112 protein-coding genes and 1 pseudogene (1 of these 113 running past the window's edge) are annotated in these 114206 nt (G+C 66.6%); 58 read left to right on the forward strand and 55 right to left on the reverse strand.

What is annotated here, in order from left to right; all coding sequences use genetic code 11:
- Positions 1-102: 102 nt before the first annotated feature.
- Positions 103-309, reverse strand: coding sequence for a hypothetical protein (locus tag HQ314_RS05785; protein ID WP_027504928.1), 207 nt, complete (start codon positions 307-309; stop codon positions 103-105).
- A 161-nt stretch (positions 310-470) separates the two neighbouring features.
- On the opposite strand from HQ314_RS05785, the gene HQ314_RS05790 reads away from it, so the two are divergent.
- Positions 471-1181 (forward strand): alpha/beta fold hydrolase, encoded by a 711-nt coding sequence (locus HQ314_RS05790; protein WP_222649546.1) that lies wholly within the window; start codon positions 471-473, stop codon positions 1179-1181.
- Here the strand turns inward: HQ314_RS05790 and HQ314_RS05795 are convergent.
- Positions 1174-1584, reverse strand: a complete 411-nt coding sequence (locus HQ314_RS05795) for an SRPBCC family protein (RefSeq protein ID WP_222649547.1) — start codon at positions 1582-1584, stop codon at positions 1174-1176. The two genes, HQ314_RS05790 and HQ314_RS05795, sit on opposite strands and share 8 nt — an antisense overlap.
- Before the next feature lie 136 nt (positions 1585-1720).
- Complete coding sequence (locus tag HQ314_RS05800; RefSeq protein WP_222649548.1) at positions 1721-2194, reverse strand: OsmC family protein; 474 nt, start codon at positions 2192-2194, stop codon at positions 1721-1723.
- Between the two features lie 195 nt (positions 2195-2389).
- On the opposite strand from HQ314_RS05800, the gene HQ314_RS05805 reads away from it, so the two are divergent.
- Positions 2390-3751 (forward strand): NAD(P)/FAD-dependent oxidoreductase, encoded by a 1362-nt coding sequence (locus HQ314_RS05805; RefSeq protein WP_056448326.1) that lies wholly within the window; start codon positions 2390-2392, stop codon positions 3749-3751.
- Positions 3752-3754: 3 nt separating this feature from the next.
- Here the strand turns inward: HQ314_RS05805 and HQ314_RS05810 are convergent, their stop codons facing one another.
- Positions 3755-5275, reverse strand: a complete 1521-nt coding sequence (locus HQ314_RS05810; RefSeq protein ID WP_222649549.1) for a PucR family transcriptional regulator — start codon at positions 5273-5275, stop codon at positions 3755-3757.
- Between the two features lie 173 nt (positions 5276-5448).
- On the opposite strand from HQ314_RS05810, the gene HQ314_RS05815 reads away from it, so the two are divergent.
- Genes HQ314_RS05815 through HQ314_RS05835 form a run of 5 tightly spaced genes read left to right on the forward strand, consistent with a single transcriptional unit; the run spans position 5449 to position 12164 of the window.
- A complete protein-coding gene (locus tag HQ314_RS05815; RefSeq protein WP_222649550.1) occupies positions 5449-6879 on the forward strand; it encodes a gamma-aminobutyraldehyde dehydrogenase in 1431 nt (476 codons plus the stop codon).
- Positions 6880-6907: 28 nt separating this feature from the next.
- Positions 6908-8251: a 4-aminobutyrate--2-oxoglutarate transaminase gene (gene gabT, locus HQ314_RS05820; RefSeq protein WP_222649551.1), complete on the forward strand. Its 1344-nt coding sequence runs from the start codon at positions 6908-6910 to the stop codon at positions 8249-8251.
- The gene (locus HQ314_RS05825) at positions 8248-9702 is read left to right on the forward strand and encodes an NAD-dependent succinate-semialdehyde dehydrogenase (protein WP_222649552.1); all 1455 of its coding nucleotides are present in this window, start codon (positions 8248-8250) and stop codon (positions 9700-9702) included. The genes gabT and HQ314_RS05825 overlap by 4 nt, the downstream gene beginning before the upstream one ends.
- A gap of 36 nt (positions 9703-9738) precedes the next feature.
- Entirely contained in the window at positions 9739-10644 is a 906-nt protein-coding gene (locus HQ314_RS05830) for a universal stress protein (RefSeq protein ID WP_222649553.1), read from the forward strand.
- The gene (locus tag HQ314_RS05835; protein ID WP_056448305.1) at positions 10641-12164 is read left to right on the forward strand and encodes an APC family permease; all 1524 of its coding nucleotides are present in this window, start codon (positions 10641-10643) and stop codon (positions 12162-12164) included. Before HQ314_RS05830 ends, HQ314_RS05835 begins: the two co-directional genes overlap by 4 nt.
- Before the next feature lie 24 nt (positions 12165-12188).
- Here the strand turns inward: HQ314_RS05835 and HQ314_RS05840 are convergent, their stop codons facing one another.
- Entirely contained in the window at positions 12189-12791 is a 603-nt protein-coding gene (locus HQ314_RS05840; RefSeq protein ID WP_222649554.1) for a TetR/AcrR family transcriptional regulator C-terminal domain-containing protein, read from the reverse strand.
- 82 nt (positions 12792-12873) lie between these two features.
- On the opposite strand from HQ314_RS05840, the gene HQ314_RS05845 reads away from it, so the two are divergent.
- From HQ314_RS05845 to HQ314_RS05860, 4 genes are read left to right on the forward strand one after another with little or no spacing between them, the layout of a single operon-like run.
- Positions 12874-13815 carry a nitrilase-related carbon-nitrogen hydrolase gene (locus tag HQ314_RS05845; RefSeq protein WP_222649555.1) on the forward strand — a complete coding sequence of 314 codons (942 nt, stop codon included), beginning with the start codon at positions 12874-12876 and terminating at the stop codon, positions 13813-13815.
- Positions 13812-14828 (forward strand): agmatine/peptidylarginine deiminase, encoded by a 1017-nt coding sequence (locus tag HQ314_RS05850; protein WP_222649556.1) that lies wholly within the window; start codon positions 13812-13814, stop codon positions 14826-14828. The genes HQ314_RS05845 and HQ314_RS05850 overlap by 4 nt, the downstream gene beginning before the upstream one ends.
- Before the next feature lie 30 nt (positions 14829-14858).
- Positions 14859-15104: a hypothetical protein gene (locus HQ314_RS05855; RefSeq protein ID WP_027504915.1), complete on the forward strand. Its 246-nt coding sequence runs from the start codon at positions 14859-14861 to the stop codon at positions 15102-15104.
- Positions 15105-15114: 10 nt separating this feature from the next.
- Positions 15115-15540: a DoxX family membrane protein gene (locus HQ314_RS05860; protein WP_056448542.1), complete on the forward strand. Its 426-nt coding sequence runs from the start codon at positions 15115-15117 to the stop codon at positions 15538-15540.
- A gap of 4 nt (positions 15541-15544) precedes the next feature.
- Here HQ314_RS05860 and HQ314_RS05865 read toward each other — a convergent pair whose 3' ends face one another.
- A complete protein-coding gene (locus HQ314_RS05865; RefSeq protein WP_222649557.1) occupies positions 15545-16054 on the reverse strand; it encodes an O-acetyl-ADP-ribose deacetylase in 510 nt (169 codons plus the stop codon).
- Complete coding sequence (locus HQ314_RS05870) at positions 16051-16974, reverse strand: ADP-ribosylglycohydrolase family protein (RefSeq protein WP_222649558.1); 924 nt, start codon at positions 16972-16974, stop codon at positions 16051-16053. The genes HQ314_RS05865 and HQ314_RS05870 overlap by 4 nt, the downstream gene beginning before the upstream one ends.
- Before the next feature lie 61 nt (positions 16975-17035).
- On the opposite strand from HQ314_RS05870, the gene HQ314_RS05875 reads away from it, so the two are divergent.
- Positions 17036-17689, forward strand: a complete 654-nt coding sequence (locus HQ314_RS05875; RefSeq protein WP_222649559.1) for an NUDIX domain-containing protein — start codon at positions 17036-17038, stop codon at positions 17687-17689.
- A 1-nt stretch (position 17690) separates the two neighbouring features.
- On the opposite strand, the gene HQ314_RS05880 is transcribed toward HQ314_RS05875, so the two are convergent.
- Complete coding sequence (locus tag HQ314_RS05880; protein ID WP_222649560.1) at positions 17691-18125, reverse strand: hypothetical protein; 435 nt, start codon at positions 18123-18125, stop codon at positions 17691-17693.
- Positions 18126-18376: 251 nt separating this feature from the next.
- Here HQ314_RS05880 and HQ314_RS05885 point away from each other — a divergent pair, with 251 nt between their 5' ends.
- Both HQ314_RS05885 and HQ314_RS05890 read left to right on the forward strand, forming a co-directional pair.
- Positions 18377-18820: a DUF3558 family protein gene (locus HQ314_RS05885; RefSeq protein WP_222649561.1), complete on the forward strand. Its 444-nt coding sequence runs from the start codon at positions 18377-18379 to the stop codon at positions 18818-18820.
- Positions 18821-18841: 21 nt separating this feature from the next.
- On the forward strand, positions 18842-19168 hold the full coding sequence (locus tag HQ314_RS05890) for a hypothetical protein (protein ID WP_222649562.1): 327 nt from the start codon (positions 18842-18844) through the stop codon (positions 19166-19168).
- Positions 19169-19596: 428 nt separating this feature from the next.
- Here HQ314_RS05890 and HQ314_RS05895 read toward each other — a convergent pair whose 3' ends face one another.
- From HQ314_RS05895 to HQ314_RS05920, 6 genes are read right to left on the reverse strand one after another with little or no spacing between them, the layout of a single operon-like run.
- Positions 19597-20631, reverse strand: coding sequence for an SMP-30/gluconolactonase/LRE family protein (locus tag HQ314_RS05895; protein ID WP_222649563.1), 1035 nt, complete (start codon positions 20629-20631; stop codon positions 19597-19599).
- A gap of 35 nt (positions 20632-20666) precedes the next feature.
- Complete coding sequence (locus tag HQ314_RS05900) at positions 20667-21425, reverse strand: MerR family transcriptional regulator (protein WP_222649564.1); 759 nt, start codon at positions 21423-21425, stop codon at positions 20667-20669.
- Positions 21426-21469: 44 nt separating this feature from the next.
- Positions 21470-22963 (reverse strand): NAD(P)/FAD-dependent oxidoreductase, encoded by a 1494-nt coding sequence (locus tag HQ314_RS05905; RefSeq protein WP_222632788.1) that lies wholly within the window; start codon positions 22961-22963, stop codon positions 21470-21472.
- The gene (locus tag HQ314_RS05910; protein WP_027504905.1) at positions 22960-23880 is read right to left on the reverse strand and encodes a hypothetical protein; all 921 of its coding nucleotides are present in this window, start codon (positions 23878-23880) and stop codon (positions 22960-22962) included. The genes HQ314_RS05905 and HQ314_RS05910 overlap by 4 nt, the downstream gene beginning before the upstream one ends.
- Positions 23881-23882: 2 nt before the next feature.
- Complete coding sequence (locus HQ314_RS05915; RefSeq protein WP_222649565.1) at positions 23883-24752, reverse strand: SDR family NAD(P)-dependent oxidoreductase; 870 nt, start codon at positions 24750-24752, stop codon at positions 23883-23885.
- Positions 24752-25795: an alpha/beta hydrolase fold domain-containing protein gene (locus tag HQ314_RS05920; protein WP_222649566.1), complete on the reverse strand. Its 1044-nt coding sequence runs from the start codon at positions 25793-25795 to the stop codon at positions 24752-24754. Before HQ314_RS05920 ends, HQ314_RS05915 begins: the two co-directional genes overlap by 1 nt.
- A 113-nt stretch (positions 25796-25908) precedes the next feature.
- On the opposite strand from HQ314_RS05920, the gene HQ314_RS05925 reads away from it, so the two are divergent.
- From HQ314_RS05925 to HQ314_RS05935, 3 genes are read left to right on the forward strand one after another with little or no spacing between them, the layout of a single operon-like run.
- Positions 25909-26949, forward strand: coding sequence for a ferredoxin--NADP reductase (locus HQ314_RS05925; protein ID WP_308119256.1), 1041 nt, complete (start codon positions 25909-25911; stop codon positions 26947-26949).
- Between the two features lie 41 nt (positions 26950-26990).
- The gene (locus HQ314_RS05930) at positions 26991-27440 is read left to right on the forward strand and encodes an SRPBCC family protein (RefSeq protein WP_051613146.1); all 450 of its coding nucleotides are present in this window, start codon (positions 26991-26993) and stop codon (positions 27438-27440) included.
- A gap of 9 nt (positions 27441-27449) precedes the next feature.
- A complete protein-coding gene (locus tag HQ314_RS05935) occupies positions 27450-29138 on the forward strand; it encodes an alpha/beta hydrolase (RefSeq protein ID WP_308119257.1) in 1689 nt (562 codons plus the stop codon).
- Here the strand turns inward: HQ314_RS05935 and HQ314_RS05940 are convergent.
- The 5 genes from HQ314_RS05940 to HQ314_RS05960 are packed head-to-tail and all read right to left on the reverse strand — an operon-like array spanning position 29048 to position 33344.
- On the reverse strand, positions 29048-29770 hold the full coding sequence (locus tag HQ314_RS05940) for a DUF998 domain-containing protein (protein ID WP_222649567.1): 723 nt from the start codon (positions 29768-29770) through the stop codon (positions 29048-29050). The genes HQ314_RS05935 and HQ314_RS05940 overlap by 91 nt on opposite strands.
- 21 nt (positions 29771-29791) lie before the next feature.
- A complete protein-coding gene (locus HQ314_RS05945) occupies positions 29792-31135 on the reverse strand; it encodes a DUF2254 domain-containing protein (RefSeq protein WP_222649568.1) in 1344 nt (447 codons plus the stop codon).
- Positions 31136-31168: 33 nt separating this feature from the next.
- Positions 31169-31570 (reverse strand): RidA family protein, encoded by a 402-nt coding sequence (locus HQ314_RS05950; RefSeq protein WP_222649569.1) that lies wholly within the window; start codon positions 31568-31570, stop codon positions 31169-31171.
- Positions 31567-32331 carry an IclR family transcriptional regulator gene (locus tag HQ314_RS05955; RefSeq protein ID WP_027504900.1) on the reverse strand — a complete coding sequence of 255 codons (765 nt, stop codon included), beginning with the start codon at positions 32329-32331 and terminating at the stop codon, positions 31567-31569. The genes HQ314_RS05950 and HQ314_RS05955 overlap by 4 nt, the downstream gene beginning before the upstream one ends.
- Positions 32328-33344 (reverse strand): sugar kinase, encoded by a 1017-nt coding sequence (locus tag HQ314_RS05960; RefSeq protein ID WP_308119260.1) that lies wholly within the window; start codon positions 33342-33344, stop codon positions 32328-32330. The genes HQ314_RS05955 and HQ314_RS05960 overlap by 4 nt, the downstream gene beginning before the upstream one ends.
- A 127-nt stretch (positions 33345-33471) precedes the next feature.
- Here HQ314_RS05960 and HQ314_RS05965 point away from each other — a divergent pair, with 127 nt between their 5' ends.
- The 6 genes from HQ314_RS05965 to HQ314_RS21225 all read left to right on the forward strand — a co-directional run bounded on the left by HQ314_RS05965 (position 33472) and on the right by HQ314_RS21225 (position 39731).
- Positions 33472-34743: an amino acid deaminase gene (locus HQ314_RS05965; RefSeq protein ID WP_222649570.1), complete on the forward strand. Its 1272-nt coding sequence runs from the start codon at positions 33472-33474 to the stop codon at positions 34741-34743.
- Between the two features lie 2 nt (positions 34744-34745).
- Positions 34746-36356, forward strand: a complete 1611-nt coding sequence (locus tag HQ314_RS05970) for an amidohydrolase family protein (protein WP_222650028.1) — start codon at positions 34746-34748, stop codon at positions 36354-36356.
- On the forward strand, positions 36353-36985 hold the full coding sequence (locus HQ314_RS05975; protein WP_222649571.1) for a bifunctional 4-hydroxy-2-oxoglutarate aldolase/2-dehydro-3-deoxy-phosphogluconate aldolase: 633 nt from the start codon (positions 36353-36355) through the stop codon (positions 36983-36985). The genes HQ314_RS05970 and HQ314_RS05975 overlap by 4 nt, the downstream gene beginning before the upstream one ends.
- Before the next feature lie 28 nt (positions 36986-37013).
- Entirely contained in the window at positions 37014-38453 is a 1440-nt protein-coding gene (locus HQ314_RS05980; protein ID WP_027504896.1) for a GntP family permease, read from the forward strand.
- A gap of 5 nt (positions 38454-38458) precedes the next feature.
- Positions 38459-39268 (forward strand): alpha/beta fold hydrolase, encoded by an 810-nt coding sequence (locus HQ314_RS05985; protein WP_027504895.1) that lies wholly within the window; start codon positions 38459-38461, stop codon positions 39266-39268.
- Positions 39269-39482: 214 nt separating this feature from the next.
- A complete protein-coding gene (locus HQ314_RS21225) occupies positions 39483-39731 on the forward strand; it encodes a LuxR C-terminal-related transcriptional regulator (RefSeq protein ID WP_027504894.1) in 249 nt (82 codons plus the stop codon).
- Between the two features lie 85 nt (positions 39732-39816).
- On the opposite strand, the gene HQ314_RS05995 is transcribed toward HQ314_RS21225, so the two are convergent.
- From HQ314_RS05995 to HQ314_RS06015, 5 genes are all read right to left on the reverse strand, one after another.
- Entirely contained in the window at positions 39817-40584 is a 768-nt protein-coding gene (locus tag HQ314_RS05995; protein WP_222649572.1) for a DeoR/GlpR family DNA-binding transcription regulator, read from the reverse strand.
- 9 nt (positions 40585-40593) lie between these two features.
- Positions 40594-42759, reverse strand: a complete 2166-nt coding sequence (gene pdxA, locus HQ314_RS06000; protein ID WP_222649573.1) for a 4-hydroxythreonine-4-phosphate dehydrogenase PdxA — start codon at positions 42757-42759, stop codon at positions 40594-40596.
- Between the two features lie 76 nt (positions 42760-42835).
- The gene (locus tag HQ314_RS06005; RefSeq protein ID WP_222649574.1) at positions 42836-43519 is read right to left on the reverse strand and encodes an SDR family NAD(P)-dependent oxidoreductase; all 684 of its coding nucleotides are present in this window, start codon (positions 43517-43519) and stop codon (positions 42836-42838) included.
- Complete coding sequence (locus HQ314_RS06010) at positions 43507-44688, reverse strand: exo-alpha-sialidase (protein ID WP_308119261.1); 1182 nt, start codon at positions 44686-44688, stop codon at positions 43507-43509. Before HQ314_RS06010 ends, HQ314_RS06005 begins: the two co-directional genes overlap by 13 nt.
- Positions 44689-44702: 14 nt before the next feature.
- Positions 44703-46280: an ABC transporter substrate-binding protein gene (locus tag HQ314_RS06015; RefSeq protein WP_222649576.1), complete on the reverse strand. Its 1578-nt coding sequence runs from the start codon at positions 46278-46280 to the stop codon at positions 44703-44705.
- A 242-nt stretch (positions 46281-46522) separates the two neighbouring features.
- Here HQ314_RS06015 and HQ314_RS06020 point away from each other — a divergent pair, with 242 nt between their 5' ends.
- From HQ314_RS06020 to HQ314_RS06060, 9 genes are all read left to right on the forward strand, one after another.
- Positions 46523-47557 carry an ABC transporter permease gene (locus HQ314_RS06020; protein WP_235579565.1) on the forward strand — a complete coding sequence of 345 codons (1035 nt, stop codon included), beginning with the start codon at positions 46523-46525 and terminating at the stop codon, positions 47555-47557.
- Positions 47558-48499: an ABC transporter permease gene (locus tag HQ314_RS06025; RefSeq protein WP_042575606.1), complete on the forward strand. Its 942-nt coding sequence runs from the start codon at positions 47558-47560 to the stop codon at positions 48497-48499.
- A 1-nt stretch (position 48500) separates the two neighbouring features.
- Complete coding sequence (locus HQ314_RS06030) at positions 48501-49328, forward strand: ABC transporter ATP-binding protein (RefSeq protein ID WP_051613142.1); 828 nt, start codon at positions 48501-48503, stop codon at positions 49326-49328.
- Complete coding sequence (locus tag HQ314_RS06035) at positions 49325-50158, forward strand: ATP-binding cassette domain-containing protein (protein ID WP_222649577.1); 834 nt, start codon at positions 49325-49327, stop codon at positions 50156-50158. The genes HQ314_RS06030 and HQ314_RS06035 overlap by 4 nt, the downstream gene beginning before the upstream one ends.
- On the forward strand, positions 50155-51117 hold the full coding sequence (locus tag HQ314_RS06040) for an aldo/keto reductase (protein WP_261781483.1): 963 nt from the start codon (positions 50155-50157) through the stop codon (positions 51115-51117). Before HQ314_RS06035 ends, HQ314_RS06040 begins: the two co-directional genes overlap by 4 nt.
- Positions 51118-51126: 9 nt before the next feature.
- Positions 51127-51888, forward strand: coding sequence for an HpcH/HpaI aldolase/citrate lyase family protein (locus HQ314_RS06045; protein ID WP_222649578.1), 762 nt, complete (start codon positions 51127-51129; stop codon positions 51886-51888).
- Between the two features lie 202 nt (positions 51889-52090).
- Positions 52091-52516: a DUF4262 domain-containing protein gene (locus tag HQ314_RS06050; protein WP_056695792.1), complete on the forward strand. Its 426-nt coding sequence runs from the start codon at positions 52091-52093 to the stop codon at positions 52514-52516.
- A 195-nt stretch (positions 52517-52711) separates the two neighbouring features.
- The gene (locus HQ314_RS06055; protein WP_056448204.1) at positions 52712-53176 is read left to right on the forward strand and encodes a hypothetical protein; all 465 of its coding nucleotides are present in this window, start codon (positions 52712-52714) and stop codon (positions 53174-53176) included.
- Positions 53177-53249: 73 nt separating this feature from the next.
- Positions 53250-53441, forward strand: a complete 192-nt coding sequence (locus HQ314_RS06060; protein ID WP_222649579.1) for a hypothetical protein — start codon at positions 53250-53252, stop codon at positions 53439-53441.
- 208 nt (positions 53442-53649) lie between these two features.
- On the opposite strand, the gene HQ314_RS06065 is transcribed toward HQ314_RS06060, so the two are convergent.
- From HQ314_RS06065 to HQ314_RS06095, 7 genes are all read right to left on the reverse strand, one after another.
- A complete protein-coding gene (locus tag HQ314_RS06065; protein ID WP_307108445.1) occupies positions 53650-54456 on the reverse strand; it encodes an ABC transporter permease in 807 nt (268 codons plus the stop codon).
- Positions 54457-54467: 11 nt separating this feature from the next.
- Positions 54468-55280 (reverse strand): ABC transporter permease, encoded by an 813-nt coding sequence (locus tag HQ314_RS06070; RefSeq protein ID WP_222649581.1) that lies wholly within the window; start codon positions 55278-55280, stop codon positions 54468-54470.
- Complete coding sequence (locus HQ314_RS06075) at positions 55277-56086, reverse strand: ABC transporter ATP-binding protein (protein WP_222649582.1); 810 nt, start codon at positions 56084-56086, stop codon at positions 55277-55279. Before HQ314_RS06075 ends, HQ314_RS06070 begins: the two co-directional genes overlap by 4 nt.
- A gap of 27 nt (positions 56087-56113) precedes the next feature.
- A complete protein-coding gene (locus HQ314_RS06080; protein WP_222649583.1) occupies positions 56114-57130 on the reverse strand; it encodes an ABC transporter substrate-binding protein in 1017 nt (338 codons plus the stop codon).
- Positions 57131-57303: 173 nt separating this feature from the next.
- A complete protein-coding gene (locus tag HQ314_RS06085) occupies positions 57304-58617 on the reverse strand; it encodes an amidase (RefSeq protein WP_308119264.1) in 1314 nt (437 codons plus the stop codon).
- The gene (locus HQ314_RS06090; protein ID WP_222649584.1) at positions 58563-60380 is read right to left on the reverse strand and encodes a hydantoinase B/oxoprolinase family protein; all 1818 of its coding nucleotides are present in this window, start codon (positions 60378-60380) and stop codon (positions 58563-58565) included. Before HQ314_RS06090 ends, HQ314_RS06085 begins: the two co-directional genes overlap by 55 nt.
- The gene (locus HQ314_RS06095) at positions 60377-62458 is read right to left on the reverse strand and encodes a hydantoinase/oxoprolinase family protein (protein WP_222649585.1); all 2082 of its coding nucleotides are present in this window, start codon (positions 62456-62458) and stop codon (positions 60377-60379) included. Before HQ314_RS06095 ends, HQ314_RS06090 begins: the two co-directional genes overlap by 4 nt.
- A gap of 370 nt (positions 62459-62828) precedes the next feature.
- On the opposite strand from HQ314_RS06095, the gene HQ314_RS06100 reads away from it, so the two are divergent.
- From HQ314_RS06100 to HQ314_RS06135, 8 genes are all read left to right on the forward strand, one after another.
- Entirely contained in the window at positions 62829-63563 is a 735-nt protein-coding gene (locus HQ314_RS06100) for a FadR/GntR family transcriptional regulator (protein WP_027504876.1), read from the forward strand.
- Positions 63564-63699: 136 nt separating this feature from the next.
- Positions 63700-64251 (forward strand): MaoC family dehydratase, encoded by a 552-nt coding sequence (locus HQ314_RS06105; protein WP_027504875.1) that lies wholly within the window; start codon positions 63700-63702, stop codon positions 64249-64251.
- Entirely contained in the window at positions 64248-65462 is a 1215-nt protein-coding gene (locus HQ314_RS06110; RefSeq protein WP_027504874.1) for a CaiB/BaiF CoA-transferase family protein, read from the forward strand. Before HQ314_RS06105 ends, HQ314_RS06110 begins: the two co-directional genes overlap by 4 nt.
- Positions 65459-66829, forward strand: coding sequence for an MmgE/PrpD family protein (locus tag HQ314_RS06115; protein ID WP_222649586.1), 1371 nt, complete (start codon positions 65459-65461; stop codon positions 66827-66829). Before HQ314_RS06110 ends, HQ314_RS06115 begins: the two co-directional genes overlap by 4 nt.
- A 26-nt stretch (positions 66830-66855) precedes the next feature.
- A complete protein-coding gene (locus tag HQ314_RS06120; protein ID WP_027504872.1) occupies positions 66856-68019 on the forward strand; it encodes an acyl-CoA dehydrogenase family protein in 1164 nt (387 codons plus the stop codon).
- Positions 68016-68831, forward strand: coding sequence for a CoA ester lyase (locus tag HQ314_RS06125; RefSeq protein ID WP_222649587.1), 816 nt, complete (start codon positions 68016-68018; stop codon positions 68829-68831). The genes HQ314_RS06120 and HQ314_RS06125 overlap by 4 nt, the downstream gene beginning before the upstream one ends.
- A 132-nt stretch (positions 68832-68963) precedes the next feature.
- The gene (locus HQ314_RS21650) at positions 68964-70304 is read left to right on the forward strand and encodes a hypothetical protein (protein ID WP_308119266.1); all 1341 of its coding nucleotides are present in this window, start codon (positions 68964-68966) and stop codon (positions 70302-70304) included.
- A gap of 20 nt (positions 70305-70324) precedes the next feature.
- Positions 70325-71032 carry an HD domain-containing protein gene (locus HQ314_RS06135; protein ID WP_056448198.1) on the forward strand — a complete coding sequence of 236 codons (708 nt, stop codon included), beginning with the start codon at positions 70325-70327 and terminating at the stop codon, positions 71030-71032.
- A 3-nt stretch (positions 71033-71035) separates the two neighbouring features.
- Here HQ314_RS06135 and HQ314_RS06140 read toward each other — a convergent pair whose 3' ends face one another.
- The 6 genes from HQ314_RS06140 to chvE all read right to left on the reverse strand — a co-directional run bounded on the left by HQ314_RS06140 (position 71036) and on the right by chvE (position 79027).
- Entirely contained in the window at positions 71036-71383 is a 348-nt protein-coding gene (locus tag HQ314_RS06140; protein ID WP_308119268.1) for a hypothetical protein, read from the reverse strand.
- On the reverse strand, positions 71380-73809 hold the full coding sequence (locus HQ314_RS06145; RefSeq protein WP_222649588.1) for an AAA family ATPase: 2430 nt from the start codon (positions 73807-73809) through the stop codon (positions 71380-71382). Before HQ314_RS06145 ends, HQ314_RS06140 begins: the two co-directional genes overlap by 4 nt.
- A gap of 132 nt (positions 73810-73941) precedes the next feature.
- On the reverse strand, positions 73942-74928 hold the full coding sequence (locus tag HQ314_RS06150; RefSeq protein ID WP_261781484.1) for a LacI family DNA-binding transcriptional regulator: 987 nt from the start codon (positions 74926-74928) through the stop codon (positions 73942-73944).
- Between the two features lie 84 nt (positions 74929-75012).
- Entirely contained in the window at positions 75013-76347 is a 1335-nt protein-coding gene (gene mmsB, locus HQ314_RS06155; RefSeq protein WP_222649590.1) for a multiple monosaccharide ABC transporter permease, read from the reverse strand.
- Entirely contained in the window at positions 76344-77882 is a 1539-nt protein-coding gene (gene mmsA / locus HQ314_RS06160; RefSeq protein ID WP_222649591.1) for a multiple monosaccharide ABC transporter ATP-binding protein, read from the reverse strand. Before mmsA ends, mmsB begins: the two co-directional genes overlap by 4 nt.
- 8 nt (positions 77883-77890) lie before the next feature.
- Positions 77891-79027: a multiple monosaccharide ABC transporter substrate-binding protein gene (gene chvE / locus HQ314_RS06165; RefSeq protein ID WP_056448189.1), complete on the reverse strand. Its 1137-nt coding sequence runs from the start codon at positions 79025-79027 to the stop codon at positions 77891-77893.
- 258 nt (positions 79028-79285) lie between these two features.
- Between chvE and HQ314_RS06170 the strand changes: the two genes are divergently transcribed.
- Both HQ314_RS06170 and HQ314_RS06175 read left to right on the forward strand, forming a co-directional pair.
- Positions 79286-80092, forward strand: coding sequence for an acyl-CoA thioesterase II (locus HQ314_RS06170; protein ID WP_222630734.1), 807 nt, complete (start codon positions 79286-79288; stop codon positions 80090-80092).
- A gap of 87 nt (positions 80093-80179) precedes the next feature.
- Complete coding sequence (locus HQ314_RS06175) at positions 80180-81805, forward strand: long-chain fatty acid--CoA ligase (protein WP_222649592.1); 1626 nt, start codon at positions 80180-80182, stop codon at positions 81803-81805.
- A gap of 10 nt (positions 81806-81815) precedes the next feature.
- On the opposite strand, the gene HQ314_RS06180 is transcribed toward HQ314_RS06175, so the two are convergent.
- On the reverse strand, positions 81816-82568 hold the full coding sequence (locus HQ314_RS06180; protein ID WP_222649593.1) for a hypothetical protein: 753 nt from the start codon (positions 82566-82568) through the stop codon (positions 81816-81818).
- The gene (locus HQ314_RS06185; RefSeq protein ID WP_222645821.1) at positions 82565-83032 is read right to left on the reverse strand and encodes a hypothetical protein; all 468 of its coding nucleotides are present in this window, start codon (positions 83030-83032) and stop codon (positions 82565-82567) included. The genes HQ314_RS06180 and HQ314_RS06185 overlap by 4 nt, the downstream gene beginning before the upstream one ends.
- A 397-nt stretch (positions 83033-83429) precedes the next feature.
- On the opposite strand from HQ314_RS06185, the gene HQ314_RS06190 reads away from it, so the two are divergent.
- The 3 genes from HQ314_RS06190 (at position 83430) to HQ314_RS06200 (ending at position 86319) form a co-directional block, all read left to right on the forward strand.
- Entirely contained in the window at positions 83430-85319 is a 1890-nt protein-coding gene (locus HQ314_RS06190; protein ID WP_261781485.1) for a DEAD/DEAH box helicase, read from the forward strand.
- Positions 85320-85388: 69 nt separating this feature from the next.
- The gene (locus tag HQ314_RS06195) at positions 85389-85739 is read left to right on the forward strand and encodes a ParD-like family protein (RefSeq protein ID WP_222649595.1); all 351 of its coding nucleotides are present in this window, start codon (positions 85389-85391) and stop codon (positions 85737-85739) included.
- 4 nt (positions 85740-85743) lie between these two features.
- On the forward strand, positions 85744-86319 hold the full coding sequence (locus tag HQ314_RS06200) for a zeta toxin family protein (protein WP_056073380.1): 576 nt from the start codon (positions 85744-85746) through the stop codon (positions 86317-86319).
- A gap of 4 nt (positions 86320-86323) precedes the next feature.
- Here HQ314_RS06200 and HQ314_RS21655 read toward each other — a convergent pair whose 3' ends face one another.
- The 4 genes and pseudogenes from HQ314_RS21655 to HQ314_RS06220 all read right to left on the reverse strand — a co-directional run bounded on the left by HQ314_RS21655 (position 86324) and on the right by HQ314_RS06220 (position 89393).
- A complete protein-coding gene (locus HQ314_RS21655) occupies positions 86324-87496 on the reverse strand; it encodes a cytochrome P450 (protein WP_222649596.1) in 1173 nt (390 codons plus the stop codon).
- Positions 87497-87805: 309 nt separating this feature from the next.
- Positions 87806-88315, reverse strand: coding sequence for a hypothetical protein (locus HQ314_RS06210; protein WP_261781486.1), 510 nt, complete (start codon positions 88313-88315; stop codon positions 87806-87808).
- 70 nt (positions 88316-88385) lie between these two features.
- Positions 88386-88987 (reverse strand): annotated as a pseudogene (locus tag HQ314_RS06215) (transposase); the annotation flags it as partial.
- 94 nt (positions 88988-89081) lie between these two features.
- On the reverse strand, positions 89082-89393 hold the full coding sequence (locus HQ314_RS06220) for a putative quinol monooxygenase (protein WP_006247389.1): 312 nt from the start codon (positions 89391-89393) through the stop codon (positions 89082-89084).
- Between the two features lie 107 nt (positions 89394-89500).
- Here HQ314_RS06220 and HQ314_RS06225 point away from each other — a divergent pair, with 107 nt between their 5' ends.
- The gene (locus tag HQ314_RS06225; protein WP_222649597.1) at positions 89501-90442 is read left to right on the forward strand and encodes a GlxA family transcriptional regulator; all 942 of its coding nucleotides are present in this window, start codon (positions 89501-89503) and stop codon (positions 90440-90442) included.
- 378 nt (positions 90443-90820) lie between these two features.
- On the opposite strand, the gene HQ314_RS06230 is transcribed toward HQ314_RS06225, so the two are convergent.
- The 9 genes from HQ314_RS06230 to HQ314_RS06270 form a co-directional block, all read right to left on the reverse strand.
- On the reverse strand, positions 90821-91219 hold the full coding sequence (locus tag HQ314_RS06230) for a DUF4440 domain-containing protein (RefSeq protein WP_222649598.1): 399 nt from the start codon (positions 91217-91219) through the stop codon (positions 90821-90823).
- Positions 91220-91283: 64 nt separating this feature from the next.
- Positions 91284-91892, reverse strand: coding sequence for a GIY-YIG nuclease family protein (locus HQ314_RS06235; protein ID WP_222649599.1), 609 nt, complete (start codon positions 91890-91892; stop codon positions 91284-91286).
- 158 nt (positions 91893-92050) lie between these two features.
- Complete coding sequence (locus HQ314_RS06240; protein WP_222649600.1) at positions 92051-92716, reverse strand: hypothetical protein; 666 nt, start codon at positions 92714-92716, stop codon at positions 92051-92053.
- Positions 92717-92997: 281 nt separating this feature from the next.
- Positions 92998-93813 carry a hypothetical protein gene (locus HQ314_RS06245; protein WP_222649601.1) on the reverse strand — a complete coding sequence of 272 codons (816 nt, stop codon included), beginning with the start codon at positions 93811-93813 and terminating at the stop codon, positions 92998-93000.
- A gap of 684 nt (positions 93814-94497) precedes the next feature.
- Positions 94498-96732, reverse strand: coding sequence for an NADP-dependent isocitrate dehydrogenase (locus HQ314_RS06250; RefSeq protein WP_222649602.1), 2235 nt, complete (start codon positions 96730-96732; stop codon positions 94498-94500).
- Positions 96733-96954: 222 nt separating this feature from the next.
- A complete protein-coding gene (locus HQ314_RS06255) occupies positions 96955-97704 on the reverse strand; it encodes an amino acid ABC transporter ATP-binding protein (protein ID WP_222650034.1) in 750 nt (249 codons plus the stop codon).
- A 26-nt stretch (positions 97705-97730) separates the two neighbouring features.
- Positions 97731-98471, reverse strand: a complete 741-nt coding sequence (locus HQ314_RS06260) for an amino acid ABC transporter permease (protein ID WP_222649603.1) — start codon at positions 98469-98471, stop codon at positions 97731-97733.
- A gap of 11 nt (positions 98472-98482) precedes the next feature.
- Complete coding sequence (locus HQ314_RS06265; protein WP_042572933.1) at positions 98483-99343, reverse strand: ABC transporter substrate-binding protein; 861 nt, start codon at positions 99341-99343, stop codon at positions 98483-98485.
- A gap of 169 nt (positions 99344-99512) precedes the next feature.
- Positions 99513-100526 carry a LacI family DNA-binding transcriptional regulator gene (locus HQ314_RS06270; protein ID WP_222649604.1) on the reverse strand — a complete coding sequence of 338 codons (1014 nt, stop codon included), beginning with the start codon at positions 100524-100526 and terminating at the stop codon, positions 99513-99515.
- A gap of 169 nt (positions 100527-100695) precedes the next feature.
- Between HQ314_RS06270 and HQ314_RS06275 the strand changes: the two genes are divergently transcribed.
- The 9 genes from HQ314_RS06275 (at position 100696) to HQ314_RS21660 (ending at position 109840) form a co-directional block, all read left to right on the forward strand.
- Positions 100696-101658 (forward strand): dihydrodipicolinate synthase family protein, encoded by a 963-nt coding sequence (locus HQ314_RS06275; protein ID WP_222649605.1) that lies wholly within the window; start codon positions 100696-100698, stop codon positions 101656-101658.
- On the forward strand, positions 101648-102802 hold the full coding sequence (locus tag HQ314_RS06280; RefSeq protein ID WP_308119270.1) for an FAD-binding oxidoreductase: 1155 nt from the start codon (positions 101648-101650) through the stop codon (positions 102800-102802). The genes HQ314_RS06275 and HQ314_RS06280 overlap by 11 nt, the downstream gene beginning before the upstream one ends.
- A gap of 6 nt (positions 102803-102808) precedes the next feature.
- Positions 102809-103195 carry a gamma-glutamylcyclotransferase gene (locus HQ314_RS06285; protein WP_222649606.1) on the forward strand — a complete coding sequence of 129 codons (387 nt, stop codon included), beginning with the start codon at positions 102809-102811 and terminating at the stop codon, positions 103193-103195.
- Complete coding sequence (hydA, locus tag HQ314_RS06290) at positions 103192-104586, forward strand: dihydropyrimidinase (protein ID WP_222649607.1); 1395 nt, start codon at positions 103192-103194, stop codon at positions 104584-104586. The genes HQ314_RS06285 and hydA overlap by 4 nt, the downstream gene beginning before the upstream one ends.
- A gap of 296 nt (positions 104587-104882) precedes the next feature.
- Positions 104883-105632 (forward strand): P-loop ATPase, Sll1717 family, encoded by a 750-nt coding sequence (locus HQ314_RS06295; RefSeq protein WP_374197829.1) that lies wholly within the window; start codon positions 104883-104885, stop codon positions 105630-105632.
- Complete coding sequence (locus HQ314_RS06300) at positions 105593-106348, forward strand: P-loop ATPase, Sll1717 family (RefSeq protein WP_222649609.1); 756 nt, start codon at positions 105593-105595, stop codon at positions 106346-106348. Before HQ314_RS06295 ends, HQ314_RS06300 begins: the two co-directional genes overlap by 40 nt.
- A 206-nt stretch (positions 106349-106554) precedes the next feature.
- Positions 106555-107844, forward strand: a complete 1290-nt coding sequence (locus HQ314_RS06305) for an MFS transporter (protein WP_222649610.1) — start codon at positions 106555-106557, stop codon at positions 107842-107844.
- Between the two features lie 9 nt (positions 107845-107853).
- Positions 107854-109134 carry a competence/damage-inducible protein A gene (locus HQ314_RS06310; RefSeq protein ID WP_222649611.1) on the forward strand — a complete coding sequence of 427 codons (1281 nt, stop codon included), beginning with the start codon at positions 107854-107856 and terminating at the stop codon, positions 109132-109134.
- 7 nt (positions 109135-109141) lie between these two features.
- A complete protein-coding gene (locus tag HQ314_RS21660; RefSeq protein ID WP_308119272.1) occupies positions 109142-109840 on the forward strand; it encodes a hypothetical protein in 699 nt (232 codons plus the stop codon).
- Positions 109841-109965: 125 nt separating this feature from the next.
- Here the strand turns inward: HQ314_RS21660 and HQ314_RS06320 are convergent, their stop codons facing one another.
- On the reverse strand, positions 109966-110274 hold the full coding sequence (locus HQ314_RS06320; RefSeq protein WP_222650100.1) for a hypothetical protein: 309 nt from the start codon (positions 110272-110274) through the stop codon (positions 109966-109968).
- An 81-nt stretch (positions 110275-110355) separates the two neighbouring features.
- On the reverse strand, positions 110356-111945 hold the full coding sequence (locus HQ314_RS06325; RefSeq protein WP_308119273.1) for an MFS transporter: 1590 nt from the start codon (positions 111943-111945) through the stop codon (positions 110356-110358).
- Between the two features lie 118 nt (positions 111946-112063).
- On the opposite strand from HQ314_RS06325, the gene HQ314_RS06330 reads away from it, so the two are divergent.
- Genes HQ314_RS06330 through HQ314_RS21670 form a run of 3 tightly spaced genes read left to right on the forward strand, consistent with a single transcriptional unit; the run spans position 112064 to position 113020 of the window.
- Positions 112064-112660, forward strand: a complete 597-nt coding sequence (locus tag HQ314_RS06330) for a TetR family transcriptional regulator (RefSeq protein ID WP_308119274.1) — start codon at positions 112064-112066, stop codon at positions 112658-112660.
- 21 nt (positions 112661-112681) lie between these two features.
- Entirely contained in the window at positions 112682-112816 is a 135-nt protein-coding gene (locus HQ314_RS21665; RefSeq protein ID WP_308119276.1) for a hypothetical protein, read from the forward strand.
- A gap of 24 nt (positions 112817-112840) precedes the next feature.
- Positions 112841-113020: a DUF2834 domain-containing protein gene (locus HQ314_RS21670; protein ID WP_308119277.1), complete on the forward strand. Its 180-nt coding sequence runs from the start codon at positions 112841-112843 to the stop codon at positions 113018-113020.
- Between the two features lie 405 nt (positions 113021-113425).
- Here HQ314_RS21670 and HQ314_RS06340 read toward each other — a convergent pair whose 3' ends face one another.
- Positions 113426-114206, reverse strand: the 3' portion of a protein-coding gene (locus HQ314_RS06340; protein WP_222649614.1) for a sugar phosphate isomerase/epimerase. It continues 35 nt past the right edge of the window; the window shows 781 of its 816 coding nt (coding positions 36-816); the start codon falls outside the window, past its right edge — the gene reads right to left on this strand; its stop codon occupies positions 113426-113428.

Here is a 114206-nt window from a genome sequence, read left to right on the forward strand (position 1 = left end):
CCGCACCGCCGCCTCCCCCGCCCCCCCGCGAGTACGCCGATATTGTCGTTGTGCGGCCCGCAATCACGACAGTTCGGACGTACTCGCGAGGGTGTGACTGCCCTACTGCGCGAGCGTCGCCGCAGCCTGGGCCCACAGAAAATACTTGTTGGTGCCGAGATCGCGCACCGTGGTGATGTTGAAGGCAGCCTTCAACTTCTCCGCATCGCCGTCGCTGACGCCCTTGAGGGCCGCGACCGGCGCGTCGGCCAGTTCCTCGATCGTCTTGTCCGCGTATGCCTTGTCGAACTTGTCGGCGATGCCTGCCATAACGTCCTCCTGACGACCGATGCACGCTCTGCGCACCCCGGTCGACAGTACGTTTCTCGACGGCTCGTGACCTGAGAGTGCGCTGAAAACACCGGCCGCACCATCATTTACGACGAATCGGGCGTTCCGCCGAGTGAGCGAGACCCGGTAGGTTCGGCGCCATGACCCTCCACACGGCGGTATTGCCGGGCGAACGTCGTCGAGCCACCGTGTTCCTTCATGGTCTCGGATCAGCGGGTGTCGCTGCCTTCGGGACCGTGGCCGCAGGACTGGACGACCGCCTGCGGTTGCTCCCGGACCTGCTCGGTTTCGGCAGCAGCGCCGACGTGCCGACCGACGGCTACACCCTGGACGATCACGCGCTCGCCGTCGCCCGGATGCTGGATCAGCACGAACTCGTCGGACTCGACGTCGTCGGACACAGTATGGGTGGATCCATCGCCATCGTCCTGTCGCGGGCACGACCCGACCTCGTACGACGACTGACCGTCCTCGAGCCGAACCTTCTCCCCTTCGACGGCGAGGCGAGTGTCGAGATCGCGGGACAGTCGGAAGAGGACTTCGCAACACAGGGAGTGACGTCACTCATCGCCCGGGCCGACGCCGCGTGGGCGGAGACGCTTCGGCTGGCCGATCCGGTCGCGCTCCACCGCAGTGCTGTCGGCCTCTGTGTGGGCCCGCCGGACACCACCGTTCTCGACATCCTGCTCGCGTCCCACGTGCCGAGAACACTCCTGTACGGATCGAGGACGGGAGAACCAACGCACACCGGCCGGCTTCGTCAGGCCGGTGTCGAGGTCGTCGAGATACCGAACGCCGGGCACGTGATGATGGCGGACGATCCCGCTGCCGTCATCCAGGTGCTCAGGTGATAGATGTGCCGGAGCGAGGTCGGCCGAAGACCGCCCGCACGGACTCCAGATCAGCAGCGACGGCGGCGCAGTCCCGCTCGAACTCGTCGTCGGTCATGTCCAGTTGCCGAACCGTGAACACCACCTCGGCGCCGTCCGGATGGGCGAGCACCCGCAGCGGGTTGTTCACGACGGTGCCGTCGGGCAGCGTCACGTCGTGATCCAGCACCCCGAAAGCGTTGCGCGGGATGAACCGCACCCGGACCGTGCCCATCGGTGACTCGGCCAGCAAGTCGTCACCGTCGCGGGTGAAGCCCGATGCGAGTCCTGCGGCCCAGGCAGTGAGGTTGTCCACATCGGCCAGGTAGCCGTACACCGCCTCGGGCGGTGCCGCGATCACCACACTCACATGTCGACTGATCATCGTAGGAGCGTAGCCACGCAGCAGGCTCTCCGCGAGTACGTCCACAGTGTCGTGATCAGCGGCGATGCGACGACACGTCGGACGTACTCGCGAGGCCAGGAAAGCCCGCGAAGCCCTGGAGGCCCGGGATGGCTCGTCAGGCCGGCTCGGCGCGCGTCCAGGTGTTCACGAAGCCCACTCCGCTGCGCACGAACAGCTGCGTCACGGGGCAGCGACGCTCGACCTCCGCGACGAAGTGATCGAACGCATCACCGGTCGCGTCGGTCTCCACCGTCGCCTCGACGGTGACGGTGTCGAAGTTCGAGTTCCCTTCGGCGCCGGTCACCAGGACGGCGGTGTCCAGATCACCCTGCACACGGAAGCTGAACTTTCCCAGCGTGATGCCGAGGTCCTTGGCGACGAGGGTGGCGGTGACCTGGTTGCACGAGGTCAGCGCACCGAGTGCGTAGAACAACGGACTCGGCGCCTCGTCCTTGCCGCCGAAGGCCGGGTACGCGTCGGCGTCGAACTCGTGCCCGGCCGTGCCCTCGACGACGAGGTGCTGGGCGACGCCGGTACCGGACGCCTCCACGACGAAGGGAACGACGGACGTGCGAATGGTGGAAGTCATACCTTCCACGGTCGAGCACCGCACGCGCTCTCACCAGTGTTGCGATCACGCAGATTCTCGGGCAGTCCGTCCGCCACCCCCACGCCGAGGCGTCCAGGTGACGCGACAGGTGTGCGACATTTCGGCGTTGCGCGTGCCTGCACCGGACCGGGCAGACTGGGATGACCACAACCCCACCTGAACAGGAGCCACACCGTGCCCTCAGTCGACCGGGACGTCGCCATCGTCGGAGCCGGGCCCTCGGGTCTCGCCGCCGCCACCGCGCTGCGGAAGGCCGGCCTCACCGTGGCCGTCCTGGAGGCACGCGACCGGGTGGGTGGCCGGACCTGGACCAAGGAGATCGACGGCGCCGTGCTCGAGCTGGGCGGCCAGTGGGTCTCGCCCGACCAGACGGCCTTGATCGACCTGCTCGGCGAGTTGGGGCTCGAGACGTTCGACCGGTACCGCGAGGGCGAGTCCGTCTACGTCGACACCGCGGGTGTCGCCACGCGCTACACCGGCGAGGACTTCCCCGTCGCGGAGTCGACCGTGAAGGAGATCGACCGTCTCATCGCGATGCTCGACACTCTGGCCGCGGAGATCGGGCCCGAGGAACCATGGGCCCATCCGCAGGCACGCGAGCTCGACACGGTGTCCTTCGAGGGATGGCTCGCGCAGCAGTCCGACGACGCCGAAGCCACCGCGAACATCGGCATGTTCATCGCGGGCGGGATGCTCACCAAGCCCGCTCATGCATTCTCTGCGCTGCAGGCCGTGCTCATGGCCGCGTCGGCAGGCTCGTTCTCGAACCTCGTCGACGACAGCTTCATTCTCGACAAGCGCGTCGTGCAGGGCATGCAGCAGGTGTCGGTCGCCATGGCCGAGCGCCTCGGTGACGACGTGCACCTGAACGCGCCGGTGCGGACGATCCGCTGGACCGACGACGGCGTCACCGTTCTCGCGGACGGGGAGCTCGAGGTGACGGCGCGCCGGGTGATCGTCGCCGTGCCGCCGAATCTGTACACGCGGATCTCGTACGACCCGCCCCTCCCTCGCCGTCAGCACCAGATGCATCAGCACCAGTCCCTCGGTCTCGTCATCAAGGTGCATGCGGTGTACGACAGTCCGTTCTGGCGGGAGGAAGGGTTGTCGGGCACAGGTTTCGGCGCCACCCAGATCGCCCAGGAGGTGTACGACAACACCAACCACGAGGACTCCCGTGGCACCCTCGTCGCCTTCGTCTCCGACGAGAAGGCGGACGCGATGTTCGAACTCGGCGCCGCGGAGCGCAAGCGCACGATCCTCGAGTCGATCGCCACGTATCTCGGACCGAAGGCGCTCGATCCGGTCGTCTACTACGAGTCCGACTGGGGCACCGAGGAATGGACGCGCGGCGCGTACGCGGCCAGCTTCGATCTCGGCGGTCTGCACCGCTACGGACGCGACGTCCGCACCCCGGTCGGCCCGATCCACTTCTCCTGCTCCGACATCGCGGCCGAGGGGTATCAGCACGTCGACGGAGCCGTGCGCATGGGCCACCGCACCGCCGAGGTGATCGTGAGCGCGCTTCGAGGCTGACCGTCAGGTCCCGCGTGCGATGAGGGCGAGCAGCAGCTCGGCGCGCACGCGGGCATCGTCGAGGGAGCACGGCACCGTCGCCTCGATGCGCGAGACCCTGCTGCGCAACGTGTGTCGATGCACCCCGAGGGCCGAGGCCGCCGACTCCCAGTGGCCGTTCGCCTCGAGGAACGCACGCAGGGACGCCACCAGGTCGGTCCCGTTGGCGGCGTCGTACTTCTCGAGGGGCGCGATGGTCGCGTCACCGACGGTAGCGAGGGCCTGACGCGTCGAGGCGTGCGCCAGCAGGACGCCGCCCACCAACGAGCCGAACTCCACGGGATCGGCGCCCGCCGCGGCGGACGACGCCGCCAGCCGACTCTCCTCCACCGCCTGCGCGAGCTGCGGAACAGGATGCGGCGCACTGATTCCCACCCGGAGCCGCCGACGTTCCGAGATCTCCAGACCGGCGATCGTCGATGCCGCGAACGTCGAATCGTCCGTTCCGCGCACCACCAGGGTCACCCGCGACGACCATCGTCGAGCGAAAAGCTGACGGCCCGCCGCTGCGCTGTGCGTCGCCATCGCGGCCTCGACACGCTGGGCTCGCGAGGGCGTGTCGGCATCGACGGTCACGGCGCGCACGGTGCCGTCGGCCCCCGCGGCCAGATCGATCTGCGCCCACACGGGTGCCAGGCCGTCGAGATCGGACAGCACGAGGCTCAGTGCCACGGAGTTGAGCTTGTCCTGCGCCGACTGCACCCGCGCCGGCTTCTCGAAGTCGAGCGCCAGGAGTGACGCCGCGTGGCCCACGAGGATGTGGTCGACGTTCCCCAGCACCGGCCCCACCACCGCTACGTAGCCGTGCGTCGCCGAGCCGATGGCGATGCGCTGCACACTGATCGAGATGCCCGCCGGGGTCACCGAGACCCGGCTGGACACGGTTCCGCGTTCGGCTGCGAGGGTGCGGATCTCGTCCAGCACACCGGAACCGCCACCGCGCGGATGCTGTTCGAGCACCCGTCCAGTGTCGTCGAGGAGCACCACCGCGGACGACGTGGCCGTCGCCAGCTCCCGGACGATCGCGGCGGCGCCCCCGGCGACCACGGCGCGGGTCATCCGCGGCTGCGCACGGGACGCACGCACGACGGCGTCGTACTGCTGCTCCGCCAACCGATTCATCACGAGAGTCACCACCGCCGCGAACGGCGTGGGCAGGGGGACCTCGAGGACGGGCAGACCCAGCCGATCAGCGGCCTCGACGAGGTCGGACGGCACCTCAGCGAAGGAGAGGCCCGTGCCGAACCCCACCGCCGCCACACCGGCGTCGTGCAGTCCCTCGAGGTACGCCACCCGCTCCGGTGTCGTCACCGGCAGCCTCAACCCCGTGGTGAGCAGCAGTTCTCCGCCGGAGAGCCACCGGAACGGTTCCGACAGTTCCGTGGTGTGCACGAACGACACCTCGCGGTCCAGCCCGCCCGCGCCGGCTCGCAGTTCGAGGGCGAGCGCCTTCTGCGCCAGAACCCAGCGCACCGACACCGTCACGACGTACCCCTCTCCGGTCGGGAAGCTCCCGACGCAAGAGAACACCCCCGCTACCGCACTGGACAAGTCGGAGTGCCCCACCCCCGGACGATCATCGTTTTGTCCGCTGCCGTTTCGCAGCGTCAGGCGCACACTGATCGAACCACCCAGCCGCCCCGACGGAGAGGTACCTCGTGTCGCACGACGTGCTCCGCAACTACATCGACGGCGAGTTCGTCGCCAGTTCGTCCACCCTGACTCTCGACCTGATGAGTCCGGTCACCGAGGAGATCGTGGGCGTCTCCCCCATCTCCACCGAGGCCGACGTGAACGACGCCGTGGCCGCCGCGGAGCGCGCCTTCGCCACGTGGGGCAAGACGACTCCGAAGACCCGGCAGACCGCCCTTCTGAAGCTCGCCGACGCCCTCGAGGCCCACTCGGACGAGCTCGTCGAGGCGCAGAGCCGCAACACCGGCCAGCTGAAGCAGGTCATCGCCGACGAGGAGGTGACCGTCGGAGCCGACCAGCTGCGGTTCTTCGCGGGTGCAGCCCGGATGCTCGAGGGGAAGTCCGCCGGCGAGTACATGGAGGGTTTCACCTCCTACGTCCGCCGCGAGCCCATCGGTGTCGTCGGCCAGGTGACGCCCTGGAACTACCCACTCATGATGGCCATCTGGAAGATCGGGCCGGCGCTCGCGGCCGGCAACACGATCGTTCTCAAGCCGAGCGACACCACGCCCGAGAGCACTCTGGCGCTCGCGAAGCTGTCCAAGGGAATCCTTCCCGACGGAGTGCTCAACGTGGTGCTCGGTGACGGCGGGACCGGCGCGACACTCGTCGGGCATCGGTCGCTGGGCCTGGTGTCCATCACCGGGTCCGTTCGTGCGGGCATCGAGGTCGCCGTCGCCGCCGCCCGCCAGCTCAAGCGCGCCCATCTCGAGCTCGGCGGCAAGGCTCCGGCCATCGTCTTCGGCGACGTCGACATCGCCTCGGCCGCGAGCGGTATCGCCGAGGCGGCCTTCTTCAACGCCGGTCAGGACTGCACCGCGGCGACCCGCGTGCTGGTGCACGAGTCGATTCACGATCAACTCGTCGACGCGCTCGCGGCCAAGGCCCGCGAGCTGACACCGGGCAGCCCGGACGACGCGGACGCGTTCTACGGACCGCTGAACAACAGTCGTCACTACGCGACGGTCACCGACAAGCTCGCGAACCTCCCGGCCTCCGCGACGATCGTCACCGGTGGCAACCGAGTGGGAGACAAGGGCTTCTACCTCGAGCCCACCGTGATCACCGGAGTCGACCAGCGGGACGACATCGTCCAGGAGGAGACGTTCGGACCGGTGCTGACGGTGCAACCGTTCGCCGACGAGGCCGAGGCGATCGAGAAGGCCAACGACGTACGGTTCGGGCTGGCCTCGAGCATCTGGACCAAGGACCACGGCGTCACCCAACGCGTCAGTGCGGCGCTGGACTTCGGCGCCGTCTGGATCAACTGCCACATCCCACTCGTCGCAGAGATGCCGCACGGCGGCTTCAAGTACTCCGGCTACGGCAAGGACCTCTCGGCCTACGGCGTCGAGGACTACACCCGCCTCAAGCACGTCATGAGCTCCCACGACTGACATTCCCTGCTCTGCGAAGGACTTCACCATGGACATCAGCTACCGCCTTCCTCAGAAGCGCGCTCTCCTCACCGAACTTCCCGGACCGCGTTCACAGGAACTGACGGCCCGACGACGCGCCACCGTCGCCGCCGGCGTCGGTTCCAGCGTTCCCGTCTACGCGGCCGATGCCGACGGCGGCGTGATCGTCGACGTGGACGGCAACTCGATGATCGACCTCGGCGCCGGGATCGCCGTCACGAGTGTCGGCGCCTCCGATCCCGCTGTCGCTGAGGCAGTCCGGGAGCAGGTCGGCCACTTCACGCACACCTGTTTCATGGTGACGCCGTACGAGGGCTACATCGCCGTCGCGGAGAAGCTCGCAGAGCTGACCCCGGGTGACCACGAGAAGCGCAGCGTCCTGTTCAACTCGGGCGCGGAAGCCGTCGAGAACGCGATCAAGGTCGCGCGACTGGCGACCGGCCGCGACGCCGTCGTGGCCTTCGACCACGCGTACCACGGCCGGACGAACCTGACGATGGCACTGACGGCGAAGACCATGCCGTACAAGGCGAACTTCGGGCCCTTCGCACCGGAGATCTACCGGATGCCGATGTCGTACCCCTACCGCGACCAGCCGGGGTTGACCGGTGAGCAGGCCGCGCTGGCGTCGATCGACCGCATCGAGAAGCAGATCGGCGCCGACGCGGTGGCCGCCGTCATCATCGAGCCCATCCAGGGCGAGGGCGGGTTCATCGTTCCCGCACCCGGATTCCTGCCGACTCTGCAAGCCTGGGCGCGGGAGAACGGCGTCGTGTTCATCGCCGACGAGGTACAGACCGGGTTCTGTCGAACCGGGTCGTGGTTCGCGAGCGACGACGAGGGAATCGTCCCCGACATCATCACGATGGCGAAGGGAATGGCAGGCGGAATGCCGTTGTCGGCCATCACCGGTCGCGCGGATCTCCTCGACCTCGTCCACGCGGGCGGGCTCGGCGGAACGTACGGAGGCAACCCGGTGGCCTGCGCGGCTGCCCTCGCTGCCATCGAGACCATGACCGCTCTCGACCTGTCCGGACGCGCCCGCCACATCGAGTCTCTCGCCATGCCGCGCCTGCGCGCCCTCGCCGAGGAGACCTCCGTGATCGGCGACGTCCGCGGACGCGGTGCGATGCTCGCCATCGAGCTCGTCCAGCCGGGCACCGACACCCCGGATCCCGTCATCACCAAGGCCATCGCGGCGCATGCTCTCGCGGAGGGCGTCGTACTGCTCACCTGCGGGACGTACGGCAACGTCATCCGGTTGCTGCCTCCCCTCGTGATCAGCGACGAGCTTCTCGACGACGCGATGACGGTGCTGGAGAACACGGTTCGAACGCTGGCGGCACAGTGACCGACTCTGCTTCCCTGCTCGCCTCCGTCCCCACCGGTCTGTGGATCGACGGCGCGTTCGTCGACGCCGCGGACGGCGGCACGTTCGCGGTGCACGATCCCGCCACCGGTGACGTGCTGGCCAGCGTCGCCGATGCCGGTGAGAAGGACGCACTGCGGGCGCTCGACAGCGCCGTCGCCGTGCAGGACGAGTGGGCGGCGACCGCACCTCGGACACGGTCGACGATCCTGCGCGCAGCGTGGGAAGCGGTCATCGAGCGCACGGAGGATCTCGCGCTCCTCATGACTCTCGAGATGGGCAAGGCCCTCCCGGAGAGCCGCGGCGAGGTGACGTACGGCGCCGAGTTCCTCCGCTGGTTCAGCGAGGAGGCGGTGCGCATCCAGGGCCGCTACACGCAATCTCCGTCCGGCGCGGGCCGCATCCTCGTCACGAAGGTTCCGGTGGGTCCCGTTCTCGCGGTGACTCCGTGGAACTTCCCGCTGGCCATGGGAACCCGCAAGATCGGCCCCGCCCTGGCGGCCGGGTGCACGGTGCTGGTGAAGCCGGCCGAGGACACGCCGCTGACGATGCTGCTGCTCGCCGAGATCATGGCGGGCGCCGGGCTGCCGGCCGGGGTCCTGTCGGTACTTCCCGCGTCGAACGCTCCCGCGGTCACCGAGCCCCTGCTCGCCGACGAGCGACTCCGCAAGGTCACCTTCACGGGTTCCACGCGCGTGGGCAAGATCCTCATCGAGCAGTCGGCGCGCAACGTTCTGCGTACCTCGATGGAACTCGGTGGTAACGCGCCGTTCGTGGTCTTCGACGATGCCGACATCGATGCCGCCGTCGACGGTGCCATGGCGGCGAAGATGCGCAACGGTGGAGAGGCCTGCACGGCTGCCAACCGGCTCATCGTCGCCGAGAGCGTCCGCGAGGAGTTCACGGAGAAGCTCACCGCACGGATCGCGGCGCTCACCGTCGGGCCCGGCTCGAGCGACGGGACGAACGTGGGGCCGTTGGTGAACGAGAAGCAGCGCACCAACGTGCGATCCCTCGTCGACGATGCGGTCGCCGCCGGCGCCCGGGTGCGCACGGGTGGTCACGTCATCGACGGCCCGGGCTGGTTCTTCGAACCCACCGTGCTCGACGAGGTTCCGGCGTCCGCACGCATCGTGCGCGAGGAGATCTTCGGACCCGTCGCGGCCATCACGAGTTTCGTGGCCGAGCAGGACGCCGTCGATGCCGCCAACGACACCGAGTACGGCCTTGCCGCGTACATCTACACCCGCGATCTCGATCGGGCACTGCGTGTCTCGGACAAGATCGCGAGCGGCATGGTGGGCGTGAACCGGGGTGTCGTGTCCGATGTCGCGGCCCCGTTCGGCGGAGTCAAGCAGTCCGGTCTCGGCAGTGAGGGTGGCACCGAGGGCATCGACGAGTACCTCGACACGAAGTACGTGGCTTTCCAGTAGGTCCGGTTCCACCGAAGCTTCCCGAAGGGACGCACCATGCGGTTGATCGTCGGTTATCTCGCCACTCCCACAGGAGAGGACGGGCTCGTCCTGGGTGTGCAGCTGGCCCGCAGTCTGGGTGCGGCGTTGGACATCTGCATGGTGGTGCCGCCCGACCGCGCCGTCCCGGCCGAGGCCAGGTTCGCCGAACTGCTCGCCCAGCGCGGCCGGGCGTGGCTCGACCAGGCAGCCGAGTCGGTGCCCGACGACATCGAGACCGCGGTGCATCTGAGCTTCTCGGAGTCGTTCTCGTCCGGCCTCATGGACGAGGCGGCGCGGCTCGGGTCGGACGCCATCGTCGTCGGTGGCGCCAAGGACGGCCTGCTCGGACGCCACACTCTGGGCACCGTGTCGACCGAGCTGCTGCACTCCGCCCCGATCCCGTTGGCCCTGGCGCCGTTCAGGTATCGCACGTCGACAGCCGACCGGATCCGCGAGGTGACGTGTGCCATGGGCACCCGCACGGGCGCCGACCTCGTGCTGCGCACCGCGGTCCGGTCGTGCGAGCGGATGCACACGTCGCTGCGACTGCTCTCGCTCGTTCCGCTCGACGACACCTCCGACGTCGAGTCCCTGCGCGACCCGGACCGAGAGGCGCGCGCCATCGACCACGCACAACAGATGCTCGACGCCGCCCGGTCCGGTCTGCCCGAGAGTCTGACGGTGACGTCCTCGGTTGCCGACGGCTCGACGGTCGAGGCCGCGGTGTCCGGTCTGACGTGGGAGGACGGCGACGTGGTCGTCGTCGGGTCCAGCCGACTTGCACAACCGCGCCGCCTGTTCCTCGGCTCGACCGCGTCGAAGATGTTGCGGGCACTGCCCGTTCCCATGGTGGTGGTGCCCAGCACCGAGTTCCGTTCCGACATGCCCAGCAGCACCGATCCGACGGAGGCTTCCCGATGAGCAGTGAACTCACGTCGTCCAAGGGACTGGCCGTCGGACGGATCGGCACGTTGTCCGGCGCCGTTCTCGGCATCTCGTCCGTCGCACCCGGATACACGCTCACCGCCAGCATCGGGTTGATCGTCGCCGCGGTGGGCCTGAAGATGCCGGCCATCTTCATCGCCGGGTTCATCCCCATGTTCCTCACCGCCTACGCGTACCGGGAGTTGAACTCCGACTCTCCCGACTGCGGCGCCTCGTTCACCTGGTCCACCAAGGCCTTCGGGCCCTACGTGGGCTGGATGTGCGGCTGGGGCATGGTCATCGCGACCATCATCGTGCTCTCCAACCTCGCGGCCATCGCCGTGCAGTTCTTCTATCTGTTCATCGCGAAGCTGTTCGACACTCCCTCCATCGCCGACCTGCCGGGCAACAAACTGGTCAACGTCGGTACGACGGTCGTGTTCATCGCTCTCGCCACGTGGGTGGCCAGCCGAGGGATCACGACGAGCGAGAAGCTCCAGTTCGCGCTCGTCGGCTTCCAGATGGTGCTGTTGATCGCGTTCGCCGTCGTCGCGCTGGTCCACGTCGGCGCGGGGGACGCACCGGCCGGGTTGTCGTTCGACATCGGCTGGTTCGATCCGTTCAGCGGACTCACCATGGGCGCCTTCGTCATCGGCGTCACCGGCTCGATCTTCGCGTTCTGGGGATGGGACACGTGCCTGACGCTGGGCGAGGAGTCCAAGAACCCCACGAAGACACCGGGGCGCGCGGGGTTGCTGTGCGTCGCGACCATCCTGCTGACCTACCTGCTCGTCGCGGTCGCCGCGATGATGTACGCCGGTGTCGGCGAGGAGGGTCTGGGGCTCGGCAATCCCGACAACGCGGAGAACGTCTTCGGTGCCCTGGCCGATCCGGTACTCGGCAGCTGGGGCGGCATGCTGCTCTACCTCGCGGTCTTCGTCTCCTCGATCGCCAGCCTGCAGACCACGTTCCTGCCGGCGGCGCGGACGTCGCTCGCGATGGCGGCCTACGGCGCCTTCCCCAAGAAGCTCGCCGAGGTGAGCCCGCGGTTCCTCGTCCCCTCCGCCGCCACCGTCGCGGCCGGTGTGATCACCGCGGTCTTCTACACGGCGGTGACCTTCCTGTCGGAGAACACCCTGATCGACACCATCGCGGCACTCGGCATCATGATCTGCTGGTACTACGGCATCACCGCATTCGCCTGCGTGTGGCACTTCCGTCGAACCCTGTTCGCCAGCGTTCGGAACACGGTGTTCCGGTTGATCTTCCCGTTGCTCGGTGGCCTGGTCCTGTTGGCGGTGTTCGTCGTCTCGGTCGAGGAGAGCATGGACCCGGAGAACGGCAGCGGCGCCGAGATCGGCGGCATCGGACTGGTGTTCTTCCTGGGCTTCGGCATCCTCATCGTGGGTGCGGTTCTCATGATGGTCATGCGCTTCGTGACGCCGGCGTTCTTCCGCGGCGAGACGCTCACCGTCGACACCGAGGCTCTGAAGGACGAAGCCGACCTGGTGGGGTGAGAGGCTCGTCAGCCGCGGGGCTCGTCAGCTGAGAGGCGAGCGTGCCTGCAGCCCCGCGATGAGCACTGCGAGCCCGAACTCGAACGCCGCGTCCGCGCGGCCGGCGCCCGAGGTCTCCAGCGCCGCGCGCATGGCGTCGTTCGCTTCGTCGGCCGAGGCCCAGACCTGTTCGGGCGCTGCGAGATCGAGCGCTGACCCGAGGACGAAACTGTCGACGGCGGTGATCGCGTGCAGCACCTCGGCGGGCGCGAAGCCGCCGTCGGACAGGGCCGTCGCCAACGCGTTGTACATGTCGAACGCCACGGCGGAGCGCACCGTGTGCGCCGTGAACAGGGGGATGGCGCGCGGATGTCGGGCGTAGTGGCGGCGGTACTCCTGCGCGATGCGGGAGACCGCCTCACTCCAGTCGCGGGAGTCGGCCGGGATCTCGATGCCCGCCATCATGCGCGTACGCATCAATTCCACGATCTCGGCCCGCCCCGCCACGTGGTTGTACAACGACGACGGCCGCACCGCCAGCCGCTCGGCGAGTCCCGGCATCGTGAAGTCGCCGTGCCGATCGACCAGCGCGAGTGCGGCATCGGTGATCAGGTCAGTGGACAGCAACCGTGTCGACGGACGCGGCATCGCCGGCTCCTTCCTCTTGCGTTCGGGCCGTCGTCACACCATACTTAACGAATCACATTCGTTTTACGGACGAGGACACCCGATGCTGACCATCACCGCCACCACCCCGCCGCCGTCGCCCGCCCGCACGCGCGAGCCCGGCCGCCCACCGGTACGAGTGGCGCTCGTGCAGCATCGGTGGCACCAGGATCCGAGCGTGTTGCGCGCCGAACTGGAGGATGGGATCGCCACTGCGGCAGGGGAAGGCGCTCGCATCGTCTTCCTCCCGGAGCTGACCCTCAGCCGCTATCCGGCGTTCGTGCCGGGCGGTGAGAACCCCGGCCGCAGCGCGGAGGACCTGGCCACCGGGCCGACGGTCACCTTCGCCGCCGAGGCCGCCGCGCGTCACGGCGTCGTCGTGCACGCGTCGTTGTACGAACGCGACGACACCGCCGGCGACGGCCTCGGGTACAACACCGCCGTCCTGGTCTCGCCCGACGGCGAGGTGACGGCCCGGACTCGGAAACTGCACATTCCCGTCACCGCCGGCTACCACGAGGACACGTACTTCCGCCCCGGACCTGCCGACGACCCGTACCCCGTGCACCGTGCGGCGGACCTCGCACTGGGAATGCCGACGTGCTGGGACGAGTGGTTCCCCGAGGTCGCGCGGGCCTACTCGGTGGCCGGCGCGGAGGTCCTGGTCTATCCGACGGCCATCGGCTCGGAGCCGGATCATCCCGACTTCGACACCCAACCTCTCTGGCAGCAGGTCATCGTCGGCAACGGCATCGCGAACGGCACGTTCATGGTGGTACCCAACCGCCACGGTGACGAGGGCGCCATCACGTTCTACGGTTCCTCGTTCATCTCCGACCCGTACGGCCGAGTTCTCGTGTCGGCTCCCCGCGACCGCTCGGCCGTCCTGGTCGCCGATCTCGACCTCGACCAGCGTGGCGACTGGCTGACGCTGTTCCCGTTCCTCGACACCCGACGTCCGGACACGTACGGCACCCTCACCCGGCCCGTGGCGGGTACCCGGTGACGTGGCGCATGCCCGCCGAGGGCGAACCGCACGAGCGCACCTGGATGGCGTTCCCCAGCCCCGGTTACTCGCTCGGCGACACCGAGGAGGAGCGCCACGAGGCTCGCACGACGTGGGCCGCCGTCGCCCGCGCCGCGGCCGAGTTCGAGCCGGTGACCGTCGTGGTGGATCCCCGTGAGGCCCGCGTCGCCGCGGAGTACCTGGGATCGGGCATCACGATCCTCGAGGCACCTCTCGACGACGCGTGGATGCGCGACATCGGGCCGACCTTCGTGGTCTCGGACGACGGAACCGTCGGCGCGGTGGACTGGGTCTTCAACGGGTGGGGCGCACAGGAGTGGGCGACGTGGGAGAACGACGCCCGGATCGGTGCACTGGTGGTGCGGGCGGCCGGCGTTCCGGTCGTCGCGTCCGACATGGTCAACGAGGGCGGCGGCATCCAGGTCGACGGCGCCGGAACCGTCCTCCTCACCGACACGGTGCAGCTCGACAGCGGACGCAACCCCACCTGGTCGAAGCAGGACGTCGAGGCGGAGCTGTCCCGCACTCTCGGTGTCGATCGCGCGATCTGGTTGCCGCGCGGCCTGACTCGGGACTCCGAGACCTACGGCACCCGCGGCCACGTGGACATCGTCGCCGCGATGCCGACGCCGGGCGTCGCCCTCGTGCACGATCAGCGCGACCCCACGCATCCGGACCACGAGATCAGCCGCGACGTCATGGATCTCCTCACCCGGGAGGGACTCCGTGTCGTTCCGGTTCCCGCACCGACCGTGCTGCGGGACGACGAGGGCGTCGTCGACTACAGCTACATCAACCATTACGTGGTCAACGGCGGGGTCATCGCCTGCAGCTTCGACGATCCGAACGACGACGAGGCGGTGCACATCCTGTCCGAGGCCTATCCCGGCCGACGCGTCGTGAGCGTCGACGCCCGGCCGCTGTTCGCCCGGGGCGGCGGCATCCACTGCATCACTCAACATCAGCCGGCGCCTGTCGTACCCCTCCCCTAGCGTGACGCCACCGACAACGGGGGGACGGACATGGGCGGACATCGCCGGGGGCAGCGCAGACGCAGCGAGCAGAGGACGGTGCGCGAGGTCGCCGCACTCGTCGCGGAGCCGGGGTCGCAGTACGGCAGCCGCTGGAACGCGGAGCCGTACAGGTTCTGCGACTGCGACGACGAGGAGTGCGTCGGCGGCGCCGTCTACTGCGAGAACAGGGTCTACGCGCACGAGGAGCTGGGCCGCGTTCTCGGCCGACCGGACCGGCAGCGCGGCGCCTCGTAGGGTGGCAGGCATGACCACGCGCCCCGCCCCTGCGACCGTGCCTCGTATCGTCGGGCGTCTCGTCCTCGGCGCGTTCCTGGTGTTCGCCGGACTGAGCCACCTGTTCTGGGCCCGGCAGGAGTTCGCCGCGCAGGTACCGACGTGGATGCCGCTCGACACCGATCTCGTGGTGGTCGCATCGGGTGTCGTCGAGGTGGTGCTGGGCCTGGCTCTCGTCGCCCTGACGCGGTACCGGGTGGCGGTGGGGTGGGTCACGGCACTGTTCTTCGTCGCCGTGTTCCCGGGCAACATCTCTCAGTTCGTGACGCACACAGACGCTTTCGGGCTGGACACCGATCGGGCACGAGGTATCCGGCTGCTGTTCCAGCCATTGCTGGTGATCTGGGCTCTGTGGGCCACCGGCGCCTGGTCGGCGTGGCGAGCACGTCGGCGATGACCGGTCAGCCGACGGCCCGCGTCGTCATGCGGTGCACCTCGGCCGAGTAGGCCACCAGGGTCACGAGATCCACGGACACGGGCGCCGACGTCACCGCGCGCACCTGTTCGGCGACCGCGAGCTCCACCGGCCATCCGTACGCACCGCCCGAGATGAGCGGGAACGCGATCGAGGATGCTCCGAGCGAGTGAGCCAGGAGAAGGGAGCGCTCGTACGCTGCGCGCAGGATCGGCGAGCGGTCCTCGCGGGCCGAGTACCGCGGCCCCACTGTGTGGACGACCCACCTCGCCGGCAGACGGCCTGCGGGCGTCGCGACGGCGGCACCCGTGTCGAGTCCGTTCGGGAGGGTCGTCGCCCGCAGAATCTTGCAGGCGTCAAGGATTTCTCGTCCGCCTGCGCGGTGGACGGCGCCGTCCACCCCGCCTCCACCGAGGAGGGTCGAGTTGGCGGCATTGACGATCACGTCCGCGCGCACGGTGGTGATGTCTCCGGTGACCACATGGATGACACTCATGCTGCTGCTCCTTCTGTGAGGCGACGTCCCAGATCCGCGAGGTCCGCGGCTCGTCGTCCGGGGTACCCGTGCAGGATCGTGGTCCACGCCTCGGGGATCACCGAGGCGCCCCAGCGTGCGCCGAGAAGCCCACCGGCTATGGCCGCGGTGGTGTCGGTGTCGCCGCCCGCGCGGACACACGCCTCCAGCGCCGCTGTCAGCTGGTCCCCGTTCTCCTCGGTGGTCGTGATGGCCGACCAGGCCGTCTGGAGCGCGTGCACCACCCACCCGTTCCTGTCGAAGTCCGACGGGCGCCCCTTCTCCGCGGCGTCGAGCAACGGCGCCCAGGTGTCGCGCACCGACGGCTCCGCCGCGTCGAGGTACAGCGAGATGCCGTCGTAGTTGCCGTGCAGGACGGCGTGCCGGATGCCGGCACTCCAGATCTGGCATGCCTCCCCCGCCTGCGGATCACTGTGCGTCAGGGCGCTGATCTGCGCAGCGGCCACCGAGAGCTGAACCGGGTCGTCGAGATACGCCAGCGCCACCGGGGCAGTTCTCATCAGCGAACCGTTGCCGCCTGTCCTGCCGGAGAGTCCCGCGGCGACGGCGGTCATCTCGGCAGCCGACCTGCTGCGCCGGGACAGCACCGTGCGCGTCTGGATACCGACGTCCGCCGGGTTCGTGTCGATCCAGGCCACGAAGTTCGCCGCGACGCCGTCGAGTCCCCGGCCCTCCACCAGCGCCTCGGCGATACAGAGGGCCATCGACGTGTCGTCCGTCCACTCGCCGGGCGCCCAGTCGAAGGTGCCGCCGCCGATCATGTCGATCACCGTCTCGGGCGTCGGGTAGCCGAACTCGTATCCGGCACCCAGTGCGTCACCGGCTGCGGTGCCGAGCACGACGCCCTCGGCGCGGTTCTTCTGTTCGTCGGTCAGCTTCATGTCGTCCCCTTTGCTCGTTTGTGCGCTAACCATAACGCACCACTGCGCTAAGCTGCAACCCATGCCCTCCGATCTGACGTCGTACCCACGACCGTCCGTCGCTGTCGACGTCGCCGTTCTCACCGTCCACGGCGGAACGCTGAACGTGGTGACGGTGGAATCACCCTGGGGAGCTGCACTTCCCGGCACATTCCTGCATCCGGGCGAGACGCTCGCCGATGCGGCGAGGCGCGCGTTGAGCACCAAGGCCGGCATCGACGGCGTCGAGTTCCATCAGATCCGGATGTTCGACGCTCCCGACCGCGACGATCGAGGATGGGTCCTGTCGATGGCGCACTGCGCGGAGGCGCCCACCGACTCCCTGCCTTCCGGCACCGATCTCCTGGCCGTCGAGGCGGATCGGCCTGTGGAACCGATGGCCTTCGACCATGCCGACATGGTGTCGGCCGCCGTGGGCGACCTGCGGTCTCGCTACCTCACCCGTCCTGATCCGTCGCACCTGCTGGGGACCACCTTCACACTGCTCGACCTGCGCACCCTGTACGAGACCGTGTTCGACCGCCCGCTGCGCAAGGACACCTTCCGCCGTCATGTGATCGGGGCGCTGGTCGGTACGGGCGCCACCACGTCGGCTGCGGGCGGACGCCCCGCCGAGCTCTACGAACGCAGGCCCGACGAGACGTTTCCCGGGTCCATCGCCGCGCTGCTCGTGTGAGTCAGTTGGGGGTCGGGCGCCGTGACGCCGGGATCCACCACGCCAGCGCAGAACCCGCCTGCACCACCACCAACGGCCACACCATCGGAGAGTGCACCAGCGCCACCGCCCACACGAGGGCCACTGCCGTCACGACGACGCGTGCCGAACGTCGGCGTTGCACGATCATCGTCGCGAGCACCCCGTGCCCCACCGCAGCGATGACGAGAACGAACGCCCACGCATCGGCGAGTGAGCCCACGAACATCGCGCCGGGCGACTCGTCCGCACTCGCGAAGGCAGCGAGGGCACTGACGACGACGGCGCCGAATCCCGCGATCGCGGCGACGCACGCCACCGCACACTGGGTCGCGAACGCGACGAGCACGGCCAATGATGTTGCGTTGGTCAGACTTCCGATACCGCTGGAAGGAACGGGCAGAGTGGTCGAGTGCATGGTGAAGGCCTTCCGATCGTCCGCCGTGGCGCGGTACAGCCTTCGACGCCGCAACCACCCGCTCGGTTCCCGGCGCGCATTTCTGCACACAGAACGGTTCCGGATGGTCGGATGTGCCCGTGGGGACACCGTTGTGTGCAGTGGGAGCACGGAACCGCAGGAGCGGAGCGTGCGTCCAACGACGTGTGCGCAGGAATTGTGGGGTACTCGCTGTCGCGGCAGTCGTCGCGTCACTCACCGGGTGCGGTGGGGTGAGCGGCACCGCCGAGCCGGTCGTGATGGAACTCTTCGACCCCTGCACCGTGGTACCCGACGAGGCCATCCGGGCGGCGGGGGCTGATCCGGCTGTCGTTGTCGACCAGCTCACGGTTCCACTCGACGACACCTGGAAGTGGTGCACATGGAAGGGGAGCGATCAGTTCCTGACCGTCTTCTCCACTACCCGGACGCTCGACGCGCTCAGGACCAGTCCGACCTCGGACAGGTTCAGCGCTGTCGACGACTTGGGTGTCGGCGCGTTCTCGTTCCGCGATCGCGGCGACCAGCAACTCGCTGCCTGCAGTATCGCGTTCGATTGGCGAGAGGGTTCTGTGGTGTTTCGTGCTGAACGGAATCTCGCTTCCTCCGTCACCGCGGATGTGTGCGCTGTGGCGAGGACCGGGGCGCAAGCATTCGCTTCCAGCATCCCCCGTTGACCCGCGAAGGAAGAACTTTCCATGACCGATGAACTCATCATCTCCGCCGATTCTTCGCGCAGGTGCGCGTCAGCGTGCGAACAATTCGTCAGTGACCTCGCCGAACTGCTGCCGTCGATCAATGCGCTCGAATTCAGCGCGGGTTTCGGCACCCTTCCCTCCGGAATCGCGCTCGCACGCAAGTACTCCGACCTCACCCACGGCCCGGAGGGTTCACTGAGCTCCGTGCTCGCGGCCCACATCACCGCCGTCACCAACCTCCGCGAGGCCTTCCTCGAAGCGGGTCGCGGGTATCAGGAAACGGAGGACGACTCGACGTCCCGCATCGGCAACACCGGCCCTCGCTGACCGACCCGCACTACTTCCAGCCACCTTCACCCCGCTCCGCCGGCGGAAAGGGGTGTGCGCGCCACGCAACCCGCGCACACCACCGCCACGAGCCGCCAACCACCGGCAAAGCACCACCCAGCTGACCGACCCGCACTACTTCCAGCCACCTTCACCCCGCTCCACCGGCGGAAAGGGGTGTGCACGCCACGCAACCCGCGCACGCCCGCCACGAGCCGACAACCACCGGCAAAGCACCACCCAGCCGACCGACCCGCACTACTTCCAGCAGCCCACACCCCGCTCCGCAGGCAGGAAAGGGTGTGCGCGCCACGCAACCCGCGCACACCACCGCCACGAGCCGCCAACCACCGGCGCGCACGCACCGACCGACCTACCGACCGACCGACCGCACCTCACGCAACCAGCGCACACCCCAAGCCCGACCCCTACCGCTCAGGCACACCGACCACGGTGAAGGGCTCCACCGGAGTGCCCCCACGCTTGTCGAACTGGCTGTTGACCACCAGCAGCTGATCGTCGACGTCGGCGACGGTGGTGGGGTAGGCGAAGCTGGGGTCGGTGATCTCACCGGTCACCCGCCCACGGTTGCCGTCGTCGTCGAGATCGACTGTGGCGATGAGGCTGTCGCGGTTGCGAACCACGTAGAGCGTGTCGTCCTCCATCTCCATGCCATCGCCGTTCTGAAGTGTCGCGCCGCCGAGGTCCACCTGCGTGACGGCCTTGGAGTCGCGGGCCACGCGGTACAGGTTGCCGGTGCTGGACTGCACGATCACCAATGCGTTGTCGTCGTCCGCCTCGACGATGCCGTTGGCGTTGAAGCCCTCGCCGTACGCGAACGGGGATCCGGTGAAGTCGACGAACGGCTCCAACTGGCCCTCACCGGTGGCGTTCGCCGGGATGCGCCACAGCGTGGGGTTGCGCGAGTCGGTGATGAAGGCGTCGCCGTTGTCGGCGATGACGACGTCGTTGAGGAAGGTGGCGTCCTGCCCGAGCCCGTTGGTGAACTTCCCGCGCAGTGCGCCGGACTCGGCGTCGTAGATCCAGACGGTGCCGGTCGCGCCGCCCGCCACGACGAGGGTGTTCTCGTCGTCGTCCCCGTCGACGTCCAGTCCCGCCGCGCCGGTGCGACCGTCCTGTCCACCGGGGAGGAACGGTTCGACGGTGGTGTTGCCGACCGTGCCGCGGAAGATGGCGCCGTCGGAGGTCGACGAGACGTAGAAGGTGTCGTCGTCGGCGGTGATGCCCTCGGGGAACACGCCGGTTCCCGGCAACGTGTAGACGGTGGCGTTCGAGGACGCACTCGCCGCCGACGACGACGGAGCAGTGCTGGACGACGACGGAGCAGCGCTGGAGGACGCCGGCGTCGCCTGCCCCTCCTCGCTCGACGACGAGCAACTGGTCAGAACGAGGGCGGTGGCGCCGGCGAGGGCGACAGCGGCGGACAGTCTGGTGCGGTTCATGACTCCACCATGCCCCATTGGTCCGAAAAGCGAGGTCAGGCTGTGTGACGGTCCGAACGAGAGGTGTTGTCGATGGCGACCTCGAGGTACTCGCCGAGCTGCTCCTGCAGGTTGCGGTCGAGTGTGCGGCCGAGCAACGAATGCACGGAATCGACTGCGAGAGTGCGCATGATCTGCAACATCTCGGTGGCCCGGAGGACGTCGTCACCCTCGGGAATCCAACCCTCGCCGTAGCGGTCGACGATGTGACTCTTCACAGTCGAGATCATGTCCTTGGACATTCCGTCGACGGCCGCATGGAGCCGTTCGTGGATGTCCATGACCTCGCGGATTCCGAAGCCGTAGGTCGCGAGGGAGGTGAAGCCCTGCAACAGCTTCGGATCGGTGAACGTGCATCGGTCGCCGTCGATGCGGGCGAGTCCGTACTCCGCGAGCCTGGACAGCTGGACGCCGTCGGGGTCGCCGAGCATCTGCCGCGCCTCGTCGACGGAGACCGACTGCACCTCGCCGGTCGTCGACCACGGCTCGGTGAGGGCGCGCTGCAGACCGAGAACCTCGGTGAGGTCCTTGCCGCTCTCCCAGCCATCGATGAAGTCGCTGATGTGTGTGGTCGTGTAGCCGCGCTGGAGCAGGATGTCGATCAGTCGCAGCCGGGCGAGGTGCGAGTCGTCGTAGATGCCGACCCGCCCCCGCTTACGCGGGGGCGGGAGCAGTCCACGCTCACGGTAGGCCCGGACGTTGCGCGAGGTCGTGCCCGCGGCATGAGCCAGTTCGTCGATGCGGTACTCGGTCATCGACTCACTCCTCCACTCGGCCGGACCTCCAGACTAACGCTCGGTCACACCGCGGCGACGACCTCGTCGACCGGTGCCGTCGCTGCCGCCGTCACCGAGTAGTCCGGCAACAGCACCGTCTCGAGCTGCTTGACGTACTGCGTGGCGAAGCCCGGGAACATCGTGGCGTTGAAACCGTCCTCGGTGAGGTACCAGCTCGAGCACCCCGAGTTCCACGTCGTCTTGGTCAGCCGCTGCTGCAGGTCCGCGTTGTACTCGGCCTGCACCGAGGCGCGGACGTCGAGCACGAAGTTCTGGTTCACGGCGGTGGCGATGGCATCGACCAGGTAGTCGATCTGCGCCTCCATGTAGACCAGGGCGGAGCTGTGGCCGGGTCCGGAGTTGGGCCCGAACGTGAAGTACATGTTCGGGTACCCGGACACCGCGATCGACTTGTAGGCGTGAGCTCCCCGGCTCCACTCGTCGGCGAGGACGCGCCCGTCACGCCCGGTGATGGGGATCGGCGACCCGGTCTTGGAGACGTCGAACCCGGTGGCGAAGACGATCGCGTCGAACTGATGCTCGACTCCCTCGACCGTGCGGATTCCCTTCTCGGAGATCTGCGCGATGGGCCAGGTGACGAGCGTGCAGTTGTCCTTCTGCAGCGCCGGGTAGTACTTGCTGGTCATCAGCAGGCGCTTGCACCCGGCGCGGAACTCCGGCGTGAGCTGGCGCCGCAGCCACGGATCCGGAACCTGACTGCGGAGGTGCAGCTTCGACACTCCCTCCACCACGCGCGTGAGCGGCGAGTTCCAGACGACCCCGAGGGCGACCGACTCGTGGCCCCAGAACCAGGCCTTGCGCGCGACGCTCTGACTGAAGGGCACGCGGCGGTAGATCTCGCGAGTCAGTCCGCGGGTGCGGAAGTTGGTGCGGGGCAGCACCCACCCCGGCGTGCGCTGGAAGACCTTGACCGACTCGGCGACCTTCACCAGCTCGGGAACGATCTGCACGCCGCTGGCTCCGGTGCCGACGACGGCGACCTTCTTGCCGGCGAAGTCGTAGTCGTGGTCCCACCGGGCGCTGTGGATCTTCGCTCCCGCGAAGGTCTCGACGCCGCGGATCTTGGGCAGGCTGACGTTCGCCAGCGGTCCCGACGCCATCACGACGGTGCGGGCGAGGACGGGTTCCCGGTCCTGGACCGAGATCTCCCAGAGCGACCGGGACTCGTGCCAGGTGACGTCCACGACGGTGTGACCGAACCGGAGGTAGCGGCTCAGCTCGAACTTCTCGACCATCGAGTCGATGTAGCCCAGGATCTCCGCACTCCCGGAGTAGGTGTGCGACCAGTCCGGATTGGGGGCGAAGCTGTACGAGTACAGGCGGGACGGAATGTCGCAGGCTGCACCGGGATACGTGTTGTCACGCCAGGTCCCACCGGCACGTGTGCCGCGTTCGAGGATGGCGATGTCGCGAATCCCCCGTTGCTGCAGCCGGATCGCGGCACCGATGCCGGCGAATCCGCCTCCGATGATGGCGGTGGAGAGAATCTCGGTCATGCGACGGGCTCGTACGTGAGTTCCTTGGACCACGTGGGCTGCGGGCGCAGCAGCCGCTTCGGGTACTTGGCCGTCAGCGTCACCATCGAGTCGGCGAACTTGTGGTACGGGTGGTCGCGGTTGATGACGACGCTCCCGTGCCAGCTGATGAAGCGGTACATCGGCAGACGCTTCGGGAACTCGCTGCGTTCGCCCACCTTCTTGAAGCGCTTCATCGCGGTGTAGAGGCGCTCCTCGTCGACACCCATCTCGACGATGTTGTCCCGCATCTTGTTCAGCAGTGGGATGTACCGCAGGGTGCCGATGATGAGCGACGGATGCATCCAGGCGCCGATCGTCTCGACGAGAATGCGGCGCATCTTCGCGTGGCCCAGCAGATCGATGACCTCGAAGTCGACGGCGAGGTGCCGCGACTCGTCGGCGTTGATGCGCTTGAACACTTCCTGGCAGACCGGGTCGTCGATCTCGTCGACGATGAACTTGACCAGCGCACCGTCGAGCGCGACCTCGAGCATCGGGATGACGGTGCCGAGCACAGCGAGCGGCGTCTGGTCCGAGTACTTGTCGAGCCAGTCGATGATCAGCTTGACGTTGACGTTCGGCTGCGGGATCTCGTCGTTCTCGAGCATGCCCCAGCGACGCATCAGTGCCAGTTCGGCATTCGCGTGCTTCTGCTCCTCCGCGTGGAAGTAACGGTAGATCTCGCGCAGCGTCTCGGTGGGCGCCTTGCGTGCCATCGCGGCGAATCCGCGCGCGCCGACGTTCTCGATCCACATGAGGTCGGACAGGAACGGCTTGAGCTTGGCGTGCTGCTCGGGCGGGATCATCTCGGCACCGGGGGCGTCCCAGTCGATGTCCGCGAGGGACCACTGGCGGTCCTTGATCTTGTCCAGCATGGCGTCGAAGTCGAAGGCCATCGTCATACTCCTGTCGAGGCGGAAACAGCGGGAAGGGACTGTGGGGCGGGCTCGCCGGGGAGCAGGCGGTCGAGCAGCCCTGCTCCGCGGGTGTAGAGGGTGGGGAGGAGCCGTTTCGTCAGCCAGATGGCTTTCGCGTCGAGCTGGGGCACGACGTAGAGGCGGTTCCTGTCGTGCGCGTCGAGCGTGGTGACGGCGATCCGCTCGGGTGAGAAGCCGGTCCATCGCATCAACTTCTGCGCGAGTTCCGTGGAGCGCTCGGTGATGCGACCGTCGACCGCGACGTTGGTCTTGACGAAGGTCGGGCACAGCACGGTCACGTGGACACCCGACCCGGACAGTTCCGCCGCCAGAGTCTCGGACAGCGACATGACGCCCGCCTTGCCGACGTTGTAGGGCCCCATCGTCGGTGCCGCGGCGAATCCCGCGGCCGAAGCCACGTTGATGATGCCGCCGCGACCCGCGGTACGGAGCAGCGGAACGAACGTCTCGCATCCGTGGACCACTCCCCACAGGTTGATGCCGAGCGCCCAGTTCCAGTCCTCGAACCCGATGTCGCCCACTGGCTTGCCACCGATGCCGACGCCGGCGTTGTTGATCACGAGCGTCGGCGCGCCACCGAACTCCAGTTCGGCGAACAGCGCGAGATCCTCGACCTGCGACTGCACGGCGACGTCGCACTGGACGGCGAAGCCGGGGCCGTCGAGCATCCGCACCGTCTCCTCGGCGCGTTCGAGCGAGATGTCCGCGCAGACGACGCGGCCACCGCGGCGGGCGATCTCGAGCGCGAAGGCGCGGCCGATGCCACTGCCGGCGCCGGTGACCACGGCGTCCGCCCCGTGAGTGAGGCGTGGTCTGGATCGAGAGAACATCAGTGTCTCGTCTCTGTTCGATGGAGGGCTGTCAGGGCGTGCGCGGCGCGGGCGAGTGCCCGGTCCGCTTCCGGGCTGATGCGCGGCAGAGCCTGGAACACGTGCATCTGGTCGGGCCAGATCTCAAGCGTGCAGGTGCCACCGGCATCGACCACCAGATCGCGCAGGTGCTCGGCGTCGGCAACGAGCATCTCCGCACCGCCGGCCTGAACCACGAAGTGCGGCAGTGCCGTTCCCGCCTCGACCGCGAGTCGTAGGCGCCGCCCGTCGGGATCCTCGCCGCGTGTGTAGAGCGCGGTGAGTGCCCGCGCCGCCGCTGCGGAGATCATCGGGTCGCGACGGATGCGCTCCCGGTTCTGCGCGAGGGTGAAGGTCAGATCGATCAACGGCGAGAACAGGAGGACCGCACCAGGCTGCGGAACCGATCGTCGGGCGTTGTCCAGCACCAGGTCCAGCGCGAGGTGACCGCCCGCCGAGTCACCGACCACGACGACCGACTCGGGTGCGTGGCCGCTCGACAGCAGCCAGCGGTACGCCCGCTCGACGTCGTCGGCTGCGGCGGGGAAAGGGAACTCCGGGGCGAGTCGGTAGTCGACCACGAAGACCGGACGCTGCGTCGCGCGGGAGAGCCGCGACGCCAGGCCGCGGTGCGTCCGTGCGGAACAGATCGCGTACGCGCTGCCGTGCAGATAGAGGATCGGGCCGGCGGTGTCCACGGAACCGTCCCCACCCTCGACCGGCGTGCGATCCGCCCCACCCTCGACCGGCCTCCGGCCTGCCCCATCTTCGACCGGCCTCCGGCCTGCCCGGGCGTCGACCCACTCCCCGACCACACCGTCCTCGCGCACGGTGCGGACGACCGTGCCGGGTGCGATTCCGCCGCAGGCACGCATGGCCACCTCGACGAGGACGCGGGCGACGCGTTCGCCGCCGCGTCCGAACGGCAGTCGGGACGCGATGGGTCGCAACGTCGACTGAGTGGCTCGGGCCGCGGCGCGGGACCGCAGGGACCCCCGCTCGGGGATCGGACGCGTCGATGTCATGCCGGAAGCGTCACGGATGACTGTGCCATTTGTCAATGGCCTATAGTTCAATGAAACAATCTTCGGTGTAGTCCGGAGTGCCGGACACACCCGGCCGACGAGGGGAAGACATCGTGGCGATCGACTCCGCGGACACCGCCGTCCGCACACTCCGACTGCAGGTCGACGAGGTGATCCGCGAGACGGCGGACGCGGTGACGTTGGTCCTGTCCACCGCCGACGGCGAGGCTCTGCGCTACCGCCCGGGCCAGTTCCTCACGGTCGAAATTCCTCTGAGCGACGGCGGTTCCGCCGCACGGTGCTACTCGTTGTCGAGCAGTCCCGACACCGGCGAGCGCCCCGCGATCTCCGTCAAGCGCACCGCGGGCGGCCTCGGGTCCACCTGGTTGTGCGACACCGCGACGGCAGGATCCGCACTGACGACACTGGCTCCCGCGGGCACCTTCGTTCCCGCGCGATGGGATCGCCCGCTCGTCCTGGTCGCCGCCGGCAGCGGCATCACGCCCGTGATGTCCATCCTGAAGACCGCGTTGGCGTCGCACGACGGACGGGTCGTGTTGTTCTACGCGAACAGAGATCCGGACTCGGTCATGTTCGCCGCCACCCTCGACGATCTGCAGCAGCGGCATCCGGACCGCCTCACGGTGCGGCACTGGCACGAGTCGGCGTCGGGCCTGCCCACTGCCACCGGTCTCACCGACGCCGTCTCCGGCATCGCCGACGCCGACGCGTACCTCTGCGGGCCGGGGCCGTTCATGGAGGTGGCGCAGCAGGGGCTCCTCGCGGCGGGGGTGTCGCCCGAGAACATCCACCGTGAGGTGTTCACGTCGATCACCACCGACCCGTTCCACACCACCCTCGTCGAGACGTCCTCGGCCACGGGCGTTCCCGTGTCCGCGGAGGTCGAGGGCGACGATCACTCGTTCCACTGCGCACCCGGCACCGTGCTGCTCGACGCCATGCTCGCCGAGGGAATCGACGCCCCGTTCGTGTGCCGCGAGGGCAACTGCGGCGCCTGCGCGTTCACTCTCGTCAGCGGTGACGTGCACATGCGCGTCAACGACACGCTGGATCAGTACGAGCTCGACCGGGGAGTGCGCCTGGCCTGCCAGTCGGTGCCCGTGTCCGACGCTCTCACCATCCGCATCGACTGACCGACCGAATCCCTGACACCACAGCCGCACCAGGAGACCTCATGCCCGTCATCACCAAGCACGTCGAGATCGCCGCACCGGCGTCGGCGACCTTCGACTACCTGTCCTCGTACGAGAACGTGCCGGACTGGATGTTCGGCGTCACCTCGTTCGTCCCCGTCGGACCGGTGTCGCGCGGCACCGGTGACCGCTTCGACGCCGAGATGAAGCTGGGACCCAAAGCTCTGCACTCCACGGTGGACATCGTCGAGTGGGTCGACGGTTCCGTCATCGCGTTGTCGTCGGTGAAGGGTTTCGAGACCAGTTCTCGCTGGGTGGTCACCCCCGTGGACGACGGACACTGCGTCGCCGACGTCGAGTTCCGCTACGAGTTCCCCGGCGGGTTCACGGGCAAGGCACTCGCGAAGGTGGTCGAACCCTTCATCAACCAGGGGATCTCCGTCACCGATCGGACCCTGCGCTCCCGGTTGGAGTCGCCGCGCAGCACCTAGACTCACCCGGTGACCACGAAGGACCAGCGAGGACGCATCGCCACCGCACTGTGGCGGTGGTGTTCCCGCTTCGAGCCGATCGGCCTCGTCGTCGGACTGGTCTTCTACTGCTGGTCGATGTCCCCGTCGCTTCTCCCCCGACCGTGGTACCTGCAGGCCGTCGCCACGGGCCTCTCGGTCGCGTGCGGTTACGGCGTCGGCGTTCTCGTCGTGTGGGGCGTCCGGCGGATGGAGCTCACTCGCGAGTGGCCCGAACGACCGAGGCGGTGGGGCTGGTACGCGATCGCCGCCGCCGCAGTCGTCGTGCTCCCGCTGTTCCTCGTCCTCGGGGCGTGGTGGCAGAACATCTCCCGCGAACTCGTGGGCATCGAACCCAGCCAGTCGTGGGACTACGCCGGAGTCTTCGTCGTCGCCGCGATCGTCGTCGTCCTGGTGATCACGCTGGCTCGTGGGATCCGCCGCGTCACCGACCTTCTCATCGCACTGATCGGTCGTGTTCTCCCGCCGCCCGTCTCGCGCGGTCTCGCCGTCGTCGCCGTCGGTGTGGTGCTGGTGTTCGCCGTCGAGGGGCTCCTTGCCACCGGGATCTCACGCATCTCCAACGGGTCCGCCGCTGCGGCCGACACCGGGAGCGCCGAGGGCGTGGAACGACCGTCGGCTCCCGAACGCTCGGGCTCGCCCGAGTCGAACGAGGAGTGGGACACCTTGGGCCGCGAGGGGCGCACCTTCGTCGCGGGCGGCCCGACGTCGGGCGAGATCGCATCCGTGACGGGACGGCCCGCCCTCACCCCGATCCGGGTCTATGCGGGACGCAAGTCCGTCGACGCCGACGGGCTCGGCCTCGGCCGGGACACCGTCGACTCGCTCGCCGACCGACTCGTCGCCGAACTGGACCGAACCGGCGCCTTCGATCGCGAGTACCTGGCGATCGCGACGACCACCGGTCGAGGGTGGGTCAACGCGTCCGTCGCGTCCTCACTCGAGTACCTCGCCGGCGGCGACACGGCGATCGCGGCGGTCCAGTACTCGTACCTGCCCAGTCCGTTGGCGTTCCTCGCCGATCGCGACACCCCGCTCATCGCGGGCCGCGCCGTCTTCGAGGCCGTCTACCAGCGCGTGCAGGACCGTCCCGAGAGCGATCGCCCGAAGCTCCTCACCTTCGGTGAATCGCTCGGGTCGTACGGCGGCCAGGACGCCTTCTCCGGAGTGCAGGACATGCTGGTTCGCACCGACGGCGCGCTGTGGGTGGGGACGCCCAACTTCTCCGAGCAGTGGTCGCGTGTCACCGACTCACGGGACCCGGGCAGCCCCGAGATCCTGCCCGTGATCTACGGCGGGCAGAACGTCCGCTTCGCCGCGGAGCCGTCCGATCTCGACGCACCCGGTCTGGTGGACTGGGAGAGCCCGCGCATCGTGTACTGGCAGCACCCCAGCGATCCGATCGTCTGGTGGTCGTTCGACCTGCTGTTCGGCAAGCCGGACTGGCTCCGGGAACCGCGCGGCGTCGACGTCGACAAGGGGATGACGTGGATCCCTCTGGTCACCTTCTGGCAGGTGACGCTCGACATGGCGCTCGCCGCCGAGGTGCCGGAAGGACACGGCCACGCCTACGGTCCCGATGCCGCCTCGATGTGGGCGTCGGTCCTCGGCATCGCGGATCCGGCGCTGGTCGAGCGCGTCACCGACGAGCTCCGATAGGCACTCGCCCGCACCCACCACGCCACCGCGATCAGCGCGATCACCTCCACGACGACGAGGATCCGTTCGACGTGGCCGAGGGTGACGACGCGGTACCACGGTGTCGAAGTGGTCATGCCGACGAGCAACGCGTACCCGATGGGCGCGATGGCCACGACGGACAGCACACCCAGCACGAACGTCCGTCGGGCGTGACGGGCCCACTCGCTCGACCGGATCCACGGCGCGGCGAGGGCGATCACTGCCACCGGGATGCTGACGAACGCGACCGCGGCGCCCGCGCGGTGCACCGCGCCGCCGAGTCCGAGCGTCGCGTCGTTGCTCCAGTCCTGCTTGGGAACCGCGACTACGGCGACGAGTCCCACCGTCCACAGTGTCATCGCCACCGCGGCGACCGACGACGCGCGCAGCAACGACTGCCGGACGGCAGCGACGAGAACGGCTCCGGATCCGACGGCGAGGAGCAGCACCCCGGCCGTGAACACCCACTGCTGCGCGCCCAACCCGTACTCGCTGATGGTGCGGCGCAGATGCGACGGCGACCCGAGTGCGGTGACGACGTCGAGGACGACGACCGTCGCGGCGCCGAGCAGGATGGAGAGAAGCCCGAGGGAGGCGAGGCGGGTCTGCACAGGGTCCTTTCGGCAGCGGATCTACGACTCCACTGTGCCTGACGGTGAGCCGGACACGGCGACCGTTCGGAGACGCCCACGCGCACGGTCGATCTGGTCGAGGCACGAGGCCCGCCCTGCCGGATCCGTCATCTCCCGTCGGCACGCCTCGTCGAGGAGGTCGAGGTGGTACCGGACGCGGTCGATCGACGCGGTTGCGGTCGCTGCCGCACCGAGCCGCTCCGCCATCCGGATACCGGCAGCGACCACCATCGGGCTCGCCATCGCGTAGATCCGTACCGCGCCGAGCGCGTGGTCGATCAGGTCGACCACGGGCACCCGACGCAGAACGATCCGTACGGTTCCGGCATCGTCGGTCCGGGCACCGCACGGCGGCGGACGGCCGACGAGAGTCGCCATCCCGACGGACAGATCGTCGAGAGCGTTGCGCGCCGTGTACGGGTCGTTCGTACCGGAGGACAGGGCCCTCACCGCCATCTCGGCCAGCTGCTCGACGGCGAACTCGATGTCGTGCTGCGGAGTCCGCTCGTCGCCGATCTCGACCGCGGACTCGGTCTCGCGCAGGTGCGACGCGGAGGCGGATCCGCTCCACCGTCGTGACTCCGCGATGGCGTCTCCCTCGATGACGTGCTCGCCCGGTCTGCAGAGCAGCACCACGACGGCATCGGCGTCGACGGCCGAGGACAACGCCGCGTCCTCGTCCACGTCGACGACGACTCCGGAACGCGAAGCACGCACCGTGTCGACGTGCTCGGGCAGCGTCACCTCGGAATCCGACGCCGCGTCGGGCGGCGGCTCCGTCGGGTAGAGCTCGTCCACGGCTGCGGCGAGTTCGTCGCGCACGCGCGAGGACAGCGTCGCCACCTGGATCGACTGGGCGATGTGGTGGATGAAGTACACCAGGACGCCCACGTCGAGCACCGCGAGGAGCACGGCGACGTTCACCGCGATGTCGGGTACGAAGACGTCGCCGTCCGAGTCGAGCGACCGGATCGAGCGCAGCACCATCAGTGCGTAGAGGAAGGTCGCTCCGAAGATGCCGAGCACCACCTGGTTCCCGCGGTCCGCCATGAAGTTCCGCACCAGTCGCGGGCCGTAGGTCGAACTGGCCGTCGCGAGAACGGAGATGGTGATGGAGAAGGACGTCGCCGCCACGCCGAGCATCGACCCGCCGATGGCGCCGAGGATGTCCCGGCTGCCACTCGCGCCCACGTGATAGAGCAGCGACCCGCCGATCCCGATGCCCCGATCGAGGAGCCACCGGTCCAGAGCGACCAGGAGTTGAGCCAGAACGACGGCAGCGACGCCCAGGACCGCAGGAACGAACCAGAACGTGCCCTGCAGCCGTACCCACCGTCGTCTCATGGGTTCATGGTGCCCTGACGGTGGGTCGACGTGTCAGATCACCGCGATCGCGTCGATCTCGACGAGCATCTCCTCGCGCGGCAGTCCGGTGAACACCGTTGTGCGAGAGGGCAGGACGTCACCCCTCGTGTGTTCGAGGACGAAGGCGCCGTACGCCTCGTTCATGACGGCGAAGTCCTCACGCTTCGTCAGGTACACCCGCAGCATCACGACGTCGTCGAAGGTTGCACCGCTCGCCTCGACGATGGCCTTGACGTTGGTCAGCGTCCGCGTGGTCTGCGCCGCGACATCGCCGGGGTACAGGTACTCGTTGGTCGCCGGGTCGACGGGACCCTGCCCGGACACCTGGACGAACGGGCCCTTGCGCACGCCCTGCGAGAACGTGTGGGCCGGTGCAGGCGCATCGGTCGTGAGGACGGCGATCTTGTCGGTCATGCGGGTTCCTTCGTCGGGGTCGGACTCCAGCCGAGTTCGGCGGAGATGGTCTCGGCCACCGCGCGCACCTGCGGCAGGGTGCCGAGGACGCGGGCGTGGTCGAGCAGCATGTCGGGCACGGACATCGACACGGCGGCGACGATCGAGCCGGTTCCGTCGCGTACCGGCACGCCGATGCAGTTGACGAACGACTCGTGTTCCTCGTGGTCCTCCGCGTATCCCTGACGGGTCACGAGGGCCAGTTCCTCGAGGTAGCGCTCGGGCGTGTCGATGGTGCGGTCGGTGAAGCGGGTGTACTCGATGCGATGGGCGACGCGGAGCTGCTCGTCCGCAGGCAGCCCGGAGATCAGGATCTTTCCGACGGCGGTGCAGTGCAACGGTGCCGGGCGTCCGACACGCGAGTACATCCGCACGCTCTGGGTGGCGTCGAACTTGTCGATGTAGACGGCCTCCCCCGACTCGTAGGTCGCGAGGTGGATGGTCTGCCTGGTGTCGGCGTTCAGCGCAGCCAGATGCGGCCGCGCCAACGTCCGGATGTCGCGCTGCTCCAACGAGCGATTGGACAGTTCGAACAGTGTCGATCCCAGGCGATACCGGTGTTCGTGGTCGTGCTGGACGAACCGCTCCGCCTCCATCGCCCGCAGCAGTCGCAGGACCGTGGTCTTGTGCACGTCGAGGTGGGCAGCCAACTCGTCCAGCGATCGCGGACCGTCGGCCAGCACCCGGAGCAGGGTGAGCGCGCGGGACACACTCTGACTCATACGGCGATTCCCCTCTCGGCGTCGTAGTCGATGCTCGACCACTCCTCGTCCGAGGATGTCACCAGTGCGTCGAGACGGTGCAGCGGAAGCAGATGGGCCGCGTCGCCGTGCGCGGTGAGAGCGCCGGCCGCGCACAGGTGCCCCAGCCTGATCGCACGCTGCTGATCGTCGCCGCGGAGGACACCGGCCAGGTAGCCACCGGCGAACGCGTCTCCCGCACCGATCTTCTCGACCACCGACAACCGCAGGGCCGGGACGTCGACACGCTCGGCGCCGTCGAATCCCACGACCACGTGGGCGTCGTTCTTGATCACCAGGCGGCGCGGCTCGGGGAACAGGCCACGCAGCGCGTCGGGGTCTCCGGTGCCGAACACCGCGTGTGCTTCGTCGGCGCCCATCAGCACGATGTCACTGCGTCGGACCTGCTCTGCAAGAACCACATCGGCGCTCTCAGCGGTCCAGAGTCGGGGACGGTGGTTGAGGTCGAAACTCAGCAGACCGGGCGACGACGCCAGCGCGGCCGCAGCGTCGCGCGCGGTGTCCGACAGGGCGAGCGTGATGCCGCTGACGTGCACGAGGTCGGCCGCCGCGAGCATCTGCGTCGCACCGACGACATCGTCGACACACAGCGCACTGGCGGCGGAACCGCTGCGGAAGTATGTCATTCGGCTCTCCCCGGCGGGTAGGTCGGACGCATGACCGCTGCCCGAACCACGCTCCTTGACGTACATCCCGGTGGTGCGGGTCTGGTCGACGATCACCGCCGACGTGTCCACCCCACTCGCGCGCAGCGTTTCCGTCAGGTAGCGGCCGAAGCCGTCGTCACCGACGCGCGAGAGCCAGGACGCCTCGACGTCCAACTGGGCGAGGACCCGCGCGACGTTGGCCTCGGCTCCCCCGGCCGACCGCTCGAATGTGTCCGAGTGTTCGAGGGGGCCGGGCTGCGCGACCATGACCACGAGCCCCTCGCCGACACACACCACCCATGGAGTCGCCGCGCCGGGTGATCTCACATCAATTCCCTTCGATGTCTTGCGAGTTGTCCCTGTTCGTTGCAGACTAACGACACCGAACACACTTTGCAATCAGCGTTGCAACATACGCAACGCTACAGCGCCGCATCCGGCGCAGGAGGATTCGATGATCGACAAGGCCGCCGTCGAGGCGCTGCACGACCGCACTCTCGGCCCCGAGTACAAGTCCGTCCCACCCGCCGCGTGGGGCCTCACCGTGCGCGACTATCTGGCGACGGCGCCCACTCTCGCCGAGTTCGCGACCCCGGTCGTCACGCTGGATCGCCGCCACCTCACGTCGAACATCGATGTGATGGCGCGGTGGGCCGATGCGGCCGGCATGCGTCTGGCACCGCACGGCAAGACCACGATGGCGCCGCAGCTCTGGGCCGAGCAGCTCGAGGCGGGCAGCTGGGGAATCACCCTCGCCACCGGGTGGCAGGTACAACTTGCTCGCGCATTCGGCGTGCAGCGCATCCTTCTCGCCAATGCACTGATCGACCCGGTGACACTCCGCTGGATCTCGGCGGACCTCGACGCCCACGACGACGTCGAGTTCGTCTGCTGGGCAGACAGTGTCGACACCGTGGCACGCATGACGGAGATCCTGGGCGCCGTGACACGACCGATCCCGGTGATCGTCGAACTCGGTGGGCCGCACGGCCGCACCGGGGCACGCAGCGTGGACGAGGCACGACGCGTCGCGGCCGCGATCTCCTCGTCGCCGTCGGTGACCCTCGCCGGCGTGGGCGGATACGAAGGCGCGCTGGCCCACGACCGCACACCCGCAGGACTGGACGCCGTGCGCGCCTACCTCGACGAGGTCGCCGCCCTGCACGCCGGTCTCGCCGCCGACGGCCTGTACGAGGGACGGGCGATCGTCACCGCGGGTGGGAGCGCGTACCAGGACCTGGTGGTCGAGCGGCTCTCGTCGGTCGTCGACGACGACACGGCCGTCGTGCTGCGCTCGGGCGCCTACGTGGTGCACGACGACGGCTTCTACGCCGACATCTCCCCGCTCATCGCCTCCCGCGTCGGCGAGCAGCACCTGTCCTCCGCGATGCACGGCTGGGCGCGGGTGGTGTCGCGTCCGGAACCCGAACTCGCACTGCTCGATGCGGGCAAGCGCGACTTCCCGTTCGACGAGGGGCTGCCGACACCGCAGCGCATCGGCGGCCGGGACGCGGAGGCGGGGCACCACATCTCGGCGCTCAACGATCAGCACGCCTTCCTCCGGACGCCGGGCACGGCCCGCGACGACGTGCCCGTCGGGACGGTCGCACGGCTCGGCCTGTCGCATCCCTGCACGGCGTTCGACAAGTGGCGCCTGCTACCCGTCGTCGATGACGCCGATGCGGAGAACCCGCGCATCGTCGACCTCGTCCACACCTTCTTCTGATGATGGCGGACATCCTCCTTCGTGGCGGTGACGTCGTCGACGGCACCGGCTCCGACCGAGTGCGCGCCGACGTTCTCGTCGACGGTGGACGCATCACGCGGGTGACGACACCGGGCACCGTCGCCGACGCCCAGACCGTGATCGACGTGCCACGGGGCCACGTCGTTGCACCGGGTTTCATCGACATGCACGCTCACTCCGACCTCGGACTGCTGACCGCGCCCGGACACGTTCCGAAGATCACCCAGGGCGTCACCACCGAGGTGCTCGGTCAGGACGGGCTCTCCTACGCACCCGTCACCGACGAGACGCTCGCGGTCATCCGCCGTCAGATCTCCGGATGGAACGGCAATCCCACCGATCTCGACATCACGTGGCGCTCGGTCGCCGAGTATCTGGACCGGCTCGACCGGGGCATCACCCCCAACGCCGCGTACCTGGTGCCGCAGGGAACGTTGCGCTATCTGGCCGTCGGAGCGGATCAGCGTCCCGCCACCGCCGCCGAGATCGACCAGATGCGAGAGCTGGTGGCACAAGGCATGTCCGAGGGCGCAGTCGGCATGTCGAGCGGACTGACCTACACGCCCGGGATGTACGCCGACACGGGCGAACTGCGCGCGCTGTGCGAGGTCGTCGCCGAGTTCGGGGGCTTTTACGCTCCGCACACGCGCTCCTACGGCAAGAACGCTCTCGGCGCGTACCGGGAGATGATCGACCTCTCCCGTGAGACCGGCTGCGCCCTGCACCTGACCCACGCCACCATGAACTTCGGCGAGAACAAGGGCCGCGCCGGCGAGTTCCTCGACATGGTCGACGCTGCGATCGACGACGGGTGCGACATCACGCTCGACACCTATCCCTACCTGCCCGGCGCCACCACCCTGTCCGCGCTGCTGCCCAGCTGGGCGATGTCCGGCGGACCCGATGCGGCGCTGGGCCGTCTCGACGATCCCGACGTGCGGCGCCGCATCACCGACGACGTGAATCGCTACGGCTCGGACGGCTGCCACGGCGTCACGGTGGAATGGGAGACGATCCAGCTCAGCGGCGTCGCGAACGCGGATCTCGACCGCTACGTCGGGAAGACCGTCCTCGACATCGCGACCGAGGAGGGCCGCGCACCCGTCGACGTGTTCTTCGACGTGCTCCAGCGAGATGCGTTGAGCACCACCATCCTGCAGCACGTCGGGCATGAGGAGAACGTGCGCGCCATCATGGTGCATCCCCACCACATGGGCGGCAGCGACGCCATCCTGGTGGGCGAGCGTCCGCATCCGCGGGCCTGGGGCACGTTCCCGCGCTACCTCGGTCACTACGTCCGCGACGAGGGCCTGATGTCGCTCGAGGACTGCGTCCATCACCTCACGGGACGGCCCGGCGCACGACTCGGTCTCACCGATCGTGGTCTCGTCCGCGAGGGCCACGCAGCAGATCTCGTGGTCTTCGATCCGGCCACCGTCCGGGACACCGCCACTTTCGACCACCCCAAGCAGCAGGCCGTCGGCATCGCGCACGTTCTCGTCAACGGCTCCTTCGCCGTGCGCGACGGCGTCCCCACCGGAACACTCGCCGGCCGCTCCCTCCGCCGCACCTCTCACGGAAGAACCTCATGACGACCCGATTCGACGACGCACTCGCCACGATCATGGAGGATCGCGCGCTCGTCGTGGTCCGCGCCCCGTCCATCCCCGATCCCGCGGCGTTGGCGGATGCCCTCGTGGCCGGCGGACTACGCGCCGTCGAGCTGACCTTCACCACACCCAACGTGCTGGACTGCCTGCGCGCCGCGGCGTCGTCCGGCGCCGTGATGGGCGCGGGCACCGTGATGACGGGTGACCAGGCGCGCGCCGCGATCGACGCAGGTGCACGCTTCCTCGTCACTCCCGGCCTGCGTCCCGACGTCGCCGCGGTGGCGCACGAACGGGACGTGCCCGTCATGATGGGCGCGCTCACGCCCACCGAGATCATGGCGGCGCTCGATCTGGGCGCCGCCGCGGTGAAGGTGTTCCCCGCGAAGCTGTTCGGCCCCAGCTACTTCGGTGATCTTCGCGGACCGTTCCCCGACGTCCCCCTCGTTCCGTCCGGCGGCGTCAACGCCGACAATGCCGCCGACTACCTCGCCCGCGGCGCCGTCGCCGTCACCGCGGGCACCGACGTCGTTCCACCGGCCGCGGTCGCGGCCGGGCTCTGGGACGACATCACCGCTCGCGCCACCTCGTTCGTCCACTCACTCTCCCGCTGACTCTCCACACACTTCGAAAGGCAACCTCATGGGTTCCGTCGTCGACTGGTTGAGGACGTCCACTCCCGGACTCCTCGTTCTGTGCGGTATCGCGATCGCGGTCCTGCTCGTCGTCATCATCAAGGTCAAGCTCGAACCGTTCATCGCCCTCCTCATCGTCGGTCTGGGACTCGCTGTCGCAGCCGGACTTCCGGTGTCGCAGATCGTGGGTACCGCCATCAAGAGCGGCGACTCGATTCTCGAGACGGGCTTCGGCGGCATCCTCGGCCACATCGCCGTCATCATCGGACTGGGCACCGTTCTCGGTGCCATCCTCGAGAGGTCCGGTGGTGCGCAGGCACTCACCGCCAAGCTTCTCGGCGTCTTCGGTGATCGCGGCGCACCCATCGCGATGGGTCTGCTCGGCCTCATCTTCGGTATCCCCGTCTTCTTCGACATCGGCATCTTCGTTCTCGCTCCGCTCGTCTACGTCGCGGCGCGACAGGGCGGGAAGTCACTGGTGCTGTATGCACTTCCCATGCTCGCGGGCCTGTCGATGACGCACGCGTTCCTCCCGCCGCACCCCGGCCCCGTCGCACTGGGCGGCCTGCTCGAGGTCAACCTGGGCTGGCTCATCCTCATGGGCTTCATCTGCGGAATCCCCGGCTTCATCGCGGCCGGCCTCGTGTGGGGCAGCTACATCGGCAAGCGCATCATCGTCGAGGTGCCCGAGGACTTCGTCAACGATGCCGACGACGACGGCCCGCACACGTCGGGCGGCACCGCCGTCGAGACTAAGCGACCCGTGGTCACCACTCCCCCATCCGTCGCGACCATCGGCGCCATCATCGCCGTGCCCTTGGTGCTCATCCTCGGCGCCACGTTCGGCACCATCCTGCTCGACGAGGGCAACCTGCTCCAGGTCCTCACGTTCTTCGGCACCCCCGCGGTCGCTCTGCTCATCGCGGTGCTCATCGCGTTCTACGTCCTGGGCATCCGCCGCGGTTCGACGGTGCAGGAGTTGTCCACTCTCACCGGCGAATCGCTCCGCCCGGTCGGCATGCTGCTCCTCGTCGTCGGGGCCGGCGCGTTCTTCGGCAAGGTCATCTCGGCCACCGGCATCGGCACCGCACTCGCGGACACCATGTCCGCGGCGGGACTGCCGATCATCGTGCTCGCCTACATCATCAGTTGCGCTTTGCGCATCGCGCAGGGGTCGGCCACCGTCGCCATCGTCACGACCGGTGGCATCGTCGGACCGCTCGTCGCGGCGCAGGACTACTCGCAGATGTCGGTCGCGCTCATCGCCATGGCCATCGCTGCCGGCTCCATCATCCTGAGCCACGTCAACGACGGCGGGTTCTGGATCATCGCCAAGTTCTTCAACCTCACCGTCAAGCAGACGCTGCAGACGTGGACCGTGTTGGAGACCGTGCTGTCGGTCGTCAGCTTCGCCGTGGCAGGGGTGTTGTTCGCGATCGTAAGCTGACGATCATGCCCACCTTCGTGACGGACGACGACGTGACCCTGAGCTACCTCGACGAGGGCAGCGGTCCCGTCGTCGTCCTGGTGGCCGGGTTCGGCGCCCCGGCGACCACGTGGGTGTTCCAACAGGATGCGCTCGTGCGAGCCGGGTATCGCGTGCTGGCGCTCGACCGGCGCGGCCACGGCGACTCCGAGGCACCCGACCACGGCGCCACCATGGCGCGGCACGGCCGGGACCTCGACAACTTCCTCACCGCGGTGGGCGTCGAGACTGCCGTGCTGATGGGTGGCTCCATGGGCGCGAGCACCGTCTGGTCCTACATCCGTACGACCGGGACGTCGAGGGTCCGCGGTGTCGTCTCGGTCGATCAGACGCCGAAGATGATCAACGACGCGTCGTGGCCGCACGGCTTCTACGGTCTGACCGACGCCACCGTCGACGGGTTCTTCGCGAAGGGCATTCCCGCCACGGGACACGGACCCTCGACATTCGCCTCGCTCCTCCCCGTCGCGAAACTGATTCTGCGCCTGCGGTCGATGCCCAGAATGGTGTCGTCCGAGACACCGCCCATGAGAGCACTTCTCGACGACCACGCCCGCCAGGACTGGCGCGCGGACATCCGGGCCGCGGACGTACCGATCCTCATGATCGCGGGACGGAACAGTCAGTTCTGGCCCTCGGATCACGCAGTGGTCACCGCGCGCGACACCGCGCAGGGTCAGGTCGCGCTGATCGACAGCGGCCACGCCGCGAACATGGACCGTCCACGTGAGGTGAACGAGGCCGTGCTGACCTTCCTGCGCGGCATCGGGTACTGACTGTCGTCTGCGCGACGGACAGTGGAGATGCCCGTCGTCTGATTGCATGGACCGGTCACAGTCCGCAGATGGTGAGCTCTGCGAAGCATGCCCCCGACGTCGGGGTCCCCCGAAGTCGTGGCTACCGAGCTGCCCGGAACAAAACGTACGGTCCTCCCAGAACAGCAGCGCAGCGCTGCTGCGTCGAGCAGGGGGACCGATACAGATGCAGGCAATGATGACCGACGACGACATCGTGAGACCGGCCCTCAGCGTGCGGGAGGTGGAGGTCCTGCGGGCGTGGATCATCAGCGACTCGAAGGGCACCGTCGCACGGTCGCTCTTCATCTCCCCCGCCACGGTCAACACCCACATCGCGCGCATTCGCGAGAAGTACGAGGCGGTAGGCCGCTCGGCCGGGTCCAAGGCCTCGCTGGTCGCCCGAGCACTGCAGGACGGTCACGTGGGGTTGGACGAGCTGTAAACCGCTGGTGCTTTCGCTCCGCTCACGCCACCTACCGGCGGGATCCCGCGCGACAGGGCGCCGAGAGGAGCAGAAACTCCACCGCTCAGACCACGACGACAGTGACGCCGGCGTCGCGGAAGGGCTGCACCTGCTCCTCGGTCGCGCCGGTATCCGTGACCAGGGTGACGCCCTCGGGGAGGGGCGCCCAGGCGTGGAACGGACGCTGACCCAGCTTCGCCGCGTGCGCGAGCACGTAGACCGTGCCGGCGCGTTCGATCATCAACTCCTTGAGCCGCGTCTGCTCCAGCTCGGCCTCGCAGATGCCGCGGTCGGCGGTGACCGCGTCCGCACCGAGGAAGGCGCGGTCGAAGGACACGCGAGCCAACGACGCCTCCGCGAGCGGTCCTACGAAGCCCTGCGACAGGTGACGCAACGTACCGCCCAGGCACTCGACGCGCACGTCGTCGGCATCCGCCAGCGCCTCGAGCGCGGTGAGACCTGCGGCGATGACCGTGAGGCCCGTCGAGTCACGGAGGTACTCCCCCATGGCACCGACGGTGGTGCCGGCGTCGAGAAGCACCGTCTCCCCCGGGCGCACCTCTCCCGCAGCCCACTTCGCGATCGAACGCTTGGCGTCGAAGCCCTCGACCGCACGCTGGCGCAGCGACGACTCGGGGTGTGGGTCGAGCGCGATCGCGCCGCCGTACGTGCGCGCGAGGAGTCCCTCGGCGGTCAGCTGCGACAGATCCCGACGAATGGTCGAGGCCGTCACGCCGAACTGCACGGACAGGTCTTCCACACTCGCCAGACCACTCGTCTTGGCCAGGCGGACGATCTCCGCGCGCCGCGCCTGTGACTCCCTGAGCGCCATACCCGAAACCTAGCCGACGTCGGCGGTGCTGGTCGCCAGTTCGGCGGCCTGTCGCAGGGCTTCCACCATGCTGCCGGCCTCGGCGATGCCCTTGCCCGCGATGTCGAACGCGGTGCCGTGATCCACGGAGGTACGGATGACGGGGAGTCCCACGGTGATGTTCACGCCGGCCTCGATGCCGAGAACCTTGACCGGTCCGTGGCCCTGGTCGTGGTACATAGCGACGATGAGGTCGTAGTCACCGCGACCCGCGAGGAAGAAGGCGGTGTCGGCGGGCAGCGGTCCGACGGCGTCGATTCCGTCGGCCTGCAGCTTCTCGACGGCCGGCACGATCTTCTCATCCTCCTCGCCGTACCCGAACAGGCCGTTCTCGCCGGCATGCGGGTTGATACCGCACAGGCCGATCTTCGGGTTGCTGTTGCCCGATCGCACCAGCGCCTCGTACCCGCGGCGGACGGTCCGCTCGACGAGACCCGGCTCGATCTTCGCGACGGCGTCGAGCAGTCCGATGTGGGTGGTCACGTGGATGACCTTGAGCTTGGGCGTCGAGAGCATCATCGACACCTCCTCGGTACCGGTGAGGTGCGCGAGCAGCTCGGTGTGACCGGGGAAGATGTGTCCGGCGGCGTGCAGCGCCTCCTTGTTGAGCGGCGCGGTGCAGATCGCCTGGACGTCACCGGCGACAGCCAGTTCGGCTGCGACACGGATGTATTCGTAGGCAGCATGTCCCGCCACTGCGGACAGCTCGCCCCAGGCCAGATCCGCGGGCAGCAACCCGAGGTCGATGACGTTGATACGCCCGCTGGTGAACTCGGCATCGGCGATACGCTCGATCGAGACGATCTCGCACTGCACACCCAGCACGTCGGCCGCGAGTCGCAGACGCGCTGCGTCACCGATGACGACGGGCTTGCACCACCCCGCCACCTTGGCATCGAGCACGGCGGGGACGATGACCTCGGGGCCGATGCCCGCGCCGTCGCCCATCGTCAGGGCCACGACGGGCAGGTCGAGGGTCTGGAGATCGGTCGATGTCATGGCTGTGTCCTTCGGTCGGAGCGTGGTGTCCGGCGAGCCGCCGGTGAGGTAGGAGTGGATGGCGGACAGGCTGTCTCGGTCACCGAAACTGCCCGGCCGCGTGACGACGCGTCGGCCCCGCGGGTCGACGGACACGACAGCGCCGTAGTGCACGTGCCCGAGCGGGCGCAGGGTGTCGATGCCGAGCGCGGTGATGACGGCCCGTGCCGTCTCACCGCCGGTGAGGGCGAGGTCGACCGACAGTCCGTCGGTGCCGGCTCGGACGTACTCGGCCAGGGCGCCGGACAGGTCGCGGGTTCGTGCGACGTCCACGGAGCCGGTCACGGTGAGCGCGACCGAGCCGTCGCGCAGGGCGGAGGAGAGCTCCCGTGCGTCGGCGAGGCCGGCAAGCACGTCACCCGCGTCCACGGTGAGCAGCCGCACCCCGTCCTCGGCGAGACGACGAACCTGCTCGACGGCGACCGAGGAGGCGGTGCCCACGACGACGAGGACGGGATCGCCTGTGCAAGAAACGGTCCGAGGCTCGGCCGACCCGTCGAGACCGCGGGCGACGGCGGCAGCGAGGGCCGAGGTACCCACCAGGATCATGTCGGGCCTCTCCGCCACTGCCGCCACCACCGCGTCGAGATCGGCGTCGGACTCGATGTCGCACACGACGACCCCGGCCGCGTCGGAGAGCGTGTCGATGGTGACGAGCGGAGCATCGAGCATGTGCGGCAACGACTCCGGGGGCTCGTCGGACTCGGCGTGCCACAGGTCGGTGTCGACCAGGGGCGCTCCGTCGACGTGGAGCACGCCGCCACGGACGACGCGGTCCAGCAGTGGCAGACCGCCCGCGACGACCACCGGCCCGCGGGCCGACAACGCGCGCACCGTGGCGGCGACGTTCCCGCGCAGAAGCGAGTCGATCTTCGCGAGCACGCGTGCGCCTGCGGGTACGGAACGCAGTGCAGAGGACACCAACGATTCCGCCTGCTCGGCAGTCAGCGCTCGGGTATCGAGGTCCACGACAGACACTGCGGCGGAACCGATCACGGCATCGAGGGTCAGAGACACATCGGACGTGCGGTCGAGGAACACCCCGGCGACCTCCGCGGCGCCCGAGAGGTCGTCGGCCAGTACGACGAGTGAGGTCATCCTCGTACCGCCCTTCCCCTTGTTGCGCGAACCACGCAGACAACTGTAGCCCAGTTGCGCGTTTCGCGCAGATATTTCACAACGACGCTCCCGCGCACTGCACGATCGCCTGGCCGGTGATGTTGCGACCGAGAGGGCCGAGCAGGAAGCCGATGAGCCCCGCGACCTCCGACGGGTCGATGAACGCACCGAGAGGCGGGAGCTTGGGCGGAGTGTGCGAGCGCGACGGATCCCCCAGCATGGCGGTGTCCGTGGGCCCGGGCGCAACGACGTTGACGGTGATGCCGCGGGACACCAGTTCCATGGCCCACGACCGTGCCATGCCCGTCAGCGCGGACTTCGTGGCGACGTACTGGCTCTTGCCGGCATTGCCGGTCATGGTGCGACTTCCGACGAGAACGACTCGGGCACCGGGTTCCAGAGCGTCGACCACGCCGTTCACCAGGACCTCGGCCGCGGCGACATGGACCTGCCACATGTCGCGGAGGTCGTCGACGTTCAGCGACCCGAGCGGAGCCGAACGCTGCAGTCCCGCAGCGTGAACGACGGCGTCGACCGCGGACAGACCCGACGCGATCTCCGCCACCGCGTCCAGATCACCCAGGTCGGACTCGACCCACGTCAGGTTCTCGTGCTCGATCTCCGGTTTCCGACGACTCAGCCCGGTGACACGCCACCCGTCGTCGAGAAGCGAGAGAGCCGTCGCCGCACCGATTCCGGAGCTGACGCCCGTGACGACGGCGTGCTTCACGACAGCCACTCCGGCTGCACCTCGCAGTACTCGATGGCCTGACGGAAGCGCGTGAAGGCCACGTGCAGCGTCGGACCGTCGGCCACGATGGACGGGTACGAGAACTCGCGGTTCAGTCCGTCGCGGGAGTTGTTCGACAGGCAGTACCCGTCGCCCTCCTCCAGGTTTCGGCGCACCGGCCAGGTGACACCGCGATCGGATGAGATCGCCAGGGCCATCGGCGCTCGGGGTGCGCCCCAGAAGGCGCGCCGCGGGTCGCCGTCGTCCAGAGGCGAGTCTTCCTCGACCGTTTCCTGCACGTCCGCGATGCCGTGATCGTCGATCTCGTCGTACAGCGACAGTCGGCGCGCCGTGGCGTCCTCACGACTGGACTCGTTGTACACCAGGGCGAGTCGGTCGTCGGCCAGCACCACGAACTGCACCGAGGAATTGTTGTTCGGCAGCTCGGTGGGGACTGGAGCGCTCCACGTGTCACCGTCGTCGTCGGAGACGGAACGATAGACGTGGTCCGCCCACCGGCTGCGGTAGAGCGCGACGAGCTGGCCGTCGGACAGGCGGCCGATGTTCATGTGGACGCAGCCGATGCTGTCGGGAACGACCACCTCGCGCCACGTGGCACCGTCGTCGTCGGACACCATGACGCCGGAGTAGTCGCGGTCGCCCACCCACTTGCGGCCTTCGATACGGACGCAGTGGAAGACAGGCAACAGGATCCGGCCGGAGGGCAGCGTGACCATGGGCTGGCGCACGAACACGCCACCGGCCTCGGTCTCCGGGATCAGGACGTCGGTCTCGCCCCAGGTGCGCCCGCCGTCGGGCGAGCTCCGCCGCAGCACCCGTGCGGTGTCCTGATTGCCGGCGTGTTGCGAGGTCCACAGCAGCCAGATCTCACCGGACTCACGCACGTTCAGCACGGGATTTTGCTCCGACCGCGTCCCGTCCTCCGACAGCCGGATCGGCTGCGACCACTCGTCGCCGTCCCGTCGGGAGAACCACACGCTGATGTCCGGAACGCCCTCCTGTGTGCCGGCGAACCAGACGCACGCAAGTGAACCGTCCGGCAGCACAGCCAGATTGGCCGCGTGGTTCTGCACCTCGGGCGGGGTCAACAGCGCATCACGGCGCCCGGGCTCGGCGGTGGGGCGGACGATGCCGTCGGCATCCAGTGTAGTGGTCACGGGGATCTCCTCGATCAACTGACGAGTGTCGCGGCGGACAGGTTGTAGGAGTTGGTGGGACGCAGGGTCACATCCTGGATGCGTTCGCGACGCGCCATCACCGACTTGGGAACGAAGGACCACAGGCAGGGCACGGTGTCCCAGATCTGGCGCTGCGCGTCGGCGAGAAGCTGAGTGCGTCGGGTCTCGTCGACCTCCTCGGACGCACGCGCGATGGCCGCAGCGATCTCGGGGAACATGTACCCGTGGTACGTGTCTCGGGTCTGTTCCTTCTCCGGGGTGCCGGCGTACATGCCCTGCATGATGGTGATCGCGAGCCCGGTCGGACTTGGAAATCCGTTGCCCAGGATGTCCCAGTCGCCCGCCTTGCCCTGACGCCACTGCATGATGTCGCCGCCCGGCTCGAACTGTTGCAATGTGGTGCGGACGCCGATCGCCGAGAACATCTGGACGACCGACTCCATGATGTCGGTGTCGGCCGCGAACTCGCCGGACTCCCAGATGATCTTGAGTTGCAGATCGGAGATGCCGAGCGCGTCGAGCTCGCCACGCGCCCGTGCCGGGTCGTACGTGTACTCCCCGGTCTCGATGGCGCCGTCGAGGATCGCCGGGATGACGCCCTTGGACGCGGTCGCCGATCCCTGCATCACCTGGTCGATCAGCGCCGAACCGTTGATGGCGTACGTCAGCGCGCGACGCACCCGAGCATCGGCGAGCGGATGGTCGGCAGGCTTGCGGAAGTTGTAGAACAGCTGGTTGAGTCGGACACCGTCGACACGGTCGACCACGACGTTCGACAAGCCTTCGAGCTGATCCGCCGCATCGGGCGTGATGGAGTCGATGACATCCACCTCGCCGCTGCGCAGCGTGACGACGCGCGACGACTCCTCGGGAACGAAGCGCACGCGCACCGTCTCGATGTTCGGCGCCGGGCCCCAGTAGGAGGTGTTGCGTTCGAGCGTGTAGTTGCCGGTACCGCGGTCAGCCGACGTCACGACGTACGGGCCGGAGCCGAGCCCGGTCTGCAGTTCCTCGGGCTTGTTGTCGGCCGCCGGCGTGATGAGGATGTTGGACATCAGGTAGTCGAGCACCGGAACGGGCTTGGTGGTCAGCAACGAGAAGCTGGTGTCGTCCATCTGCTCGACCGTCGGCCACTCCGGGAAGAAACCGCCGACGAACGATCCGTCGACCTCGCTGTACATCCGGATGGCCGTTGCGACGTCCTGCACCTGCACGGGCGAGCCGTCGGAGTACACGGCGCCCTGACGCAGGTGCACGAACCAGCGGGTGGGCTCGACCAGATCGAAGCGGTCGGCGAGGACGAGCTGCGGCTTCAGGTTCGCGTCGATCTCGGTGAGGGCCTGACGCACACCGCGCTGCACGGTGAGGGCGGCGTCGAACTGGTTGAGCTTGTTGTCCAGGCTCACCAGCGACCGGTTGAGCGCCAGGCTCACCGTGGTCGGGCCCGGTGTGCCGGTAGGCGTGGCGCACGCACTGGCACCCGCGCCCAACACCACGCCACCACCGAGCAGCATCCCGCCGCGCAGGAGATTGCGGCGGGAGAACTGCTGGTTGAACGGCGATCTGGTCATCGTCGACCTCTCTTCGAACTTCGAGCGTCATGAGGGGCTGCGGGTCAGGAGCGGAGCTGCACTGTGACCGCAAGCACACCTGGACTGTACGCAGGTCTGCACACAACACGCAACTATGAATTGCTACTTGCGTGATTCGCGCACAAGTGCCATTGTGAGCTGAGTTACATCGAAGCCCGCGCTCGTGACCAGCCAGCGCAGAGGCATCTCCCGAAAGGTCGTTCGATGCACACCACGAACACATGCGCAGTCCGACGGACGGTGACCCGGTGACCGCCGGCATGATCACGCCCGCCGACGCGCCGGCCGCCGAACCCGCGAAGACGAAGTCGAAGTCCGCGGGCACGGCGCGCTACATCGTCAAGCGGCTCGGTCAGAGCGCGCTCGCGATCTTCCTGACGCTCACCACGGTGTTCGTGCTGATCCGTCTCGCACCCGGCGACCCCGCCTACGCGATGGCGGGCCCGCTGGCTTCCAGCGAGGACATCGAGCGGATCCGTCAGAGCATGGGGCTGGACCAGTCGATCATCACGCAGTACCTGAAGTACCTGCAGGGATTGCTGCAGCTCGACCTGGGAACGTCGTACTCGTTCCAGGCGCCCGCCTTCGACGTGGTGCTCGATCGCCTCCCCTACACACTGACGCTCACCGTCGCCTCGATCGGACTGACGACACTGCTCGCCATCCCCCTCGGCGTCTGGATGGCACGCCGCGCGGACACCCGCCGCGAACTGGGCGCCAACGTCGTCACGATCGCCGGACAGTCGATGCCCGACTTCTGGACGGGCCTGATGCTCATCACCATCTTCGCCGTGGTGATCCCGATCTTCCCGGCCGCCGGCTTCGCCACGTGGTCGTCGCTCGTCCTGCCCATGGTCACCGTCGCCATCCTGCAGATCGCCCTGATCTCCCGCATGGTGCGTCGGGAGATGGTCGGCGCCTTCGGGTCCCAGTACGCGACGGTGGCGCGCGCACGCGGTGTGTCGGAGCGGAAACTCATCTGGCGCTACGCCCTGCGCAACTCGTCCATCCCCGTTCTCACTGCCCTCGGCACACGCTTCGCGTCGATGCTCAACGGTGTCGTGGTGGTCGAGGTCGTGTTCGCCTGGCCCGGTGTCGGATCGCTCGTCGTCCGCGCACTCGAGACCCGCGACTACCCCCTCATCCAGGCCACCGTGCTCGTCACCGCGGTGCTCGCCGTCCTCGTCCAGCTCCTCGTCGACCTCTGCTACCCGCTTCTGGACCCCCGCGTCCGCCTGGGGAAGGGAACGTCCTAGATGACAACAACACTCGAGCCCCCGCAGGCGGAGCGCCCGTCGGCGGTCACCGCGAAGGACATCGCCAAGGCAGGCTCCACTCGGCGCGCCCGCGACAGCCGACTCAAAATCTGGGTGGGCAGCGTCTGCGCACTCGTCGTGATCCTCCCCGTCGCGTTCGCTCGTGTTCTGCCGCTGCAGGATCCGGACGCCACCGATCTCGGTGCCCGCCGTCTCGCACCGCTCACCGACGGCCACCTGTTCGGAACCGACCAGCTCGGACGCGACCTTCTCGCCCGCGTTCTGTACGGCGGCCAGGTGTCACTCCTCGTCGGCATCCTCGCCGTGCTGGTCTCCGGCCTCATCGGCCTGACCCTCGGCTCCATGGCCGGCTACTTCGGCGGCTGGGTCGACACCGTCATCAGCCGACTGCTCGAAGCGCAGCTGTCCCTGCCGCTACTCATGATGCTGCTCCTCGTCGTCGCCCTCTTCGGGCCGTCCATCCCGGTCATCACGTTCGTCATCGCGATCGCCCAGTGGCCCGAGATCGCCCGTCTGACACGCTCTCTGGTGCTCGTGGAGCGAGAGAAGCCCTACGTCGCCGCGTCGCGGGTACTCGGACTCGGCAAGGTCGCCATCCTCACGCGCCACATCATCCCGAACGTCATCAAGCAGACCTCGCTGGTGGTGCTGCTCCTGCTCGCCCAGGCGGTGCTCCTCGAGTCCGCGCTGAGCTACCTCGGCGCCGGACCGCAGCGACCGTTCGCCACGTGGGGCCGCATCATCTCCGACGGCCAGGACTACATCACGACGTCGTGGTGGCTGGTCACCCTGCCGGGCCTCGTCATCGTGCTCCTCGTCATCGGCGTCAACCTCCTCGGCGACGGTCTGCGCGACCGTCCCGCCGGCTCGGGCCTCAAGGCTCTGCTGGGGCGCTTCGCCATCTCGGGAAAGAAGGCCTGACATGACCGAGTCACTGCTCACCGTCGACGAACTGCAGATCGAGCTGGTCACCGACAACGGCATCGTCCGCGCCGTCGACGGGGTCTCCTTCGACATCGCGCCGGGTGAGACCGTCTGCATCATCGGCGAATCCGGCTCCGGCAAGTCGACCACCGCGATGGGGATCCTCGGGCTGCTGCCCGACGATCTGGCCGTCCTCTCCGGCCGCGCACGCTGGAAGGGCACCGACATCCTCGGTGACGACAAGGCGCTGCGGAAGATCCGAGGTGCCGACATCGCCCTCATTCCCCAGGACCCGATGACGGCCCTCTCCCCCGTCCACACGGTGGGGTCGCAGCTGCGAGAGGCCATCCACCACAGCGGTGTCCGCGGCAAGTCCGCGCAGACCACCCGCGCCGTCGAGCTGCTCGATCAGGTCCACATCGTCAACCCGGCGGACCAGCTGAACAGATACCCACACCAGCTGTCGGGCGGCATGTTGCAGCGTGTCCTCATCGCATGCGCCCTGGCTGCGGATCCCGACCTCATCGTCGCCGACGAGCCCACCAGCGCACTCGACGTCACCGTCCAGGCCAGCATCCTCGACCTCATGCTCGAACTGCAGGAGCGCACCGGCATCGGCATGCTGCTCATCACCCACGACCTGGGTGTGGCCCGGCTGATGTCCGACCGGATCCACGTCATGAAGTCGGGCCGGTTCGTCGAGAGCGGCGACGCCCAGTCGATGGTCCGCAATCCCCAGAACGCCTACACCAAGAAGCTTCTCGACGCGGTCCCCCAGCTGGGCACCTGGTCGGGCGCACCCGCCGATCAAGGAGTCCCGGCATGAGCCTGTTGACCGTCGACGACCTGGTCGTCGAGTATCCCGTCGCCACCGGCACCTTCCGCGCCGTCGACGGTGTCAGCTTCAGCGTCGACAAGGGCGAGACCCTCGCGATCGTCGGCGAGTCCGGCTGCGGGAAGTCGACCATTGCCAAGTCGATCGTCCGGCTGCTGACACCGACGTCGGGACGGATCCTCGTCGACGGGGTCGACATCGCCGGGATGAAGGAGCGGGCCCTCAAGCCCTTCCGCTCGCGCGTGCAGATGGTCTTCCAGGACCCGTACGGTTCGCTGGATCCGCATCTCACGGCCGTCGACATCGTCGGTGAGCCGCTGCGCCTCAAAGGTGTTCGCTCCAAGGCGGACCGGGCCCGACGTGCCGCCGAGCTGATCGACCAGGTCCAGCTGCCGGCGTCCTCCCTGCACCGCCGTCCCGGTGAGTTCTCGGGAGGTCAGCGTCAACGCATCGGCATCGCGCGTGCCCTGGCGTCCGAACCCGAGATCCTCGTGTGCGACGAGGCCACCAGTGCGCTCGACGTGTCGGTGCAGGCGCAGGTGCTCGACCTGCTGCGCACCATCCAGCACGACACCGGCATCACGTACGTCTTCATCTCGCACAACCTCGGCGTGGTGCGGGAGATCAGCGACAACGTCGTCGTGATGCGCAAGGGCGGCGTGGTCGAGAGCGGCGCCACCACAGACGTTCTGACCAACCCGCAGCACCCGTACACGGCGGCACTGCGCGCCGCGGCGCTCGACCCCTCCACGATGGAGGGCGTCAAGCCGCGCTACGTTCTGTCGGGTCGACCGGCACCTACCTCTGGAGTACCCGCATGATGTTCGGCTCCCTGCCTTTCGGCCCGATGGTGCTGGGCACCATGACCTTCGGTGACACTGTCGATCTCGACGGGTCGCGCGCTCTGCTCGACACGGCACTCGACGCCGGCATCACCCACATCGACACCGCCAACGGGTACGCGGGCGGAGAGTCCGAACGCATCCTCGCGCAGTTGCTCGCCGGTCGACGCGACGAGATCACCCTCGCCACCAAGGGCGGCATGTTCCTCGGCGACGCCGACGGCCACTCGCCCCTGTCGCCCGAGGGGCTGCGGCTCGGACTCGAGGCCAGCCTGCGCCGGCTCGGCACCGACCACGTCGACCTCTTCTACCTGCACCAGCCCGACCGCGCGTCGTCGCTCGAGGACACCCTCGGGACCGTCGCGAAGCTCGTGGCCGAGGGCAAGGTGGGAGCGCTCGGCGTCTCGAATTTCGCCGCCTGGCAGATCGCCGAGGTGAACCGCGTGTGCGACGAGGTGGGTGCGCCGCGGCCCGTCGTCGCGCAGCAGCTCTACAACCTGCTGGCCCGCCGCGTCGAGGAGGAGTACGCCGAGTTCGCCGCCGTCAGCGGCATCACCACGATGGTCTACAACCCGTTGGGCGGGGGCCTCCTCACCGGCAAGCACTCGTTCGACGAAGCTCCCGGCGAGGGACGGTTCGGCGATTCGCGGCTGGCCGCGATGTACCGCGAGCGGTACTGGAACACCCAGATCTTCGACGCGATCACGCGCTTGTCCGCGGTGGCGTCGGACGCCGGCATGCCGCTCACCGAGCTCGCCCTGCGCTGGTTGCGATCGAAGCCCCTCACCGGACCGATTCTGTTGGGCGGCTCCAAGACCAGCCACCTGCAGGCCAACATCGACGCACTGGGCCGCGGTCCGTTGTCCGACGACGTCGTCGCCGCGTGCGACGAGGTCGGTGCGGCACTGCGCGGTCCGATGCCTGCCTACAACCGATAGGAACCCTTCATGTCTGCCGCCGATTTCGCCCGTCGCATCCGTTCCCGTGAACGGGCACTGGGCTACTGGTCCGTCATCGACTCCCCCGTCTCCACCGAGTGGCTCGCCCACGTCGGGTGGGACTACATCTGCCTCGACCTCCAGCATGGCCTCATCGGTTACGACGGGATGTTGCGCGGACTCACCGCCATCGACGCGGCTCAGGGCCCGGCCGGACTGGTACGGGTCGAAGCCAACGACCAGACCTACATCGGCAAAGCACTCGACGCCGGTGCGCGCGGCGTCATCGTGCCGCTCATCGACACCGCCGAGGACGCCGCCCGCGCCGTCTCCTACGTGCGCTATCCCCCTGCCGGCGTGCGCTCGTACGGTCCGATGCGCTCACAGCTGCGCGTCGGACCGCTTCCCGCCGAGGCGAACGACGGTGTCGTCGTGCTCGCGATGATCGAGACCCCCGACGGCCTCGAAAACGTCGAGGCCATCTGCGCCGTGCCCGGACTCGACGGCGTGTACGTCGGACCGTCGGACCTGCGCATCGCCGTCGGTGGCGCCTCCCCCTCGGACAGCTCCGTGGACGACGTGTTCGACGCGGCTGTGGTGCGAGTGCAGGAAGCTGCCGCCGCGGCAGGTATCGCGGCCGGCATCCACACCCCCTCCGGCGAGGTCGCGGCGAAGCGCCTGGCGCAGGGCTACACCTTCGCGACCGTGGCGTCGGACCTCACCCACCTCAAGGCTGTGTCCGAGGGGCACCTGAAGGCTGCGCGGGGGTAGGGGTTCCGGTCGAGCGATCCGCGCCGAGAGGAGCGCGAGTGGGCCTGGTGTTCCACTCGTGAGCCGTGCGGGCGGGATCCCGCGCGCAGGACACGCACGTGGAACACCACGACCAGAGCTGCACCGCCTGTCGTACCGCCGCGTTACTTTCCTCCTCCGCATCGACTTCCGGGGGGAAACTATGTGCAGAGGGTGCGTCTCAGTGCCGGACATCAAGAGGAAGATCGCGCGCCACGGGTGGGCGGTGACCGCCGTGGCCGGGTCGGATCACGAGGTACCCGACGTCGCGTACACGACGGGCCTCACCAGCAGGTCGTTGCCCGAACTGATCGTCTACGGACTGCCGTTCCATCTGTCGGGGAGCCTGCTCCACGACATGGCGTCGCAGATGGTCGCCGGTCTCGCACTGTCGTCCGGGATCACGATCCGCAGTGCGACCGGCGACGAACCGGACATCGTGGTCATTCAGGCCGTCAATACCGCGGACATGGTGGTCACCGGTGCGCTGTACTCGGACTTCACTGCGCTGCAACTGGTGTGGCCGGACGTCGACGGCCACTTCCCGTGGGAGCCCGAGTACTCCATCTGTGCCCACCACCAGCCACTGATGGGCGTGGGGTGGGTGTGACGGTTCGGGCCTGACCCGGGCGTGGTGTTCCTCTGTCCGCCCTGTCGAGCGGGTTCCCGCGTCCGACATCGGAGGAAAGGGACACCACGCCCAGCGCGGACGAACAACGAAATGGTCACAAACCATTCGGCCGAGTAACGAGTCGCCCGGAGATGCAGACACACTGAGGACACCAGACAACCCGAGAGGATCCTCATGCGCTCGCTCACGAAGCTCGCCGGAGCCGCGTTCGTCGGCATCACCGCCGCGACGATGTCCATCGTCGGTGCCGGCACCGCGTCCGCGGTCGACTATCCCGCACCGGTGCCCGTCGATCCGGCGGCCTTCCTGCAGGGCGATGTCGCGTACTTCTCCACCGGCGCCGCCAACTGTTCCATCACCCCGGCGGGGGTCGTGGGTTGCGATCTCCCGGGCGGCGAGTACCTCACCCAGATCCCCTTCGCCCCCGTGGTCTACGACGTGGCGATCGACGTGCCGTGGTTCCCGGCTCACCCGACCTTCGGGATCGGCGGCCCGCGTGGGCGTGCCGGGAGCACTCCCCTCGGTGGCTCGCTCAGCTACGGCGGGGCCACCTGCTACATCGGCTTCAAGGGATCGCTGAACTGTTCCTCGATGGGTCACTCGTTCACGGTGTGGACGCCGTACATGACATTGAGCTGACCTGAACGCAGCGAGTCACTTCGGATCGGAGCCGCCGTACTGCTGTGATCGCGCAGTGGACGGAGGAGCAGCCATGGAACCGAGTGCCGAGATCGACGGCCTGATCGCCCGACACCCCGACTGGCGCGGTGACGCCCTGGCGGAAGCACGACGGGTAATTCTGTCGGTGGACGACGGCATCGTCGAGGGCTGGAAGTACATGGGCTCCCCCGCCCGGGATCTCGACGGGCCGCTCATCGTCGGCGACATCTTCGAAGCGAAATAGAAACCCGGCTTCCAGTACGGGGCGGCGCTGGACGACCCGAAGGGCATCTACAACGGTGAGCTCGGCGGGAAGCAGCGGCGCTCGTACGAACTCTTCGAAGGTGACGTCGTCGACGCGGAGGCATTAGCCGGACTGGTCCGTGCGGCGATCGAGCGGAATCGCAACAAGAAGGCCGAGTCGCGCAAGAGATAGACCCGCAGCCCTACACTCAGCCCCCGTACTTGGACGTCACCCGGTTCTCTAACCACTGCAGCGCCATGGTGGGCGGCAGCGCCATCACCAGGATCAGCACCACGGTTCCCATGATGTTCTCCATGCGGATCAGGCTGACGTTGCGCAACAGTTCGTACCCGATGCCGCTCGATGCCGAGAACATCTCAGCGAGAAGTAGACCCAGGAACGCCAGACCGAACGTCATGCGCATACCCGTCGCGAGCGAGGGCAGCACCGACGGAACGACGATCTGCCGCACCAGCCGTGGCCAACTCACCTGCAGGGACGCGGCCATCTTCAGGTGGATCCGCTGCACGGACGCCGTGCTCTCCACGGCGACCAGGAACATGGGAATGAAGGCCGCGTAGAACGCGAAGCCCGCGCGGCTCAGCTCCCCGATACCCAGGAACGACAGGAAGATCGGGTAGAGCACGATCTTCGGGATGCTGTTGATCGCATAGAAGATCGGGACCACCGTGCGGGCCCAGAACGGGGTGAGCCCGAGCGCGAGGCCCAGGAGCGACCCGACGATCGTGCTGCCCAGGAAGGCGAGCACCAGGATGCGGAGCGAATCGAGCACGTTGGCACGGAAGTCCGGATTCCCGAGATCGGCGACCAAGGATCGCATGGCCTCGAGCGGCGTCGGGAAAATCAGACTGTCGGCGACGACAGCCGACACCCACCAGATCACCACGGCGAGCACTGCCACCACGAGCGGCGGCACCACACGACGTGCGGTGTGCACACCTCGACGCCGGGGCGCTACGGCCGGCGCGGCGATGGTCGGGGGCAGAGTGGCCACGGAGCGACTCATCAGCGACGCCTCCAATCGAATCGGTTGAGGGCGGCGGAGATGCCGAACGTCGCGATCAGGGCGATGGCCGCGACCACGAGGATGCCTGCGTACATGTCGGCGATGTCGAAGCTGTCGTACGCGATGGAGATGAAATGCCCGAGACCCTGTGTGGACAGGATGAACTCGCTGGCGAGCACCGAGATGATCGCGTAGGAGAGCCCCAGCTTGAGGCCTGTCACGATGTTGGGCAACGCGTACGGTAAGAGAATCGACCGAAAGTACTGCCAGCGGCTGAGCATCAGCGTGGTGCCCAGTTTGGTGACGATGGGCGACACGGCGTCGAAGCCAGTGCGCGCGTTGAGGGCCACCACACCGAACGCGAAGATGGTCGACAGGATGGCGATGGGTGCGACGCCGGCACCGAACAGCACCACCATGATCGGGTAGAGCGCGAAGGTGGGCACCGCGTAGTACACGTTCAGGTACGGCTGGAACGCTCTGTCCCACAGCTCGAATCGCCACAGGACGTAGGCCGCGGCCACCCCGGACACGGAACTGAGCACGAACGCGACCACGATGATGCCGAGCGTCCGCCCGAGAGCGTCGACGAGGAAGTCCGTGTCGGTCAACAGTCGGAGGGCGGTGAAGAACATGTCGGACACCGGAACGATGTCGAGGGGGGACGCGAAGAATCGTGCCGCGATGTCGACGGCCACCAATGCAGCGACCAGGATGACCATCGTCCACCCCCACGCCGGCAACCCCAGTGACGTGGCGGGTGCCGGCCGCAGATAACCGGGAACGACGGAGCTGCGTTCGGTGGTGCTCACGGCTCGATGCTCATCGTCTTCTTGGCCTCGTCCCGCAGCGTCGACCAGATGCGCTCGTGCAACGCGACGGCATCGGGACTGGCCAGCACGTCCTCGGACCGGGGCCGCGGCAGATCGATCGGTACCTCGTCGATGAATCGGCCCGGGCGGGCGCTCATCACGAGCACGCGGTCGGAGAGCAGCACGGCCTCCTGGATGCTGTGCGTGATGAACAGGACTCCGCAGGTGAGCTTCTCGACGATCTTCAACAACTCGTAGGACATCACGAGCCGGGTCTGCTCGTCGAGAGCGCCGAAGGGCTCGTCGGCGAGAATGAGATCGGGCTCCATCGACAGGCACCGTGCGATGGCGACGCGCTGTCGCATACCGCCCGACAGCTGCGTCGGGTAGTGGTCGCCGAATCGCGCGAGCCCGACGGTCGCGAGCAACTCGTCCGCGCGCTCGCGGCGCTCCTTCTTGCCGACTCCCCGCACTTCGAGTGCGAAGGCGACGTTGTCGCGAATGGTGCGCCACGGCAACGTCGCGGACTCCTGGAAGATCACTGCCGTCTTGGTGCGCGGTCCACTCATCGGCTGGTCGTCGATTGTCACCGTGCCGCTGTCATGATCCTGTAGGCCTGCGAAGATCTCGAGAAGTGTCGACTTCCCGCATCCACTCGGACCGACGATCGACACGAACTCACCGCGCCCGATGGTCAGGTCGATCTCGTGCAGGGCGGTCACGTCACCGAAGTGTCGGGAGACCGAGGAGGCGATGGCTATGGCCGACGACGTCTCGGGTCGGGGTCTGGTCGCAGCGTGGGTCACGTCGATACCTTCTTCTCGAGGAGCAGGTCAGGCGGGGCAGTCGCCGGGAACGTCGGCATCGACGTCGGGGGCGAGGAACTCGGGATCGAACAGGGTGCAGAAATCGGGCACACGGTCGCTGCCCGACGCGTCCACACCCGACTGGGCGGCCTCGACGGATGCCGTGTCGAATCCGCCGCCCCAGGTGTCCACGGACGAGGCACGTTCGACGACGGCGGTGGCCGACTCGACGTCGAATCCTGTGTATTCCGCATAGATTCGGGCGGCTGCGACGGGGTCTGCCTTGATCGAGGCGACCGCGTCGGTGTACCCGTGGTTGATCGCGCGGACGACGCCGGGGTTGCTCGCGGCGTAGTCCTTGGTCGTGGTGATGGTCGACTGCAGGAATCTCTTCATGTAGTCGGGGCTGCTGACGATGAGCTTGAAGTCCTCCGGCCGCTGTTCGGCGACGATGGACGGAATCAGGGCGATGTCGACGGAACCCCCTTCGAGCAGGGCCAACCCCTCCCCGATTCCACCCGACGACACGCGCTCGATCCGCGCAGGATCCGCTCCGGCGAGGGAGGGCAACAATCGGGTGAGTGCGTCCGACGCGGAGTTCGGTCGCGTGTACGCCCACCTTCGGACGTCGTCGATCGAGTCGACCGCCGAGTTCGACGCCAGCGCATAGAAATTCATCGGATACGGACCCTGGGTACCGCCACCCACGATGCGCAGCTCGGACCCACCGGCGTCGGCCTGCACGATGGAGGGGTAGCTGACCTCACCGATGGGGATGTTGCCGTCGAGGAGGGTGCGCATGGTCGCGCTGCCGCCCTTGCCCGGAACGATGTTCTCGACGATGACGCCGTACTTCTCGAACAGTCCCTGCTTCTGTGCGACGAGCCACGGGATGCTGTAGATCTCGGCGGCAGCCGACACCGTCACGTCGATGGTGACGGGGTTCGCGGGGTCTGCGTCGCGGCCCGGTCCCGAACTGCAGGCGGTCAGTCCGACGGTCAGTCCGAGTGCCGCCAAAAGCGGCGCGACTCTGCGTCTGTACATCTGTTCCTCGCTGGCTGGTCGATGTGGTGACGGACCACGAGAGGCGTCTCCGACGCCTGATCCGTTCGGCTGCAGTGCGGTTGGTGATCCACGCAACACAGACTTTACGGGATACATACGATGATTGACAGCGTTCGTGGTGATTTGTCACCCGCGATTCCGACAATTACCGCTCAATCATCTGATGTATGACGGCCAGGGCGTCGCTCGTGCCAATCGGTCGCGCCCTGATACCGCACCCCGGCCTCGAAGAGCACACTCTCTCGACCTCGCGCAGCGGTGAGCTGAGCACCGACCGGCATCCCCGACAGTGGGTGGAACCCCACCGGCAGCGCGAGAGTCGGTCCGTCGTGCAACGACCACGGATAGGTGAACTGACCCATCCGTCGAGACAGGGCGACCACGTCGTCACCGCCGGCGAGGGGCGGCACGTCCACGGGCATCGTCGGGGTCAGCACCAGGTCGACGTCCTCGAGGACCGGACGCAGCAGGGCTCGGAACCGTTCGCCCGCCTCGTGCGCCGCGGCGCGATCCTCGTCGGTGATGCCGAGTCCCAGCATGATTCGTTCTCTAGTTGCCGCCTGGAACAGGGACGGTTGCGTACGGAGCCTCGCTCGATGGTGACGCGCGAGATCGCTGTAGACGATCGTGTAGACGATGTCCTGGGCGTCGGCCGCGAAGGGCAGCGACACGGGAACGATCGTCACGTCCAGCTCGGCGAACAAGCTCACGGCGTTTCGGACGGTACGGGCCACACCCTCGTCCACGTCGGCGGAGATGAACACGTCCGGCACTCCGACACGGACTGTGCCCGTGACGTTCTCGGTCGAGCGGGGGGACAGTGCGTCGAACAGGGCGGCCACCTCCCCGACCGTGCGCGCCATCGGGCCCACCGTGTCGAACTCCTCGCTGACGGGGTGAACACCGGCCGTGCTGATCGACCCTCTACTCGGACGCAGGCCGGTGACACCGCACGCAGCGGCGGGCAGTCGGACCGAACCGCCGGTGTCGGTACCCAGCGCAGCGTCCACGATTCCCGCCGCGACGGCGATACCGGAGCCTCCGCTGGAGCCACCCGGAACCCGGCCGAGGTCCCACGGGTTGCGGGACGGCCCCGCGGCCGAGTTCTGCGACGTCACGCCGACGGCGAACTCGGCCATGTTCAGTTTCGCGGTCACCCGAGCGCCGGCCGCACGCAGGCGTGTCACCACGTCAGCGTCGTGGTCCGCCCGGTGGTCGGTGAAGTAGGCCGAGGCACAGGTGGTCTCGATGCCGGCGACGTCGATGTTGTCCTTGACCCCGACGGTCTTACCCGCGAGAGGCCCCTCGCCGGCCGGGGGTGCATCGATCCACCGGATGACGCTCCCCAACCGACGGTCGAGAGCGAGCGGGGACAGGTCCGGTGTCTCACCGGCCTGTCCCCCACTCTCGGTCAGGCTGCGCTCCGCGCTCGCAGCTCCGCCGTCGCGTGCTCGTCGACGGTCCACGATGCGGTGTTCACGACCACACCGTAATCGCGTCGCGCGTCCTCCTCGGTGAGGTACTCGTCCCAGACGTCGCTCAACACCTGGAACGGGTCCCGCTCGAAGGGATCGCCGAAGCCGCCACCGGACGGGAGCTTGATCTCCAGGGTCTCACCGGCACGGATCGTTTCCTGGGTCACCTTGGAGTAGAGCACCTCCTCGCGGTCGGTCCCGGCGTTACGAGTGAACGCACCCGAGACGCCCTGGTGCCCACCGAGAGCTCCCGCCGGCGGATCCGAGCGGTTGTCCGCCTCGGAGCCCAGGAACGTGTCGGTCTCCATCAACCACTTGCGCACACTGCCGATACCGCCACGCCACTTGCCGGGAGCAGGTGCCTCGTCGCGCAGCTCGTATCGCAGCGCCCGCATGGCATGGTTGAGCTCGAGCTCCTCGATGGGGTTGTTGCGGGTGTTGGCCATCAGCGCGTCGACGGCGTCCATTCCGTCCTTGCCGTTGCGGCCGCCGTACGACCCCTCGTTGATCTCGATGTACACCCAGTACGACTCGCCGTCGGGCGCGATTCCGGAGTACGCGATGGCACACAGCGCCGCGGACGATCCTGCGATCGCATGGTCCGGAAGGACCGGTGCGAGAGCGAGATTGATCGAGTCGAACACCCGGTTCACCTGAGAGAACCGCGCGAAGCACGACGCCGGGAAGTCCGGGTTGAAGATGGTGCCCTCGGGTGCATAGGCCTTGACGGGTCGGAAGCAGCCGTCGTTCTGCGGAACGAAGTCCTCGGTGAGGTCCTCGTCCAAGAGGATGGTACGGATGGCCGAGACCGCGACCGGGAGGACCGACCCCTCGAAGGGGACGTTGAACGCGGTGGGGACCTGACTGTTCGAGCCGGTGAGGTCGATCAGGATGTCCTCCCCCTCGACCTGCACGCGTACGGCCACCTTCAGCGGCTCGTCGCGGTTTTTGCCGTCGTCGTCGAGGTAGCCGATCGGTGCCTCGTAGCTGCCGTCGGGGATCTCGCGGATCTTGGCACGCAGCATGGACTCCGAGTAGTCCATCCACCGTTCGCCCGCACTCATGACGGTGTCGAGACCGTACTTCTCGAGCAGCTCCGTGAAGCGCTTCTCGCCGATCCGCGAGCACGCGATGAGGGCCTCGAGGTCGCCACGGTTCTGCTCGGGGGTGCGGACGTTGTCGAGAATGTGCTGGATGAGGTAGTCGTTGCGGACGCCCGCCTGGTAGATCTTCATCGAGTCCATGAGCTTGCCCTCGGCCCACACGTCGACGACGTCCATGCACAGTCCGGGGAAGTTGCCGCCCACGTCGGAGACGTGGCCGGTGCAGCCCGCGAAGCCGATGTGTTCGCCCTGCCAGAAGATCGGAATGATGACGCCGTAGTCCGGCGAGTGTGCGGCGCCGTGGTACGGATGGTTGTGCAGGATCACGTCACCCGGCTCGTACGTTCCCGCGAGCCTACGGTTGACACCCCGGATGTAGGCGGGGATCGAACCGCAGTGCATCGGTGTGGAATCCGACTCGCACAGCTCACGACCGTTGATGTCGAAGATGCCGGCGCCGAGGTCCTCCGACTCGCGGATGAGACTCGAGTACGCCATCCGGTAGAGCACCTGAGCCATCTCCTTGGCCATCGACTGCAGAGCACCGCCGATCACCCGGAGCGTGATCGGATCGACCTCCACGTCGTTCCACGTGCGCATGGAGTCACCCGCCAACGAGACTCCGGTGATGGGCATCAGCGTCTTGCTCATGCGAGGTTCCTCTCGATGATGATGTGGCCGACGGCGTCGACGGTGGCATGCTGATTCATTCCGACGATGGTGGTCGAGTCGAACTGCTCGACGATCGCGGGTCCGTCGAACCTGTTGCCCGCCAGCAGGAGCGATCGCTCGTACACCGGGGTCTCGACCCATTCGGGCTTCGCGGTGTCGTCCTTCCAGAAGAGCGCGCGGGCCGTGGTCTTGATCGCGGCGGAAGCGTCGGCGGTGCCCTTCTCGATGTCGGCGATGCGCACGTGAGGCACCGCACCGACGCCCGTGACACGGACGTTGATCAGCTGCACGGGTTTGTCGTCGAAGCGCTGGGAGTACGTGCGCCCGTGCGCCTCGTGGAAGGCCTCGGCCGTCGTCTTGACCCAGACGTCGTCGATCTCGCCGTCGGGTGCCTGCACGCGGAGCTCGTACCCTTGCCCCACGTATCGGCAGTCGACGCTGCGCTCGAGCGAGATGTTCTCCGGTGCAACCCCGTCCGCCCGCAACTGGGCCACTGCCTGCTCGGACAGCCGCTCGACCTGCTGACGCAGCAGCTCGATGTCCGGGTCGGCCGACGAGGTCCACACCGTGGTGGGCTCCTCGTAGCGGATGTCGGTGGTGAGCAGACCGACCGCGGACGTGATGCCGGGGTGGCCGGGCACGATGACGCGCGGGATACCGAGCTGATCGGCGATCTGCCACGCGAACAGCGGCCCTGCTCCACCTTCAGCGATGAGGGAGAAGTCGCGGGGGTCGTACCCCTTGCGCACCGAGTGCAGGCTGATGGCTTCCGTCATGGAGTGCGCGAGGATCTTGAAGATGCCCATCGCCGCCTCGTCGAGAGGCGCGTCCAGCTTGTCGGCGATGTGGGTCTGGATGGCGGTGCGGGCGAGTTCCGGCTGAACCCGCATGGTGCCGGACAGGAAACTGTTCTCGCGCAGCCACCCCATCATGACCATCGCGTCGGTCGAGGTCGGCTCGGTACCGCCGTGGCCGTAGCACGCAGGTCCGGGAACGGCACCGGCGCTGCGCGGTCCGACGCGGAACATGCCGCCGTCGTCGACCACCGCGATGGAGCCACCGCCGGCGCCGATGGTGTCGACCTCCGCCATCGGCACCATCGCGTGGTAGTCGCCGATGCGGGTGTCCAGGAGGTGCTTCATCCGCAGTGCGCCGTCGGGCGCCACTCCCACGTCCGCCGAGGTGCCGCCGACGTCGAGGGTGATGACGCTGGGGAAGCCCGACGCCTTGCCGATGGCGCAGCCGCCGAGGAGACCGGCGACCACACCGCTGGTCAGCAGTGACACGGGAATCTCACTGGCGCTTCGGGAGGTGACCAGTCCGCCGGCGGAGGTCATGAGGTGCACGTCCTCGCCGACTTTTGCCGCGCTGGCCTTCTGTGCGAGGTTCTCGATGTACTGCGACGTCTTCGGCCCGATGAACGCATTGAGCGAGGCGGTGGAGAAGCGCTCGTACTCGCGGTACTGCGGAGCGACCTCACTGGACAGCGACACGAAGACGCCGGGGAACTCCTCGGCGATGATCGCCTTGACCCGCTGCTCGTGGGTCGGGTTGCGGTAGGAGTGCAGAAAAGCGACGGCGATGGCGTCGACACCTCGCTCGCGCAGGAGCCGAACCTGTTCCCGCACAGCATCTTCGTCCAGGGGTGTCAGGACGGCGCCGGAGGCGTCGATACGCTCCGGAACGACGCGCCGGTTCCGCCGCGGTACCAGTTGCCACTTCTGCCACGGCAGATCCTGGTAGTTGGAGTAGTTCAGGGGTCGCTTCTTGCGCGCGATGTGCAGGAGGTCGCGGAACCCCTCCGTCGTGATCATTCCGACGTCGCACCCGTTGTGCTCGAGGACGATGTTGGTGGCCACCGTCGTGCCGTGGAAGAACATGTCGATCTCGGCCGGGTCGATTCCCGCCCGCTCGGCCAGGACAGCGATGCCGTCCATCGTGCCGATCGAGGGATCGTGGTTGGTCGACGGCGTCTTGTGCACCACCACGGTGCCGTCGTCGTCCCACAACACGAGGTCGGTGAAGGTTCCACCGACGTCGACTCCGATTCGTTTCATGTGCCATCCAATTCTGTCGGCTCTCACGTGGGGAGCAGGAGTGGGACGACCGGGACGCGTCGCTGCAGTCCGGGAGTCCGTGCGGGGTCTCTGTGCACCCTGCGAAGGTGACCCGAGTCATAGTGCGCCACCCTGTGCCCGAATGCAATACCTCTGATGTTTCGGGCAGGTGACGCCTCATCAGGTGCCCTTCAGTCCCACTCGACGGCATTCGACACCCTAAACAGCCGATGTATTGCCATGGTGCCCGATCTTCGGATGCCGCTGCTCGCCGCAGTCGCTCGCGCTACGCTCGTGCTGTTCCGCCACCGTCGCCCCACGTGATCGCCCGTCGTCACGAGCCGGACGACCGACCGAGAGGCCCGCCTCAGTGCCCGAATCCTCGACCGCCGATCCGAGCGCCAAGAGCACGCCGGCCTACGCCGCACTCGCGACACGACTGCGCGACCGCATCCTGTCGGGCGAACTGCAGCCGGGTGAGCGCCTCCCCAGCGACACGGAACTGACGGCGGAGTTCGGCGTCGGCCGGAGCACCATCCGCGAAGCCCTACGGTCGTTGGCTAGCCAGAATTTGATCCTCACCACTCGCGGCGTCACGGGCGGCAGCTTCGTGGCGGTGCCCAGCGTCGGCCACATCAGCGAGCACCTCGAAACCGGTGTCGCGCTCATGACCACGGCCGATGCCGTCACTGTCGACCAGCTGATGGAGGTACGCAACCTCATGGAGGTGCCTGCGGCGGGCATGGCCGCCTTCCGCCGCACCGAGGACCACCTCGATCAACTGCGCGCCTCGATCTTCGATCCCACCGACGCCCAGGGGCCGGAGACCTTCGTCAAGAACCAGGAGTTCCACCTCGTCCTGCTGCGCGCTGCGCAGAATCCCCTGCTCGAACTCATCACGGCACCGGTGTTCCGGGTGCTGTCGAAGCGTTTCGGTCGTGATCACGCGCCGGAGGGCTTCTGGCAGTGCGTCGACCACGACCATCGGGCGATTCTCGACGTCGTCGCCGCGGGCGACTCGATGTCCGCGATGGACATGATGCGTCGCCACCTCGACCATCTGGGCGGCTCCTACCGACAGATGGACAAGCTGCGCACTCAGTAGCACCAAACATCTGCTCTTTCGTGAGAATTGACCGCATCAGATCTCGCAGATCCGGTCAGAACTCCCCCTTGACGGTCTAATCATCTGATGTTTAAGGTTCAGGTGCAGGCTTCGCCGACCGACACAGGGAGACACCGTGGCAGTCCATCCGGCCGTTCTAGGGCGCTTCTTCGAGGATTACGTGGTGGGTGACGTCTACCAGCACCCTCTGGGACGCACCGTCTCGCAGGCCGACAACACGTGGATCACGCTGCTGTCGATGAACACGAACCAGAATCACTTCAACGCACATCTCGCGGCGCAGAACCCGATCACCGAGGGGCGCGTCATCGTGAACTCGGGCTTCACGGTTGCGGTGATTCTCGGCATCTCCGTACTCGACATGAGCCAGAACGCGATCTCCAATCTCGCGTTCACCGACATCAAGATGTCTCACCCCGTGTACGAGGGCGACACGCTGTACGCAGAGAGCATCTGCACGGGCCTGCGACTCTCCGAGTCCCGCCCCTATGCCGGCATCGTCTCGATGATCACCCGTGGCCTCAATCAGGATGGCGTGGAGGTCATCTCGTGGAAACGCTCCGTCATGGTGGCGACGCGAGAGAGCGGCATCGGCCAGAACTACTTCCCGGAGGCGCAGAGCGGTCCGCTGCAGCTGCCGTCCGACACGAAAGGCGACGCACGATGAAACCACTCGAGGATGTCCGCATCATCTCGCTGGAACAGTACGGCGCAGGCCCGTTCGGCAGTCTTCACCTCGCCGACCTCGGTGCCGACGTCATCAAGATCGAGGACCCGAACGTCGGCGGTGACGTCGGCCGGTACGTGCCGCCGTTCAACGAGGGCGAGGACTCGCTCTTCTTCGAGACGTTCAACCGCAACAAACGCAGTCTGTCGCTCGATCTCTCCACACCCGCCGGGCGCTCCGTCTTCGAGGACCTCGTGAAGTCCAGCGACGCAGTCTATTCGAACCTGCGCGGTGACGTTCCCGCCAAGATCGGCATCACGTACGACGACCTCAAGCACCTCAACCCCGCCATCGTCTGCTGCAGCCTGACCGGGTTCGGTATGACCGGTCCGCGCGCGAAGGAACCCGGCTACGACTACATCCTGCAGGGACTCGCGGGCTGGATGAGCGTCACCGGTGATCCCGACGGCCCACCCACCAAATCCGGTCTCTCGCTGGTGGACTACTCGGGCGGGTTCGTCGCCGCGATCAGCCTGCTCTCCGGTCTGCACGCCGCGCGGCGCGACGGTGTCGGCGGGGACTGCGACGTGTCGCTGTACGACACCGCGATGTCGCTGTTGACGTATCCCGCGACGTGGCATCTCAACGCGGGTTTCGAGCCGGTGCGAACCAAGAATTCGGCCCACCCGTCGCTGGTCCCGTTCCAGGCCTTCGAGGCCACGGACGGCTGGCTCATCGTCGGCTGCGCCAAGGAGAAGTTCTGGGAACGGCTCGTCGTCGCCATCGGCCGACCCGATCTCGGTGCCGATCCTCGCTTCGCGAGCTTTTCCCTGCGGGGGCAGAACAAGGACGTTCTGCTGCCGATGTTGGAGGACGTGTTCGCCACCGACACCGTCGCACATTGGTTGTCGCTGCTGGGCCCGGCAGGCGTTCCGTCCGGACCGATCAACGACGTGGCGCACGCGCTCACCGAACCCCACACGCTCGCACGCAATCTCATCGTCGAGACCGAGCACCCGGTGTACGACACGGTGCGCCAACTCGCCTCCCCCGTCAACTTCGGGCCGCAGCGTCCCGAATACCGACGTGCACCGCAGCGCGGGGAGAACCTCGAGGAGATCGTGGCCGAACTCGGCTACGACGAGGAGACCATCGCCACCCTGCGCCGTAGCGGCGCCTTCGGCGAGGTGTCGGCCGAGGCACACGCGTGACCTCCACCGTGCTGTCCGAGTGGGCGACGGGGGTGACACTCGACGATGTGCCGCCGGCCGTGCGGCACGCGACCGCTCGTCACCTGCTCGATTCGGTGGGTACCGCGGTGGCCGCGCAGCGTCTGGGCCACGGACGCGCCGCCTGGACCGTCGCCGACGGTCTGGGCGGCCCTCCCGAGGCCCGCCCGTTGACGGGGAACCGAGCACTGTCCGCACCCGCCGCCGCCCTGGCCACCGGCGTTCTGGTGCACGCGCTCGACTTCGACGACACGCACGCCGGCGCGCTCGTCCACGCCACCGCCGTCACCCTGCCGGCAGCCTTCGCCGTCGGCCAGCAGACCCACGCCACCGGTGCCGAGGTACTCACAGCCGCGACACTCGGCCTCGAGACGGCCTGCCGACTGGGCGCTGTCAGTCCCCACGGGTTCCACGCTCGGGGGATCCACGCGACCGCGGCGGTGGGTCCGTTCGCCGCGGCCGTCGTCGCCGGGCGGCTCGGAAAGTTCGACAGTGAGACCCTGGTTCATGCGCTCGGCATCGCTGGATCGTCGAGCTCCGGTCTCCTCGAGTTCCTCGACACCGATGCCGACACGAAAGCGCTGCACCCCGGCACGGCCAGCTTCAACGGCATCCTGGCCACCCGCTTCGCAGCCGCCGGCGCCACCGGACCGGGCTCCGTGTTGGAAGGGCGACGGGGCGTCTATGCGGCACTCACCGATCGACCCGTCGACCTGACCGTTCTGACCGACGGATTCGGAACCCGCTGGGAAGCACTGGGGATCGGCATCAAGCCTTACCCCAGTTGCCAGTTGATGCACGTCACCCTCGACGCGGTGTCCGCCGCTGTCGCGGGCCACGACGTCCACGTCGACGACATCCGTGACATCGAAGTGCTGGTCCACCCGGACTCCACCCCGTTCGTGTGCGGACCCAACACGGGCGTCGCCTCCCCGCGCAGCACGTACGACGGCAAGTTCGATCTGCCGTGGAGCGTGGCCGCGTTGCTGCGCGACGGGGCAGTCGACGTCTCCACCTACACCGACGCGTCGATCGCCCGAGCCGACGTGCTGACGACGGCGCGCACGGTCCGCGTCGTCGAACGTCCCACCGACGGGCCCGCGGCCGCCGCTCCCGGACACGCCACCATCACCCTCGCCGACGGCCGTGTGCTCGTGGGAGACGTCGGCGGAAGTCGCGGCAGTGCCGCATTCCCACTCGACGACGCGGCACTGCGGGAGAAGTTTCTCGGCAACTGCGGCCACGACGCTCGTGCGGACGAACTCGCCGATCGCGTTCTCGGACTCGCCGACGAACACGACCTCTCTGCCGTGCTCGATCTCGCCGCGGCCATCGCGCCCGCCCCCTGACCCTCGCCTGGAAGAAGGACACCACCATGGATTTCACGTACGACGAACAGCAGACGGCGTTCCGTAAGGCATTGCGCACCTTCGTGGACAAGGAGATCGTCCCGGTCGCGAACGAATGGGAGAAGACCGGCCGCTACCCCACGGAGATCGTCGACCACATGAAGGCAATGGGCCTGTTCGGGATCACGACGCCGGAGGAGTACGGCGGCCTCGAACTCGACAAGGTCTCCTTCACTCTCGTCTACGAGGAGTTGGCGCGTGGATGGATGGGCATTGCCGGCATCGTCGGCAGCCACAACCTCTCGTGCTGGATGATCGCCAAGCACGGCACGGACGAGCAGAAGCAGTCTCTGCTCCCGAAGCTGGCCACGGGTGAGTGGCGTACCGGCGTCGGCCTCACCGAGCCGGGTGCGGGCACCGACCTGCAGGGCATCAAGACCACCGCCAAGCGCGACGGCGACCACTACGTCGTGAACGGCGCGAAGACGTGGATCACCAACGCGCGGCATGCGAACGTCCTGCCCGTGCTGGTGAAGACCGATACCTCCGCCACCCCTCCCCACAAGGGCATGAGCCTGCTGCTCATCGACACCACCAGTGAGGGTTTCGAGGTCCAGCGTGACATGGGCAAGCTCGGTTACAAGGGCACCGAGTCGTGTGAGATCAGCTTCGACAACGTCCGGGTACCGGTCGACGCACTCCTCGGCGGCGTCGAGGGCCGTGGACTGCAGCAGGCGTTATCGGGACTCGAGATCGGTCGACTCAACATCGCGGGTCGCAGTGTGGGAATCGCGCAGGCGGCCTACGACGCCGCGCTGCAGTACGCGAAGGAGCGCACCGCCTTCGGGCAGCCCATCGCCGAGTTCCAGGCGATCCAGTTGAAGATCGCCGACATCGCCACGCAGCTGCAGGCGGCCCGACTCATGACCTACTGGGCTGCATCGCAGGCGGATTCGGGCAAGCGCGTCGACATGGAGGCGGGCATGGCCAAGTACTTCGCGTCGGAGGCCGCCATCACCGCCAGCCTCGAGGCCATGCGCATTCACGGCGGCTACGGCTACTCGACCGAGTTCGTCGTCGAGCGTCTCTACCGCGACGCGCCGCTCATGGCCATCGGCGAGGGAACCAACGACATCATGCGCACCGTCATCGCGAAGTCGTTGGTCGCGGGATCGAGCGTGATCGGGTGAGTGGGGCGCTCACCTACCTCTACGTCCCCGGCGACATGCCGGCCCGCTTCGACAAGGCGCTCGCCTCGGGTGCGGACGCCGTCGTGCTCGATCTCGAGGATGCAGTCGCTCTGCGGGACAAGGACTCCGCACGCGCGGAGGTCGCCGCCTGGGTCGCTGCGTGCGAGCCCGGTGACGTCGAGGTGTGGGTGCGCGTCAACCCGGGCCCGCTGCAGGAGGCCGACATTCGCGCGGTGGCGCATCCCCGGCTGACCGGGGTGTGGCTCCCCAAGGTGGGGTCACCCGAGGAGATCGCGATCGCCGATCGGCTGCTCGCCGACGTGTGTCCACACGCCGCGGTGTCGCCGTTGCTCGAGACGGGTGCGGCGCTGTTCGACGCGCTCGCCATCGCGCGAGGACCCCGTGTGCGCTTCCTGCAGATCGGTGAGGCCGATCTCGCCGTCGACCTCGGTATCGACGGCGAATCGGACCCCAGCGCGCTGCTGTTCGCGCGGTCACAGGTGGTCGCGGCCAGCGCCGCCACAGGCCTCCTCCCCCCGCTGGGGGCCGTGTCCCGCAACTTCCGCGACCTCGACGCGTTCACCGCGGACACGCAGTCGCTGTCGCGTCTCGGCTTCGTGGGCCGCGCGTGCATCCACCCGGCCCAGGTCCCGGCGGCGCGCGCGGTGTTCGAGCCCACGCCCGAGGACGTCACCCGAGCACGCGCCGTGCTCTCGGCCCTCGAGTCCGGTGGGGCCGGGGTCGACCAGGACGGCCACCTCATCGACGAGGCAGTCGCGAAGCGGGCACGGCGGGTGATGGAGCGCGCGTAGAGCGCGAGTGGGTTCGGGCCCGAAACGTGTCGGTGCCCTGCTGTACACAGTGAGTAGGCAGACGGATGATTCCTGCCACCGACGCTCGGTTCTCCGACGTCGAGCTAGCTGTTCGCACAGAATCGAGAACCCATGGACCACGACAGTCGCGGCTTGGGCGGTATCCCCGCCGGCAACCCCGGATTCACCGTCGCCGTCGAGATCGACCGGCCCTTCGACCAGATCGAACCGGACGAGTACCTCCAGCTGCTGCACCAGGTCGGTGACGACGCGGCCAGGATCGACCGATCCCTACTCGGTCATGCACGCGTCGTCCTCGACGTACCCGGCAGCGGATGGTGGGTCTCCGGACAGGCTGCTCTCCATGCTGTCGACAGGCTCGCAGAGGAGTGGAGCGTCCTCGGTGTCGAGACGAGCCGGTCGGACCTCTGGTCCACCAGCCCTCACATGGCCGACAGTCGCCTCCCCCGCACTCGCCGACTGCCGGCGAGTGAGGGCACGCGGTACACCGTCATCATCGAAATCGAGCCGTACGACGAGCTCGTCGATGACGTGGAGCTGTCCGACTACTTCCGGTCCAGGGAACGCGCGGACGTCGTCGTCGCCGACAACGGGCGTCGGCACATCATCGTGTCGAGGCGCGACTGGGACGTCTCCTGGGCCTGCCAACTCACCGCCAAATCCCTCCATGTCATCAGCAACGCGTGGTCCATCACACGCATCAGGACGGTCGAGACCGCGGTATGGAAACGAGAGCACTCTCGTCCGCGCGCCGACAATCGGCCGACGGCAATCCCGGAGTGGCAGTACGCACTCCGCATCGACGGCACCAGATGCGTCGTCGTCACCGACAAGGATGTCGACCTGGACAACTGGTACGCGAAGTACACCAACTCCGACGGCATGTCGGGCGTCGAGCAGTTCTTCCACGGCCCCGCCTGGTTGACCGACGACGGCGTTGCGAACCTTCGGAGGAACGGCGACGCCATCGACGCATGGATCGCTCCCCTGCCCCGCGGTGGACTCCTCGACAACATCACCGACGGATACGGCCGAGTTCTGCCCGTCGACGACTCCGAGGGCACCGCAGCATGGTTGATGGAATCGATGTTCGACAAGCCCACCGGCCTGATCATCGAACTCGGTCCCAGCGACTACGACCCCGACGACGAGGGGGACGTGTTCAACGCGCAGATCCACGTCCTCGACGACGGCGTGTACATGGTGCGCCGATCGCGAGCCGTTCTCCAGCGACTCCGACTGGCCGACCATGGTGTCGAGGGGTTGGAGCTGGATCACTGGCATCACGACGATCACTTCGACGACTGCACGGACGGTTATCTGTTCAGCCGCGACACCCAGCTCATCGCCAACGCGTGCGTCGCGTGGTTCCGGCAGAACGGCGTGACCGACGAGCGCAGTGCGCTGGGCTGCTCGTACGAGTTCGTCGACGAACTCCCCCGCACCTCCTGACAGTCCCACGAGAGGACCCCATGACATCGACGTCCGACGCCCTCACTCGCGCACTGAATGACGTGCCGTTGAAGGAGATGGACCCGTCACTGCTCGCCCACGCCATCCGGTACGAGGCGCGCGGTCGAGGACTCGAGACCTCACCGCTCGAGGATGCTCTCGCCGTGGCGTCCTACGCCCATCTGATGCAGCGCCGCACCACTCGCGGCGATCAGATCAACGATCCGTACATCACGCACCCATCTCGAAACGTGCTGCGTCTCATGAGGTACGGATGTGCTGATCTCGACGCACTCGTGGCCACGGCCCTGCACGACACCGTCGAGGATCAGTCCGACCGCATCGTCGATCTACTTGGCGGGAGCCAGGCTCTCGGCGCACTCGAGGCACACTTCGGTGCGGAGGTCGCACGCCTCGTCGCGGCTGTCACCACCCCGCCGCGCACCGGCGAGGACCGTGTCGCGCAGTACGTCGAACACGTGACGGCGGTGATCCGCGATCCAAAGGTGTTTCTGGTGAAGGTGTCCGACTTCGTCGACAACGCCGGCAGCCTGAAGTATCTGGTCGACGAAGCCAAGCGGACGAAGCTGCTTCGCAAGTACGCACCCCTCGTGACCATCTTCGAGGCGGCCGCCACCGAGCACGGCGAGGCGCTCGGACTGACGGCGGACGGGATGGCGAATCTGCGCGGACACCTGGCGTCGATCAGGGGGCAGACCAGGGGCTGATGATCACGCGTCGACGAGAAACCCGGCGACAGATTCGCACAGAGTACGCACCTCTGTAACGGTGGGCGACAACTCGTAGGCGTGGTGGTGGCACGCCTGAGACAGACGGCCCCAGGCATAGTCGAGTGTGCGTACCGACTCGTCGTTCGGCGCGAGCGCATACAACACGATCAGCCTTACTTTCATGCTGGCGTGAACGACACCCTCGCCGACCGCTGCGCAGCGCGCCTCGACCACCGACTCGAATGCCTGCCGGGCGAGTACGGCTGCGAGACGGGCATTCTGGCCGGTCACCGGTTCCTCCTCGAGAAGTCGCCGGGCGTATCCGAGCAACTCCGCGGGCGTCGTCACGGCGCCGCCAAGAGTTCGTCGACAAGTTTGTTCAGATCGCTCGCGTGAGACTTGGTCGGGATGGAGCCGGCACCGTGCACACCCTTGTTGGCGTAGTTCAGCGAGCCGCCTCTCCATTCTCGATAGGACAACCACGCGCCGATCTCCTGGTCGGACTTTCCCATTGCCAGCGCGATCCGGGCCCTGGTCCTCTGAGTCTCGGACCACGTGCGCTCCAGGTCGACCCATGCCGTGCCGTCTGCAGTCTGGGTCCGGACGTAGCGATCCCAGGCTGCTGCTTCGATCGCCAAGCGGAAGATCGCTTGCACTGCCCGACGCTTGACCTCGTCGGGTAGGAGCTCGTCTCGCACCGTGGCATGAACGTCGGTGACGTAACGCTGAGCAGGCGTGTCGGCCTCGGCCAGCCGAACCGAGGATCCAGCCTCGCGCGTCACCTCGACGAGTCGGGCTCCGATGGACCGTCGGCGCAGTGCGGCCGGCAGTCGATCGTCGTGCGAGAAGACCACGACCTGTCGGGTGGCTGCGAGATCGACGAGAACGTCGACGAATCCGTCGATCTTGGCCGGGTCCATCGCCTGGATGGGATCGTCGAGAACGAGGAATCGGAACGGGCTTCCCTCGGTGGTCGCACGCGGAATGAACAGCGCCAATGTCAGTGCGTGCAGCTCGCCCTGACTCATCACGGACAGGGCCCCCGTCGGCTGACCGTCGACCGACGCCTCGATGCTGGCTTTACGGCGAGTCGCGCGGCCCTCCAGAGTGATTCGACCGATGTCGACGTTGGACTCCTGCCTCAGCATCGACCAGATGCGACGGGCCTGGTCACCGATGGGCGCCAACCGCTCGTCGCGCAGGACATCGATGTGCCCGGAAAGCCACGTCCGCGCGGCGTCGACGCGGATGAGCTGTTCCTCGACCGCTCGCGCCTCGCGTTCGAGGTCGACCCATCGGGCGAGCTGTTCCGCGAGTGGCGTCCACTCGGTCTCCAACTGGGCGAGTGCCTGCGCTGCCTGCTCTCGCACTCCGGCTGCGGCGTCGATGAGCACCGGCAGCGATGCTGTGACGTGGTCGCCCAGAGACATCGTGTCCGAGGGCACGGCCCGCGCTGTGTCACGAGCGGCCCGGTAGACCTCGAGGTCCAGTCCACCGGTGTCATCGACGGCAAGCGGTGCTGAGAGAGCGAGGTCTCGCAGGGAGCGCGCTGCCGCATCGAACTCCGACTTCGCGTCGCGGTAGCGCTGGGTGTCCGTTCGACCCGCCTCGAGCGCGAGTCGCGAACGTTCGGCCCAGACGTCGTCCAAGATCCCCTCACCACACACGGGGCACGGTCGACCGTCACCGCCGGAATGCAGTTCCAGAGCGCTGGCCAACAGGTCGAGCAACCGTTCCTGTTCGTCTGCCACCACGCCGGTCACAGCTGACAGAGCGTCTCGGGCGCGTTCGAACCGCGACACCGTCCGGTCAATGTCGCTGATCTCAGCCGTCCGCAGTGTGGCCAGACGCCGCAGGGCCGCCACGACCGTCGACGACGCCGCCTCGGAACCTGTCGCGATGCCCGCGACGACGTCGAGGTCGGGCTTGTGCTTGCGGAGCTGTTGGAATGCCGCAGCGGCACGTTGATCGCTCGACGCTTCGACTGCCGCCTTGACCGACTTCTTCGACTGGGTCGCTGCGGTGCGCGGCTTCTTCAGCTCGCCGTGCCTCTCGGCCAAGCGCTTCTCTGCAGCCGCCACCGCGTCGAGACCCAGTAGTTTCGCAATGGCGTCGTAGAGGGCCGACGGTTCTTGTTCGAACATCCGGCCGACCTCGTCGTACGACAGAATCGGTCGATGGGAATCGAGTGCGTCGCGCCACCCCAGGGTGTCCGTTCCGGTCGACCTCGCCGCCTTCTTCTCCTGAACCCAGAATGCGGCATCGTCGAGCTCCGCCCCAGCGGACCAGTCGACACCGACCGTGGTCTCGGGTCGCCCGTCGATGGTCAGCCCCACACGGATCGACGCCTCGCCGTCGTAGTGCATATTGCGCCAGGACGACGCCCACACGACGCTCTTCTTGTTCGCACTCCAGCGGTACGACTTGCTGGTGAGAGCGAACTCCAGTGCTTCCGCGAAACTCGACTTGCCGGATCCGTTCCGTCCCGACACCACCGTGATGCCAGGCCCGGGTACCAGGGACAATCTCGACGTCGGACCGATGCCCCTGAACCCGGTCACCTCGATGGAGGACACGAATGCCCCGACGGGACCGTCCTGGGACGCCGGTGAGTCCGGCTGCAGCGCCTCGTGTTCCACGGTTCCGTGAAGTTCGCTGGCGAGCTCGGCGTCGCCCTCCAGCGCCGCGAGAACGACATACGCGATCTCGTCGGTGACAGACGCGTCGTCCGTCAGGGCCTGAGTCACTGTGTTGATCAGTTCTGTGTCCGTCACGGTCACGATCTGTGGCACTCCCTCGTACGTTCGACGCCGCCGGTCGAGCGCGACGAATCAGAACGTACCTGCCGGTTCCGACAGCGCGAGTCGTTTCCGATCGGACGGGCCGGGACGTGCCGAGGCCCCTCCTCAGTCGGCCGGCGCAGCCGTGCTCGCTCGGGTGACCAGGCTGGGGGCGATGCTGAAGCGTCGGGTGCTCGACTTCCCGGACCCGATCTGCTCGAGCAGGATCTCGACGCTCCGGACGCCCACCTCGCTGAACTCCTGGCGGATCGTCGTGAGCGGCGGTGAGTAGAACTCGGCGTCCGGAACATCGTCGAAACCGACCAGGCTGATGTCCTCGGGAACCCGCCGCCCGTGGGCGTCGAGCGCGCGCAGCACTCCGAGCGCCATGGAGTCGTTGCCTGCGAACACGGCGGTGACACCTTTTATTTGCGCGAGGACGGTGCCGGCCGCGTAGCCTGACCGGGCGGTCCAGTCCCCGTTCATCATCGGCGGCGGATCGATCCCCCGCTCCTCCTGCACCGACCGCCACCCACTCACCCGGTCCGCGGCCTCGTACCATCCCAGAGGCCCGGCCACGTGCCACACCTCTCGGTGCCCGAGTTCCAGGAGATGCGACGTGGCGTCCCTTGCTCCGAGGACCTGGTCGACGGACACCACCGCGAGATCTCCGGCGGGCGATCCCTCGACCGCGACGAGCGGCAGTTCGCCGGCCAGCCCCGCGATGTCGCCGTTGTCGGTACGCAGTGGCGCGACCACGACCACCCCGTCGACACCCTGCTTGTGCAGACTCCGAACGCACGCGTTGATGGCGTCCTCCTCCAGCGAGGTCGGAACCCCCACCAGCACCGAGTAGCCGGCGTGCCGGGCGGCCCGCTCGACGCTGTACAGCGTCGAGACCGGTCCGTGCAGAGCAACTCCCGTCGCGACGATGCCGATGGTGCGGTTGCTTCCGGTGACCAGAGCCCGAGCCGCGGTGTTGGGCCGATAGCCCAGCTGGGTGATGGCCTGCGTGACCCGCGCCCTGGTCGCGTCGGTGACGTGGGGATGACCGTTGATCACCCGCGAGACGGTCTGGTGGGACACCCCGGCAAGTTTGGCCACGTCCGTCATGGCCGGCCCTCGAATCGGCGTCACAGTCCCCCCAGTTCACTCGTCCGTCGTCCAGGATCGCAGGTTCGGCCCCGCCGCGCCGATCTACCTCGACACGGGCGGCGACGCGGTGGCTGCGGGGGCAGCTTTCGTGTCGGTGGAACCGCCCAACATCTCGGCCGGAACCGGGAGACCCATGTAAGTGGACGGTGCCGGTTTCTCGGCCTTGTCGGGTCCACCTCCGCGTCCGCTGGCGGCTCGGCGCTTCGTCCAGATGTCGAAGGCGACGGCCGCGAGGAGGACGAGACCCTTCACCAACTGGACTCGCTCGCTGGGTGATCCGATGAGGGACATCCCGCTGTTGATGACGGCGATGATCAGTCCGCCGGTCAGAGCGCCGACGATGCGACCGACACCGCCCTGCACCGCTGCACCACCGATGAAGGCGGCCGCGATGGCGTCGAGCTCGAATCCGTTACCCGCAGTGGGGCCGGCCTGGTTCAGTCGGCCGGCGAAGATGATTCCCGCCAGGGCCGACAGCACACCCATGTTGACGAAGAGCCAGAACGTGACCGGCTTGACCTTGATGCCCGACAGCGATGCGGCGTGGATGTTGCCGCCGATGGCGTAGACGTGGCGACCGAACACCGTTCGACCGGCCAGCGTGGAGTACCCCATGACGAGCACCGCGAGGAGGATCAGGACGTACGGCAGGTTCTTGAAGCGCGCCAGCTGAACAGCAATGGCGAGCACGAGAAGTCCGGCGAAGGTGAGCTTGGCGATGAACAGCGGCAACGCATCGACGACCTGGCCGTACTTCTGCCGGCCCATGCGGGTCCGCCACTGGCTGAACACGATTCCGACGATGGCAGCGATGGCGACCAGCAGCGTGAAGATGTCGGCTCCGCCCAGGGGGCCGAGGCCGACGTTGCCGAGGAATCCGGGGAGGAAGCCGTTGGACAGTGTCCGCACCGGTCCGGGGAACGGCCCGATGCCCTGGTTGCCCAGCACGATGAGGGTGACGGCGCGGAAGACGAGCATGCCGGCCAGCGTGACGATGAACGCGGGGATGCCGAAGTATGCGACCCAGTAGCCCTGCCACGCTCCGATCAGTCCGCCCACGACCAGCGTGATCAGCACTGCCAGCGGCCATGGCACGTTCTGTTGAACCATGAGGACACCCGCGATGGCGCCGGTGGCCGCGACCACCGATCCCACCGACAGGTCGATGTGGCCGGCGATGATGATCACGACCATGCCGATGGCCAGGATCAGGATGTAGGAGTTCTGCACCACCATGTTGCTGATGTTCTGCGGCACCAGAAGTTGTCCACCGGTGAGCGCGGTGAAGAGCAGGATGATCAACGCGAAGGCGATGAAAATTCCGCTCTGGCGGAGGTTTCGCGTGAGCAGCCCCCGGACAGTCGACAGCTGATTCATCGAAGTACTCCTGTTCCACGGGTCATGAGATGCATGAGAGATTCCTGCGTCGCGTCCTCCCGAGTCACCTCACCGGTGATGCGGCCTGCGGACAGCGCGTAGATCCGATCGCACAGCCCCAACAGTTCGGGCAGCTCGGACGAGATCACGAGAACGGCCTTGCCTGCATCGGCGAGGCTGTTGATGATCGAATAGATTTCGAACTTGGCGCCGACGTCGATTCCTCGCGTCGGCTCGTCGAGAATGAGCACGTCCGGATCACTGAAGATCCACTTGCTCAACACGACCTTCTGCTGGTTGCCGCCGGACAGCTTGCCGACGACGGCCTCCACGTTGGGAGCCTTGATGTTCATGCTCTTGCGGAAGCCCTCGGCAACCTCGTACTCGTGGTTGTCGTCGACGAATCCGTGTGCGACCAACTTGTCCAGGGCCGCGGTGGAGATGTTGCGCTTGATGTCGTCGATCAGATTGAGGCCGTAACGCTTGCGATCCTCGGTCGCGTACGCGAGACCGTGCTCGATCGCGTCGTTGACGGACTTGACGTGAATCTCTCTGCCGTACTTGTACAACCGTCCGGAAATGTCCGTGCCGTAGCTGCGCCCGAAGACGCTCATGGCCAGTTCCGTGCGGCCGGCACCCATCAGACCGGCGAGACCGACGATCTCCCCGCGACGGAGCGTCAGATTCGCCTTGTCCACGACGGTCCGACCGTGCTGGGTGGGGCTGTGCACGGTCCAGTCCTCGATCCGCAGCACCTCCTCTCCCACCGTGGATTCGTGCGGCGGGAAGCGGTGCTCGAGATCGCGGCCGACCATGAGCGAGATGATGCGATCCTCGGTGACATCCGGGTTGCGCATGTCCAGCGTCTCGATGGTCCGACCGTCCCGGATGATCGTGGTCCGGTCGGCGATGGCCGCGATCTCGTTGAGCTTGTGCGAGATGATCACGCACGTGATGCCCTCGTCCCGCAGACCGCGCAGCAATTCGAGGAGGTGGGTGGAATCCGAATCGTTCAGTGCTGCGGTCGGTTCGTCGAGAATCAGCAGCGTCACGTCCTTGGACAGTGCCTTCGCGATCTCCACGAGTTGCTGCTTTCCGACACCGAGGTCGTTGACGACGGTGACCGGGTTCTCCCGCAGCCCTACACGGTTCAGTAGGGCTGCGGCCTCGGAGTTGGTGCGGTTCCAGTCGATGAACCCACGCTTGGACCGCTCGTTGCCGAGGAAGATGTTCTCGGCGATCGACAGGTACGGACTGAGCGCGAGTTCCTGGTGGATGATGACGATGCCCTTGGCTTCGCTGCTCCGGATGTCGGAGAACTCGCAGGCCTGACCGTCGAACACGATGTCGCCGTCGAACGTGTCATGGGGATACACACCCGACAGAACCTTCATGAGCGTGGACTTTCCCGCGCCGTTCTCGCCGCAGATCGCGTGTATCTCGCCGCGCTCCACCGTCAAGGTGACATCCTGCAGTGCTTTCACGCCCGGGAACGTCTTGGTGATCCCGCGCATTTCCAAGATCTGGCTCGTCATCGCCGAACTCACTTCAATTGATCCTCGGTGTAGTAGCCGCCGTCGACGAGGAGCTTCTCGTAGTTGTCCTTGTAGACGATTTCGGGCTGCAGCAGGTAGGCGGGAACGACCTTCTCACCGTTGTCGTAATCGGTCGTGTTGTTGGTCTCGGGGGTCTGGCCCTCGAGAACTGCCTGCGCCATCTGGATGGTGACCGCCGCCAACTCGCGGGTGTCCTTGTAGATGGTGGCGTACTGCTCACCGGCGATGATCGACTTGACCGACGGAACCTCGGCGTCCTGACCGGTGACGATCGGGTAAGGCTGGCCGGCGGTTCCGTATCCGTTGCTCTTGAGCGCGGACAGGATTCCGATGGACAGACCGTCGTAGGGCGAGAGCACGCCCTGCACCTTCTGACCCGACGAGTACGTCTTGGTCAGCAGGTCTTCCATGCGCTTCTGGGCGGTCGCCGGGTCCCAACGAAGGGTTGCGGCCGTCTCGAAGTCGGACTCACCGCTGCCGATCTTCAGGGTTCCCTTGTCCAGGTACGGCTTCAGGGTCTCCATGGCACCGTCGAAGAAGAAGGTGGCGTTGTTGTCGTCGGGCGAACCGGCGAAGACCTCGATGTTGAACGGGCCGGCGGGGGCGTCGGCCTTGTCGGTGCCGTCCTCGTTCTTCAGGCCGAGGCCGACCAGCAGGGACGTGGCCTGGTCGACGCCGACCTTGTAGTTGTCGAAGGTGGCGTAGTAGTCGACGTTCGGCGAGTTGCGGATGAGGCGGTCGTACGCGATGACGCCGATGCCGTTGTCCTTGGCTTCCTGCAGCTGCGTGGTGATGGCGGTGCCGTCCACGGAGGCGACGATCAGCAGCTTCGCGCCCTGGGTGATCTGGTTCTCGATCTGGTTGACCTGGGTGGGGATGTCGTTCTCGGCGTACTGCAGGTCGACCTTGTAGCCCTTCGACTCGAGCGCGCTCTTGAGGTTGTCGCCGTCGGCGATCCATCGAGCGGACGACTTGGTCGGCATGGTGACACCGATCAGAGCGCCGGCCGTGTCACCGCCCGCCGAGGGGGCGACGTCGGCGGTCTTCGTGCTGGACCCGCACGCGGTCACCGTGATCGCTATCGCCACCGCGGCCGCAGCCACCGGTAGGTGTCGGAACTTCATCGTGTCTCCTCGGGTGGTGGCTGGTCGGCAGGGACGGCATTCGATTCGCCGTGCTGCGGATCATGCTGCTGTCGAGTGGTGTGAATCACACCGCCCAGCGAGTGTGAGCGATAACATCGACGATGTCAACGGGTCCTTCGAACTGGACTTTGCGACGTGTTAGCGCTAACAGAATGCGCCGGTCGATCCGCGGTGTCGCCACCCCGCTCAGACCACCGTTATGCTTCGGTGCATACAACTACCGAATCAGGACGACTCATGACTCACCCCGGATCGCACGCCTTCGACGACGGCCTCACCCTCGAGCCTCTGGGCGACGGTCGCTACCGCGGCCGGACCTCCGCGCCGTACAACAACATGGTCGGCCCCTTCGGCGGGCTCACCGCCGCGACGCTGGTCCGGGCCGTCGAGCTTCATCCCGATCGGCTGGGCGACCCGGTGACGCTGACCGTGAACTTCGCGGGGCCCATCGCCGAGGGCGAGTTCGAGATCTCCACTCGCGCCGTGCGGACGAATCGCAGCAACCAGCACTGGTACCTGGAGCTGAGCCAGGACGGCACGGTCGCCACCACCGCGACCGCGGTCTTCGGTACGCGCCGCACCACCTGGGACGCCCTCGAGTCGTCGCCGCCCGCGATGCCCGACCCCGCGGACGTCGACACGGTCGACTTCCCCGAGTTCATCGCCTGGGCGAACAACTACGAGATGCGGTTCACCGCCGGTGCATTGACCGAGACGGAGTCCGCCGATTCCGTTGCGACGCTGTGGGTCCGGGACTCTCCCCCGCGCCCGATGGACTTCGCGTCCCTGACGTCGATGAGCGACATCTTCTACCCGCGGGTCTTTCAGCGGCGCGGGAAGTACGTCGCCGCCGGAACCATCTCGCTCACCGTGCACTACTTCGCGACGGCGGAGGATCTGGCGGCGCAGTCCGACGGGTACGTCCTCGGGACCGCGCACGCACGACGATTCCATCAGGGCTACTTCGACCAGACCGCCGAGCTGTGGAGCACCAGCGGCACTCTCCTCGCCACCGGACACCAGGTCGTCTACTACAAGGACTGATATCGGGTCCCTGCCGAGCCGCAGTGTGCACAATGTGACACAGGGCACGTAGGTCGTGCGCCTCGCGGATCGACCGGCAGGAGAGTCATGAAGAGCACCATGCAGGACACCCCGTTGTCCATCGGCCAGCTCGTTCGATACGGCACGTCGATGCACGCATCGGCGACGATCACCACGTGGAGCGAGGCGGGGCCGTCGAACATCACGTTCGCCGAGCTCGGTCGACGCGCCGCCAGACTCGCCCACGGTCTTCGAGCGCTCGGAATCGACGGGGACCAGCGCGTCGCCACCTTCATGTGGAACAACTCACAGCACATGGAGGCCTACATGGCCGTGCCCGCCATGGGTGCCGTGCTGCACACGCTGAACATCCGCCTGTTCCCCGAGCAGCTCACGTACATCGTCGAGCACGCCGAGGACAGCGTCATCATCGCCGACGCCAGCCTGCTCCCCCTGCTGACGCCGCTCCTGCCGACCATGACGACCGTGCGGCACCTCGTCGTCGTGGGCGCCGACCCCGCACAGGTGCAGGCACCGGACCACATCGAGGTGCTGGGCTACGAGGACGTGCTCGCAGGCCACCCCGACGAGTACGACTGGCCCGAGGTCGACGAACGATCCGCTGCAGCAATGTGTTACACCTCGGGCACCACCGGTGACCCGAAAGGCGTTGTCTACTCGCACCGATCGATTTGGCTGCACTCGATGCAGGTCTGCATGACCGATGCCATGGCGCTCGCGCAGTCGGACACCGTGCTCGCCATCGTGCCGATGTTCCACGCCATGTCCTGGGGACTGCCGTACGCCGCGCTGATGGTGGGGGCCTCGCTCATCATGCCGGACCGCTTCCTGCAGCCGGCGCCGCTCGCGGAGATGATGACGACGCTGCGACCCACCGCAGCCGCCGCTGTCCCCACCATCTGGCAGGCACTGCTCGCCCACCTCGAGGACCACCCGGCGGACCTGTCGAGCCTGCGCGACGTCACCGTGGGCGGCAGCGCGTGCCCGCCGAGCCTGATGCGGGCGTTCCACGAGAAGTACGGCGTTCCCATCTCCCAGGCGTGGGGCATGACGGAGACGTCGCCGCTCGGCACGTCCGGGCGCCCCGACGTCGGACTGTCTCCGGAGGACGAGTTCGACTTGCGTTGCACTCAGGGACGTTTCGTGTCCGCTGTCCGCGCTCGCCTGGTCGACGATTCGGGCACCGTCTTGCCGTGGGACGGCACGCACGTCGGCGAACTCGAGGTGCGCGGGCCGTGGATCACGGGCAGCTACTACCGCAGCGACGCGTCCGACAAGTTCGACGACGGGTGGCTGCGGACCGGTGATGTCGGCACCATCTCCGAGGGCGGATACCTGACGCTGACGGACCGGTCGAAGGACATCATCAAGTCCGGTGGGGAATGGATCTCGTCCGTCGAGCTCGAGAACCACGTCATGGAGCATTCCGCTGTGCGCGAGGCCGCGGTCATCGGTGTGCCCGATGATAAGTGGGACGAGCGACCACTCGTCGCCGTCGTCGTGCGCGAGGGTCAGACCGTGACCGCGGAGGAGCTCCGCGACTTCCTCGACGGTCGAGTTGCGCACTGGCAGTTGCCGGAACGCTGGACCTTCATCGACGAGGTGCCGAAGACGAGTGTCGGCAAGTTCGACAAGAAGCGGCTGCGCGGGTCGCATGCAGACGGTGCGTTGGAGGTCGTCGAGGTCGGCTGACGCAACAACGTCAGACGCGGGACACGAGCACTTCCGTCGACCCGTCGAAGGCGCTTCCCGGTGAAGCTGTGGGTGGGGCGTAGTTGAAGCGGTACCGGGTCGGCTCACTCAGTCGAGTCCGCGCCCACTCCTGCGTCAAGGGCTGGACCGGGAAGGTCGAGACGATCTGGATCCTCGAGCTCGTCACCAGTCCGTACACGACTGCGGTGGAACCGCTTCCAGGATCGGCGACGTAGACGGTGCGCATCGCGTTGGTGGTGTCGACCACCTCGTCGAAGGCGAGGACGACTCGTGTGGTTCCGACCGGGTCGCTGAGCGCCGGCAGGACCGTGGATGCGACACGCTCCATCAAGGGGGTCCCGGATGGCGTCGGCTGAAGGTGAGTGGGCTCCTTGCCGAAGGCGACGGCCAGGTCGCTCGTGAGCCACCTCTGACGTTTCAGTCCGTACGGGGTGACCACTGTCGACAGCAGATAGCCGTACGTGTGCATCAGTCCCGCATGACCGATGGGGAAGTCGTAGACATCGGTCAGCCCTCTGTGGAGCCAGGCGAAGGTCGCCTCGTCGAACACCGGTGCCTGCACGTTGTCGTCGATCACCGTCGACGACGTCCAGTGGGCCAACTGCTCGTCATCGTGCTGCGATGCAAGGACCTGCCTCACCAGCCAGGGGGCCGGTGCGCTCGGCTCGTCGAGGTCGCCCGTCCTGCTGAGAAGTTCCGCAGTGGCGGACAATTCGGCGAACAGGCCTCTATCGCCGGTCACGCCAGCGGGAGAAGATAGTTGGTCACATCGTCCCAGGTCGCAAATTTCTCGGTACCGAAGGGGATCAACTCACCCTCGAATTCCTTCGCACCGTTGGCACCTCGATCGTCCACCAGAAAGTCACCCCGGTTGAGATTCTTGTGGTGAGAGAGGATGAGGCGCTTGTAGGCCACCGACCCCGACTCGTAGCCCAGGTGCCACTGCACCCACTTGACCTTGTCGTGCCACGCCTGGGCGTTCTTCCACGGGGCAGTGGACAAGATGTACGTATCGAAATGCTCCGCGAGCAGCCTGTAGGCGTCCAAAGCGCCGTCGATCGGATCCATGAGCGAGAAGATGCGCGGAACCTCGTCCAGGTCATCCTCGAGCCCGACGATTTCGGACGGGTGTAGTCGCTTGATACCGGATTGAAAGTCGACCAGCGTGTTGTCTAGATCGACGTACAGAATCTTCTTTTCAGGCATGCGTCTCCCGGTTGAAACAATGAGGGGGTTGCCGTCCGAGTGGAGGCAACATCAACCTAGCAGTGCGCACTGACACGGATGCGGCCTCGATTGTTCACTCACACATTTCACTAATTACTCTGTGCACTGGCTGTGTCACACCAGGGAAACCAGTCGCTGAGCCCACCACGTCCCTGGCGTGGTGAGCAACGCAGGGACTGAGTTACCGGCCCCTGCATCGGGCCATACCCAACCTTATGGCCACAAGGTTGGATATGGCGAAGTCGTATCCAACCTTGTCGACGGTGTCGGACGTCGATGCAACTCTTGGCCGTGCCCGGTTCCTACGGCACCGGATCCCACTTCGGCGAACGACCCTTGTCGTGGCCATCAGTTGCGATCGGAGAGGATGTTCCCGATGCCACCACGTAGACGCTCCACCACGACTCGCACCGTGAAGGCCGGTCAGAGCAGCGCAGCCCGGAAGTTCGCCGGAACTGCGAAGAAGCCGACCAAGCGCCGCGCACCGGCGAAGAAGACCGCAGCTCCCGACCTGCGCGTGCCCGACGCCGGCGAGCGTGTGTGGGTGCTGGATGTTCCCTTCGAGGACCGCTCCGCAGCCAGCGCTGCGGGGGCGCGCTGGTACCCCGGCCCACGAGTGTTCGCGTACTACGGCACCGAGTTGCCCGAGTACCTGCAGCCGTACGAGTCGATGCCGTACAGCCTGCAGCGGTGGCTCGAGGACGACGCCAACGAGACCTGGCGCCCCGAGACGGTGCATGCCCGTTCGCTGCTGCCCCGCGACACCCAGCTCGAATCGGTGCATCGGCAGCTCACTGCCCTCGAGGAGGGCTTCCCCTACTTCGCGCAGATGGACTCCACGGGCTTGGGCAAGACCCTGTCGGTGTGCGAGGCGGTGCGGCAGATGTCTGCTGCCGAGATCGGCACCGTCCTGGTCGTCGCACCGAAGGGAGCGCTGCCGGGGTGGCGTCGGACGATCGCGGACAGCGAAGCCGACATCGAGCCCTCCGACCGCAAGCGCTGGCTTCTGGTCACGTACCAGTCGACGAAGAAGCTCCTGTCCGTCCCACCGGACACCGATCTGGGGAAACGCAAACGGACACAGAACAAGCGAACGATCACGCTTGGCGAACTGCGATTCGAGATCGACGTCGTCATCGCCGACGAGTGCCATGCGTTGATGAACATCGAATCGCAGCAGTCGCAGATCGTGTGGCGCTACCAGGAAGCCGCGCGGTCGGTGGTGTGGATGTCCGCGACCCCCGGCTACCAGCCGCTGCACTTCGCGTACATGGCGCGCGCGATCGAGCAGTCACGCGGCGTCGAGATCGTGGGCGAGGACGACCAGCTCGGTTACGCCCTCACCGTGAAGTGGGCCAACTTCCTCGAAGAGTCCGGCTTCGCGATCAAGGCCGGCAAGGCGTCGACCGGGCTGGCCACGTGGCGCTGGGAGCCAGAAGATGCTGCCCGTCGAGAGCGCGATATCGCTGCCGTGCACGGGTGGTTGTCGGGAGGTGCTGTGCCGTGGTCGATCTCGCGACCGTCCCCGCCCACACCACGTGAACCGCTCGGGCAAGAACTGACCGCCGCGCAGAAGCGGCTGTACAACTCTGCATGGGTCGACTATCGCAAGGAGGTCGGTCTGCCGATGTGGAAGGTGTCCGGCGGCAAGCGAGTGCTCCAGAAGAATCCGAGTGTGCGTGCCGCGACACTGCGGTTCCGTCAGAAGTGTTCGTATCTCCGCATTCCCGCGTCCGCCGACCAAGTGCGCACGTGGGTCAAGGCCGGCAACCAGGTGTTCGTGTCGATGTTCTACCGCGAGTCCGTCGCCGCCCTCGCCGACGACCTGCGCGAGGGCGGGCTTGCCGTTGCAGTAGTCGACGGCAGCATGAGCAGTCCGGAGCAGGAGGCCGAGATCCGGCGCTTCCAGACGGGTGACGCCACCGTCATCGTGTCCACCACAACGAGCGCCATCAACCTGCACACCAACGAGATGCTGCTGCCCGAAGGCACGACGTCCACTCTCGCGCCCCGGGTGACGCTGATCCACGACCCTCGGTGGACACCCATCGACATCCGCCAGGTCGAAGGTCGAGCGAACCGCATCGACAAGGACCACAACCACACGACTTCCACCTGCTATTACGGCTACGCCGAGGGGACCGTCGAGGAGGAGATGGTGCTGACCGGAGTAGAGCGAATCGCCGACCTGGGATCGATCGTCGGGCAGGCTGACCTGATCGATCCGGAAGCGTTCCTGGCGGCTCGGGTTACCGCTGACAGCTAGTCATCATCCGGCAGTACATAGCTGTGGCAGATTGCTACACTAGGTGCACGACAACGAACGGAGCAGCTCATGGGTACGACGTCATCGCTACGGGTCGACGATGAACTGTATGCATCGGCGAAGCTGGTCGGCAGTGCGTCGAGCCGGAGCGCAGCCCAACAAATTGCACACTGGGCACTGGTCGGGCGTGAGATCGAGGCCTCACATCACATAGCCTCACGCGACATCGCCGGGGTATTGGCAGGTCGGCAGAACTACGACGCGCTCACCCCTCGAGAGCAGGCAGTCGTACGCGCGGAATGGTCCGAGCGAATCGACGCGATGTCAGAAGGCCTGGATCTGCGCCGCGAATTCGAGGCAGAAGGACGGGCCTTCGTCGAATGCGACGAAGACGGCGCTGTGATCGAGCATCGTCCCTGACGGAATGACCCGCGACCCGGTTCTGCACCTGCTTGCCGGCCCGAACGGCGCCGGCAAGAGCACCTTCTTTGCTCGGGTGCTGGCGCCCGTCACTCATCTTCCCTTCGTCAACGCCGACGAGATCGCTACAGAGAACTGGCCCGGTGACGAACAAGCGCACGCGTACGACGCATCGAGGTTGGCCGCCGAACAGCGGGTGGCCCTACTCGCACAGGCCGCGTCGTTCGTCACCGAGACAGTCTTCTCGCATCCGTCGAAGCTCGATCTGATCGAGACGGCGAACGAGGCCGGGTACCTCGTCACACTTCATATCGTCGCCATTCCGGTCGACCTGGCCGTAGCCCGCGTCGTCAACCGCGTCGAGATCGGCGGTCATTCCGTGCCCGAGGCAAAGGTCCGTGAGCGATACGTGCGCCTGTGGCCCTTGGTTCGATCCGCGATCGATGTCGTCGAAAATGCCCGCGTCTACGACAATACCAACGCAAGCAACCCCTTTCGCGTTATCGCTCGTTACGACCATGGTCGACTGGTTGGGGACCCGTCATGGCCGTCGTGGGCTCCCGCCGCACTGATGACCTGACACCTCAGCCACGCAGCGACACGTGCAGACCATGCTCGGATGCCGTGTGGATCGGATAGGCGTTGTCCGGGTGTGTCGTGTCCACCGCGGCGTCCGGGTGCGCCTGAAGGAAGTCGTGCACGAACACCGCGATCATCGACGACGCGAACGACTTGCCAGGGCACGATCTCGGACCCTTGCCGAAGGGGATCACCAGCGGGGCGACGTGATCCGTCGCGTGGGCGTTCAGTATCCGGTTCGGATCGAATGTCGGACCGTGAACCGCGTGCGCGGCATGAATGTTCGGCATCACCAGCGTATTACGGTGCAGATCGACACTGCCGTCACCGAGCGCGATGCGGCAGTCGTCGATTACCCGCCCGTTGAACACGGACCCGGGGGTGTCGATGCGCAACGCTTCCATCACGCACGCACGAACCACTGCAGAATCACCCAGCGACTCGACGGGCACAGCTGAGAAGGCGTCCTTCCACTGCCTGTTGGCGGGATCGAGCAGATGCTTCAGCGTGGCGAGAATGGCCGTGCGCGTCGTGTCGACGCCGGCGATGAAGGACGTCGTGGTGTCGTCACGGACCATGTTCGACGAGAACCCCGAGATGCCGTGCAACCGCCTGATGTGGCCGGCAATGGTGTCGTCGAGCGGCATATCCGCCAGAACCGAAGCGTGCCGCACCAGCGTCCGAGTGTTGATTCGCATCCACCGCTGCTCCCGCGAAAACGTCCACCGTTGCAGCCGTGGCTCGACTCTCATGGCATAGGTGTTCGCACAGCGTCGAAGGCGTAAGAAGTTGTCGTACATCGCATCTGCGAACGGCAGCGCCTCATGGGCGCCGCTCTCGTCGACGTAGTCGATCACTGTCGTCGCCGCGTCACCCCACACTGCCTCCGCGACAGCAGTGCGTACGCATTCGGTGACGATCGGCCGCAGGTCGATGCTGTCGTCGTCCGCACGAACATGAGCCGGCAATGCGCGCGTCATCGCTGCACGGGCGGATCCGGCGCTCGTCGCCACGACCAGGTTGCGTTTGCGGTCGCGGAAACCGGGCTGTTGCGCAGAGGAGAAGGTCAGCGCTTCGGGACTCAGTTGACCGAACGAATACTGCGCGGCGGTGTCACGATCGATATACACACCGGCGATCTTCGGGTTGACGATTGCTTCGATGGCCCGGCGCGACACCCCATACAGCTGCACTCGACTGCCACGCCAGGTACCGATGAAGTCGGACTCTCGATCGTCGACGAACAGGTAGTCGCGCGAAAGCTTCTTGCCGAACGCGTCGGACACTTTCCGTTCCGACGACAACGGCAACGGTCCGCCGATGAAACGGATCCCCTGCCGTTGGTAGCTGGCGCGCTGAGCGAATACCGACGCCACGCCGCCACGCTCCTCGACAGGGCCGGCTCTGCCACGAACCGCACTCAGCGTGACAGTAGTGCCCAGCAGGTCACCGCGCTTGGGATGATTCACAACCGGCGACGGCCGGCCTCACGGAACGGTCAGCAGGCTCAGCCCCGGGAACAGTGTTTCGGAGAACGGCGCGGGGAACTGTCGACTCTGAGTCACCACAACGGCGACCTGACCGGGTCCGGTATCTGCAACGACGTCGAGCGGGAGCCCTCGGGCGCCGGCATTCGGATCGACAGCCGAGAGATCCTCGGAGGCCCAGTGGCGGAAGTCGACGGCGCCGGCCGCTCCCGTCGAGAGATTGCGCCACTGCACCGTCATCCACCGGTAGTTGTACTGGTAGTAGTACGGCTTGATGTCGGCGGCGGAGAACCGGACCGAGCCCGGTCTCTCCCCCACCGTCGCCTCGATCGGCGTGGTTTGGATGAGCCCGCCGGGCACGCTGACCGGGCCGATCTCCAGACCCGTCACGACGGGCACCTGCAAGATCGACGTCTGGGGTGCAGCGGATGCCGTTCCCGCGCCCACCCCCAGTAACACCGGGATCGCGAGTGCCAAGGCCACTGCCGCTCGACGCGTTGTCTGTCGCATGGTCATCACTCTGGCACCGTCAGGCAGAAAAAGACCGATCGTTTTGTGACTGTTACCGAGTCTTGATGGCTCATCCCAATCGGGGGTGTAGGAGTTGGGGTCTGAAGCCGCCGGTCTCGAGCAGGCTTCGGGCGATGTAGTTGGTCAGGTTGCGGAACCCGAGTGCGGAGCCGCGCGCAGGTGTTCGAGCCGTCCGTTGAGCGCCTCGGTCGGCCCGTTGCTGGTGCCGGGTCGTTCGAAGTAGGCGAGCACGTCGGCGGCTCGCTTCTTCAGGGTCCGGCCCAGGGTGGTGAGCTCGGTGAGCACCTTGGGGACGCCGGCGCTGAGGTCGGTGATCAGCTTCTCCATGAGCCCGCGGCCACGTTGCCGGTCCTCGTGGCGATAGGCGGCGATCATGCGCTGGTAGACACCCCAGGTCGCCTCGACCTCGACGTGAGCGTCATCAACGAACAGCGCGCGTAGCCTGTCGCTCTGCTTGTCGGTAAGCAGGTCCGCGCCGGTGCGCAGCGTGCGCCGCGACTTGTAGAGCGGGTCGTCCCTGAACCCACGGTGCCCGTGGATCGCGAGTTGGACCCGGCGCCGACACCTGTCGAGGGCGTCACCGGCCAGGCGCACGACGTGGAAGGGATCCATCATCGTGACCGCGTCCGGGATCTCCTCTGGCCTCCTCGTGATCGGCCCGTCGGGGATCGTCAACGTGGTGCGGGTGTCGAGGCGATCGGGTCCGACGGCTCGGCGGGGCGCGATCGTCTCGTGCGTTGGCGGACTACGGGAGCTTGGACGCGAGGACGTCGGCCGCCAGGATCTCGGGTGCTGCGCCGAGGAGGTGCTGGTTGGCCATCAGGGCTGCGACGATGGCGCCGTTGGCGTGGGCGTCGCGAGCGGCCTCGTCGGGGAATGCATCGAAGATCCAGAAGGTGTCGGCGTGGGTCCTAGCCGCGAACCAGACAATCGTTCCTACTTCTTCGTTGGCGAGTGCGACAGCGCCGGCGAGCAGATCGGCGAGCGCGTCGTGCTGTCCATCGGCCGCGACGATCTTGGCGACGAAGGCATACGGAAGTGATGCGGGTGTGGACATGAGGGGTTCTCCTTGAAGTCGGGGTTCTTCGTGGGGCGAGTTCAGCGTATGACGAGCGAGGGCCGGTGGGGAGTGGCGTATACGACAGTATTGCTATTGTTCGCGCCATGCGTATCGGACTGATCGCGATCGACGGCTGCTTCGGTTCGGCTGTCGCGTCGGTCATCGACATCGTGCGGGTGGCCGACGGAGCCCGCGGCGATGTCGACCCGCGGATCGACCCGATCGAACTCGCCATCCTCGGACCGAAACGGCGAGTGACCACGACGGCATCGATGACCCTGTCGGTAGACCACCCGCTGTCGGAGTCCGGAGAGTTCGACGTGGTCGTCGTCCCTGCGCTTGGAACCCTCACGGCCGCCGCTACCAACGACGCCCTCCAGAGCCGAGATGCACGTTCGGTCATCGCCTCACTCGGGCGCCTCGACGACGCGACCACCCGGATCGCCGCGGCGTGCACCGGCGTGTTCGCCGTCGCCGAGACTGGACGGATGCATCATCGGCGGGCGACGACCAGCTGGTTCTTGGGGCCGGAGTTCCTGAAGCGCTATCCGACCGTCGCCCTCGATCTCGACACCATGGTCGTGGTCGACGGGAACCTCGTCACCGCCGGCGCCGCGTTCGCCCACATCGACCTCGCGCTCTCACTCGTGCAATCGATCAGCCCCGACCTGGCCCAACATGTCGCCAAGCTCCTCATCATCGACGAGCGTCCGTCGCAGGCGGCCTACGTCGCCTACGAACATCTCCGGCACGAGGACCCGATCGTCGTCGAGTTCGAACGCTTCGTGCGCGCCCGCCTGGACGAACCGTTCAACGTCGCCTTCGTCGCACAGTCGCTCGGCACCAGCCGGCGCACCCTCGAACGACGAGTCCGTGCGGCGCTCAACCTCACTCCGCTCGGCTTCGTCCAACGGCTTCGCATCGAACGAGCTCGGCACCTCTCAGCAACCACGGACCTCACCTCCGCCGAGATCGCGCTACGGGTCGGCTACGCGAACGCCGAGACTCTGCGCTCCCTCCTGCGCAGGGAGCGACGCCGTTCCTGACCTATCGCCATGCCTGTAGCCGGTGTCCTAGCGCTCTGTTGGAACCACCTCTCAGCACGTCGCGTCGACGCTCCTGCGTCGCCCCTGGACGACCCACTCGACACGCCCGCAGCACAGGCCATGTGACGTGCCCCGGCTTCCCGGACGGTCGGGGTTGGGTGGCTGTGATGTCGCTGCGTTCTCGTCGAGGGGGTCAGCAGACCCGATCAGGGTCGATTGGGATGAGCCGCGAAGGCGGTCAGGTCAGGGCGGCCGAAGCCGGCCGGCGGGGTAGCGTCGGACACGTCGAGGTCTTTCGGATGGATGGCGTAGGAACCTCCATCGTCGGGAGACCTCGACGTCTATCTGCGGACCGACGCGCCCGGCCGACCTACACCGTCATCTGGGAAGAGCCGTCTTGATGTCTGCCGACCGCTTGCGGGCGACTGCTTGGATTGGAGTTCCCTGATGAAACAGCAGCGTCCACCCAGCATCTACCCTGCGCCACCACGAGCTTCGGCGCGCGTGACGACCCTCATGCCAGGTCTCGTAGGTCACGTGAACTATGTCGTCGGCGATCCTCCGGCCGTTGAAGTTCGCGCTCTTGATGGGCTCGGACTCGGGCGCGTCGATCAGCGCCGCAATCATCTCGCGCCGCGTCCACAGCCGACCCGACGCGCCGATCTCCTCGAACGACGGGTCGAGCAGTCGGTCGAGTTCAGTTTGCGATGAGCGCGTCGCCGGATCGAGTAGTGCCTTCTCCAGACCGATCACGTGCTCGATCGCCGTGTCTCTCATCACATGATTGTGGACTATCGACCCCGGTTTCCGGGGGCCGAAATGCATAAAAGAGACTCCGGCGCTATGTAACCCGTCTACCTGGGCTCTTCAAAGCCGGCAGTTCACGTGCCGTCGTCCGCGCATCAGATCGTGCCTGCGTGAGTCGGGCGTGATACGAATTGCGCGCATTGCCCATGAGATTGAGAGGCAGGTCGTAGGAGGCGATCAGGTCGTCTTCGAGTTGCCATGGTCGGGTATGAGCCAACCACGAGACGAAGGCATGCTCCCCCATCCAGTCACTGATAGCCCGTTCGCCTTCATGGAAGTAAAGCCGACCTGACCCGACTACGCGAAGCTGCAAACCAAGGTCGTCAGAGAGCAGAGCTCCGAGGGTGAGACGCAACGTGGAGCCATAGGCATTGCCCCTGTAGTGGTAACGAATGCGCGTGCGGATGTTCTGTTTGCTGGGAGCTCTACCGTTGGTCGGTGGCTTGCTTGGGCTAATTCCCGCGTATAGGAGCGTAAGTCCGTCTCGCTTGACGCAGCCGCTGGTATCGATGTCGTCTGCTGGCAGCTTGTCGAACCACCACCCGTACACACCAGAACAAGCCTCCACTGGGCACGGGTTGGCCAGTACTTGAGCGCGGTTGTACAGCTGCGCGCTGAGATAGGAGGTTTGGTTGTCGCTCATCGCTACACGTTCGCACATGGGCGTAATTCGCTGCTTTCAGAAGATCGACTTTCGAACGATTGACGGGATTTCTGGACAGGAGAACACCGCTAGCCGTAGTCGAGTGACGGGTGCGAAAATCGACAAAAGCACCCCGATGAGGACATCCTCGCGCCTTCCTACCGGCGCGTGAACAGGCGGTATTCCAGATGGGCGGGACCGATCGGCGTGTCGTCTGTGCTCAGCTCGTCAGCCCATCGAGCGAGCAGGGCACAGTAGCGACCGTAGGTATCGACGGGCCACCCACCACCAGTGTGGAGGGATTCCCAACCACAGAAGTTACGAAGCGCGTACGCGACCCGAGCGTCGAGAACGAGACTCGGATGGCCAATTTTGCCACCACCCGCGAAGTACATCGCTTTCGTAAAAAAGGCAGGTCCGAGGTTTTTTGTCTGCCCGTACATGCGCGCATATGCCGCCTCCGGATCCGAACCGGACAGGATCAACGCCTCCGCTAGTACACTTGAATGACGCGCCGTGTCCTCGAGGAATGAGCGGACCCGTCCGGGATTCCTGAACGCACGCGGACCCTCACCCCACGCCAGAGAAGCCCACAGGACGCTGCGAGCAGTCTCCTCCGATCCGATGCCACCCTCGGCCAGACGAAAGATGTCACTCCTTCGCAGACGGCCGTCTACCACCGGCGGCATTTCTCTTTCCAAACCCGCTCTCGTGAGCGTCTTCTCCCACCACTTCACGTTGATGCGAATAGCTGTGTCGAAGCCGTCGGTCGAGGCCTCAGCCAGCCATTCCGGAACAGTCAAGGTTGTGGTGTCGGTTCTCATCTTCGAACCGTACCGAAAGGTCTTCGGCGGGGCGCCACATTTGTGCACTTCTCCCGCACTTGCACTTTTGATGGACCCTTGATTCAACAGTGCGCAGGATGCACCGATCAACATGCGTTACGACCAGCTACGTCGCCCCCCCTATGCGCGCTTGCAGCAACTGGAAGGTGACCCCAGCAAGTAAGACCGATATCTCGGCTGTGGCTTCGCGATCCAAGTGCGTCTTCGGCATCCGCTAAGGCTGCTGGCTTTTCACTGCCGTGGCTTGCGAGGTGGCCTGACTAGTTGTATGGACCTTCTCGGAAAGACCCGTCCCTGCAGGTGTAAGTTATTCCGGCATTTTCACTGTACATGGTCGTACCCTCGACGCAGTTGTCAAAGTCCGGGGTAATAGCGTCCGCCGGAGGAGTAACCTCCGGCTCTGGCACAGGTTGCGGCGTGTAAGTCTGCTCGGTCGCCGGCGGCGGGACCATGACCTCGACCTCCTGGGGCTCGATTGGCAGCTGGTCCGTTGAGGGAATTGGTGCAATTTCGGGCCCCCGATATGGCGCCGGGGCAATCCCCGTTACGTCCCACTCGAAGGCCTGTCGTGTGTAAGGATCGCGGTAGCCAAGAAGATTGGCTTCGACCGGAACACGAAAAATTTTAATATGGGACGAGCGCGTGTTCGACAGTGGGTTGTCTGCCTGCGTCTGCCCATCGGTATCGCCCGCGCAACCATACTGTCCCTCGATAATCGGCATCGCCCTGACTGTTTGTCCGGTGACGGTGTAGAAGTCAGCGGTTGCCAAGTACGTGCCCGTGAGCGGTATGGCTGCGGTTTCTAGAGCGAATGTCGCAACTAAAAGTTCGTCACCGGTGTCGATGGGTGAGCTGGCTGCACCGTATGTGTCGCAGATGCCGGGATTTACGATACTCTCGAGTGTTATTTTATATGCGCCGTCCATACGCTCTATAGGCTCTCCGATCCGGCCGGTGGTCGCACCACGCCCGGCGACCTTTGATGTCGGCGGATTGGACGACGATTGGTCGTTCGATGAGCAGGAAGCAACGAGCAACATCGCGACGAAGGCTACAACCGTGGTGGTTATGCGCATCCTAGACGCTCCAGTCGGGACGCAGCGTGCGCGTTCGGAGACGAGGAGCAAACCGGGGTTGTCTCCCCGGAGGACTTTCTCCTGGTGAGACCAAAGGACGTCTCTGCCAGTCAAAGAGAGATGTCGTCGCCTTCGCGGGTACATACTCAGACCCTAAAGGAGCTATGCAGCCAAAGAGGTGGTTCCTTGCCTTCGCAGTAGGAGAGGTTCTCGGGTCTTCGTCGGAACGCGGGCGCGCATCATGAGCGGCCTGACAAACCCTGCCTGACGGTTCGCCTTTCCCGTTCTATCGGGATGCCCACTCCGGATCACCGGACATGGTCAGACCCGAACGCCCGTCGAGCAAGCTCATACGGAGGTACTGGTGCCCGCGTCACGGAGGAGCGTTCCGTACTGACCGCCTTTTAGTTTGGCACGTCGCGATCGCGCAGTGGTTGCTGGGCTTCCGGCAGGAGTATCGCTCGTGGCCAACGCAGTTGGTGGCCGGACTAGTCCCCTCATATTCCTGGCCGTGAGACCCGTGGGACTGCCCCGCTCGGTCGTGGCCATATCGAAAGGTCAACGTCGGCGGATCTCGAGAGCCCATCCTGATCGTGGACTTCAGACCCCGGTTTCCGGGGTCTGAAGTCCACAAACAACTCTGGCCCATGCACGTCACGCGTGCATGGGCCAGATGGTCGAGAACTACTTGGTCGCAGACTCCAGAGCCTGATTGAACGTCTTGCTCGGACGCATGATCGACGTCGCCTTCTCGGGATCCGGGTAGTAGTACCCGCCGATGTCGACCGGCTCACCCTGCGCGTCGCCGAGCTCCTTGACGATGGCCTCTTCCTGATCGGCCAGCGTCTTGGCGAGCGGCGCGAAGTGCTTCGCCAGCTCCTCGTCCTCGGTCTGGTTCGCGAGCTCCTGCGCCCAGAACTTGGCGAGGTAGAACTGGCTGCCGCGGTTGTCGAGCTCGCCGGTGGTGCGCGACGGGCCCTTGTTCTCCTCGAGCAGCTTGCCGGTCGCGGCGTCGAGGGCCTTGCCCAGGACGTTCGCCTTGCCGCCGGTCTTCTTGCCCAGGTCCTCGAGGCTGACGGCCAGCGCGAGGAACTCGCCGAGCGAGTCCCAGCGGAGGTGGTTCTCCTCGATGAGCTGCTTAACATGCTTCGGCGCGGAACCGCCGGCGCCCGTCTCGTACAGTCCGCCGCCCGCCATCAAGGGAACGATGGAGAGCATCTTGGCGCTGGTGCCGAGCTCGAGGATCGGGAACAGGTCCGTGAGGTAGTCGCGGAGGATGTTGCCGGTCGCGGAGATCGTGTCCAGGCCGCGGACGACGCGCTCGAGCGTGTACCGCATCGCGCGGACCTGCGACATGATCTGGATGTCGAGGCCCTCGGTGTCATGATCCTTCAGGTACGTGCGGACCTTCTTGATCAGCTCGTTCTCGTGGGGGCGATACGGATCGAGCCAGAAGAGCACCGGCATTCCCGAGTCACGCGCACGGTTGACGGCGAGCTTGACCCAGTCCTGGATCGGCGCGTCCTTGACGATGCAGAGGCGCCAGATGTCGCCCTTCTCCACGTTCTGCGTGAGCATGACCTCGCCGGTCGCCACATCGACGATGTTCGCGACGGCGTCCTCTTCGATCTCGAAGGTCTTGTCGTGCGAGCCGTACTCCTCGGCCTTCTGCGCCATGAGACCGACATTGGGAACGGTGCCCATGGTCGTCGGGTCGAACTGGCCGTTCGTCTTACAGAAGTTCACCATCTCCTGGTAGATGCGGGAGAAGGTCGACTCCGGGTTGACCGCCTTGGTGTCCTTGGGACGGCCGTCGGCTCCCCACATCTTGCCGCCGGCGCGAATCATCGCGGGCATGGAGGCGTCAACGATGACGTCGCTGGGCGAGTGGAAGTTCGAGATGCCGCGTGCTGAGTCGACCATGGCCAGCTCGGGCCGGTGCTCGTGGCACTTGTGCAGATCCTCGACGATCTCGTCGCGCTTCGACGCCGGGAGGGTGTCGATCTTGCTGTAGAGATCGGAGAGGCCGTTGTTGACATTGACGCCGAGCTCTTCGAACAGCTCGTTGTGCTTGGCGAAAGCGTCCTTGTAGAAGACGCGCACCGCGTGACCGAAGACGATGGGGTGCGAGACCCGCATCATCGTGGCCTTGACGTGCAGGGAGAACATGACGCCGGTCTCGTAGGCGTCCTGCATCTGCTCTTCGTAGAACTTGTCCAGCGCCTTCGCGCTCATGAACATGCTGTCGATGACGTCGCCGTCGGTCAGCGAGACCTTCGGCTTGAGGACGACGGTCTCGCCGCTCTTCGTCTCGAGTTCCATCTTGACCTCGCGGTCGCCCTCGACGGTCATCGACTTCTCACCGTGGTAGAAATCGCCCTCGCGCATGTGCGCGACATGCGTGCGCGACGCCGGCGACCACTCGGTCATGCTGTGCGGGTGCTTGCGCGCGTACTCCTTGACGGCCTTCGGCGCGCGGCGGTCGGAGTTGCCCTCACGGAGGACGGGGTTGACGGCGCTACCGAGGCACTTGGTGTAGCGGTCGCGGATCTCCCGCTCCTCGTCCGTCTTCGGGTTGCCCGGGAAGTCGGGGATCTTGTAGCCCTTGTCCTGCAGTTCCTTGATCGCGGCGTGCAGCTGCGGTACCGAGGCACTGATGTTGGGGAGCTTGATGATGTTGGTCTCGGGCAGCTGCGTCAGCTTGCCGAGCTCGGCCAAGTTGTCCGGCACCCGCTGGTCCTCGTCCAGGTAGTCGGGGAACTCGGCGAGGATGCGACTGGCAACGGAGATGTCGCTCGACTCCACCTCGATCCCGGCTGCGCTGGCGAAAGTGCGGATGACCGGCAGGAACGCGTGAGTCGCCAGCATGGGCGCCTCGTCGGTCAGGGTGTAGATGATGGTCGGCTTTTTCTCAGTCATTGCAGGTCTTGCCTCGTTTTCCGTCTGCTCGACGTCGTCTGTCCTTGTGGGCTCGGAGACAACTTTAGTCGTGCAGGGCTGTGTTGTGGCGACCCCGGTCCAGCGGGCTCGATGTGTCTCGAGACATAACCTGACCTGCGCCGACGATCTTCAACCGGAGGTCCGGGAGGCTACCGGTGAGTAACCTGCCGTGACCGGCGGCGGAGGTCGGACGCCGGTGACTCACAGCATTCGACTCAGGAACTGCTTCGTGCGTTCGTTGCGCGGATTGTCGAAGAACTCACTCGGCGCCGCATCCTCGACGATGCGCCCGTCGCTCATGAACACCACGCGATCGGCAGCCGCTCGCGCGAACCCCATCTCATGACTCACCACGACCATGGTCATTCCCTCGTCGCGCAGTCGCAGCATGACGTCGAGAACCTCCTTGACCATCTCCGGATCCAGCGCCGACGTCGGCTCGTCGAACAGCATGACCTCGGGCTTCATCGCGAGCGCTCGCGCGATCGCCACCCGCTGCTGCTGACCGCCGGAGAGCTGAGACGGGTAGTTCTCACTCTTGTCACCGAGTCCGACGAGCGTGAGCAGCTCCTGCGCTTGCAGTCGCGCCTTGTCTTTGGGCGTTCCGAGCACGTGACGTGGGCCGGCGGCGACGTTGTCCAGTGCCGTCATCATCGGGAACAGGTTGAAGTTCTGGAACACCATCCCCGTGTAATGGCGCTGCCGGGCGATGTTCGCCTCGGACAGCGGTGTCCGCTTGCCATCGTCGGAGAACCCCATCAGTTCCCCGCACACCCGGACCGTTCCCGACTCGATCGTCTCGAGGCAGTTGAGTGTGCGGAGCAACGTGCTCTTCCCGCTTCCCGACGGCCCGAGGAGAAGCACCACCTCGCCCTTGGCGACGCGGAAGTCGATGCCGTCGAGCACCACGAGATCGTTGAACGCCTTGGTCATGTCTTGAACGTCGATCATCGTCAGGTTCGCGATCGCCTGGTCGGTCATCGGTTCACCGCCTCCGCGTCGATGACACTGTCGTCGAGCGCTGCCATGTCGGTTCTCCCTTTGCGACGGTAATTTCTGTCGTATCCACGTCCGGCTCGTACTTCCAGACGCTTCTGGATCAGACCCCAGAGCGTGGTGAGCAGGAGGAAGTAGAGCGCTGCTGCGCACAGCCCCTCGAGCACCCTGAAGTTCACCTGGACCAGGAACTGCGTGCGGCGCAACAACTCCTGGACGGAGATCACCGAGACCAGCGTCGTCGTCTTCAGCAGGCCGTTGAAGCTGTTGCCGAGCGGAGGGATCATGACGCGCAGCGCCTGGGGCAACACGACTACGCGGAACACCTTGGTCGGTGACATCCCCAGCGCACGTGCTGCTTCCGTCTGCCCCGTGGGAACGGACAGCAGTCCGGATCGCACGATCTCGGACAGGTAGGCAGCTTCGTTCAGCACCAGTCCGAGCAGCGCCGCCTCGATGACGCCGAGCTTGATACCGACCTGGGGCAGCCCGGTGTAGATGATGACGAGCTGCACGAGCAGCGGGGTCCCTCGCATCAGCCAGACGTAGAACCCCGACACCGCACGGAACGGTAGGAACTTCGACGACCGGGCGACCGCGACGACCACCGCCAGCACCAGACCCAGGATCATGCTGACCACGGTGAGCCAGATGGTCACCCAGGCGCCCTCCAGCAGCTGCTTACTGGTGAGGATGGAGAAGAACGCGTCCCACGACCACATGTCGGAGCCTCTCAGCTCTCGAGCGGGCCGGTGCTGACGGCGATGTCACCCTCGTACCCGCTGACGTCGTACTGCTCGAACAGGTCCGGCAGATAGCCGTCGTCGCGCATCTCGGACAGGACGCGAGCGACCTCACCGGCGGACTTGCTGCCCTTCGCGAAGCCCATGGCGAGGGGCGCCTCGTTGATACCGCCGATGGCGGTCTCGAAGCGGCCGTCCTCCTGGTAGAACGAGGTGACCGACTCGACGATCGATGTTCCGTCGAGCTGCCCTGCCGAGAGTGCCTGATAGGCATCGGCGTTCGTCTTGAACGTCTGCACGGTCAGCGGCGCCTTGCCCTCCGTCGCAAACTGTTCGGACAGCGCGGTGAGAGTGTCGAATTCGTATCCGGGCGCTTCCACACCGACCGTCTTGCCGGCGAGGTCTTCCACCGTGCTGATGCCCTCGGGATTGCCCGACGGAACCGAGATGGACACTGCCTGAACCTCGTACGGCACCAGATCGATGGTCTCGGCGCGCTCGGGTGTGTAGAACATGCCGGTGTCGATCATGTCCCACCGACCACTCTGCACACCGGGGATCTGGGCCTCGAACTCGATGTTGACGAACTTCGGCGTCAGGCAGAGTCGCTTGGCGATCTCTTTGCCCAGGTCGACGCGCATGCCGATCACCTCGCCGTCGGCGTCGACATACTGCATAGGCGGGAGGGTGGCATTCGTGGCCATGGTCAGCGAGCCCTCCTCGGCGAGATCGGCTGCGCCGAGAGTCGGCGTGCAGTCCGTCGGCGCGGCATCCTGCTCCGACGAGGAGCCGCACCCGACGAGGCCGAGGGTCAGGACGCCGGCGGCGGCAATTCCGATGAGCGTGCGCATAGGAGAGACCTTTCGGTGTCGACTGCTGTTCGCAGCGACTGTCTGGATCGGGATGGTCGACCTCGATGGGATCGATTGCATGAACCATCGCAGAGTTCCCGCGAACACGTCAACGTGGTTAACACGGACGACACGTGTTTCAACGAAAGTTAACGTCAGGCCTCGTGAATCACGAGTTCGTGACGGGCGCACACGACGCGCGCTCGACCAATCTGGCGCCGATCCGGTACGTGCGGCCGTCCGGCTTCGACGGCTCGCTCATCTGCTGGAACAGGAGATCCATCGCGACGTTGGCGAGCTGTGAGGCACCGTTGTCGACGACGGTCACGGCCGGGTGCCACAACGAGAGCCACGGCATGTCCTCGTGGCAGATCAGCGACAGGTCGCTGGGCACCGACACCCCTCGTCCGACGAGTGTCGGCAGAATCCCGAACACGGCCTCGTGGTTCGCCGCATAGAGCGCGGTCATGCCGGACGGTTCGTCGAGCAGCGAATCGACAGCTGCGACACCGAATTCGGTGGTGAACGGCCCTTTCTTGACCAACGCCGGGTCGACCTCGATGCCGTGGTCCGCCAGTGCCGAGCGGTAGCCCTCGAACCGCTCCCTGCCGGAGGTGGCGTCTTCAAGACCGCCGATGTAGCCGATGCGTCGGTGACCGAGGTCGAGGAGATGCGCCGTCGCATCGCGCGCGCCGTCCAGGTCGTCGGCGAGGACGGTGGGTGCGGCGCTCCCCCGGACAGACCTGATCACGTTGACAACAGCCCGGCCCTGGGACAGCAGCGCGTTGGATTCGACTGCGCTGCGCCCACTCCCGATGACGATGGTTCCATCGACTCCGTGGTCTCCCAGCATCGCGAGCACATCTCGCTCGCGGGCCGGGTCCGCATCGGTGATGCACAGCAGAACTTGAAAGCCGTTGTCCGAGCACCTCTTGTGGACAACTTCGGCGACGGTGTGGAACGTCGCGTTGAGGAGGTTGTTCATCACGAGACCGACGAGATGCGACTTGTTGGAGCGCAGCGCACTCGCAGCTCTGTTGGGCCGGTACCCCAGTGTTCGGGCCGCTTCCTCGACGGTCCGTCGGGTATCGGCCGAGATCAGCGTCGACCCGCTCAACGCCCGGGAAGCCGTGCTGCGCGAGACTCCCGCGGCAGCAGCCACGTCAGCCAGAGTGACCGTCATCGACCCTTACCTCCCCTCGTCGCCGATCGTGCACAGACTCTCCCACGCCGAGCCTCGCTCGTTACAAGTGCGTTTCCGGCTTGACGATGTGTCTTCACCGGCGGCAGTCTATGCAATCGATCCCATCGAATCGACCCAGTCCGGCTTCCACGCCGCACGAAAGGTATTCATGAACCGCGATGACGTCGCCTGGTCCGGCTACTGGCCCGCTGCACCCACCCCGTTCACCGCCGCCGGCGCAGTCGACACGGACGCCCTGGCCTCTCTCATGAACCTGTACGCCGACCACGAGGTCGACGGCGTTCTCGTCAACGGCAGCACCGGCGAGTGGTTCAGCCAGAGTGACGCCGAGCGGCGCACCGTCGCCGAGGTCGCCATCGACGCGGTCCGCGGACGCTTCCCCGTCGTCATCGGCGTCAGTGCCTACACCGCACGCGACTCCGCAGCACTCGCGCGGCATGCCGAGTCGTCAGGCGCCGACGGCGTGCTGGCCACACCTCCGCCCTACGTTCATCCGTCGAAGGACGAACTGCTCGCCTTCTACCGATCCGTCAGCACGGCAACGGCATTGCCGTTCATGGTCTACAACTGGCCGCGTGGAGTCGCTGTCGACATGGGCACTCTGCCCGGGCTGTTCACCGAGCTCGCAGCCCTCGACAACGTGGTGGCCGTCAAGGACAGCACCGGCAACTGGCTCTCCATGCTCGACACCGTCGAGGCGGTGGCGGGCACGGTCCGAGTCTTCGGCAGCTTCCTTCACCACCGCGGACTCGCAGCGTTGCTGAATCTGGGTGGCGACGGGAACATCGACGGCGGCGGAGTGGGCGCACCCTTCGCCGTGCCGTTCTACCGTGCCGTCGCTGCGCGCGACGCGGCCGCCGCGCGGTCCTGGGCCGACAGGTACCGCGCGCTGTCCGGACGTCTGATCAACCCCGACTACAGCGGCGTCTACGCCTCTCCCATTCCCCAGCTCAAAGCCGTCATGAACCTTCTCGGACAACCCGGCGGGAGCGTGCGCGAACCGCTGTTGCCCGTGACGGACCCGACGACGCTGGACCACCTGGCGCGGATCGTCGAGAACTCGGGAATCGCCGAGGCATCCCGGACGGCAGGAGTGGGCAGTGCAGTCTGACTTCGACGTGGTCGTCGTCGGAGCCGGCATCGTCGGCGCTGCGACGGCCCTGGCACTGACGAGGTCCGGCGCTCGCGTCGTCGTGCTCGACCGATCCGCACCCAACACCGGTGGCTCCGGGACCACGGCGGGCAACCTCCACATCCAGACGATTCACACTCGCCGCCCCGGCCAAGGCGCGGCCGTGGACGTCCGACGACTCCTCCCGCTGCAGCACCGCACCAGCTCGCTGTGGAACGACCTTGCCGACAGCGTTCCCGGTCTCGGCCTCAACCGCTGCGGTGGCTACATGGTCGCCGAGACGGACGACCAGGTGCAGACACTCGAGACCAAACACGACTGGGAACGCACAGCGGGAATTCCCACGGAGGTGCTGACCGGATCCGAGGCACGCCGGTTGTTGTCGGCTCTGGGACCCAGCGTCCAAGCGGCGACCTGGTGTCCCCTCGACGGATTCGCGGAGCCTGACCTCGCGGGGCCCGCAACACTGCGTCAGGCCGAGGCCGAGGGTGCCGTCCTGCGGTCGCACTCTCCCGTCACGGGTGTGGAACGAGTCGGCGACCTGTGGAGGGTGACCACTCCCGACTCCACGTGGGTCGCACCCACCGTGATCGACGTCGCCGGTCCGTGGATGGCCGGCATCGCGTCGATGGCCGGCATCTCGTTGGACCTTCGGCCGACGTCACTGCAGATGCACGCACTCGCCGCACCCTCGCACACCCTCGACGTCCTCGTGCAGCACGTCGGAGAAGGCATGTCGATCAAGCAGGATAGGCGGAGTCGCCTCGTGCTCGGCGGTGGATGGCCGGCCGGCACGTTCCACGACACGGACGCTGCGTCGTCCCTGCCCGAGAGCACCACCGGAAATCTCGCACAGGTCGAGCGACTGCTCCCCTCCCTCGCCTTGCTCCCCCTCGTCGACACGTGGACCGGCCCCGTACTGACGACGCCCGACGAGATGCCGGTCATCGGTGCCGTCGACGGCGCACCGGGGTTCTACGTCGCCGGCGGCACCTACTCGTTCACCTTCGCGCCGCTCTGGGCGCAGCTACTCACCTCGATGGTGCACAGACGAGTGCCGGACATCGACGTCAGCGAATTCTCACCGGCTCGACTCACCTCGTTCGCGGAACACGGAAGGTAGGCACCCATGGCACTGGTCACGATGTTCGTCAACGGACAGGCGATGTCCGGAGGAACGCTCAACGACGCCCTTCACCGAGCGCGACTGCTCGGTCCGGCGATCACCGCACCGAAGTACCAGTTCTTCTCCGTACGAGACGAATTCCCCGGACTGCACCCCGTGTCCTCCGGTGGCCACGCCGTACCCGGTGAGCTGTACGAGGTGGAGTACGACGTCCTCCGAGAAGAGCTTCTTCCTCGCGAACCCGAGGAATTGGAGCTCGGCGTCATCGAGCTCGCCGACGGGGGTGGCTCCCTCTCGATGCGCATGCGCCGTGAGGCACTCGACCGCTCGGATGTCACCGACATCAGTGAGCTCGGCGGGTGGCTCGCATACCGGGCGACGCTGCGATGAAGGTGATCAGAGGAGGAACCCTCGTCGAGTCGAATTGGCACGGGCCCGCCGATCTCCTGATCAACGACGGCACTGTCGTCGCCGTTCTTGCTCCCGGCGCCGACGTGGACCCAGCAGCGGAGGTCGTCGACGCCACCGGGAAGCTGGTGATGCCCGGAGGCGTCGACCCGCACTGCCACGTCGGCTTCACGTCGGGCGAGTTCACGTCGCTCGACTCGTACCGCGAGTGCACGACGGCTGCCGTGTTCGGCGGCACCACGACGATCGTCGATTTCGCGATCCCGCGGCCCGGTCAGTCCCCGCTCGATGCCGCAGAGCAGCAGCGGCAGAAGGCGACCGACGGCCTGTGCGACTCAGCCCTGCACGCGTGCGTCGTCGACTGGGACGACACGACCGCGGACCAGCTCGCCACGATGGCGCAGGACGGCATTCGCACCGTGAAGATGTTCACGACCTACGCCGGCGAGACCATGGCGAACGAGCACACCATTCTCAAGACCATGCAGACCACTCGCGATCTGGGTGGGATGGTCATCATCCACTGCGAGTCGGACGCCATCGTCACGGATTCGCAGACGACGGCCGCGGCCACCGAGGGCATCGACGCTGCCCACATGTCGATGACGCGACCCGAGATAGCCGAGACGGCAGCCGTTGCCGCCATTCTGGCGATCGCGGAGTCTCAGGACGCACCCGTCTACTTCGTGCACCAGTCCACGGCGGCGGCAGTCGAGCTGGTGGCGGATGCGCGCACCCGCGGACTGGTCGCCTTCACGGAGTCGGTGGCGCACCACCTGATCCTGGACGACAGCGCCTACGGCGGCGAGAACCCCGAACGGTTCGTGTGCTGTCCACCGCTCAGGTCGGCCGACGCAGTCGAGGAACTGGGGCAGCACCTGTTCACCGGCCACATCACCACCATCGGATCCGACCACTGCTGCTACGACACAGCGCAGAAGGAGGTCCACAGCCACGATGTCCGCCACATGCCCAACGGGCTACCGGGAGTGGAGACCAGGCTGCCGGTCATCTTCTCGCGCTACGTGCGCGACTCGAACCTGACCGCCAGCAGGTTCGTCGAGCTCACGTCGACGAATCCGGCCAAGACCAACGGACTCTTCCCTCGCAAGGGAACACTGATGCCCGGCGCCGACGCGGACATCGCACTGTGGGATCCGGACGTCGAATGGACCGTCGACGTCGATGCTCTCCACATGGCCACCGACTACACGCCGTATCAAGGGATGACGCTTCGAGGGAAACCCGTCACCGTGCTCGTCGGAGGAACCATCGTCGTCCGGGAGGGGGAGCTGGTCGACGGGACGCCGAGGGGTCGGCATCTGCAGGCCGACCCGCTCGACTTCGAGGGCGGGCGGCGGACGCAGGTCTGATTCCCGGGTGTCGATGTCCCCGGCGCAGTGTGGTCAGGAAGCAGGACCCCGGTGAATGCGCCAGACTTCCACTCTCAAGGTGGGACCCCTACGATCGAACCGCGGCTCGCCTGTTGTCGACGGCTCGACAACAGGTCGCGAAAGTGACGCGGTGGATAGATGGGCGGACTTCAGTGTCGTCGATCGGGATAACATCCATGCCCCGGTGTCCGCCGCAGTGTAGGGCCTCGCCCGAGGACGCCCTATTCTCTTCTGAAAGTACACTGGACCAGAACGAGTAGAATCTAGGGGTGGGCATGACAACGGAACTACGCAGGGTCACTAACTTCGGTGCCATCGACGCCGACGCAGATGAGCTATTGAAAGATTGTTTCACGGACCATCCTTCGTACCTAGACGTTGAACATATGCGGCGTTTCCTCGTACTCGGCCGAAAAGGCTCAGGAAAAACCGCGATCTATAAGGAACTCCTCAATTCTAGCGAATGGGACCACCTGTCGTTCGGATATAGCTTCGACGACTACCCATGGCATCATCACGATCTCCAAGCACAGTCAGGCGTTCCAGAAGAAAGGCGCTACAGCCACAGCTGGCGTTACATGATCTTGATAGGAATGGCAAAACTCCTACTGAACACAGATCAGAGTCAACCGCATTCCGAAGAATCTCAAGAAGCGCTTTCGAGCCTTGAGAAATTCATAGTTGATTCTTACGGAACGCGTGATCCCGAGATGAGCCAATTGTTCAGCCCCGAAAAAGAGATCAAGCTGAAGGGAACTCTGGATCTGAAGTTCCTGCAGATTAACGGAGAACGAATTGGCGTGCGCGAGCTGCCGATTCACATACAAGCGGTCAATAGTGCAATGCAAGATCGCATCATAACTGCATTAAACCCAAGCATCTCATACTATGTTTGTTTCGACCAGTTGGACTTGGGCTTCACGCTCACCGAGCCCAACTACAAACATCGACTAGTAGGACTTCTACTTGCGGCGAAAGACCTTTTGTGGCAGCGCGTCAGCGTCAAAAGAAATTCAATCCCGTAGTCTTCTTGCGCGACGATATTTATCAAGATTTGCAATTCGAAGACAAAAACAAAATCACCGAAAACTACTCGACTAATATCCGATGGGATCTAGACGGTGCGGCCCTCAGCCTACGAGACCTCATGGAGAAGCGTTTTAGCAAGACAATGAACGACGGAACAGTCCCGGTGTCCTGGAACAGCATTTTCGACGAGTCGGACGACTCACGCATGCCGGGGCGTCAAACAAAGTATCAGCATATTTGCGATCGTACATTACTCAGGCCACGGGACATGATCAAGTTTTGCAACGAGATACTTGAGTCTCACAAGGCGCATGAGTCGGATGATCTATTGATTGCAAATAACGCCATACACCATGCCCGTACCAGATACTCAGATTATCTACTCAACGAAATCGACGACGAGATCGCCAAACACGTGCCGGAATATCGTTCTTACCTTGAAATAATCAAGTCCGTCGGATCAGAAAAATTCGAATTGGGCGACTTTGAAAATGTTAGCCAGACACACTCTGCGCCGAATGAAACGGCGCCTCGCGACGCACTTGGACAATTATTCGAATTTTCAGTGGTCGGGTACCTGCGCCCTGGCGGCCGAGGTGGGGGTTCCACATATGTCTGGCGATACAAGGATCCTCGAGCTCGATTCGATCCATCTGCTAGCTCCTTCCGAGTTCACCCCGGCTTCAAAGAAGTGCTGGGACTAGTGCGATAGGGCGGGACTATGTCCGACGCCTGCGTTGACTGCGGCACTACCTCAACGGGGTAAGAACCGCATACGTCTGGGCCCGTTGATTATCTGACCAGCACCAGCAATGGACTCGCGGCGAGTATCTCTTGCCCGACCATCAGGTGTCATCTCCGGTCGGCCGGCGCTCGGTTCGAGAGGCAGGGCGGAGACGTATACGCCAGACTTCCATCGTGTCGACGACCGACAGAGCACGCATCCCCCGTTCCGGCATCGTCGGCGGCACGTTCGCCTTACTCGGCGCCCTCTACTTCGCGCAGGGGTTGCCCTTCGGCTTCTTCACCCAAGCACTGCCCGTGGTGTTGCGGCGGTCCGGCTACTCCCTGGTCGCGATCAGCGCGAGCGGAGTGCTGTTCGCGCCGTGGGCGCTGAAGTTCCTGTGGGCACCGTATGTCGACAGGTACGGAAGTCGACGACGGTGGCTGCTCTCGCTCCAACTCGGCGCAGCGGCAGTCGCATTGGTACTGGCCTGCCTCGACCTCGCGTCCGGCCTGCAGTGGCTGTTCGTCGGCATCGCCGTGGTGAACGTCCTGTCCGCGACGCAAGACGTCGTCACCGACGGGCTCGCCGTCCGGCTGCTCGACGCACGCGACCGAGGCGTGGGCAACGGGATCCAACTCGGGGCGTACCGCATCGGCATGATCGTCGGCGGCGGCGTTCTGCTGTGGCTGTTTTCGTTCGCGGGATGGCGAGCACTGTTCGTCGCGATGGCCGTGTTGATCGTCGCGTCCACGATCCCGGTCCTCCTGCTCCGCACCCAACTCGACAGGGCGGATGTGCGACCGGCGGAGTCGACGACCGCCGTCCGCCTCGCCGGAACGTGGTGGGTTCGCCTACGCCGACCGGGTGTCCTGGCGTTCATCGGCCTGATCGCCGCCTACAAGTTCGGCAACTCGATGGGGTCGGCCCTCGTCGGTCCGTTCCTCTCCGACCTCGGACTCTCCCTGGGGCAGATCGCGCTCCTCGAAGGCGGTGTCGCCTCGGGCTCCGCGCTCGCCGGTGCCGCACTGGGTGCTTGGTACGCGACGCGCTTCGGCCGACGACGTGCCCTGCTCGTCGCCGGCATCACGCAAACCCTGGCGCTCGGCTTCTACGTCGCCGCGGCACTCGACATCGGCGGGATTGCCCTCGTGGTGACCGCCAGTGTCAGCGAGCACGTCTTCGGCGGCGCCGCGACTGTCGTGCTGTTCGCCCTCATGATGGATGCCTCCGAACGTGTCTACGCGGGAACCGATTACACCCTGCTCGCGTGTGCCGTCGTCTTCTCCCAGGGCATCGCCGGACTCGCGGCGGGCGTGGTGGGCCAGGCCTTCGGTTACGCCGCCATGTTCGGGACGGGCCTCGTCCTGTCAGGGCTGGGATGCGCGCTCCTGCTCTGGGCGCTGAAGAGAGGCATCGGGCCCGTGCAGTTGAGCGAGTCGGGCGTCATGGCCCCCGGTCGGACCTGGCCGCGGCCGCCGTAGTGTCGAACCATGGCAGTGCGCGCGGGTGTGGTGGTCACGGGTAGCGAGGTTCTGGCCGGGCGGGTCAGCGACCGCAACGGCCCCTGGGTGGCTCGGCAACTCCTACAGATGGGAGTCGATGTCGCCCACCTGACAGTGTGCGGTGACCGGCCGGCCGATCTGACGGCACAAGTCCAGTTCCTCGCCGGTCAGCGCGTCGACCTCATCATCACGACCGGCGGCCTCGGCCCGACTGCGGACGACCTCACCGTCGAGACCGTCGCCGCGCTGTACGGCCGCGAGATGCACCTCGACGTCGAACTCGAAGGCCGCATCACGGCCATCGTCGAACGCTGGCGCAGTCGGCTCGGCAGCGTCGCCGACTCCGAACCACTGCGAGCCGGCGTACGCAAGCAAGCGATGGTTCCTGCCGGAGCGCAGTCGATCCCGCCGACAGGCACGGCACCGGGCGTGGCCATGGCCGACGACTCGGGGACGCTCCCCACGGTCCTCATCCTTCCGGGGCCGCCCTCCGAACTGCAGTCGATGTGGCCGGAGGCGATCGAGAGCGCACCCGTCGCCGCTGTGCTCGCGCAGAGGACGTCGGTTACAGAGGACACCATCCGGGCCTATGGCTTGTCTGAGGCCGACCTGGCCGCGACCTTGCGCACCGCAGAGAGCTCGATTGCCGGGTTCGGGGATCTGGCGATCACCACCTGCCTGTCGCGCGGTGAACTCGAGATGGTCACCCGTTACGAGAAGTCCGCGGCCGGCGCCTATTCCGACGTGCTGGCGCTCATCGAGCAACACCATGGCGCGCAGATCTTCTCGACCGACGGATCCACCATCGACGACATCGTGACAGCTCGTTCTGGTGGCCGCCGCATCGCGACGGCGGAATCGTGCACCGGCGGCATGATCGCCGCACGGCTCACCGATCGGGCAGGCTCGTCGGCCTACGTGGTCGGCGGTGTGGTGTCGTACGCCAACGAGGTGAAGATCGGCTCACTCGACGTCCCTGCCGACATGATCGACGAGCTCGGCGCTGTCAGTGAACCCGTGGCCGCCCGCATGGCCGAAGGAGCGCTGCACCGCGTCGGTGCTGATGTCGCCGTCTCGACCAGCGGAGTCGCAGGGCCTGGCGGCGGTACGGAGAGCAAGCCCGTCGGAACCGTATGCTTCGGCATCGCTGTCGCGGGCCGACCGACCGTCACGCGGACGCTGCGGCTACCCGGTGATCGTGCGAGTGTCCGAGCGCTCTCGGTAACCGTCGCGATGCACATGCTCGCGGACGCACTCGGCGACGCCTGAGCGTTAGATGGACACCACCCCTGCACTCCCCCGCTGGCAGTTCGCTTCAGATGATCTCCTCACGCGCTACGTCGTGGTCACCGACGAGGACGTGAGCGGCTGGTCCATCCACACCCACCATGTGGACGGCACACCTGACACGTCTCCGTTCACCCAACACCGCGCCCAAGCAGACGACACCGGTCGAGTGTTCTTTCACGACGACGGGCCGACGCAGGTGTGGGCCGCAGAGATCGACGCCGCAGCTTTGCTGATCAGTCTCGAAACGCCGACGGGCGTCCTGCTCGAGGTCGACCAGTGGGACGCGATGACCGCGTGGCTCGTCGAGTCGATGCAGGATGAACCAGCCGGGCTCGTCATCGATCTCGGACCCAACACCGACATCCCCGACGACGAGCTCGACGACATCGAGCTCATCGCCGCGCAGCTGCACCGCCTCGACGACGGGGTAGTGATGGTGCGCCGCTCACGGCGCATCCTCCACACACTTCGCTTCGCCGACCATTCGGTGCAGGGACTGGTTCTCGACCGATGGCACCACGACGGGCATTTCGACGACTGCACCGACGGGTACCTGTTCAGCCGCGATCTCGCTCTCGCGGCCGGCGCGTGTGTCGCGTGGGTGCGTGATGCCGGCGGCGTGGAGGCCGCCGATCGGCTCGGGTGTTCGTTCGACTTCGCGGACGAGCTACCCGGGCAGGCATGACGTCATGCAATCACATCGCGCTCGGGGTCAAGTGTTTCGAACAGGTGCGCGGAGCCAGGCTCCGTTAGAGGAGTTCTCAGAGGGGGAAACGTGGACGTCGCGAGATCTTGTCGCTACGGCGACCGTCATCCACGTCCTGTGATGCGCAGTCCCCGCCACCCAGCCGCAGCGGACGCCAGGGCCCCGGCTGCTCCCCCGATCACCGGATAACTCCACCAGGGAACCGGAAGCGCGTTCCACCATCCAGAGCCGGCGTGATCGAGCGTCAGGGTGGTCGAGTAGCTCTTCGTCATCTCGACGCCACGCAACGGCGCGTAGGCGCCGTCGTAGATCACCTCGCTCTGATCACGATAAAGTGCGAACCCCTCGACACCCAGGAAAACCAAGCCGATCACGACGCCCGCAAGGGCGCCCCACAGAACGAGAGTGCGCACGCAGCACCCTAACCGGTGTCACGCCGTGCGCGTCTTCTCTACGCCGCAGCGGTCGTACCTCGACAGTAGGAACGGCTTACATCAGCCCATGTGAACCGGGGTGTCGCCGGCCGGCAGGTCGGTCTTGCGAGCACGAACCAACACCAGCACGATCGGCGTGATCAGGATGACCATGATCGCCGCTGCCGCGAACGCGTGCGCGTATCCGGAGACCTCCGCGGAGAACATGTAGTCGATCGTGGAGTTGATGAAGTTGCGGATCGGTTCCGGCAGGGCTGCGAGCTCGGAATCGGACGGCAGGGTCTGCGACGCCAGGGCCTCCGGGGGCACTCCGGCGGGCGGCACGGGCGCGATGTTCGACGACAGGTAGGACGACTTGGCGGACGTGTAGATCGTGGTGAAGACGGCGGTTCCTAAGGCGCCACCGATCTGCAGGGCCGCGTTGACGAGTGCGCTGGCAGCGCCGGCGTCGTGATCAGCGACCCCGATGAGGGCCACGTTCTGCATCGGCACCATGAGCAGACCCAGCCCGAGCCCGAGGAGCATCACTCCGGGAAGCACGTGCGTCCAGTACGAGGTGTCGACGCCGATCTGAGTGAGCAGGACCAGACCGATGGCCGAGATGACGGGGCCGGCAGCCATCAACGGCTTCGGTCCCACGCGAGGCATCAATGCGGACGCTGCGGCGGCGGTGATCATGATGCCGCCGGTCATGGGGAGGGAGGCGACTCCGGCGACGACGGGGCTGAATCCGAGCACGATCTGGAAGTAGAAGGTCAGGTACAAGGTGCCGCCGAGAAGGGCGGCGCCGATGATGGCCGAACCGAGGTAGGCGGACCCACGGTCTCGATCCAGCAGGACGCCTAGCGGCAGAAGCGGATTGGCAGACCGGGACTCGACGACGACGAACGCGGCCAGTAGAACGATGCCCAGCGCGATGAAGCTGAGGGTTGAGACGTTGGACCAGCCGTCTTCAGCCTCGGTGAACCCGTAGACGAGTGAGCCGAGCCCGAGGGCGACCAGAATCGCGCCGGGAACGTCGTACCGCGTGTCGCCCTCAGCCTTGCTCTCCTTGACCAAAGGGATAGCGGCGGCGGCCGCGAAGATCGCGACGGGAACATTGACCAACAGGCACCAGCGCCAGTTGGCGTACTCGGTGAGCACGCCGCCGAGCAGCAGGCCTACGGCAGCGCCGCCACCGGCGATGGCACCGAAGACACCGAACGCCTTGGCTCGTTCCTTCTCGTCGGTGAACGTAGTGGTCAGGATGGCAAGCGCAGCGGGGGCGAGCAGGGCGGCGAAGACGCCCTGGCCGGCACGGGCGATGAAGAGCTGGTAGCCCTCCTGCGCCAGGCCACCGATGGCCGAGGCGATCGCGAATCCCGCCATGCCGACAAGGAAGGACCGCTTGCGGCCCCAGTAGTCGGCGATGCGGCCACCGAGCAGCAGCAACGCACCGAACGCGAGCGCGTAGGCGGTGATGACCCACGCGCGGCTGCTGTCGCTGATGCCCAGGTCTTCCTGCGCCTGCGGCAGAGCGATGTTGACGATGGTCGCGTCCAGCACGATCGTCAGCTGAGTGATGGCGACGATGCACAGCACGAGCCAACGACGCTCGTAGTTCGGATTGGCGTCGTTCTCTGACGACACGATGTCGGGCGTGCTGGTCACGGGCGTGCCTCGGTCCTGGGAAAGGTAAGCGGTGGAATGTCTGTTCGACGATTCGAAAATGTACCGTCGCGGTCCGACACGGTCAAACGAACTAGTTGGTTGGCGTAGGATTCGGCGTGTGAAGTCGGACACCCCCATCTCCCCCGCCGCCTCTGACACGCGTGAACGAATCCTCGATGCCGCACGCCGCGAGTTCGCCGAGCACGGCCTCGCCGGCGCTCGCGTCGACCGGATCGCACTGGCGTCTCGCTCCAGCAAAGAGCGCCTGTACGCGTACTACGGCGGCAAGGAGCGGCTGTTCGACGCGGTACTGGACCACGGTTTCCGGCGGTTCGTCGAGTCCGTGCACTTCACCCCACGCGATCTACCCGGGTACTCCATGGATGCCTTCACCCGCCTCGCGAGTGAGAAGGACGAGCACCGGATGCTGCTCTGGGCACAGTTGCAGGGCCATCTCCCCGCAAGCGAACACGCCGAGGTGATGAGTGAGCGTGTTCGCGAGGTCGAGCAGGCTCAGCGCGACGGATACGTCGACTCCCATTGGAGTGCAACCGATCTGATGACGTTGATTTTCGGTGTGCTGTTCAGCTGGTTCACCACACCGGACCTCGACCAGCAAGCCCATCGGCGGTGGGACGACGACGAGATCGCGCGGCATCGTCTCGTCGTCGGCGAGGCGGTCAGGAGATTGGCGGAGCCGCGGGTAGAACGATGATCACCCGATTGAAGGAGCCCCGTGACCGCGTCCGAGGAACGCCGCCTGATAGCTATTGCCGCAGTAGCCGGTGTCGCTCAAAACGCCATCGCGATCCCCTACGTCCGAGAGCACGGCACTCGCTCGGTGGCAGACTTCTTCGTCGGCAAGATCTAGTCGACGGTGCCCGGAAAGTTCGCGATGGTCAATCTGATTCTCGTCGTCGTCGCGTTCCACGCGTGGGCGCTGCCGGAGTCGGGTCGACTCGGGATCCGCCGATGGTGGTGGGCAACGCTATTCATGACCTTTACCGTGGGGATCGGCACCGCGATCCCCTTCTTCCTCGCTGCACGGGCTCGGGCGTTGCGACTGGCGACCTGACGGGTTCCCGCGCAGGTAGACCGTGCCCCGCTGCGCAGCATTCTGCGTAGAGACTTGTTCTCGACAGCCGACACCAACGACGCGCGTATCGACGACTGCACCGACGGGTAGTTGTTGTTGCCGAGTGGACAGTGCGTCCGACGCGCTGCCATTCGACGTCGGAGGGCGCGGATCTTCGGTCGGGTGACCGCCGCGGTGTTGCCGCCGGGAGGAAGCCGCGACGCAGGGTGGCCGACCTGATGACCGCCTCGACCGCCCTTGCCGCGGGGTTGCCGCTGTACATAACCAACCCCGACGACTACATCCGACTGGACAAGCTGCTGCAGGTTGTCCCCGTCGCGCGCCCGCGACTCCGCACGAGAGCAGGCAGTGACGGGTGGTCGATTCCCGGCTGCACAACCACGTTCACCCCACCGCCACGAGATCCCGGTACCGCTCCACCATCGTGCCGATCACCTGATCCCCATCCGCAGCCCAGACAGCCGCGTTGAAAATCTCCACCTCCACGTCACCGCGGTAGCCGGCCTCTTCGACCCACCGCCCGATGGTGGCTAAGTCGATCACCCCGTCGCCCATCATCCCGCGGGACAGGAGGGGGTCTGCTTCCATCGGCACCAGCCAGTCGCACACCTGGTACGAGCTGATGCGGCCACGCTCCCCCGCGGTCTTGATCTGCGCCTCGAGGTCGGGGTCCCACCACACATGGAACGTGTCGACGACGACGCCCACCGCCTCCACCGGATGCGGCTCAGCCATGGCCAGTGCCTGACCCAGCGTCGAGATCACCGCTCTATCGGCCACGAACATCGGGTGCAGCGGCTCCAACGCGATGCGCACACCTCGCTCCAGCGCATACGGCACCAACTCGGCGAGCCGCTCGGACACCCGTGCCCGCGCACCGATCAGGTCGCGATCCGGGATCCCGCCCATCACCATCACGAGCTCGGAAGCCCCGAGCTCGGCGGCCTCGTCGAGCGCCCGCCGGTTGTCGTCGAGCCCGTCGTCGTCGATGGCCGTGAGAAATCCACCGCGGCACAGGGTCGACACCCGCAGCCCGGCATCGGAGATCATCTTCGCCGACTCCGTAACCCCGGCCTCCTGCACGCGGTCACGCCACGGCCCGATGGCACCGAGCCCCGCTCGCGCCGCACCCTCGACGGCCTCCTTCAAGGTCCAGTTGTTCACC

This window comes from Rhodococcus sp. BP-332 (genome assembly GCF_019836065.1).
In the GTDB taxonomy this organism is placed as follows: domain Bacteria; phylum Actinomycetota; class Actinomycetes; order Mycobacteriales; family Mycobacteriaceae; genus Rhodococcoides.

What these genes read in the sequence shown, in the direction of transcription:
- HQ314_RS06295 (WP_374197829.1), top strand. Translation starts at nt 104,883, where the DNA reads ATGACAACGGAACTACGCAGGGTCACTAACTTCGGTGCCATCGACGCC.
- HQ314_RS06045 (WP_222649578.1), top strand. Translation starts at nt 51,127, where the DNA reads ATGTCTGCCGCCGATTTCGCCCGTCGCATCCGTTCCCGTGAACGGGCA.
- pdxA (WP_222649573.1), bottom strand. Translation starts at nt 42,759, where the DNA reads ATGACCTCACTCGTCGTACTGGCCGACGACCTCTCGGGCGCCGCGGAG.
- HQ314_RS06110 (WP_027504874.1), top strand. Translation starts at nt 64,248, where the DNA reads ATGAAACCACTCGAGGATGTCCGCATCATCTCGCTGGAACAGTACGGC.
- HQ314_RS05835 (WP_056448305.1), top strand. Translation starts at nt 10,641, where the DNA reads ATGAGCAGTGAACTCACGTCGTCCAAGGGACTGGCCGTCGGACGGATC.
- HQ314_RS06210 (WP_261781486.1), bottom strand. Translation starts at nt 88,315, where the DNA reads ATGCGACAGACAACGCGTCGAGCGGCAGTGGCCTTGGCACTCGCGATC.
- HQ314_RS21670 (WP_308119277.1), top strand. Translation starts at nt 112,841, where the DNA reads ATGGTCAATCTGATTCTCGTCGTCGTCGCGTTCCACGCGTGGGCGCTG.
- mmsB (WP_222649590.1), bottom strand. Translation starts at nt 76,347, where the DNA reads ATGAATCAGCTGTCGACTGTCCGGGGGCTGCTCACGCGAAACCTCCGC.
- HQ314_RS05865 (WP_222649557.1), bottom strand. Translation starts at nt 16,054, where the DNA reads ATGAGTGTCATCCATGTGGTCACCGGAGACATCACCACCGTGCGCGCG.
- HQ314_RS21225 (WP_027504894.1), top strand. Translation starts at nt 39,483, where the DNA reads ATGATGACCGACGACGACATCGTGAGACCGGCCCTCAGCGTGCGGGAG.
- HQ314_RS06060 (WP_222649579.1), top strand. Translation starts at nt 53,250, where the DNA reads ATGGAACCGAGTGCCGAGATCGACGGCCTGATCGCCCGACACCCCGAC.
- HQ314_RS05880 (WP_222649560.1), bottom strand. Translation starts at nt 18,125, where the DNA reads ATGCACTCGACCACTCTGCCCGTTCCTTCCAGCGGTATCGGAAGTCTG.
- HQ314_RS05920 (WP_222649566.1), bottom strand. Translation starts at nt 25,795, where the DNA reads ATGACATCGACGCGTCCGATCCCCGAGCGGGGGTCCCTGCGGTCCCGC.
- HQ314_RS05860 (WP_056448542.1), top strand. Translation starts at nt 15,115, where the DNA reads ATGACCACGCGCCCCGCCCCTGCGACCGTGCCTCGTATCGTCGGGCGT.
- HQ314_RS05945 (WP_222649568.1), bottom strand. Translation starts at nt 31,135, where the DNA reads ATGAGACGACGGTGGGTACGGCTGCAGGGCACGTTCTGGTTCGTTCCT.
- HQ314_RS06190 (WP_261781485.1), top strand. Translation starts at nt 83,430, where the DNA reads ATGCCACCACGTAGACGCTCCACCACGACTCGCACCGTGAAGGCCGGT.
- HQ314_RS06175 (WP_222649592.1), top strand. Translation starts at nt 80,180, where the DNA reads ATGAAGAGCACCATGCAGGACACCCCGTTGTCCATCGGCCAGCTCGTT.
- HQ314_RS05910 (WP_027504905.1), bottom strand. Translation starts at nt 23,880, where the DNA reads ATGGCCTTCGACTTCGACGCCATGCTGGACAAGATCAAGGACCGCCAG.
- HQ314_RS06275 (WP_222649605.1), top strand. Translation starts at nt 100,696, where the DNA reads ATGAACCGCGATGACGTCGCCTGGTCCGGCTACTGGCCCGCTGCACCC.
- HQ314_RS05900 (WP_222649564.1), bottom strand. Translation starts at nt 21,425, where the DNA reads ATGACCGAGTACCGCATCGACGAACTGGCTCATGCCGCGGGCACGACC.
- HQ314_RS05790 (WP_222649546.1), top strand. Translation starts at nt 471, where the DNA reads ATGACCCTCCACACGGCGGTATTGCCGGGCGAACGTCGTCGAGCCACC.
- HQ314_RS06270 (WP_222649604.1), bottom strand. Translation starts at nt 100,526, where the DNA reads ATGACGGTCACTCTGGCTGACGTGGCTGCTGCCGCGGGAGTCTCGCGC.
- HQ314_RS05855 (WP_027504915.1), top strand. Translation starts at nt 14,859, where the DNA reads ATGGGCGGACATCGCCGGGGGCAGCGCAGACGCAGCGAGCAGAGGACG.
- HQ314_RS06195 (WP_222649595.1), top strand. Translation starts at nt 85,389, where the DNA reads ATGGGTACGACGTCATCGCTACGGGTCGACGATGAACTGTATGCATCG.
- HQ314_RS21660 (WP_308119272.1), top strand. Translation starts at nt 109,142, where the DNA reads ATGGACACCACCCCTGCACTCCCCCGCTGGCAGTTCGCTTCAGATGAT.
- gabT (WP_222649551.1), top strand. Translation starts at nt 6,908, where the DNA reads ATGGACATCAGCTACCGCCTTCCTCAGAAGCGCGCTCTCCTCACCGAA.
- HQ314_RS05800 (WP_222649548.1), bottom strand. Translation starts at nt 2,194, where the DNA reads ATGACTTCCACCATTCGCACGTCCGTCGTTCCCTTCGTCGTGGAGGCG.
- HQ314_RS05875 (WP_222649559.1), top strand. Translation starts at nt 17,036, where the DNA reads ATGCCCTCCGATCTGACGTCGTACCCACGACCGTCCGTCGCTGTCGAC.
- HQ314_RS06120 (WP_027504872.1), top strand. Translation starts at nt 66,856, where the DNA reads ATGGATTTCACGTACGACGAACAGCAGACGGCGTTCCGTAAGGCATTG.
- HQ314_RS06040 (WP_261781483.1), top strand. Translation starts at nt 50,155, where the DNA reads ATGATGTTCGGCTCCCTGCCTTTCGGCCCGATGGTGCTGGGCACCATG.
- HQ314_RS06245 (WP_222649601.1), bottom strand. Translation starts at nt 93,813, where the DNA reads ATGCGCATAACCACCACGGTTGTAGCCTTCGTCGCGATGTTGCTCGTT.
- mmsA (WP_222649591.1), bottom strand. Translation starts at nt 77,882, where the DNA reads ATGACGAGCCAGATCTTGGAAATGCGCGGGATCACCAAGACGTTCCCG.
- HQ314_RS06035 (WP_222649577.1), top strand. Translation starts at nt 49,325, where the DNA reads ATGAGCCTGTTGACCGTCGACGACCTGGTCGTCGAGTATCCCGTCGCC.
- HQ314_RS05830 (WP_222649553.1), top strand. Translation starts at nt 9,739, where the DNA reads ATGCGGTTGATCGTCGGTTATCTCGCCACTCCCACAGGAGAGGACGGG.
- HQ314_RS06150 (WP_261781484.1), bottom strand. Translation starts at nt 74,928, where the DNA reads ATGACGGACGTGGCCAAACTTGCCGGGGTGTCCCACCAGACCGTCTCG.
- HQ314_RS06170 (WP_222630734.1), top strand. Translation starts at nt 79,286, where the DNA reads ATGACTCACCCCGGATCGCACGCCTTCGACGACGGCCTCACCCTCGAG.
- HQ314_RS06285 (WP_222649606.1), top strand. Translation starts at nt 102,809, where the DNA reads ATGGCACTGGTCACGATGTTCGTCAACGGACAGGCGATGTCCGGAGGA.
- HQ314_RS06240 (WP_222649600.1), bottom strand. Translation starts at nt 92,716, where the DNA reads ATGAGAACCGACACCACAACCTTGACTGTTCCGGAATGGCTGGCTGAG.
- HQ314_RS05895 (WP_222649563.1), bottom strand. Translation starts at nt 20,631, where the DNA reads ATGAACCGCACCAGACTGTCCGCCGCTGTCGCCCTCGCCGGCGCCACC.
- HQ314_RS05995 (WP_222649572.1), bottom strand. Translation starts at nt 40,584, where the DNA reads ATGGCGCTCAGGGAGTCACAGGCGCGGCGCGCGGAGATCGTCCGCCTG.
- HQ314_RS05955 (WP_027504900.1), bottom strand. Translation starts at nt 32,331, where the DNA reads ATGAGTCAGAGTGTGTCCCGCGCGCTCACCCTGCTCCGGGTGCTGGCC.
- HQ314_RS05845 (WP_222649555.1), top strand. Translation starts at nt 12,874, where the DNA reads ATGCTGACCATCACCGCCACCACCCCGCCGCCGTCGCCCGCCCGCACG.
- HQ314_RS06260 (WP_222649603.1), bottom strand. Translation starts at nt 98,471, where the DNA reads ATGTGGTCGTGGGACGCGTTCTTCTCCATCCTCACCAGTAAGCAGCTG.
- HQ314_RS06080 (WP_222649583.1), bottom strand. Translation starts at nt 57,130, where the DNA reads ATGTACAGACGCAGAGTCGCGCCGCTTTTGGCGGCACTCGGACTGACC.
- HQ314_RS05950 (WP_222649569.1), bottom strand. Translation starts at nt 31,570, where the DNA reads ATGACCGACAAGATCGCCGTCCTCACGACCGATGCGCCTGCACCGGCC.
- chvE (WP_056448189.1), bottom strand. Translation starts at nt 79,027, where the DNA reads ATGAAGTTCCGACACCTACCGGTGGCTGCGGCCGCGGTGGCGATAGCG.
- HQ314_RS06185 (WP_222645821.1), bottom strand. Translation starts at nt 83,032, where the DNA reads ATGCCTGAAAAGAAGATTCTGTACGTCGATCTAGACAACACGCTGGTC.
- HQ314_RS05965 (WP_222649570.1), top strand. Translation starts at nt 33,472, where the DNA reads ATGATCGACAAGGCCGCCGTCGAGGCGCTGCACGACCGCACTCTCGGC.
- HQ314_RS06230 (WP_222649598.1), bottom strand. Translation starts at nt 91,219, where the DNA reads ATGAGAGACACGGCGATCGAGCACGTGATCGGTCTGGAGAAGGCACTA.
- HQ314_RS05970 (WP_222650028.1), top strand. Translation starts at nt 34,746, where the DNA reads ATGGCGGACATCCTCCTTCGTGGCGGTGACGTCGTCGACGGCACCGGC.
- HQ314_RS05795 (WP_222649547.1), bottom strand. Translation starts at nt 1,584, where the DNA reads ATGATCAGTCGACATGTGAGTGTGGTGATCGCGGCACCGCCCGAGGCG.
- HQ314_RS05840 (WP_222649554.1), bottom strand. Translation starts at nt 12,791, where the DNA reads ATGCCGCGTCCGTCGACACGGTTGCTGTCCACTGACCTGATCACCGAT.
- HQ314_RS06135 (WP_056448198.1), top strand. Translation starts at nt 70,325, where the DNA reads ATGACATCGACGTCCGACGCCCTCACTCGCGCACTGAATGACGTGCCG.
- HQ314_RS05890 (WP_222649562.1), top strand. Translation starts at nt 18,842, where the DNA reads ATGACCGATGAACTCATCATCTCCGCCGATTCTTCGCGCAGGTGCGCG.
- HQ314_RS05785 (WP_027504928.1), bottom strand. Translation starts at nt 309, where the DNA reads ATGGCAGGCATCGCCGACAAGTTCGACAAGGCATACGCGGACAAGACG.
- HQ314_RS05975 (WP_222649571.1), top strand. Translation starts at nt 36,353, where the DNA reads ATGACGACCCGATTCGACGACGCACTCGCCACGATCATGGAGGATCGC.
- HQ314_RS05870 (WP_222649558.1), bottom strand. Translation starts at nt 16,974, where the DNA reads ATGAAGCTGACCGACGAACAGAAGAACCGCGCCGAGGGCGTCGTGCTC.
- HQ314_RS06055 (WP_056448204.1), top strand. Translation starts at nt 52,712, where the DNA reads ATGCGCTCGCTCACGAAGCTCGCCGGAGCCGCGTTCGTCGGCATCACC.
- hydA (WP_222649607.1), top strand. Translation starts at nt 103,192, where the DNA reads ATGAAGGTGATCAGAGGAGGAACCCTCGTCGAGTCGAATTGGCACGGG.
- HQ314_RS06200 (WP_056073380.1), top strand. Translation starts at nt 85,744, where the DNA reads ATGACCCGCGACCCGGTTCTGCACCTGCTTGCCGGCCCGAACGGCGCC.
- HQ314_RS06220 (WP_006247389.1), bottom strand. Translation starts at nt 89,393, where the DNA reads ATGTCCACACCCGCATCACTTCCGTATGCCTTCGTCGCCAAGATCGTC.
- HQ314_RS05985 (WP_027504895.1), top strand. Translation starts at nt 38,459, where the DNA reads ATGCCCACCTTCGTGACGGACGACGACGTGACCCTGAGCTACCTCGAC.
- HQ314_RS05915 (WP_222649565.1), bottom strand. Translation starts at nt 24,752, where the DNA reads ATGTTCTCTCGATCCAGACCACGCCTCACTCACGGGGCGGACGCCGTG.
- HQ314_RS06255 (WP_222650034.1), bottom strand. Translation starts at nt 97,704, where the DNA reads ATGATCGACGTTCAAGACATGACCAAGGCGTTCAACGATCTCGTGGTG.
- HQ314_RS06265 (WP_042572933.1), bottom strand. Translation starts at nt 99,343, where the DNA reads ATGCGCACGCTCATCGGAATTGCCGCCGCCGGCGTCCTGACCCTCGGC.
- HQ314_RS06030 (WP_051613142.1), top strand. Translation starts at nt 48,501, where the DNA reads ATGACCGAGTCACTGCTCACCGTCGACGAACTGCAGATCGAGCTGGTC.
- HQ314_RS06090 (WP_222649584.1), bottom strand. Translation starts at nt 60,380, where the DNA reads ATGAGCAAGACGCTGATGCCCATCACCGGAGTCTCGTTGGCGGGTGAC.
- HQ314_RS06020 (WP_235579565.1), top strand. Translation starts at nt 46,523, where the DNA reads ATGCGCAGTCCGACGGACGGTGACCCGGTGACCGCCGGCATGATCACG.
- HQ314_RS05905 (WP_222632788.1), bottom strand. Translation starts at nt 22,963, where the DNA reads ATGACCGAGATTCTCTCCACCGCCATCATCGGAGGCGGATTCGCCGGC.
- HQ314_RS06250 (WP_222649602.1), bottom strand. Translation starts at nt 96,732, where the DNA reads ATGACTGAGAAAAAGCCGACCATCATCTACACCCTGACCGACGAGGCG.
- HQ314_RS05980 (WP_027504896.1), top strand. Translation starts at nt 37,014, where the DNA reads ATGGGTTCCGTCGTCGACTGGTTGAGGACGTCCACTCCCGGACTCCTC.
- HQ314_RS06225 (WP_222649597.1), top strand. Translation starts at nt 89,501, where the DNA reads ATGCGTATCGGACTGATCGCGATCGACGGCTGCTTCGGTTCGGCTGTC.
- HQ314_RS05930 (WP_051613146.1), top strand. Translation starts at nt 26,991, where the DNA reads ATGCCCGTCATCACCAAGCACGTCGAGATCGCCGCACCGGCGTCGGCG.
- HQ314_RS06015 (WP_222649576.1), bottom strand. Translation starts at nt 46,280, where the DNA reads ATGACCAGATCGCCGTTCAACCAGCAGTTCTCCCGCCGCAATCTCCTG.
- HQ314_RS06235 (WP_222649599.1), bottom strand. Translation starts at nt 91,892, where the DNA reads ATGAGCGACAACCAAACCTCCTATCTCAGCGCGCAGCTGTACAACCGC.
- HQ314_RS06095 (WP_222649585.1), bottom strand. Translation starts at nt 62,458, where the DNA reads ATGAAACGAATCGGAGTCGACGTCGGTGGAACCTTCACCGACCTCGTG.
- HQ314_RS06310 (WP_222649611.1), top strand. Translation starts at nt 107,854, where the DNA reads ATGGCAGTGCGCGCGGGTGTGGTGGTCACGGGTAGCGAGGTTCTGGCC.
- HQ314_RS06025 (WP_042575606.1), top strand. Translation starts at nt 47,558, where the DNA reads ATGACAACAACACTCGAGCCCCCGCAGGCGGAGCGCCCGTCGGCGGTC.
- HQ314_RS21650 (WP_308119266.1), top strand. Translation starts at nt 68,964, where the DNA reads ATGGACCACGACAGTCGCGGCTTGGGCGGTATCCCCGCCGGCAACCCC.